This is a genomic window from Mucilaginibacter sp. OK283 (assembly GCF_900110415.1).
Taxonomy (GTDB): domain Bacteria; phylum Bacteroidota; class Bacteroidia; order Sphingobacteriales; family Sphingobacteriaceae; genus Mucilaginibacter.
On sequence record NZ_FODR01000011.1, the window covers coordinates 115,344 to 230,686 of the forward strand.

94 protein-coding genes (2 of these 94 cut by a window edge) are annotated in these 115,343 nt (G+C 43.2%); 27 read left to right on the forward strand and 67 right to left on the reverse strand.

Annotated features, from left to right (window positions below; translation table 11 throughout):
* The 4 genes in view from BMX56_RS22445 to BMX56_RS22460 are tightly spaced (at most 26 nt apart) and all read right to left on the reverse strand, a layout consistent with a single transcriptional unit that may run on beyond the window.
* Positions 1-314 carry the 5' end (the start) of a tagaturonate reductase gene (locus BMX56_RS22445; RefSeq protein ID WP_090651934.1) on the reverse strand. It extends 1,156 nt beyond the left edge of the window, so 314 of the gene's 1,470 nt are visible here — the first part of the coding sequence; the start codon lies at positions 312-314; its stop codon lies beyond the left edge, outside the window.
* A gap of 26 nt (positions 315-340) precedes the next feature.
* Positions 341-2,242 carry a glycoside hydrolase family 88/105 protein gene (locus BMX56_RS22450; protein ID WP_090651935.1) on the reverse strand — a complete coding sequence of 634 codons (1,902 nt, stop codon included), beginning with the start codon at positions 2,240-2,242 and terminating at the stop codon, positions 341-343.
* An 8-nt stretch (positions 2,243-2,250) separates the two neighbouring features.
* Positions 2,251-3,249 carry a pectinesterase family protein gene (locus tag BMX56_RS22455; RefSeq protein WP_090651936.1) on the reverse strand — a complete coding sequence of 333 codons (999 nt, stop codon included), beginning with the start codon at positions 3,247-3,249 and terminating at the stop codon, positions 2,251-2,253.
* A complete protein-coding gene (locus BMX56_RS22460; protein ID WP_090652050.1) occupies positions 3,249-4,904 on the reverse strand; it encodes a glycoside hydrolase family 28 protein in 1,656 nt (551 codons plus the stop codon). Before BMX56_RS22460 ends, BMX56_RS22455 begins: the two co-directional genes overlap by 1 nt.
* Positions 4,905-5,195: 291 nt before the next feature.
* Here BMX56_RS22460 and BMX56_RS22465 point away from each other — a divergent pair, with 291 nt between their 5' ends.
* Positions 5,196-6,227: a LacI family DNA-binding transcriptional regulator gene (locus BMX56_RS22465; RefSeq protein ID WP_090651937.1), complete on the forward strand. Its 1,032-nt coding sequence runs from the start codon at positions 5,196-5,198 to the stop codon at positions 6,225-6,227.
* Between the two features lie 127 nt (positions 6,228-6,354).
* Here the strand turns inward: BMX56_RS22465 and BMX56_RS22470 are convergent, their stop codons facing one another.
* From BMX56_RS22470 to BMX56_RS22515, 10 genes are all read right to left on the reverse strand, one after another.
* The gene (locus BMX56_RS22470; protein ID WP_090652051.1) at positions 6,355-7,695 is read right to left on the reverse strand and encodes an OmpA family protein; all 1,341 of its coding nucleotides are present in this window, start codon (positions 7,693-7,695) and stop codon (positions 6,355-6,357) included.
* A 694-nt stretch (positions 7,696-8,389) separates the two neighbouring features.
* Positions 8,390-8,947, reverse strand: coding sequence for a DUF4199 domain-containing protein (locus tag BMX56_RS22475; protein WP_090651938.1), 558 nt, complete (start codon positions 8,945-8,947; stop codon positions 8,390-8,392).
* A 181-nt stretch (positions 8,948-9,128) separates the two neighbouring features.
* Entirely contained in the window at positions 9,129-9,725 is a 597-nt protein-coding gene (locus BMX56_RS22480; RefSeq protein ID WP_090651939.1) for a DUF4199 domain-containing protein, read from the reverse strand.
* Positions 9,726-9,755: 30 nt separating this feature from the next.
* On the reverse strand, positions 9,756-10,424 hold the full coding sequence (locus tag BMX56_RS22485) for a hypothetical protein (protein WP_090651940.1): 669 nt from the start codon (positions 10,422-10,424) through the stop codon (positions 9,756-9,758).
* A gap of 6 nt (positions 10,425-10,430) precedes the next feature.
* Entirely contained in the window at positions 10,431-11,681 is a 1,251-nt protein-coding gene (locus BMX56_RS22490) for a dihydroorotase (protein ID WP_090651941.1), read from the reverse strand.
* Between the two features lie 28 nt (positions 11,682-11,709).
* On the reverse strand, positions 11,710-13,758 hold the full coding sequence (locus tag BMX56_RS22495; RefSeq protein ID WP_090651942.1) for a BatA domain-containing protein: 2,049 nt from the start codon (positions 13,756-13,758) through the stop codon (positions 11,710-11,712).
* 179 nt (positions 13,759-13,937) lie between these two features.
* A complete protein-coding gene (locus tag BMX56_RS22500) occupies positions 13,938-15,359 on the reverse strand; it encodes an alpha-L-fucosidase (RefSeq protein ID WP_090651943.1) in 1,422 nt (473 codons plus the stop codon).
* Positions 15,360-15,479: 120 nt separating this feature from the next.
* Positions 15,480-16,583 (reverse strand): twin-arginine translocation signal domain-containing protein, encoded by a 1,104-nt coding sequence (locus BMX56_RS22505; protein WP_218152470.1) that lies wholly within the window; start codon positions 16,581-16,583, stop codon positions 15,480-15,482.
* 469 nt (positions 16,584-17,052) lie between these two features.
* Entirely contained in the window at positions 17,053-18,555 is a 1,503-nt protein-coding gene (locus BMX56_RS22510) for a DUF1501 domain-containing protein (protein WP_090651945.1), read from the reverse strand.
* A gap of 7 nt (positions 18,556-18,562) precedes the next feature.
* Positions 18,563-21,796 carry a DUF1553 domain-containing protein gene (locus tag BMX56_RS22515; RefSeq protein ID WP_090651946.1) on the reverse strand — a complete coding sequence of 1,078 codons (3,234 nt, stop codon included), beginning with the start codon at positions 21,794-21,796 and terminating at the stop codon, positions 18,563-18,565.
* Between the two features lie 144 nt (positions 21,797-21,940).
* On the opposite strand from BMX56_RS22515, the gene BMX56_RS22520 reads away from it, so the two are divergent.
* The 4 genes from BMX56_RS22520 to BMX56_RS22535 all read left to right on the forward strand — a co-directional run bounded on the left by BMX56_RS22520 (position 21,941) and on the right by BMX56_RS22535 (position 25,793).
* Positions 21,941-22,816, forward strand: a complete 876-nt coding sequence (locus BMX56_RS22520) for a helix-turn-helix domain-containing protein (protein ID WP_090651947.1) — start codon at positions 21,941-21,943, stop codon at positions 22,814-22,816.
* Positions 22,817-22,921: 105 nt separating this feature from the next.
* The gene (locus BMX56_RS22525; protein WP_090651948.1) at positions 22,922-24,292 is read left to right on the forward strand and encodes a sensor histidine kinase; all 1,371 of its coding nucleotides are present in this window, start codon (positions 22,922-22,924) and stop codon (positions 24,290-24,292) included.
* 80 nt (positions 24,293-24,372) lie between these two features.
* Positions 24,373-24,750 carry a response regulator gene (locus BMX56_RS22530; protein ID WP_090651949.1) on the forward strand — a complete coding sequence of 126 codons (378 nt, stop codon included), beginning with the start codon at positions 24,373-24,375 and terminating at the stop codon, positions 24,748-24,750.
* Positions 24,750-25,793, forward strand: coding sequence for an adenylate/guanylate cyclase domain-containing protein (locus BMX56_RS22535; protein WP_177183885.1), 1,044 nt, complete (start codon positions 24,750-24,752; stop codon positions 25,791-25,793). The genes BMX56_RS22530 and BMX56_RS22535 overlap by 1 nt, the downstream gene beginning before the upstream one ends.
* 86 nt (positions 25,794-25,879) lie before the next feature.
* Here the strand turns inward: BMX56_RS22535 and BMX56_RS22540 are convergent, their stop codons facing one another.
* Complete coding sequence (locus BMX56_RS22540) at positions 25,880-26,758, reverse strand: YitT family protein (RefSeq protein WP_090651951.1); 879 nt, start codon at positions 26,756-26,758, stop codon at positions 25,880-25,882.
* A gap of 10 nt (positions 26,759-26,768) precedes the next feature.
* Positions 26,769-27,347 carry an HD domain-containing protein gene (locus tag BMX56_RS22545; RefSeq protein WP_090651952.1) on the reverse strand — a complete coding sequence of 193 codons (579 nt, stop codon included), beginning with the start codon at positions 27,345-27,347 and terminating at the stop codon, positions 26,769-26,771.
* Positions 27,348-28,026: 679 nt separating this feature from the next.
* On the opposite strand from BMX56_RS22545, the gene BMX56_RS22550 reads away from it, so the two are divergent.
* Both BMX56_RS22550 and BMX56_RS22555 read left to right on the forward strand, forming a co-directional pair.
* Positions 28,027-29,256 carry a dicarboxylate/amino acid:cation symporter gene (locus tag BMX56_RS22550; RefSeq protein WP_090651953.1) on the forward strand — a complete coding sequence of 410 codons (1,230 nt, stop codon included), beginning with the start codon at positions 28,027-28,029 and terminating at the stop codon, positions 29,254-29,256.
* Positions 29,257-29,596: 340 nt separating this feature from the next.
* Positions 29,597-30,211 (forward strand): trimeric intracellular cation channel family protein, encoded by a 615-nt coding sequence (locus tag BMX56_RS22555; RefSeq protein ID WP_090652052.1) that lies wholly within the window; start codon positions 29,597-29,599, stop codon positions 30,209-30,211.
* 493 nt (positions 30,212-30,704) lie between these two features.
* Here the strand turns inward: BMX56_RS22555 and BMX56_RS22560 are convergent, their stop codons facing one another.
* The 9 genes from BMX56_RS22560 to BMX56_RS22600 form a co-directional block, all read right to left on the reverse strand.
* A complete protein-coding gene (locus BMX56_RS22560) occupies positions 30,705-32,993 on the reverse strand; it encodes a GH92 family glycosyl hydrolase (RefSeq protein ID WP_090651954.1) in 2,289 nt (762 codons plus the stop codon).
* A 178-nt stretch (positions 32,994-33,171) separates the two neighbouring features.
* Positions 33,172-34,677, reverse strand: coding sequence for a RagB/SusD family nutrient uptake outer membrane protein (locus BMX56_RS22565; protein ID WP_218152471.1), 1,506 nt, complete (start codon positions 34,675-34,677; stop codon positions 33,172-33,174).
* A gap of 23 nt (positions 34,678-34,700) precedes the next feature.
* Positions 34,701-38,051, reverse strand: a complete 3,351-nt coding sequence (locus BMX56_RS22570) for a SusC/RagA family TonB-linked outer membrane protein (protein WP_177183886.1) — start codon at positions 38,049-38,051, stop codon at positions 34,701-34,703.
* 352 nt (positions 38,052-38,403) lie between these two features.
* Positions 38,404-39,618 (reverse strand): FecR family protein, encoded by a 1,215-nt coding sequence (locus BMX56_RS22575; RefSeq protein WP_090651956.1) that lies wholly within the window; start codon positions 39,616-39,618, stop codon positions 38,404-38,406.
* A gap of 90 nt (positions 39,619-39,708) precedes the next feature.
* A complete protein-coding gene (locus tag BMX56_RS22580; protein ID WP_218152472.1) occupies positions 39,709-40,353 on the reverse strand; it encodes a sigma-70 family RNA polymerase sigma factor in 645 nt (214 codons plus the stop codon).
* Positions 40,354-40,519: 166 nt separating this feature from the next.
* Positions 40,520-41,122: a TMEM175 family protein gene (locus BMX56_RS22585; protein ID WP_090651957.1), complete on the reverse strand. Its 603-nt coding sequence runs from the start codon at positions 41,120-41,122 to the stop codon at positions 40,520-40,522.
* Between the two features lie 26 nt (positions 41,123-41,148).
* Positions 41,149-42,363, reverse strand: coding sequence for a glycoside hydrolase family 88 protein (locus BMX56_RS22590; RefSeq protein ID WP_090651958.1), 1,215 nt, complete (start codon positions 42,361-42,363; stop codon positions 41,149-41,151).
* Positions 42,364-42,550: 187 nt separating this feature from the next.
* Complete coding sequence (locus BMX56_RS22595; RefSeq protein WP_090651959.1) at positions 42,551-43,198, reverse strand: LamG domain-containing protein; 648 nt, start codon at positions 43,196-43,198, stop codon at positions 42,551-42,553.
* Between the two features lie 24 nt (positions 43,199-43,222).
* On the reverse strand, positions 43,223-43,867 hold the full coding sequence (locus BMX56_RS22600) for a hypothetical protein (RefSeq protein WP_143065508.1): 645 nt from the start codon (positions 43,865-43,867) through the stop codon (positions 43,223-43,225).
* A 132-nt stretch (positions 43,868-43,999) separates the two neighbouring features.
* Here BMX56_RS22600 and BMX56_RS22605 point away from each other — a divergent pair, with 132 nt between their 5' ends.
* A complete protein-coding gene (locus tag BMX56_RS22605; RefSeq protein WP_090651961.1) occupies positions 44,000-45,283 on the forward strand; it encodes a hypothetical protein in 1,284 nt (427 codons plus the stop codon).
* A gap of 3 nt (positions 45,284-45,286) precedes the next feature.
* Here BMX56_RS22605 and BMX56_RS22610 read toward each other — a convergent pair whose 3' ends face one another.
* The 6 genes from BMX56_RS22610 to BMX56_RS22635 form a co-directional block, all read right to left on the reverse strand.
* Complete coding sequence (locus BMX56_RS22610; RefSeq protein WP_090651962.1) at positions 45,287-45,535, reverse strand: hypothetical protein; 249 nt, start codon at positions 45,533-45,535, stop codon at positions 45,287-45,289.
* A gap of 199 nt (positions 45,536-45,734) precedes the next feature.
* On the reverse strand, positions 45,735-47,717 hold the full coding sequence (locus BMX56_RS22615) for a M1 family metallopeptidase (RefSeq protein ID WP_143065509.1): 1,983 nt from the start codon (positions 47,715-47,717) through the stop codon (positions 45,735-45,737).
* Positions 47,718-47,802: 85 nt separating this feature from the next.
* Positions 47,803-48,183 carry a DUF5071 domain-containing protein gene (locus BMX56_RS22620; RefSeq protein WP_090651964.1) on the reverse strand — a complete coding sequence of 127 codons (381 nt, stop codon included), beginning with the start codon at positions 48,181-48,183 and terminating at the stop codon, positions 47,803-47,805.
* Positions 48,184-48,200: 17 nt separating this feature from the next.
* Positions 48,201-50,417 carry an outer membrane protein assembly factor BamB family protein gene (locus tag BMX56_RS22625; protein WP_090651965.1) on the reverse strand — a complete coding sequence of 739 codons (2,217 nt, stop codon included), beginning with the start codon at positions 50,415-50,417 and terminating at the stop codon, positions 48,201-48,203.
* 331 nt (positions 50,418-50,748) lie between these two features.
* Positions 50,749-51,678, reverse strand: a complete 930-nt coding sequence (locus tag BMX56_RS22630) for a nucleoside hydrolase (RefSeq protein ID WP_090651966.1) — start codon at positions 51,676-51,678, stop codon at positions 50,749-50,751.
* A 6-nt stretch (positions 51,679-51,684) separates the two neighbouring features.
* A complete protein-coding gene (locus BMX56_RS22635; RefSeq protein WP_090651967.1) occupies positions 51,685-52,995 on the reverse strand; it encodes a hypothetical protein in 1,311 nt (436 codons plus the stop codon).
* A gap of 509 nt (positions 52,996-53,504) precedes the next feature.
* On the opposite strand from BMX56_RS22635, the gene BMX56_RS22645 reads away from it, so the two are divergent.
* The 8 genes from BMX56_RS22645 to BMX56_RS22680 all read left to right on the forward strand — a co-directional run bounded on the left by BMX56_RS22645 (position 53,505) and on the right by BMX56_RS22680 (position 64,191).
* On the forward strand, positions 53,505-54,752 hold the full coding sequence (locus tag BMX56_RS22645; protein WP_090652055.1) for an efflux RND transporter periplasmic adaptor subunit: 1,248 nt from the start codon (positions 53,505-53,507) through the stop codon (positions 54,750-54,752).
* Between the two features lie 128 nt (positions 54,753-54,880).
* Positions 54,881-56,338, forward strand: coding sequence for a TolC family protein (locus BMX56_RS22650; protein WP_090651969.1), 1,458 nt, complete (start codon positions 54,881-54,883; stop codon positions 56,336-56,338).
* 206 nt (positions 56,339-56,544) lie between these two features.
* Positions 56,545-57,210 (forward strand): ABC transporter ATP-binding protein, encoded by a 666-nt coding sequence (locus BMX56_RS22655; RefSeq protein WP_090651970.1) that lies wholly within the window; start codon positions 56,545-56,547, stop codon positions 57,208-57,210.
* 22 nt (positions 57,211-57,232) lie between these two features.
* Positions 57,233-58,465, forward strand: coding sequence for an ABC transporter permease (locus tag BMX56_RS22660; protein ID WP_090651971.1), 1,233 nt, complete (start codon positions 57,233-57,235; stop codon positions 58,463-58,465).
* A gap of 29 nt (positions 58,466-58,494) precedes the next feature.
* Entirely contained in the window at positions 58,495-59,682 is a 1,188-nt protein-coding gene (locus BMX56_RS22665) for an ABC transporter permease (protein WP_090651972.1), read from the forward strand.
* 75 nt (positions 59,683-59,757) lie between these two features.
* The gene (locus tag BMX56_RS22670; protein WP_090651973.1) at positions 59,758-61,131 is read left to right on the forward strand and encodes a sigma-54-dependent transcriptional regulator; all 1,374 of its coding nucleotides are present in this window, start codon (positions 59,758-59,760) and stop codon (positions 61,129-61,131) included.
* Positions 61,115-62,413, forward strand: a complete 1,299-nt coding sequence (locus BMX56_RS22675) for a sensor histidine kinase (protein ID WP_090651974.1) — start codon at positions 61,115-61,117, stop codon at positions 62,411-62,413. Before BMX56_RS22670 ends, BMX56_RS22675 begins: the two co-directional genes overlap by 17 nt.
* A 107-nt stretch (positions 62,414-62,520) precedes the next feature.
* Entirely contained in the window at positions 62,521-64,191 is a 1,671-nt protein-coding gene (locus tag BMX56_RS22680) for an alpha-amylase family protein (protein WP_090651975.1), read from the forward strand.
* A gap of 67 nt (positions 64,192-64,258) precedes the next feature.
* Here the strand turns inward: BMX56_RS22680 and BMX56_RS22685 are convergent, their stop codons facing one another.
* The 19 genes from BMX56_RS22685 to BMX56_RS22775 form a co-directional block, all read right to left on the reverse strand.
* Positions 64,259-64,597, reverse strand: a complete 339-nt coding sequence (locus tag BMX56_RS22685; protein WP_177183887.1) for a response regulator transcription factor — start codon at positions 64,595-64,597, stop codon at positions 64,259-64,261.
* Between the two features lie 263 nt (positions 64,598-64,860).
* Positions 64,861-65,643, reverse strand: coding sequence for an NIPSNAP family protein (locus tag BMX56_RS22690; RefSeq protein WP_090651977.1), 783 nt, complete (start codon positions 65,641-65,643; stop codon positions 64,861-64,863).
* A 182-nt stretch (positions 65,644-65,825) separates the two neighbouring features.
* A complete protein-coding gene (locus BMX56_RS22695) occupies positions 65,826-66,596 on the reverse strand; it encodes a 3-keto-disaccharide hydrolase (protein WP_090651978.1) in 771 nt (256 codons plus the stop codon).
* A gap of 16 nt (positions 66,597-66,612) precedes the next feature.
* Positions 66,613-67,488, reverse strand: a complete 876-nt coding sequence (locus BMX56_RS22700; RefSeq protein WP_090651979.1) for a sugar phosphate isomerase/epimerase family protein — start codon at positions 67,486-67,488, stop codon at positions 66,613-66,615.
* Between the two features lie 50 nt (positions 67,489-67,538).
* On the reverse strand, positions 67,539-68,429 hold the full coding sequence (locus tag BMX56_RS22705; RefSeq protein WP_090651980.1) for a hydroxypyruvate isomerase family protein: 891 nt from the start codon (positions 68,427-68,429) through the stop codon (positions 67,539-67,541).
* Positions 68,430-68,594: 165 nt separating this feature from the next.
* Complete coding sequence (locus BMX56_RS22710) at positions 68,595-69,035, reverse strand: c-type cytochrome (protein WP_090651981.1); 441 nt, start codon at positions 69,033-69,035, stop codon at positions 68,595-68,597.
* Between the two features lie 178 nt (positions 69,036-69,213).
* Entirely contained in the window at positions 69,214-70,521 is a 1,308-nt protein-coding gene (locus BMX56_RS22715) for an MFS transporter (protein ID WP_090651982.1), read from the reverse strand.
* 56 nt (positions 70,522-70,577) lie between these two features.
* A complete protein-coding gene (locus BMX56_RS22720; protein ID WP_090651983.1) occupies positions 70,578-71,630 on the reverse strand; it encodes a sugar phosphate isomerase/epimerase family protein in 1,053 nt (350 codons plus the stop codon).
* A gap of 9 nt (positions 71,631-71,639) precedes the next feature.
* On the reverse strand, positions 71,640-72,791 hold the full coding sequence (locus tag BMX56_RS22725; protein ID WP_255369895.1) for a Gfo/Idh/MocA family protein: 1,152 nt from the start codon (positions 72,789-72,791) through the stop codon (positions 71,640-71,642).
* 393 nt (positions 72,792-73,184) lie between these two features.
* Positions 73,185-73,757 (reverse strand): gluconate 2-dehydrogenase subunit 3 family protein, encoded by a 573-nt coding sequence (locus BMX56_RS22730; protein WP_090651985.1) that lies wholly within the window; start codon positions 73,755-73,757, stop codon positions 73,185-73,187.
* Between the two features lie 176 nt (positions 73,758-73,933).
* Entirely contained in the window at positions 73,934-75,364 is a 1,431-nt protein-coding gene (locus BMX56_RS22735) for a Gfo/Idh/MocA family protein (RefSeq protein WP_090651986.1), read from the reverse strand.
* 24 nt (positions 75,365-75,388) lie between these two features.
* Positions 75,389-77,068 carry a GMC oxidoreductase gene (locus BMX56_RS22740; protein WP_090651987.1) on the reverse strand — a complete coding sequence of 560 codons (1,680 nt, stop codon included), beginning with the start codon at positions 77,066-77,068 and terminating at the stop codon, positions 75,389-75,391.
* Positions 77,069-77,264: 196 nt separating this feature from the next.
* Positions 77,265-78,980, reverse strand: a complete 1,716-nt coding sequence (locus tag BMX56_RS22745; protein WP_090651988.1) for a GMC oxidoreductase — start codon at positions 78,978-78,980, stop codon at positions 77,265-77,267.
* A gap of 3 nt (positions 78,981-78,983) precedes the next feature.
* Positions 78,984-79,538, reverse strand: coding sequence for a gluconate 2-dehydrogenase subunit 3 family protein (locus BMX56_RS22750; protein ID WP_090651989.1), 555 nt, complete (start codon positions 79,536-79,538; stop codon positions 78,984-78,986).
* 171 nt (positions 79,539-79,709) lie between these two features.
* Complete coding sequence (locus BMX56_RS22755; protein ID WP_090651990.1) at positions 79,710-80,618, reverse strand: sugar phosphate isomerase/epimerase family protein; 909 nt, start codon at positions 80,616-80,618, stop codon at positions 79,710-79,712.
* A gap of 148 nt (positions 80,619-80,766) precedes the next feature.
* A complete protein-coding gene (locus tag BMX56_RS22760) occupies positions 80,767-82,296 on the reverse strand; it encodes a TolB family protein (RefSeq protein WP_090651991.1) in 1,530 nt (509 codons plus the stop codon).
* A gap of 235 nt (positions 82,297-82,531) precedes the next feature.
* A complete protein-coding gene (locus BMX56_RS22765) occupies positions 82,532-83,614 on the reverse strand; it encodes a fatty acid desaturase (protein ID WP_090651992.1) in 1,083 nt (360 codons plus the stop codon).
* 245 nt (positions 83,615-83,859) lie between these two features.
* The gene (locus tag BMX56_RS22770; protein WP_090651993.1) at positions 83,860-85,770 is read right to left on the reverse strand and encodes a tetratricopeptide repeat-containing sensor histidine kinase; all 1,911 of its coding nucleotides are present in this window, start codon (positions 85,768-85,770) and stop codon (positions 83,860-83,862) included.
* 99 nt (positions 85,771-85,869) lie between these two features.
* Positions 85,870-86,436: an acyl-CoA thioesterase gene (locus BMX56_RS22775; protein WP_090651994.1), complete on the reverse strand. Its 567-nt coding sequence runs from the start codon at positions 86,434-86,436 to the stop codon at positions 85,870-85,872.
* A 184-nt stretch (positions 86,437-86,620) separates the two neighbouring features.
* Here BMX56_RS22775 and BMX56_RS22780 point away from each other — a divergent pair, with 184 nt between their 5' ends.
* Entirely contained in the window at positions 86,621-87,304 is a 684-nt protein-coding gene (locus BMX56_RS22780; protein WP_090651995.1) for a hypothetical protein, read from the forward strand.
* 46 nt (positions 87,305-87,350) lie between these two features.
* On the opposite strand, the gene BMX56_RS22785 is transcribed toward BMX56_RS22780, so the two are convergent.
* On the reverse strand, positions 87,351-87,716 hold the full coding sequence (locus tag BMX56_RS22785) for a SpoIIAA family protein (RefSeq protein ID WP_090651996.1): 366 nt from the start codon (positions 87,714-87,716) through the stop codon (positions 87,351-87,353).
* A 161-nt stretch (positions 87,717-87,877) separates the two neighbouring features.
* Here BMX56_RS22785 and queG point away from each other — a divergent pair, with 161 nt between their 5' ends.
* A complete protein-coding gene (gene queG, locus BMX56_RS22790; protein ID WP_090651997.1) occupies positions 87,878-88,807 on the forward strand; it encodes a tRNA epoxyqueuosine(34) reductase QueG in 930 nt (309 codons plus the stop codon).
* 237 nt (positions 88,808-89,044) lie between these two features.
* Here the strand turns inward: queG and BMX56_RS22800 are convergent, their stop codons facing one another.
* Entirely contained in the window at positions 89,045-90,082 is a 1,038-nt protein-coding gene (locus tag BMX56_RS22800; RefSeq protein WP_090651999.1) for a 3'-5' exonuclease, read from the reverse strand.
* A 130-nt stretch (positions 90,083-90,212) separates the two neighbouring features.
* On the opposite strand from BMX56_RS22800, the gene BMX56_RS22805 reads away from it, so the two are divergent.
* Together BMX56_RS22805 and BMX56_RS22810 are read left to right on the forward strand one after the other, a co-directional pair.
* Positions 90,213-92,192, forward strand: a complete 1,980-nt coding sequence (locus BMX56_RS22805) for a transglutaminase domain-containing protein (RefSeq protein ID WP_090652000.1) — start codon at positions 90,213-90,215, stop codon at positions 92,190-92,192.
* The gene (locus BMX56_RS22810; RefSeq protein WP_090652001.1) at positions 92,192-94,105 is read left to right on the forward strand and encodes a DUF3857 domain-containing protein; all 1,914 of its coding nucleotides are present in this window, start codon (positions 92,192-92,194) and stop codon (positions 94,103-94,105) included. The genes BMX56_RS22805 and BMX56_RS22810 overlap by 1 nt, the downstream gene beginning before the upstream one ends.
* Here the strand turns inward: BMX56_RS22810 and BMX56_RS30575 are convergent.
* From BMX56_RS30575 to mutS, 3 genes are all read right to left on the reverse strand, one after another.
* Positions 94,092-94,220: a hypothetical protein gene (locus tag BMX56_RS30575; RefSeq protein ID WP_255369896.1), complete on the reverse strand. Its 129-nt coding sequence runs from the start codon at positions 94,218-94,220 to the stop codon at positions 94,092-94,094. The genes BMX56_RS22810 and BMX56_RS30575 overlap by 14 nt on opposite strands.
* Positions 94,221-94,549: 329 nt before the next feature.
* Positions 94,550-95,113, reverse strand: coding sequence for a C40 family peptidase (locus BMX56_RS22815; protein ID WP_090652002.1), 564 nt, complete (start codon positions 95,111-95,113; stop codon positions 94,550-94,552).
* A 161-nt stretch (positions 95,114-95,274) separates the two neighbouring features.
* Positions 95,275-97,884 (reverse strand): DNA mismatch repair protein MutS, encoded by a 2,610-nt coding sequence (mutS, locus tag BMX56_RS22820; protein WP_090652003.1) that lies wholly within the window; start codon positions 97,882-97,884, stop codon positions 95,275-95,277.
* A 587-nt stretch (positions 97,885-98,471) separates the two neighbouring features.
* On the opposite strand from mutS, the gene BMX56_RS22825 reads away from it, so the two are divergent.
* Positions 98,472-99,179 carry a DNA alkylation repair protein gene (locus BMX56_RS22825; protein ID WP_090652004.1) on the forward strand — a complete coding sequence of 236 codons (708 nt, stop codon included), beginning with the start codon at positions 98,472-98,474 and terminating at the stop codon, positions 99,177-99,179.
* 20 nt (positions 99,180-99,199) lie between these two features.
* Here the strand turns inward: BMX56_RS22825 and BMX56_RS22830 are convergent, their stop codons facing one another.
* Together BMX56_RS22830 and BMX56_RS22835 are read right to left on the reverse strand one after the other, a co-directional pair.
* On the reverse strand, positions 99,200-99,433 hold the full coding sequence (locus tag BMX56_RS22830; RefSeq protein ID WP_143065511.1) for a hypothetical protein: 234 nt from the start codon (positions 99,431-99,433) through the stop codon (positions 99,200-99,202).
* A gap of 208 nt (positions 99,434-99,641) precedes the next feature.
* The gene (locus BMX56_RS22835; protein ID WP_090652006.1) at positions 99,642-100,199 is read right to left on the reverse strand and encodes a sugar O-acetyltransferase; all 558 of its coding nucleotides are present in this window, start codon (positions 100,197-100,199) and stop codon (positions 99,642-99,644) included.
* Between the two features lie 452 nt (positions 100,200-100,651).
* On the opposite strand from BMX56_RS22835, the gene BMX56_RS22840 reads away from it, so the two are divergent.
* Positions 100,652-101,410, forward strand: coding sequence for an oxygenase MpaB family protein (locus tag BMX56_RS22840; RefSeq protein ID WP_090652007.1), 759 nt, complete (start codon positions 100,652-100,654; stop codon positions 101,408-101,410).
* Between the two features lie 126 nt (positions 101,411-101,536).
* Here BMX56_RS22840 and BMX56_RS22845 read toward each other — a convergent pair whose 3' ends face one another.
* Together BMX56_RS22845 and BMX56_RS22850 are read right to left on the reverse strand one after the other, a co-directional pair.
* A complete protein-coding gene (locus BMX56_RS22845) occupies positions 101,537-102,037 on the reverse strand; it encodes a hypothetical protein (protein ID WP_090652008.1) in 501 nt (166 codons plus the stop codon).
* A gap of 70 nt (positions 102,038-102,107) precedes the next feature.
* Positions 102,108-103,043 carry a cation diffusion facilitator family transporter gene (locus BMX56_RS22850; RefSeq protein WP_090652009.1) on the reverse strand — a complete coding sequence of 312 codons (936 nt, stop codon included), beginning with the start codon at positions 103,041-103,043 and terminating at the stop codon, positions 102,108-102,110.
* Between the two features lie 197 nt (positions 103,044-103,240).
* Here BMX56_RS22850 and BMX56_RS30245 point away from each other — a divergent pair, with 197 nt between their 5' ends.
* Positions 103,241-103,639: a hypothetical protein gene (locus tag BMX56_RS30245; protein WP_177183888.1), complete on the forward strand. Its 399-nt coding sequence runs from the start codon at positions 103,241-103,243 to the stop codon at positions 103,637-103,639.
* Positions 103,640-103,768: 129 nt separating this feature from the next.
* On the opposite strand, the gene BMX56_RS22860 is transcribed toward BMX56_RS30245, so the two are convergent.
* Positions 103,769-104,341 carry a hypothetical protein gene (locus tag BMX56_RS22860; protein ID WP_090652010.1) on the reverse strand — a complete coding sequence of 191 codons (573 nt, stop codon included), beginning with the start codon at positions 104,339-104,341 and terminating at the stop codon, positions 103,769-103,771.
* Between the two features lie 194 nt (positions 104,342-104,535).
* On the opposite strand from BMX56_RS22860, the gene BMX56_RS22865 reads away from it, so the two are divergent.
* Complete coding sequence (locus BMX56_RS22865; protein WP_090652011.1) at positions 104,536-104,817, forward strand: pyrimidine/purine nucleoside phosphorylase; 282 nt, start codon at positions 104,536-104,538, stop codon at positions 104,815-104,817.
* A gap of 62 nt (positions 104,818-104,879) precedes the next feature.
* Positions 104,880-105,209, forward strand: coding sequence for a YbjQ family protein (locus BMX56_RS22870; protein WP_090652012.1), 330 nt, complete (start codon positions 104,880-104,882; stop codon positions 105,207-105,209).
* 124 nt (positions 105,210-105,333) lie between these two features.
* On the opposite strand, the gene BMX56_RS22875 is transcribed toward BMX56_RS22870, so the two are convergent.
* The 7 genes from BMX56_RS22875 to BMX56_RS22905 all read right to left on the reverse strand — a co-directional run bounded on the left by BMX56_RS22875 (position 105,334) and on the right by BMX56_RS22905 (position 111,317).
* The gene (locus BMX56_RS22875) at positions 105,334-105,531 is read right to left on the reverse strand and encodes a hypothetical protein (RefSeq protein ID WP_090652013.1); all 198 of its coding nucleotides are present in this window, start codon (positions 105,529-105,531) and stop codon (positions 105,334-105,336) included.
* Between the two features lie 35 nt (positions 105,532-105,566).
* Positions 105,567-106,058, reverse strand: a complete 492-nt coding sequence (locus BMX56_RS22880) for a hypothetical protein (protein ID WP_090652014.1) — start codon at positions 106,056-106,058, stop codon at positions 105,567-105,569.
* A 76-nt stretch (positions 106,059-106,134) separates the two neighbouring features.
* A complete protein-coding gene (locus tag BMX56_RS22885) occupies positions 106,135-106,341 on the reverse strand; it encodes a hypothetical protein (protein WP_090652015.1) in 207 nt (68 codons plus the stop codon).
* Positions 106,342-106,461: 120 nt separating this feature from the next.
* Entirely contained in the window at positions 106,462-106,650 is a 189-nt protein-coding gene (locus tag BMX56_RS22890; RefSeq protein ID WP_090652016.1) for a hypothetical protein, read from the reverse strand.
* A gap of 530 nt (positions 106,651-107,180) precedes the next feature.
* Entirely contained in the window at positions 107,181-107,780 is a 600-nt protein-coding gene (locus tag BMX56_RS22895; RefSeq protein WP_090652017.1) for a GIN domain-containing protein, read from the reverse strand.
* A 354-nt stretch (positions 107,781-108,134) separates the two neighbouring features.
* Positions 108,135-110,027 carry a RecQ family ATP-dependent DNA helicase gene (locus tag BMX56_RS22900; RefSeq protein ID WP_090652018.1) on the reverse strand — a complete coding sequence of 631 codons (1,893 nt, stop codon included), beginning with the start codon at positions 110,025-110,027 and terminating at the stop codon, positions 108,135-108,137.
* A 120-nt stretch (positions 110,028-110,147) separates the two neighbouring features.
* Complete coding sequence (locus BMX56_RS22905) at positions 110,148-111,317, reverse strand: alpha/beta hydrolase (RefSeq protein ID WP_218152473.1); 1,170 nt, start codon at positions 111,315-111,317, stop codon at positions 110,148-110,150.
* Between the two features lie 347 nt (positions 111,318-111,664).
* Here BMX56_RS22905 and BMX56_RS22910 point away from each other — a divergent pair, with 347 nt between their 5' ends.
* Positions 111,665-114,610 carry a SusC/RagA family TonB-linked outer membrane protein gene (locus tag BMX56_RS22910; protein WP_090652019.1) on the forward strand — a complete coding sequence of 982 codons (2,946 nt, stop codon included), beginning with the start codon at positions 111,665-111,667 and terminating at the stop codon, positions 114,608-114,610.
* A gap of 20 nt (positions 114,611-114,630) precedes the next feature.
* Positions 114,631-115,343, forward strand: partial view of a RagB/SusD family nutrient uptake outer membrane protein gene (locus BMX56_RS22915; RefSeq protein WP_090652020.1) — the 5' end (the start) only. 883 nt of this gene lie beyond the right edge of the window; the window shows 713 of its 1,596 coding nt (coding positions 1-713); the start codon lies at positions 114,631-114,633; the stop codon falls past the right edge of the window.

Sequence of the window (115,343 nt, forward strand, 5' to 3'; positions counted from 1 at the left end):
CTGCTTATGGCCGACGAAATCAGCTGCTCACTTACCTGCCGGCCGTTTACAATGCCTTTTGAATAAATGGTGTATAAATTATCCTGTTTACCAAAATCATCAACGGTACCGGTATCTGTCGACTTAACCACAATTACCCTTCCGTTAAAAATCCCTGCCTTGTTAGCTTTATCAATATAATAATCGGGCAATCCTCTTAATAATACGCCGGTACCAAACTGCAATACTTTTTCGGGGAGCTCAAACAAATGTTCGGCGGGCACTTCAACTCCTGCAACGTTTATTCTTTTAAGGTTATACTTTGATAAAATCATGTTTTGTTTGATTGGGGTATTTATGATTATTTATGTTTTGATAAAATCTGCCCGGCCACCCAGCGTACCAGGTCGTTAGCGGCATTAATGTTTTCAAATTGCGGTGGAAGCTTACGGCCATCTACATATTCATTGTAAAACCAGGGATCGCCTACGGCAAACACGGTTCCTTTGCCATATTTAGCGGCAGCAACTATTACATCATTTTTATTAATCAGTTGAGCTACAGCCGGGGCGCTTATGTTTAATGTGCTAAGCTCCTTGATGTACACCTTTTTTGCTGTTTTAAATATCTTATTATCGGCCGGTATGTTTATTGCGCCCTGCTCAAACTCACGGCCGGCTACATGGTTAATGCTGTTTTTGTTAAAACTGATACCAAACTGTGCCATCAGCTGGTTAAGATGCGTAAACTCTGCATTACCAGTATCATTATTCAGCACCAATAAAACACCTCCGTTTTTAACCCAATCGCTTATGGCTTTAATGTGAGGTTCGAGTATATATTTGGCCTGTGGGTTTTCTTTCGGAATATCCGGATCAACAATAATGTACACTGCTGCTTTTTTCAGGTTTGCGGCAGTTGGCTCCTCAGTCAAAGTTTCGGTACGGAAGCCATAGTTGTTAAATACCTGCCCAAAAAAAGAGATCCCGTTGTTATCCCACTCTTCCCATTTATAGTGAAATGGCATTGTTTTGCCTGTAATATCCTGGCGGTGTTCGTCATTAAAATAGCTATCCAGCAAGGCTATTTTACCCTTGCCTGCGGTCAGCGTTTTTAACTTTTCTATTTCTACACTGGCCAGCATAAAAGCGCCAACGCCCTTGGTTTCATTGGTGATGGTTTTTACACCGGTATAATACTCATAGCTTCCATCACGGTATGGTTGCCCACCCACGCCAACAGCACCACAGGTTCCTTTTATATTTACCTGCCCGGCCGCATCCGTTTCAATAAACTGTTTTATAATGCCGTCATAGGCTTTTTGTGCAGGTTGCAAGTATTTTGAAGGCAGGTAGCCTTCCCGTACACTTTTGGCCAGGGCATATACAAACATACAGGAGGCGGATGCTTCCAAATAATTACCTTTTTGAGCGCCTTTGTCCAGCACCTGGTACCATAGCCCTGTTTGTTTATCCTGGTAAGTAGTTATAGCCACGGCCAATCGATTTAAAATAGCCAGTAACTGCGCGCGTTTTGGATGATTTAACGGCAACTGGTCGAGCACATCAACCAGGCCCATAATATACCAGCCATCGGCCCTGGCCCATAAACATGCAGATAAACCCGTTTGAGGGTTAGCCCAGCGTTCTTTTTTGCTTTGATCCCAGGCATGGTACAGCAGCCCGGTTTTAGGATCGCGGGCGTTTTTTTCCATCAGGATAAACTGGCTGGTTATATCATCAAAATCATTTTCCTGGTGAAACTCCGTGGCATATTCTGCATAAAAAGGTTCGGCCATATACAGGCCATCCAGCCACATTTGGTTTGGGTACCGTTTTTTATGCCAGAAACCGCCTTCGGGGACACGGGGTTGCTTGTCTATCTGTTTACGTAACAGAATGGCCGCCTTGTAATACTTTGGGTTATTTAAAACCCGGTAAAGCATGATGAGGCTGCGGCCGGCTAAAATATTATCGAGGGTAAAATCATCCGCTTTATACGTGCGGATAGTGCCGTCAGTATTAACATACCTATCGGCGGCACGTTGTATGTAGCTAAAATACTCGCCGTTGGCGCTTTGCTGCCAAACGCTTTGCATTCCCTGCAAAACTATGCCCTGGTCGTACGACAAATTGCCACCGGGCAGCGAATCTTTCCAAATATGCATAACTGTGGCAGCCATGCGTTGAGACCAGGGCTGTTCCTGCGCCCGAAGCAATAATCCTTGCAAGAGAATGGCAAACAACAAAAAGATCTTCTTCATTTTTAAGGTTATTTTATGGATGAAACATCCCAGTTATCGTTGCCGGCCAGGATATTTTTTATAGTATATTTTTCAAAATCAGCAGCACTCAACTGGTGCGACCACAATACACGTCCTTTTACATCTGCCCCGTTACCTTTTGACTGGTATTCGGCAAAAAAAGCGGTTTTCTCGTTTTCGGGGTTACGCCAGTTATCCCAGCCTTCTTTAAGTATATGGCTGCCCATAATTGTATTAATGTAAACTGCCTTACCGTGAGGACGCCATGGCCGTCCGAGGTAAACTTTGTTTACGCTGGTATCTGCAGCTGTAAGTGTACAATCAAAAAACACAAAGCCAAATTGCTGACGCGGGGTTGTTGCAGGAGCTGTAATGAATGAGTTTTTAAGGCTGTTGATAACGCAATGCTGAAATACTGCTGTTGCTTCGCCAAAAATAAAATCGGTTGTACCTTCAATATAGCAATCTTTATAAAACTGGCGGCTGCCTTCCGTAGCGGCATAAAGGGTATCCTGGTTACCCAGCAAACGGCAGTTGGTCACGGCACACCTGTCGCCTTCAATATGTAAAGCTACGGCCTGCCCAACCTGCCCTGCAGCGTTGGCTATGGTAAGGTTTTCGGCGGTAAAATCATTACCCTGCACTAAAACGGCGTATGAGGTATAGGTGGTGAAAGTATCCTTAGCAAAAGCATCCTTACCCTTCGGGTTTAGCTTTCCCGAAAAATCGCTATTGGTGATGATGGTTTGCTCTTTATCCTCGCCAATTAAAGATATCCTGGTTTTCCATGAGGGGATAACCAGTTTTTCGTGATATACCCCTTTTTTTATGAAGATGGAAACCTGCTGCTGCGACAGGTCGCGAACGGCGTTTACGGCCTCTTGTATGGTTTTATAGTTACCGCTGCCATCCTGCGCCACCGTAAAATGGTTGGGATAGGTAACAGCCTGTGCCTGCAGCATGGCAGGCATCATCAGGATCAATATCAGCAGGTATAATTTCCTCATTATTTTGCTGTTATAAGTGAGCTGCTTTCGGCACCGGGGCCAAACTCTGCTTTGTTTTTAGCCTTTGCCGCATCGGTATTTAACAATTGTACCTGCGCCGATTTTCTGCCTGCTATCTTAAGCAGTAATTGCGCCTGGTTATACCTTATGCCGCTAAGCATAATGCTGCTGCCATTTTTAATATTAATAAGCGGGCTGGTGTTTTCACACTCAAGGTGCACATTTTTCAGGCTGATGTTTTGCGCTTCAATAATATCAATACCATCGTTTGTTTTGAATATGCTGTTTTCAATGTGGATGCCTTTAATGCTCATTTCGGGCAGGCCCCGTATCATAATGGCTTTTTCGGCGCCGTTGCAGGCTACATTGTTCACATAAAAATTGCGGAACGCGGGTGTGGCTTCTGTTACCGGGAAATTTGCCTGGTCGTTAACCTCATCTGCTTCTCCGGGCGATTTGCCGCCATAATACATATCAAAAAGTATAGCCTCATGAAGAATCTCTTTCATGCTGATGTTTTTGATAAAAATATTTTCTACTACGCCGCCACGCCCGCGGGTAGTTTTAAACCTGAGGCCAATATCGGTACCAATAAAGGTGCAATCAGTTACGAAAATATTGCGCGCGCCACCCGACATTTCACTGCCAATTACAAAGCCGCCATGCGCGCGGTAAACAACATTGTTTTTTACAATAACATTTTCGGTTGGTTTGCCCCTTTTACGGCCCTCTTCATCGCGACCGGATTTGATACAAATGCCATCGTCGCCGGCATCAAATGTGCTGCCTTCAATCAGCACATTTTTACATGATTCCACGTCAATTCCGTCACCATTCTGTGCATTCCATGCGTTTCTTACGCGCATATTTTGCACAGTAAGGTGTTGGCACAATAAAGTATGGATATCCCATGCCGGTGAATTTTGAAGTGTAACCCCTTGCAGCAAAACATTTTTACAATTGGTAAGCACCAACATATTCGGTCTGAAAAAATCCTTCATAGCTTCATTATCCTTGATGGTTTTCCCTTGCCCAAGCACACCGGCACCCGGTGTTTTAACACCTTTCATAAAGCCTTCTGATGGATACCATGATTTGCCGTTTTCGCTTACAACACCGCCGCTTGCCACCAGCTTTTTCCATTCGTTTTCGGTAAGCCTGTCTTTCCCAATGGCACGCCAAACCTCGCCATGCCCATCAATGATTCCATCGCCGGTAATAGCAATATTCTGTAGATTGGTACCAGATATAGGCGACTCATTACGCACGGCGGCATGCCCTTCATAATTGCCTTCAATTAATTTATACTGGGTTTTATCATCGGTAAACTGGAGCAACGCCGCCCTGCTTACATGCAGGTTTACATTGCTTTGCAATACCAACGGCCCCGTTAACCATAAACCCTGCGGAATAAGCACTACCCCACCGCCTTTTTTGCTGCAGGCAGCAATTGCTTTATTAATATTAACTGTATTTAATGTAATGCCATCGGGCTTTGCGCCGTAACTTAAAATATTAACGGTATCTTTTTTAAATACAGGCATATCTACATGGGGCAAATGCTGCCAAGAATACGGCGGGCCCTGTGCAAATGCAGTTAGTAAACCGGTCGCAAATAATACTGCGACACTAAATGATACTTTTATTAACGACATGCTTTTATAGGTGATTTTTTTACGCCTTAATTGGTAGCGAATTAAAATAAACAACGCTGCTGACGGCGCTATGTACAATTCTTAAACAAGATTAACGGCTCTTAACTATAAAAAAAAGGAATTGACCAACTAAAACCACGCAATCGTTCCCAGTAACGTTTGCGTGATTTTGAGAGTTATGGGTAAACACGACAAAATCCCGGTTTTTACGATAACTTAGTCGTAAAATAATTTCTTAATATTTGAAAACGTCTGATCTTGCCGTAATTTGCACGATCAGAGAACCAAATTATGTTTGAATCCTATACCATTAAAGACATTGCAAAGGCTTTGGGTGTATCCACCTCCACCGTATCGAGGGCATTAAAGGGCAGCTATGAAATTGGCGCCGAAACTAAAAAACTCGTTCAGGAATATGCCGAGAAGGTGAATTACCGCCCCAATCCTATTGCCTTAAGTCTTAAAGATCAAAAAAGCCATTCAATTGGTGTTGTGGTATGCGAAGTGGCGAACGACTATTTCTCGCAAGCCATCAACGGTATCGAATCTATTGCATACAACCTTGGTTACCACGTTATTATTACGCAAACCCACGAATCGTTTGACAGGGAAACAGTTAACGTACAACATTTGCTTTCAAGGCATGTTGATGGGTTGCTGGTTTCTTTATCTGCCCAAACCACAGATACATCGCAGTATAAATATCTTCATGAAAAAGGGTTCCCTATTGTATTTTTTGACAGAATTGCCGCAGATATTGACACACACAGGGTTGTTGCTGATAATTTTAAAGGGGCATTTGATGCTACGGAGCTTTTAATAAAATCCGGATTTAAAAAGATAGCGCACCTAACCAATTCAAATAACCTGTCGATAACAGTTGAAAGGCTCAACGGGTTTAAAGCCGCGCTGGATAAGCACGGCATCGAATTTAAACCTGGTTATTTAAAAAACTGCGAGCATGGCGGGATGATCTACGACGAAATTGAATTTGCGGTAAAAGCATTGTTAGCTATGGAAAACCGACCCGAAGCCATTTTTATCGGCAGCGACAGGTTGACCATTAATTGCATGTCGATATTAAAAAAAATGGGCGTAAAAGTACCCGACAATTTGGCGCTGGCTGGTTTTACCAATTCGGATGTTGTTGATTTATTTGATCCGCCACTTACCGTAGTCCGCCAGCCTGCATTCCAGATAGGCCAAAAAGCAACTGAACTACTTATTAAGACCATCGAAAGCAAATGGCCCGTTGAAGAATTTACGACCGAGCGGGTGGATACACAGTTAATTGAAAGATTATCGTCGCAAAAATTAAAATAACAATCGCTTTCTTATAAAATAAAACAAGTGGGGGCTCCGTTGGCTTCAAACCGACTTGCTTTTTGTATAAATGCAAAAAGCCCCGGGTTATCCGGGGCTTTAGCAAATAATATTTAATTAAAGACTATTACTTTTTGAACTGAACGCGACGGTTTAATACACGTCCTTCTTCAGTTGAATTATCAGCAATTGGCATGGTTTCGCCATAACCCTTAATTTTTACTTTCTTGGCATCAACACCAGAGTTAACCAGGTAAGTTTTTACCGAGTTAGCACGATCTTTTGATAAAGAAAGATTGTGGGCCGCTGTACCTTCAGATGAAGCGAAGCCATCAACCTCAACTTTAGCACCAGATGCACGCAAATCTGCAGATGTAGCATCTAATACAGGGTAAGATGAAGTGCGTAATACCGAGCTGTCAAATTCAAACTGGATGTTTGAGTAAGCGGTACCAACCACTTTACCACCAGCTAACGTTGAATCTGGTTTAGGGAACACGATAACGCAACCAGAACCATCTACTACACTGCCTGCGGCAGTACCTGGGCATTTGTCAAACTGATCGGCAACACCGTCACCATCCGAATCTTTTTTCAGGTCGCTAACCGCAGTTTCAACATTGGTAACGCGGCCTTTTAAAGCTTCAACTTCCTGGCGTAAAGCTGCATCGTATAATTCGTCATACATTTGAGCAACCGGGTTAACCCATGTTAGGTTCTGTTTGGTTTTCGGGCCAAAAGTATACTCTAAACCACCATAGGTATAAGAGTAGTGGCTAAACTGCGGATAGGTATGAATAGCGCCAAAGTTATAGCCCTGTACAAAGCTAATAGTGTAACCTAAATTTAAGGCTAACGCGTCAGACAGTCTGAACTTTACGCCTGCACCAACCGGAGCAAATAATTCTTTAATGGTTTTGTCGCCCCATGGATTAGTTACAGGGCTACCGCCAACCTTAGTGTTTTCTTTAACTTTATACAAGTCTAAACCTAAACCGGCAGAACCATAAAAGTTAACACTGTTTTTGCGATGCAGGAAACTAACGCTTGCAATGTTAAAAACACCACTAAGTGCGGCTGAATTAAACGAAGTTTTGTATTCGGTGTAGCCAAATTTTTGAGTACCGTCCTTGTCAATGCCATGCACTTTGCCACCTAAATAATCTAACTGTAAGCTAAAAGTGTGCGATAATTGTTGCCTTAAATACACGCCATAGCCCAAATCAGCTTTAAATTTGTTAGTAGTGTTAATGGTAAACGGAACAAGCCCATCAGTAATACCGGCACTTACGCCAATGCTGAATGTGTTGTACTGACCAATGCCACCAAATACCTTGGCGGTAGAAGTCTCAGAAGACATTGTTGTAGTTGTTGTTTTGGTGGAATCGGTTTGGGCATTAGCCATACCTACAACCATCAAAGACGCAAACGATAATGCGACTGTTTTCTTTAATGTAGAGTAATTCATAGTTGTTTGTTGTTGTTTTTTTAAGCCTTCCAAAAGGCTTTATAATCACCTATAACTTTTTAAGAAGCAAATTGTTTCGAAAAAGGAAAATTGATTTATAGTTATGAAATTAAAAACACCTTTGGTTGAATTTTCATTTAAATAACTGGTCAACTAACCTTGACATTTTCTCGACCTATTTACCCCTTTTGTTATTTTGCTGTTTTGCAAAAAGAACGCCAAAAACAAAAAGTTGCACTTTTAAATTCAAAAAAATAACATATCAACAAGGGTCATGCGGCTTACGTGCATAATTTTAGTTAAAAAAATAGGCTGATTGCAAAAAAATAATAAGCCCCCGATTTATTATTTTTATTTTAAGTACATAAACTGTCTATATTAGGATACATTATTTTCGTCATTCTGCAATCAGGTCCTTAATAAACTGCATTCCTGTCCTGAAGATAGTGCGGTAAGCGATAAATTTTCACAAGTCGGAGCAATATCAGGGTATAAAAAACGCCGGTATAATAACCCGCGGTTCTTATTGCAGGTGGCAAAACTTTTACCTTCTGCCTTTTCTATATTGATATCCCCGGCATTTTTTTGAAGGCCTCGTTAGTAAGTATATGTCCCACTATAATCTGGAAAGCAAAACAGGCCTTTCTTATTCAGAAAAGGCCTGTTGAATTGTTATAAGATCAGTTGCATCATTTTACACAGTTGAGTCAGGCTGCGAATCGTCATATGCGGCAGTCTGAAATGGGGGGCGTTCTTTTTTGAAGATGGCTGCAGTAATAAGCGCAATGATAACGCCCATTATTATAGTGCCTATCAAGCCAAAGACAGCCATGATTCCAGGTTTCATAAATTTACGAGACATGGACATGGCTGTATCAATTTGATCCTGAGGCATATTTTTTGCCTGCAATTGTGCCTCTGACGATGCGAGTATTTTTTCAATCATTTCAGGGCTCAATATAGCGAAGTATAGATAGGTGAATACTGCAGCAAGTATCCCCATAAAAACAGAGTATAAAAGCCCGGTCTGAAAACCTTCACCATACGTTAAATATCCGCCAAGCTGATCGCGATACTCTTTTTGTGTAAGGCATAAAAACGCGATAAATGGAATATAGCTTATCCATCTTATTTTTGAGTTAGGATCGATATTCGATAAATCGAAAGTGTAAGTAAGTATTATTGATGTTACCACGCCAATCAATGCCCATTTTATTGCAGGGGCGGATGGGCTCGCTTTTTTTACTTCCATGAGATTTTAGGTTTATTTTTTGTTTCCCTAAATTAACTATTATTTTATAAATCAGCGAGGTGCGGCCAAATTTATTTAATGTACTTGTTTGTAAATCTTACACAAGTGGTGGTTATAGTATAAAACCCAAAAAGGCCTTTCCGGGTGAGGAAAGGCCTGTAAAATCATATATATTTATTACTTATACCGAGGCGCCACCAGTTCCCGAACTATATACCTGCTGTTCATTTTTAAAAAACGCAGCGAAAATTAATGCTAAAACAAACAGGAATATAATGCTGATTCCTAATGATTGAATTTGCTGCCCTACCGTGATGTTTTTTTCTCCCTCTAATGCTTTTTTCATGTCGCTTATTTTAGCGTCCACATCCTTAGCATTTGCAGGATTTTCGGCTTTCAGTTTATTTAACGCGGTAATCATTGCTGTCTCAGTTTTTTGCAGCATATCAGGCTCAATAACTTTGGCAAAAACATTGTCTTTAATTATAAACACCAATAAGTACGAAGCAAAAAACATGATAAAAATACCGGTTGTTGCCTGCCGGACATTCCAGTACCCTCCTATCTTTTTTCTGAGACTCATGCAAAACAAAATAGCTATCCCTATTGGCAACACATACGAAAACAGCACCGAGCCAACGGTCACTGTAACAGCTGTTTTTGCCACCAGTATCATAAAATAAAAATAAATGATACTTACAACAGACAACACACCCCCCAAAATCAACCCGTTGATTAATCCTTGTACTTTTATTCTTCTGTTTATGTCTTCGCTCATGCTTGCGTGTAATTAAGGCAACCTAATTGCCTATTGAAAATTGATCAGGATCTCTAAAACAGCCATATCGAAATCAGCTTCCAATGCGTTTTCAGCTATAATAGCTTTTGCCTCCGGCGATGGATCGATATTCTGGAAAAAACACATTACCGGGTAAAACAGTTCGGCCAGCTCAGAATCTTCGGGCAGGCTGCTGGCTACATTGGCAATTTCTTCAACAGGGCTTTCCATCAATATCTGGTTAGCTATTATAGGCTCATAAATGCGGTACTCATCCTGAAACTCGTCTTCATCAACCAACAAAAATTCTTTTAAATAGTCTTCCAGTTCGGGCTCAATATCTTCATCTTCGCACTCATTCAGGTACAGGAGCATATTTAGCAGTTCGGTACCACGGTCAAGAGTTTGTTCCTCAATATCTTCCCACTCCGGGGTATCCAGGTAATCTTCTTCCAGCTTTTTAACATCAGCGCTAAAAAAGTTGATCATCAACAAATCAAAAAACACCTCGCGCAAGGCTTCCACCTGTGGATTATTGTCAAATACCTCGTCCAAAGCGTCAACTTTGGTCAGGAAATCTTCATCGGATATAAAAACATCCCCAAAATCGCCGGTTAGTACTGTTGCATCAAAGCTGTTATATTTAGAAAATGCCTCTAAGGCCGCCTGGAAGGCAGTTTCTATTTTTGGATCTATCATGTTTTTCTATTTAGATATTTGTTTGTTGTTATATGTTAACAGCACTTTTCCTTTTAAAGTATCGCCAATAAAGGGCGAGTTTATTGATTTTGACATGTTGCTCTTACTATTATACTCCCACTCCGCATCAATATCAAAAAGCACCAGGTTGGCTTTTTCACCTTCGGCAATTACAGGTACAGCTACCCCAAGTATTTCACGTGGATTGATAGCCAGTTTTTCTACCAGCAATTCAACGGGCAAGCCGGCCTTAAGCGCAAGCGGTAATACAGTTTGAAAACCTACCATACCATAAGCTGCCACTTCAAATTCCACATCTTTAAATTCGATTTCGTGCGGTGTATGCTGCGATACAATAGCATCAATTGTGCCGTCTTTTAAGCCTTTTATCAGCGCTTTTACGTCATCCCTGGTACGTAAGGGTGGTTTTACCTTGTATTGGCTATCAAAGCCCAATAATGCTTCATCAGTAAGTATCAAATGGTGTGCGGCAACATCACAGGTTACCTCCAGCCCCTTTCGTTTGGCTTCCCTGATAAGCTCTACAGAACGGGCAGTTGATATGGTGCTGAAATGTATTTTGGATACGGTATACTCGGCCAGGTAAAGGTCGCGGGCTATCATCAGTTCTTCGGCCAATGAGGGGATTCCCTTCATGCCCAAGAGGGTACTGATTTCGCCTTCATTCACCTTGGCCTTGCCTGCAATAGCGGTATCTTCGGGGTACGAGAATACCATCGCATCAAAACCTTGCGCATACAGTAAAGCACGTTCCATCAAACCGGCATCCTGCACGGGGCGGTTACCATCAGTAAAAGCTTTGGCACCGCTCAGGAACATATCATACATCTCGGCAAGGTCTTTCCCCTCCCGCTTGTGCGATATGGTACCTAAAGGGTAAACATCTACCAAATTACCTTTTGAACGGTTAATGAGGTATTCAACCTCGGCTTTGGAGTGCACCGGGTTTGCGGTATTAGGCATCATAGCCACGCCGGTAAAACCTCCGGCGGCGGCGGCTTGCGTACCCGATGTGATATCTTCCTTTGTTTCTAACCCCAATTCGCCTATGTTGCAGTTTAAATCGAAAAAGCCAGGCGAAACGTATTTGCCTTCTGCTTCAATTAACTTAGCATCAGCTTCAATATCATCAGCAATACGGGTGATAACTCCGTTTTCAATTAAAATATCGGCAATTTGTTGATGAAAGGGCGATCCGGGATCAAGGATAGTGGCAGATTTGATAAGCAAATTCATTAGCACCGCTTTAAGGATTTTTTGTTGATTAAATCGGTCGCTTTACTACCGCGACACCCGGTTTAAAATACCTGATGAGCACAATTTCGGCAGCCAGAAAAATCAATGCCAAAATTATACAAAGTTTCCATAATTGTGTACCTAAATTTGTTTCGGCAACAATACCTTTTAATGAGGCGTTACCTCCTGTAATTAAGGCGCTTGACTTTGGCATAATTTCTTTTAAAGCCGCGGCGTCGAGGTAACTCATATCCGATTCGCTCCTGTTATCGTTAAAAGCCAGCGCCGCCAGGGTGCTGTCTTGTTTTTTTAAAGTATAAATGCCGGGTTCATGTAATTGATCGGATACATACAACAACGTGCTACCCTCCTGCTGCCTTACATCTGGTATAATACTTTGTTCCCCCTTGCTCAATTTAAGCAATTGTTTTTCGGCGATTTGCACCGGCGGAATCTCTAAAGCCTCATCCTGCCCTAAAGTGTAAAAAAGCGGCAGGTCATGACCGCTTAATAAAGCTATCCTGAACAATACCGGCACAAATAATGCATGCCGTGGCAAATTGCTAAATTCTTCATCTAAGGGAACAGCAGCTACATAAACTTTGCCTTTGCCGCTGTTATAGCCGGCCCAAAAAGTTTGGCCGCCGGTAAGCGTCATCAGGTTATCGGCAACGCCATGGGCAGCACTTAACTGATAATATTTTTTTACCACCGGCAAATCGGGGTTTTGAGGAAAACTTTCAAATACATTTTTGAATACCGGGCTTTGGCGGTTAAGGCCGGATACCTTGTTTGCTTCGGTTATTAACTTTTCGGGGTAAGCGGCGTTCATCCCTTGCAGGAACAGCCGGTAATTGGCCAGGTCGGCATTGGCAGAGGGAAAAACCGCCAGGGTGCCACCTTTGGAAACATAAGTTTTCAGTTGCTGCGCCAATCCGGTAGATATCGCTTTAATATCGCTTAGCACAATTAAAGGATAAGTACTTAAAGCCCCATAATCAACATTACCCTCAGGCACGTTCCTGGTTTTAAAAAAAGCATCGGCTGCAAAAACGGCTTTCAGATATGGGTTGGCTATGCCTGCATCAATCAGCAAAACAGGCATCTGTTGTGCCACGTTAAAGCTGAAATAGAATTTATTATCAAAGGTAATGGGGTTATCCTGTAATTGCACTTCGCCCTGCTGCCAGCCTGCCTGCAGGCCCATAAACGACAAGGTATCGTTTTGTACAGCGCGTGCAGCAACGGTATAGCTGCCCAGTGCCTTTTGCTCGCCATTAATTAATACTTTTAAAGGGATCTTCTCTGCCTTTTCTCCGGCGTAATTGTGCAGGCACACCACCAGCTTCTCACTTTCGCCGGGCCGATGGATGGCGCTGAGCAGCCAAACAGAATCAACAGTTACGTTTGACAGGTTACCGGCTTTAAGCTGGATGAGACTGTAAGCGATACTGCTATCGGCTTTCAGCGGCTTATCAGCCATATTTTTCTGCAGATCGGATATAATATAGGCAGCTTTTGTAGTGCCGGGCCGGGCTAACAGTAAACTTTGCTGCCTGCCGATAATTTCCTGCAATTTTCGGCTTTGTGGGCTAATCTTTACCTGGTCTACCGCGTCATTAAACTCATCGCGGCTGAGCAGGCGCTGATGCTTGCCCTCAAAATCCTGCGTAAGCAATTGAAAACGATCATTTATATTGTATGCCGACGCTATCTCTTTGGCTTTTTGCCTGGCATCGTCCAATAATGAACCCTCGCGGTTAAGGGTTTGCATGGAGTATGAATTATCAACAAAAACACTCACTACATTTTGCCTGCCCGCACCTGCAGAATTTTGACCCGGGATAAAAGGCCTTGCAAAAGCCAGCACCAAAAAAAACAAAGCCAATAACCGTGAAGCCAAAATCAAACGCTCCCTCAAATTATGGCGGGACGACTGTTGCTCCTGTATCTCTTTTAAAAACTGAACATTGCTAAAATTAACCTTCTGAAACTTCCGAAAGTTGAAGAGGTGGATAATAACCGGGATAGCTAACGTAAGTAATGCAAATAAAAAAGCCGGATAGATGAAGTGCATTTACAAATGAAGTGAAAAATGTGCAGATTTCAGATTACAGATGTGCAGATGTTCAAAAAGCAAAAATTGCCTCATGTATTTGGTATGAGGCAATCGTTTTATAATCATCTGTAAATCTGAAATTTGCAAACTAATCCTTCAAACATCATCTGCACATCTGTAATCTGAAATCTGCACATCTACAATTTCGGTTCATTATAAACCTGGAATTCCGCTATACTTGGCGCATTATCGTAGGTTTCGATAGACATCCGCACTTTGTCGCCTTTTACCTGGGCAAAGCGGTTTACTTTAACGCGGCTTAGGTTCTCGCCTTCAAATAATGTTTTCCAGGTGGCACCATCAAGGTATTCCAGCTTGTATTTTTTAATGTTGGGTTTGCGTTCAAATATCACAACCGTGTTAAAAGGCTGACCTGGTTTTAAAGTAACCTCGTACCATGGATTTTTTACCCTTGGGTTCGACTGCCACACGGTGCTAAAATCATCATCGTTGGCAAAATCCATAATCTCGGAGTCATCGCTCCAGCTTGAGTTGGCCGGCGCGTGTTTAGCCAGGTTGTGCGATACTATCGGCGGGCCTGTTTCGCCCAATTTGCCTACCGGGCCTTCGTTTTTCCATAGCTGCCCTATTTGTTTTAAACCGGCAAGCGCGTTATCGTCCATTAAACCGTCGGTGTTTGGCGCAACGTTCAGGATAAAATTACAGCTGGCGTTATTAAGCGGGACCAGGGTTTCATTAACAAATTTATTTACATCGCGGATTGGTGTTGTTGGGAAGTCTGTTTTCCAAAACCAGTTAGCCTGTATTGGCAGGCAAGCCAAGGCCGGCATTTTATTGGTTTCTTTTGACAAACGCTGACCGGCGCCCATTTCATAAGTTTTAATGTCGGTATAATATAAACCATCTCCCGGGTATTTGGCGCCGTTCAAATCCATCATCAGGCAGTTTGGTTGTAATGATTTTACCAGCTGATAGATATCCTGGAAAGGGACATCGTCATAAGATATCCTTGACCATGGTGCATCCCAGCCGTCAATGATCAAAGCTTCTATCGGGCCGTAGTTGGTAAGCAACTCGGTTATCTGCTTTTTGATCATCTCGATATGCCTTGGCTGGATCATATTAGGGCGCAGTTTGTGATGTGTATCTAAAATAGAGTAGTACAGCATCACCTTTAAGCCTTCATCCCGAAAAGCTTTAACATACTCTTTAACTACATCGCGTTTCAAAGGGCTGTTCATCACATTGTAATCGGTACTTTTGGTATCCCAGATGCAAAAACCACTATGGTGTTTGGTGGTTAAACAACCATAGCTCATATTGGCCGATTTTGCTGCCTTTGCCCATTGCACACAATCCAGTTTTTTAGGGTTAAACTCCGATGCGGGTGTTTCAGGATCAGGCCAGTCGGCGTTCTCGTATGTAGGGATATTAAAGTGAATGAACATCCCGAAACGCAGGTCGACAAATTTTTGCTGTAATTCTGAAAGCGGCAACTGTTTTTTTGAAACGCTTTGAGCGTTTACATTGGTTACGCTTAAAATGAGCGCGGTTATTAAAAACGGAATTAATTTTGTTTTGGTAATACTGTTAATCATAGTTAGCTAAATTAATTTAGTAAGGTGTTTGAAGGTAGCTAAGATTGTTAAAAACAGGTAATTAAAATTGAATTCATATTGGCATATTATTCAACGATATTGACTATATACCTGTTTAACTTACACCCTTGTTAATTTCACCGGAGCCGTATGATAAGCATTCCATTGGCATACATAAACATTTTTATCTTCATCAACACAAACGTCATGACCGTGCTGAAAAATGCGGTTTGATGCTTGTAAAGTAGGCTGTAAAACACCGTTCTTATACACAGGCGCGGCACCGCCCGGGTTTGATATCACTTTATTGTCTTTATCCAGGATGGTTACAAAACCCGAATAATCAAACCGGTTGCCACTGGCATCCTTGCTCCAGCAAACACCGGCGTAAATATTCTGATCGTCAATTACCGCCCGACAAACATACATGCCCGGCATATCGATACGCTTAATGAATTTACCATCCATGGTAAATACTTTAAAGCAGTTTTCTTCGCGCGAGGTACAAATGAGCGTAGGATTATTTTTGTCGCGCGTATCTACCGTGATGCCATGCGCGTTCACCAGGTTATGATCCTTATTGGCATTATTATGCCCGCCGAAATGACGAATATACTGCCCCTTGCTATCGTAATGAATAATATAATCCGATCCGTAACCATCGGCCACATAAATATCGCCGTTGGGGGCAACCGCCGTCTCAGTTGGTTTAAAGGGTTCATTATCTTTATAAACACCAATGGTACGTGGGTGGCCAATGGCAAATATCAGCTTACCATCAACAGTGGTTTTAAGCACCTGCCCCGATTGGCCGTATGAGTTGCCTGTTTTATCAACTGCCCAGCCGCAGTCAGTCAACAGTAAAAAATCCTCGCCCCCTTCTTTGCTGATGGTTAGCCCATGGCCGCCCGGTAATGCGGTGCCCCAATAATCAAGCAGTTTGCCCGATTTGTCAAAAATGAGGATATTGTTTTGGGTATGGTCGCCCAGCATAATCAAACGACCCTTACTGTCCTGCACCATTTCGTGGCAATTGGCCAGCGGATGGCTGTTTACACTGATTTTTGCCCAGCCTTTGTCGGCTTTGTAGGTGTATCCACCCTGCCCTATGGTCTGGTCATCTGGCTTTAAGTCCTTGTGCAAAATAGCAAAACTATTTACCGGTGCAGCAGCCACCAGTGCCGACGCGATGGCCGAGTTTTTTATAAAATTCCTTCTTTCCATAATGTAATAGTATCAAGTAGTAAGTATCAAGTATCAAGACAGCTGCGGAACGCGGCCGGCTTTTCAATTGGTGTTTAATTGGTTAATAAAATAGTATCAAGTAGTTAGTAGCAAAACAGCTTCTTAATGTGGCTGACTTTTACATCACTATTCGATTGGTTAAAACAAGTTCTAATATCTGATTTCTTATTTGTATGTACAAATAAAATATACCTGCCAATTACCAGCTCCTGTGGGCTATATAGTTTCAACTTTCAGATGAATTTAGGACGCAAGCTTCTATCGCTTTATTGCTAATCTCGATATGCTGATCTTGTAGCTGATAGAAAAACAATCAACCAAATGCAGCTGAAAGCTGCAAACATGATTAACCACGAGCTGGAAGCTCGCGGCAGCGGCTTCACCCTTCTAAAATCTTACTACTTGATACTTACTACTTACTACTTACTACTTACTACTAAAAATGATACTAAGATAATATATCCCTCACCACCTTCCCCTCCACATCGGTAAGCCTGAAACGGCGCCCCTGGAACTGGTAGGTAAGCAATTCGTGGTTGATGCCCATCAGGTGCAGCAGCGTTGCCTGGAAATCGTGTACGTGCACCGGATCTTTTACAATATTGTAGCTAAAATCATCCGTTTCGCCATAGCTGATGCCGTGTTTTACACCTGCACCGGCCATCCACATGGTAAAGCAGCGCGGGTGATGATCACGGCCATAATTGTCGGCAGTTAGCTTTCCCTGCGAGTATGCTGTTCGGCCAAATTCGCCGCCCCATATCACCAGGGTATCGTCCAGCATGCCGCGTTGTTTCAGGTCTTTGATTAATGCAGCGGTAGCCTGGTCGGTAGCCTTACATTGGCCGGCTATACCCGATGGCAGGTTACTATGCTGATCCCAGCCCTGGTGGTATAGCTGCACAAACTTCACATCTTTTTCCAACAGTTTTCGCGCAAGCAGGCAATTGGCGGCATAGGTACCGGGGTCTTTACTATCGGGGCCGTACATGTCAAAAATTTCTTTGGGTTCGTTGGCGGTGCTCATCACCTCGGGCACCGATGTTTGCATGCGTGCAGCCATTTCATACTGGGCTATGCGGGCATCAACTTCCGGATCAGCATACGCGGCGTTTTGCAGGTTGTTCAGTTTTGACAGGTATTCCAGCATTTCCTTTCTATCTGCCCCGTCATAGCCTTCGGGGTTATTCAGGAACAAAACAGGGTCTTTACCCGAACCAAACTGCACCCCCTGGAACTTGGATGGCAGGAAACCGTTACCCCATAGCCGGGCGTACAAAGGCTGGTCTTTAGGTGCGTTTTTTGAAACCAGTACAATAAAAGTAGGCAGGTTTTGATTATCCGATCCCAAACCATAGCTAATCCAGGAGCCTATCGATGGCCTGCCCGGTAGCTGGTTACCCGTTTGCAGGAAAGTTATAGCCGGATCATGGTTTATGGCTTCAGAATACAGCGATTTTACAATACACAGCTCATCTACCACCTGCGCGGTATATGGCATCAATTCGCTCATCCAGGTTTGGCTTTGGCCGTGCCGGTTAAATTTACAAAATGATGGTGCCAGCGGCAGCACACTCTGGTTGGCGCTCATGCCGGTAAGCCTTTGCCCCTGCCTCACCGAATCGGGCAGGTTTTGGCCAAGCATGGCAGCCAGTTTAGGCTTATAATCAAAAGTTTCAAATTGTGATGGCCCGCCCGCCTGGAACAGGTATACTACCCTTTTGGCCTTCGGTGCAATTTGCGGCAGGGCACTCAAAATATCATCCTCCAGGCTGCCCGGGCGTTTTAGCGCGCTGCCAAAAACACTATTGCCAAACAACGATCCAACAGCCAACGCGCCCAAACCCAGCGAAGTTTTGGTTAAAAAATTACGCCTGTCCATCTTCCGGTGAAGCTCATTAAATTCCGGCGTATGCAGCCTGAATTCCTCATCATGGTGAAAATCTGACATGGATGTTTTATCTTTTGGTTAATGATGCATCTGAATTTAAAATGGCGCTGGCCACTACGGTATTGGCGGCTATTAAAGCGCCATCCAGCTTTTTATCTACCCGATACTGGCCGGCGGTAAGCCAGCCCTTTTGTTTTTCGGGGTGTGTTTTAAACTTCTTGAGTTCTACCTGTTGTAGGGCCATCAACAGGCTTACTTCATCTGGCGTCGGGCTTCGGCTGGTTAGTTTGCGGTAGGCAGTAGTTATAGCTTGCTTACCATCAGCGTTTCGGCTCATTTGCTCGCCCAAAACTTTGGCGGCCTCCACAAACGTAGGGTCGTTCAGGGTTACCAAAGCCTGCAACGGTGTATTGGTTTTTTGCCTGCGGATAATACAATAGCTGCGCGATGGCGCGTCAAAAGTAGCAAGTGTTGGGTTGGGGACAGCTCGTTTTACAATCACATACAAACTACGCCGATACACCGCCTGGCCTGTATCCGGGGTGTAGGTGGTATTGTTTATTTCCCATAAACCGGCAGGCTGGTATGGTTTTATACTTTTGCCGCCTATTTGGGTATTTAACAACCCGCTGGCAAATAAGGCATTGTCGCGGATCATCTCGGCAGGCATCCGGTACGCCGGGCCGTGCGACAGGTAACGATTTTCGGGATCTTTCTCGGCAGCCTCTTTAGCCGGCCAGGAATCCTGGCGGTACGTAGCCGACATCACGATCAGTTTGTTCAAAGCTTTCATATCCCAGCCCTGCTCAACAAAGGTTGTAGCCAGCCAGTCCAGCAGTTCGGGGTGGCTGGGCATTTCGCCCTGGTTGCCAAAATCTTCGCTGGTTTTCACCAGCCCGGTTCCAAAAAAGTTTTGCCACAAACGGTTTACCGCTACCCTTGCTACCAGCGGATTATCGGTATTTGTAGCCCATTGTGCCAGGCCATACCTGTTTTTAGGCAAATCGGCAGCAAATGGCAGTATAGCTTCGGGCGTGTTGGGAAAAACCTGTTCGCCGGGCATATCGTAATTGCCGCGGTTAAGCAGGTATGAGTTTTTAGGCTTAGCCATTTCCTGCATTACCATCAACTCGGCCACATTTTCGGTCGAATCTGATAAAGTGGTGCGCAAAGCGGTTAACTTTTTTGTTTCGGCCAGCATCAGCGGGTCAACGACGGTAAGATAGTAGGCTTTTAGCTTACCAATATCATCGGCACCCAGGGCATCCTTGCTTTTTGCAGCCACCTGCTGCCAGCTATCCTTTTGGGCCAGTATTTTCACCTCGAAAGCGGTAAGGATCCGGTTGTATACTACAACATCGTCTACCTTTCCATCTTTAAAACCACGCCCTCGTTCCCAGGCGCCAACCTGTAACCCGGGCTGGCTATCGCCCATAAATAAAATATCCTTGGTAAGCTGATCCATGGTGGCTTCCATTTTCATTTCGCTGCCATCCAGGTACAGTTTAAAACCATCCGCCTTTGCCGATCCATCATAGGTTGCCGTAAGCTGCATCCACCTGTCGCGGGGCACGTCATCAACCGTAACCAGGGTTATTGCATTTGAAGGCCCGGTGTGGGCCATGTTGAGTTCCAGCTTATTATTTTTGAGGTATAAATGATATCCCCTAAAATTGTACAGCCGTTCGGAATTGCCTTTATGAAAAATAACACCTTCGCTTAACTGTTTAGGAATGTTAACCCAAATACCGATGCTAAAGGGCTGCGATTTGCGGAAGACGCCAATCTTATTCAAATCAAGCCAGGTATCGCCATTTAAAGCCAATGCCTTGCCATCGCCCTTAGCCTCAAATAAAGGCGCATCGCCGGCCTGGCCGCCTTCGCGTTTCATGGAGCCAATATCCTTAGGGTTTACGCTACTTGCCAGGTCGCCTTTATTAAAATTGAAACTCGCCTGCAAGCCATTAGCCGGAATTTTTTCAGTGGCCAGTTTTTTATACTCGCCATTGGCAAGCCATTTATCAAAATCAGTAATAGCCTTACTTTCTGTTTGGGCAATGGTGTTTTTTTGCTGCGCGATGTTGTCATTAATAAACTGTAATATTTTTTCCTTTTGTGCCGTTGGCAGCATTAATGTCGGTGTTGGCAAGGCATCATCCCATGATATTTGCCCCGCCTCTTTTACGTTGTTAAAAAAGCTGAACAACTGGTAGTAATTCTTTTGCGATATCGGGTCAAACTTATGGTCATGGCATTTGGCGCAGCCTACGGTCATGCCTAATACCGCGCTGCCAAAGGTATTGGTACGGTCAATCACATATTCGGTTTGGTATTCCTCCTCAACAACGCCTCCTTCCATATTTTGCTGGTGATTGCGGTTAAAGGCGGTAGCAATGATCATATCTTTTGTTGGGTGCGGCATCAAATCGCCTGCCAATTGCCACTGGATGAATTTATCGTAGCTAAAGTTGCTGTTAAAAGCCTTGATCACCCAATCGCGATAGGGCGACATATCCCTTATCCTATCTACCGTGTACCCATGCGAATCTGCAAAACGGGCGGCATCCAGCCAGTCCACCGCCATTTTTTCGCCATAGTGGGGCGATGCCAACAGGCGGTCTACCTGTTTTTCATAGGCATTAGGCGATGCATCTTTTAAAAAATCATCAATCTCTTTCAGCGTTGGCGGCAGGCCGGTAAGGTCGAGCGAAAGCCTGCGTAACAATAATTCTTTATTGGCTTCTTTAGATGGCAGCAGGTTTTGCCGTTTAAGCCTGGCCAGTACAAAGTTATCTATAGGGTTATTCACAACGCCGTCAACCACGGGCACGGCTGCCTTTACAGGTTTTACAAAGGCCCAATGGGGTTTATATACAGCCCCGTTTTTTATCCATTTTATAATGACAGCCTTTTCATAAGCCGACAAGGTATGGTGCGATTCGGGCGCGGGCATCAGGTAGGTTGAATCGGTTGATAAAATGCGTTTTACCACCTCGCTATGCTGCAGGTCGCCGGGTTTAATGGCAACCACGCCTATATCGTCGGGTAATTCGGCGTAGGCATTTGCAGCTATGTCCAGCCGTAAACCGGCCTTTTGCTTGTTTTTATCGGGTCCATGGCAGGCAAAGCACTTATTGGATAGTATCGGCTTTACATCAATGTTATAATCCACCGTTGGCGGCAAGGCATCGTATGCTTTTTGTACATCGGCGGGCAAGTCGACAGCCGATGAATAAAAAAACAACCCGCTGCCTGTTACCATTACGGCACTCAACGTTACTAAAAAAGACCTCAGCATCATACAATTTATCAGGTTTGATAATCTGGATAAATCTACGAGGAGCCAGGGATTAAAAATTTCACAAAGGCCACATCAATTTGCACAAATCCGACTTTTACGGGTTAATCTGACGATTAATTTATTAAATTGCATTCCCTTATAGGTATGAACAAAAGCATTTTAAGATCAACATTCAATTTACTGAATATTGACCATGTAGAACTAAACAAAAACTGGAACTACAAAAATGTTACCAGTACATTTTACCGGCTGTATTATATCGACGGCGGAGAAGGCGTGCTATATAATGCCGATAGCAGCATTAAACTGGAGCCAGACTATATATACCTGGTGCCGAGTTTTACCACCTGCAATTATTGTTGCGACAACTATTTAAGCCAGTATTATATCTGCTTTGCCGAGGAATCTGTTGACGGCGCCTCGCTGTTTTCATCAAACCGTAAAATATTTAAGTTAAAAGCCGCCGATAATGCGCTGGCATGTTTTAAACGCATACTGCAATTAAACCCTAACCGGAGTTTGTATATATCCTACAATCCGAAAGTTTACGAGAAGCGGCCGGTGCAAAAAAACTTCGAGGAGTTGAACCAGTTGACGCATGCCTCGGCTTATATGGAAACTTACGGCTTACTTTTGCAATTGGTATCGATGTTTTTAAAACCGGATGTTTTCTTGATGGAAGATAAAAGCATCATCCACTCCAAAATATCTGATGCTATCAATTATATACAAACCAACCTGCGCCAAAACATTACGGTTACCCAGCTGGCCAAACGCGCCAACCATAATGCCGATTATTTTTCGCGCCTGTTTTTTGAGAATACCGGCGAGCGGCCCTTAACCTACATCCAATCAAAGCGTATTGAGCGTGCGCAACTGTTGCTTACCACAACCAAAATGCCTTTTTATGAAATAGCCGCCGAAACAGGTTTTGAGAGCCTTGCCTATTTTTCACGCGTATTCAGGAATATTACCGGACAAACACCCGGATCATATAAAAAAAACAGCCTGGTAATGTAGCTATACGGCTGAATTCGCTATTAAATGCTGATTAATGCAAATAAAATATTAGTTTTAAAACTGTTTGCCTAAACATCCGGCGCAAATTGAAAATTTGATTCTTTTATGATAGGAATAGAACCTGCTGTAACCATATTTCTTACAACCCAGCTGCGCAAAAGTTTAAAAGACCGGGGCATCGTCAGCGAATGGGATAAATATCTTTTGTATGTATTATACGGCGCTGTGGCCGTAATGATGGGGAGCATTTTTCTTGAAAAAGAAGGGCTGATCAGGTGGTTTGGGCATCTTCTTTTAGCATGGCTTATATCGTTACCCTTTACAAAAGAAGAGTTTAAGGCAAATCGATCAATTATCAATTGGGTGCTGCCATTTGCGGTGGCCGTAATTTTTAGCGACCTGGTACGCCTTGTTGCGTCTGGCTTTTACGATGATCATAACGACCTTTTTGAAAACTCGGTAGGCTTTACCGTGCTCTGGCTTTTTGCCATGTGGTGGATAAACCGGAAGCAAGCTAAAGCGCTTGAAACAGAACGAATAAAACGCCGTAACGAAGAGGAACAGAACCGCATGATGGCTGCGATGAAAGTTAACCTGGAAAGCGAAGTAAAGCAACGTACCGCCGAATTAACCAGCCAGAAGGAAGAACTTCAACTCGCCCTATCCGAACTGAGAAGCACCCAGGCACAATTGGTGCAACAGGAAAAAATGGCATCGCTGGGTGAACTTACCGCAGGGATAGCCCATGAAATTCAAAATCCGCTTAATTTTGTAAACAACTTCAGTGAGGTGAGCATCGAATTGCTGGACGAACTTAAAGATGAGGTATTAAGCAAGCTGCCCGACGATATTAAACAGGAAGCGGATGATATTATAAACGATATTACCCAAAACCTAACCAAAATAAACCAGCATGGTAAACGCGCTGATGCCATAGTAAAGGGAATGCTACAGCACTCGCGTACCACTACAGGTAAAAAAGAGCCAACCGATATTAATGCGCTTGCCGATGAATACCTGCGCTTAAGCTACCATGGTTTACGGGCCAAAGACAAAATGTTTAACGCGGGCATGAAAACCAGTTTCGATGAAAATATTGGTAAAATTGAAGCTATTCCGCAGGATTTAGGGCGGGTATTACTAAACCTGTTTAACAACTCCTTTTACTCGGTTGCCGAAAAGAAAAAGCAAAATATTGCCGGCTACGAGCCAACTGTAACGGTGGTTACCCGGAAATTACCAAACGCTGTTGAAATTACCGTAAGCGATAACGGAACAGGCATCCCTCAAAAGGTATTGGACAAAATATATCAGCCATTTTTTACCACAAAACCAACGGGGCAGGGTACCGGCCTTGGCCTATCCATGAGTTATGATATCATTACAAAAGGGCACGGCGGCGATTTGAAGGTAGAAACAGCCGAGGGTGAGTTTGCCCGGTTTATTATCACTATTCCGGATGTGAAAGCCAATTAATGGCAAAAAAGCCGCAATAATGGCGTTTTAGCTGCCTGTAAAATCAATACAAAACCTAAATTTGAAACGAGAATAAAACTATGAAAATACTTGTTGTTGACGACGAGGCCGATGTACAACCGTTGTTTCTGCAACGCTTTCGCAAAGAGATAAAAAATGGAGAAATCGAGTTCAACTTCGCGCAATCGGGCGAGGAAGCCATGTCGTTTTTGGCGGTTAACCACTCTGAAGTGATCCTGATATTATCCGACATCAATATGCCCGGCATGACGGGCCTGGAATTGCTCGACAAAATAAGGCATACCTACGAAAAACCACCACCGGTGGTCATGATGATAACCGCCTATGGCGATGATGAAAACTACCAAAAATCAATGGAGTTGGGGGCGAATGACTTTTTAACCAAGCCCCTTGACTTTAATAATTTAAAAGAAAAACTAAAACACATAGAACAATAATGGCCAAAATACTGGTGGTTGATGATGAATTGGACCTGGAATTGTTGATAAAACAAAAATTCAGGAAAAAGATCCGTGAAAAAGTATATGATTTTGTATTCGCCCACAACGGTTTTGAAGCACTAACCAAACTTGCCGAAGACCCGGAGATTGATATGATTTTGAGTGATATCAATATGCCCGAAATGGACGGTCTCACGCTGCTTACCAAACTGCCCGAAGCCAACCCTATTATAAAAGCTGTAATGGTATCGGCTTACAGCGATATGGACAATATTCGTACCGCCATGAACCGTGGTGCTTTTGACTTTGTTGTTAAGCCGGTAAATTTCGACGACCTGGATATTACCATCGAAAAGACATTAATGCACGTGCTGGAGTTGAAAAAAACCATGCAAGCCATTAAGGAGAATAACATTCTTAAAATGTATGTTGATGAAAATGTGCTTAACTTTATGACCCACAAGGAGTTTGAAACAAGCCTACTGAGCAACGAAACTGTTGATGCCACTGTTTTATTTATCGACATATGCGGCTTTACGGCCATATCCGAACACGTACCCGCCAATGCTGTGGTAAGTTTAATAAACAAGCTTTTTGATATGATGGTGCAGGAAATTATTGCCCAAACCGGTCATATAGATAAGTTTATGGGCGATGCTGTGATGGCGGTTTTCCGCGGAGAGTACCACCTTGACCGTGCCATTGATGCAGCCCTTGCCGTGCGCGAAAAAATGCACAGCACAGAAACTATAGTTTACGGCGATAAAACGTTTAAACCCGACGTATCCATCGGCATAAACTCTGGCGAAATGATATCAGGCAACATTGGTTCTGCCTCCCTGAAACGCCTGGATTATACCGTAATTGGCGATGCCGTAAACCTGGCCCAGCGCCTGCAGGGGGTGGCAAAAGCCAACCAGATTGTGGTTACCGAAGAGGTTTACCAAAAAGCCAGAGAATCTTTCGAGCTCAAAAAAATTGGCGAAGTGACGTTGAAGAACAAAGCGAAGCCGGTGGAGATTTATGAAGTAGTTTCTTGAGTAGTAAGTATCAAGTAGTAAGTATCAAGACAGCTGCAAAAAACCGGGTCAAAAAATCTTACTACTTACTACTTGATACTAAAATCTTAGTGCTCTCGTACCCTTTTCTTCAATACACCACCTGCCGCTTCTTTGATGCTGTTGGTGAATACGAATGCTTTGGGATCAATGCTGTGCACCAGGTTTTTGAGGCGGCGTACCTCGAAGCGAGTTATTACGGTGAAAATGATATCGACAGGCTGGTGAACATCAAAGCTTTCTTTTAGAAAGCCGCGCTCGCCTTTGTAAATGGTAATACCCCGGCCCAGTTCCATAACCAGTTTTTCCTTGATGATCTCGCTTTGGCCGGATATGATGTTTACCGCCGTGTATTCTTCCAGCCCGTCAATTACAAAGCTAATGGTGCGGGATGCGGTGTAGTAGGTTAAAATGGAGTATAATGCGGTTGGCAGGCCAAGTTCAAACGCAGCTATTAAAAATATAATAATGTTGATGCCTAAAATAATCTCGCTGATAGTAAAACTACTGCGCTTTAAGGTGTAAAGCGCCAATATCTCAATCCCATCTAACGCACAGCCGCCACGAATGGAAAGGCCAACACCCAGGCCCATAAACACACCGCCGAATATGGATACCAATAGTTTATCGGATGTAATAACCGGATAAGGCACATACAACAAGCAAACCCCAAGCCCTATTACGCAGGCAAAAGTTTTGAGCGCAAAAGACCTGTTCACCTGGAACATTCCCATAATGATGAACGGAATATTGGCAGCAATGATCACAAATGCGATATTGATGTGATAAAGTTCATGAATCAGCAGGGATATACCCGTTACTCCTCCATCAAAAAATTGGTTAGGTACCAAAAAACCTTTCAGGGCAAATCCGCAAAATAAAATCCCGATAATCACGGTTACTACATCCTTAATTATTTCAGATAAACTATGTTCCGGTTTAGTCATGTATAGTACTTTATATTAATCTTTCAGTTATTATATGCAGGTGCTTTTCTTTTTCAGCTTCTCTTAAACCGATAGCTGTTTTGGTAAAATAGCGGTGGCTTTTCAGAAAGCTTACCTGCTGCTTATCCCACTCCTGTTCTGTTTTCAGTTTATGGGTTATTTCAAGTTCCGAAAATAACCTTTTACTAAGGATAAAAAAATCATTCCGGCCTAAATAATCCAAATCGGCATCACAAATAATTTCGCCAAGCTTGTTATGCGGTTTCTGGGGTATTTTGGTAGCCATAATGATATCACAAACAACGGCTATATGGGCATCCGTATAATTAAAGGCCGGCAGATGCTCGCGGGCTATTTTACAGGAGTTGCTTTCATGATCATCCAACCCGCACAAAAAACCCGAATCATGAAACAGGGCGGCTGTAAGCAGTAAAGTAGTTTCTGCCAAATCGATACCTTCACCTAAAGCTAAACGTTTAGCAGCATTGTGTACATCCTGTGCATGGGTTGCATTGTGGTAGTAAAAATGTACCGGGAGTTCGCTTTTTATTTTATCCAGGATAAATTCCCCGGCCTTATCAATCTGCATTGGTTATAAATTGGCTGCTAATATAATAAAATGTGTTATCGTACATGAATGTGATGCGCCACCACAAAATAAGTTACGCGGGTGCCGGGGGAATCGCCTTTAAAAGTTTGTCTATCGGATGATGGGTAGCCTCTACGAGGCAAAATATTTTTTTGTTTTGGTTGCTACAAACGGGTAGCCTCTACGAGGCACACTTCCACCGGTAAATACAGGCAGGGTTATTAAAACTGTAAACTTTCTTTAAAAGCTGTATAAAAACGAGATTTGTTTATTGCCGTTGACTTTAGTCAACGGTAACAGAAGGTACCGTTGCTGGCTTTAGCCAAAATATTCAGTGGAATTTGGCTAAAGCCATTCGCCTTTTAGTCATTATTCCGTTGACTAAAGTCAACGGCAATGATTTTTACATGATACATAAGTAATCTAAATCAAATTTAGACAGGTTCTTAGGACGATAACGTTTCCTTTTATGTAAACTCATTTCAGTACAAGACCCATTTTAGCGAGCAAGCTTTGCCTCGTAGGGGCTACCTGTTTGTAGCAATATTTACAAATCTTTTTTTGCCTCGTAGAGGCTACCTTTTTGCATAGCGCTTACGTTTTAAAAGTTCCAACGCGATTAACCTGACGCAGGTACGCCACATGCCAATTTATACGTGTAAAAAACTATATTAGCTACATGAATGATTGGTTCAAAAACTACAAGGGCATTATATTGCTGATGGCGGGTATTATAGTTGGCAGTATTGCCGGCATTTTTTTAGGCGATAAGGTAAGTATTATTAAACCCATAGGCGATATTTTCCTGAACCTGTTATTCACCGCCGTGGTACCACTGGTTTTCTTTGCCATTGCATCGGCCATTGCCGGGTTGGATGCCACAAACAAGCTTGGTAAACTGTTGGGTATAACCTCGCTGGTATTTGTTGGTACGGTGCTGGTAGCTGCCATGGTGACCATTATAGCCATCTGGATCTTCCCTATCCATCAGCATTTAGTGGCCAATCCTATTACTGAAGCGATTGACAAAAAACCGTTAGGCGATCAGCTCACCAATCTTTTTACCACCAGCGAGTTTTACCAGCTGCTATCGCGCAAAAGCATGATGGCCATGATCATATTTTCGGTACTGATAGGCTTTGCCACACTTAATGCCGGCGAAAAAGGCGCTGCTTTTACCCGCTTTTTGCATAGCGGTAATGAGGTGTTTAAAAATATTTTTATCCTGATTATGAAACTGGGGCCTATTGGGTTAGGGGCTTATTTTGCTTACCAGGTGGGCGTATTCGGCCCGCAGCTATTTGGGGGTTACGCCCGTTCGATGGCTTTGTATTATGGCGTGGGCGCGTTTTATTTTGTGGTGATATTTAGCTTATATGCTTTCATAGCAGGCGGCGTAGGTGCGGTAAAAAGGTACTGGAAAAATAACATCATCCCATCGGCAACGGCAGTAGGCACCTGTAGCAGCATTGCAACTATTCCGGCTAACCTTGATGCCGCAAAAAAAATGGGCATCCGGGATGTTATCGCCAATGTAACTATCCCACTGGGCGGCACCCTGCACAAGGATGGCTCGAGCATATCCTCAATTGTGAAAATGGCGGTGGTGTTTGCACTCTTCGGCAATAGCTTTAATAACGTACAAACCGTTGTAGTAGCGCTGGCTTTAACCGTACTGGTAAGCCTGGTTGAAGGCGGCATACCCAATGGCGGTTATATAGGCGAATTGTTGTTTATATCGGCCTACGGCTTTCCGCCAGAGGCTTTACCTCCGGCTATGATCATAGGTACACTGGTCGACCCCATGGCTACCCTGCTAAATGCGACCGGCGATACCGTGGCCGCGATGATGATTTCCCGCTTCGTAGATGGAAAAAACTGGATGGGCCCTGAACCTCTGAAGGGGTAGGAAGACTGGGCAAACGCATCTGATTGGGTTAACATAACTTAACACATTTTAGATAAAATAATTATAAATATTTAATAATCAATATTTTATATTTTTTCATGGTTAACACGAAACTGAGCGCAATTTAGGCGCATTCTGATACTTTTGCCTGTTGCTGGCCAATACAAGTCCCTTCGGTAGCCGGATCATTTAACCACGTTCCGCCAATAAAAACACGGTGTGGTTTGATGCTTATATCGCTCATTCCATTAGCTATTTGGATGCGTTTGCCCTGGAGAGAAAGAATCTTGGCTTTTTGATAGAAAACAAATTAGCTATATTTGTTAAACACCTGCCTGCCATGCTACACATACTATACATCATAGCCATTATTGCCGAAGCCATGACCGCTGCCCTATCGGTAGGGCGCAGGGATATGGATTGGATTGGCGTTTGCATCATCGCCTGGGTAACCGCCTTAGGCGGCGGCACCGTACGCAATATCCTGTTTAACCACTATCCCATGAGCTGGGTTGAGCATCCCGAATACCTGGTGATAACCGCCGGCGCAGCGATACTGGCAGCCGTTATAGCCCGCCTAATGACCAAAATGAAAACGCTATTCCTATACCTTGATGCGCTGGGTTTGGTAGTATTTACCATTATAGGCTGCCAGATAGCGCAGCAAATAAACCTGCCGGCTACTATTGTATTATTAAGCGGAATGATAACGGGCTGCGCCGGCGGCGTACTGCGCGATGTGCTTTGTAACGAGGTCCCTTTACTATTCCGCAAGGAGATTTATGCAAGCGCATCGATAGTTACCGGGGCTGTTTACTTAGGGATTGAATATTTGGGCGCCAGCGATGCGGTTGCCATTGTAATTGCTTGTATCATTGGCCTCGCGTTGCGCCTGCTATCTATCAAATACAACTGGCAAATGCCCAAATTTGTTTATAGGGAAGAATGGCATTGAGCTTACTCCGTCATTGCGAGGCACGAAGCAATCCCCGACATGCTAAGTCCCACATAGTTTGGGATTGCTTCGTGCCTCGCAATGACGGTAGTTTTGGACTTTGGTTTAACTATATTTCGTTGCACGTCATCCCCATTTTTTTCAGGATCATCCTGATGGATACTTATAATGACATGATTATAATATGCTGATTATCAAGCGTATTTTTTATTCCCCTCTCGAGAGGGGGCGCGGTAGGAGGTGCGTTGGCAGGGGTGTGTTTTTCCGCGTTTCATTGCGCGTGCATAACACACCCCTCCGCCCCTCTCAAGAGGGGAATCGCACTTTTCCACCGCTTTTTAAAAGGAAGCGCAAATCTGATGGTACCCAGAATAACCCCATTTGCAACCATGTCATTACTGTTTTTTCCAGCCGAAGCGGATGGATACTCGCAATGACATAATGAGAAAAGACTTAAGCCCGCCATCGTTCCCCCTTCAGGGGGTTAGGGGGCTTAGGGGGCTTCGTTTGATAAGGAGTAAGGTACATCGCTATCCTTCACCCCTCTTGTTTTATTAAGCGTTGGGGCCATATTAAAGTTGATGGTTGCGCCTTTTAGCAATTCCTTGTGGCTTAACCAGTTTAAATCATAAGGCTTGCCGTTTACGCTCATGGTATTGATGTACCGGTTGGCGTAATTATTATTGGCGGCATTGATGGTTACCGTTTTGCCGTTCTCGAGCTTTAAAGTGATCTTTTTAAACAATGGCGCACCCAGCACATATTGGTCGCTGGCCGGCGTCACCGGGTAGAAGCCCATTGCCGAGAATACGTACCAGGCCGAAGTTTGCCCGTTATCCTCATCGCCGCAATAACCATCGGGGGTAGCTTTGTACAGCTTGTTCATCACATCGCGTACATGTAGCTGGGTTTTCCAAGGTTCGCCGGCGTAGTTGTACAGGTAAATCATGTGCTGTATAGGCTGGTTGCCATGAGCATACTGCCCCATATTCACAATCTGCATTTCGCGGATTTCGTGGATAGTTTCGCCGTAGTAACTGTCATCAAATACCGGCGGCAAGGTAAATACCGAATCGAGCTTGTTAACAAATTGCTTTTTGCCACCCATCAGGTTTATCAGCCCCTGGATATCATGGAACACACTCCAGCTGTAATGCCAGCTGTTGCCCTCGGTAAAGGCATCGCCCCATTTAAACGGACTAAAAGGCGTTTCAAATGAACCATCCTTATTTTTACCACGCATTAACCCGATTGACGGATCGAACAGGTTTTTGTAGTTCATGCTCCGTTTTTTGTAAACATCAGTTTCGGAAGCAGGTTTGCCCAAGGCCTTACCTAACTTATAAATGGTAAAATCATCGTAAGCATACTCCAGGGTACGGGCTGCATTTTCGTTGATCTTAACATCGTAAGGAACATAGCCTAATGTGTTGTAGTACTCCACCCCTTCGCGGCCGGTTGCCGCAGGGCCTTTGTTATTGGCACCGTGTACCAGGGCCTCGTACAGTTTTTCGATATCATAACCTTTACCACCTTTTAAGTACGCTTCGGATACTACAGATGCAGAGTTGTTGCCTATCATCACCGCAGAATACCCAGGGCTCGACCATTCGGGCAGCCAGCCGCCTTCTTTATAATCATTAATAAGGCCGTCCTGCATCTCTTTATTAATCGAAGGATAAACCAGGTTCAGGAACGGGTACAGCGCCCTGAAGGTATCCCAAAAGCCTGTACCGGCAAACTTATAACCGGGGAATACTTTACCTGTAGATGCGCTGTAGTGTACGATATTTCCTTTCTCGTCTATCTCATACAATTTATTCGGGAAGAAAACCATACGGTACATACAGGAGTAAAAAGTACGCGTCTGATCGATAGTGCCGCCCTCAACAGTTAAGCGGCTAAGGGTTTTATTCCAAACGTCTTTAGCTTTTTGTTTGGTTACGTCAAAGCTGTCGTTGCCTACTTCCCTTTTCAGGTTCAGTTCGGCCTGCTCAATGCTGATGAATGACGAAGCTACCCGCAGATGTACTTTCTCGCCATGGGTAGTGGCAAAACCTATTAAAGCGCTTGCATGCTCGGCTTTCAGTTCCAGGCCATTGCTCAGAGTAGTATCGCTGTAGGTTTGCGCAATGGTGATGGGCTTATCTACATAAATAACAAAGTAGTTTTTAAAGTTTTTTAAGGGGCCGCGGGCGTACTTGGTAGAGTAACCTACTATCTTTTTCTCGCCGGGAATAATCTTTACATACGACCCTTTGTTCAGTGCGTCTATCACAATAAAAGAGCTGTCTGTTTTGGGATAAGTAAACCTGAACTGGGCCGCCCTTTCGGTCGGTGTAATCTCGGTAGTTACATCATGATCGGCCAGGTAAACGCTGTAGTAATATGGTTTGGCAATCTCGGCCTTGTGCGAAAACCAGCTTGCCCGGCCGTTTTGCGATACTTTTAAATGTTTGGTTACCGGCATTATAGCAAACTGCCCATAATCATTCATCCATGGCGATGGCTGGTGGGTTTGCTTAAAGCCACGTATTTTATGGGCATCATAAGTGTAAGCCCATCCATCGCCCATTACACCGGTTTGGGGTGTCCAGAAGTTCATGCCCCAGGGCAGGGCAATTGCCGGGTAAGTGTTACCGTTGGATAGGTCGTAATGCGAGTCGGTACCCATCAGCGGGTTAATGTATTCAACAGGGTCGGTTACTTTATTTACCTGCTGCGCCATGGCACATGTGGCAGCCATTAATAATGAACCAATGAGTACAATGTTTTTCTTCATTCGGAGAGACATTTAATGTTTTTCAATTTACCTGTAAATATAAAAGACCAGCTGCATTGGCCGGTCTTTTATATTTAAATATTTAGCCTCACCCTGCCCTCTCCAAAGGAGAGGGTTCTTGATTTGAATGTTTTTTTAAATCCTCTCCTTTGGAGAGGATTTAGGTGAGGCTAATTTTTTACCAACCCGGGTTTTGGGTTAGTTTAGCATTAGTGCTAATCTCGCGCTGCGGAATAGGCCACAGGTAATACTGAGCTTTCATGGTTACATTTTGCTCGTTTTTGGTTGATGTAGCATCGCCAAAAGTATTGTTGATAACATCATAAACCTGGTGGGTACGCTGTATGTCAAAATAAGCTTTGTTTTCATATGCCAGTTCATGATAACGCTCTTTCCAAACCTCTTTACGGAAAGCGTCCTGGCTTAATGCCCCTATCGGCGCCAGTTGAGCGCGTGCCCGTATTTTGTTAAGCTGGGCAATTGCTGTTGCATTAGGGGCTCCTTCCGCTTCGTTGCTTGCTTCTGCATAAATCAGCATAGCTTCAGGCAAGCGCAAAAAGGTCCAGTTTTCATCGCTCTGGCCATTACCGGTCGCACTCTCTACGTGGAAATATTTGTAAAGCGCATGCTCGCCAAAGTTGATAATCGTACCATCTTTAGATGATGGGTAGCTTGAAAAATAAAACTGCCTTTCTTTTGCACGTAAGTCGCCCGCTTCATAACTGTTAAAGAAGGCATTGGTAGGTATCATCGCGCCAAGGTGATCGCCATATACACCAACCAATAAGTTAAATGGAACAGTTAACTGGGGGATGGCATTTGTAGCCACGCCAACCAGGTAGTTGGATTGAAATATCAATTCGCCCTGGTTTTTGTGGGCATTGTCATGCAGGTAATCATACTTATCAAACAAAGTGTATGCGGTACCATTTATAACCGGTAATATTTCGGCAGCGGCCAAAGCGTAATTCGCAGTCTTTTTAAGCGGAAAACCAGCAGTAGTTAAATAAACACTGGCTAACAAAGTACGCACTGCACCTAACGATACCTTACCTGTTTTATCAGATTCAGGCAGGCCCGATGCTTCCGCGGCTTTGAGGTCGCTGATGATTTGATCATACACAGCAGCGGCAGCTGTACGTGCAGGATAAAGATTGGGGCTTGTAATAGTAACCGGTTCGGTAATTAATGGTACATCGCCGTATAACCTAACCAGGTGATAATAAAAGAACGCCCTTAAGAAATAGGCTTCGCCTAACAAAGCTTTTTTATCCGCGTCGGCAAAAGGAGTTATCGGCGGAATATTTGCTATGGCCACATTGGCATTTGCTATAGCGCCATAGCTATTTTGCCATACATCTTCAAAACCCGGGTTAACAGCGTCGGTACGGTTGTTTATAACGTTGTTATTATTAACACTTTGCCCTAATGAGGTAGTATGACCTGCAAAAAGCTCGATGGTAATAAACGGGCTTTCACCGTAGGCATCCCCATTTTGAAACAGGTAAAGCTTTTGGTAAATACCATTAACAAATATACGCGCCTGGTTTGCACTGGTAAAATAATTACTTTTTACAAAACCGCCTTTATTTTTTTCGACAAGCTCGTTTTTGCAACTACCAAGCATTATAGTGAGAATCAGTAATGAATAACCAATCCGGTATTTTTTTAAATTAAACTTCATAATAGTATGTTTTAACGTTTAAATTAGAAACTAACATTTAAGCCAAGCAGGAAGGTTCTTGGTTTTGGATAATCGTAAAACTGGATGCTTTGATTAAAGTTGCTGTTATTGTTAGGATTCTTAGGATCGTAACCATAGGTAGAAACTTCCGGATCATAGCCGGTGTACTTGGTTATCACAAACAAGTTTTGAGCCTGCGCATACACCCTTAACCTGCTCAATTTAATTTTAGCTATTGAAGCAGTTGGGAAAGTGTAACCAAGTGTTACCGATCTGCCGCGGATAAAATTGCCGCTTTCAACTTTGGTTGAATAGATTTCTGTTTGGTAATACACATAGGCTGGTCTGTCTTCGGCTATGCTTGTATTTTGATTGGTTGGTGTCCATGCATTTAAAACAGTGGCATAGCTGTTAGCCTGGCCTGTACGATCCTGGCCCGAGTGACGGGTTAGGTTCATGATTTGGTTACCATAGTTAAATTGCAGGTCGATACCTAAATCGATGTTTTTATAACGGAAAGTGTTACTTAATGTTCCGTATCCATCTGGTATCGATTTACCAAGGATCACTTTATCATCGGCTGTAATTTTGCCATCGCCATTAGTATCCTGTATTTTCAGGTCGCCTGGCAGTTTGTTAAATATTGCAGCTTGCGATGCTTCGGCAGTACCCCATGTGCCCAACACTTTGTAACCATAAAAGCTACCTGCAGGTAAGCCAACACGCATCAGGTTAAATTGTGAAAGGAACGTTGGCGACAAAAATATATCATCGTTTGACGCGCCCAAAGCCAATATTTTGTTCTTTAAGAACGAGATATTAAATGAAGTATTCCAGGAGAAGTCCTCGGTTTTGATATTTTGGGTATTGATAGTTAACTCCAAACCTTTGTTTTGCAGCCTGCCAATGTTTTTGTAAACACTGTTAAAGCCGCTGGTTTCTGGCAATGGCGCGTTAAGCAGCAAGGCTTTGGTTTTCTTTAAATAAGCATCTGCTTCAATATTAACACGGTTGTTGAATAAGCCTACAGAGAAACCAAGATCAAACTCGGCGGTTTTTTCCCATGAAAGATCTTCGTTACCGATGGTAGTTTGCTGCGTACCTATAGCCTGCGCACCGTTAAACACGTAGTTAACCGTTCCAATTTGCGCTTGTGAGCGGTACTCACCAATTTCGGAGTTACCTGTTAAACCATAACTCAACCTGAATTTAAGATCAGAAATAGTTTTGTTGTCCTTCAGAAAATCCTCCTGCGAAGCCCTCCATGCGAAAGCTGCCGATGGGAAAAACCCGGTTTTTACATTTGTACCAAAACGGGAAGAGCCATCCTGGCGACCGGTTACTGTTAACAGGTATTTATCTTTGTAGTTATAATTTAAACGTCCAAAATAGGAGCGCATTTGCCATGCGTCATAATTTGAAGAAGGGATACCAGGGATAGAACCTGCGCCTAAATTATAATACTGATAATAATTATCAGACAGGTTACTGGTAGAAGCACCTAACCCGGTTTGTTGAAAATTTTGCTGCTCGGTACCTGCAACAATGTTAATAGTATGCACCTTGTTAAAGGTTTTATTATAGGTAAAGTGATTTTCCCACTGCCAAAAAGTATTGTTCTGCTCATCAATTGATGCAGAGCTTTTTGTTTGGCTTGCTACAGAACCACCAACTAAGCCACTTTGAAAGTGAGGATTATAATTGGCAGACGTTGTAACGCCCAGGGTGCTGCGAAACTCAAGACCTGGAATTATGTTTATATTAAGGTAACTGTTACCGCTAAAAATGCGTTTACGGTAAAGTGCTTCAATCTCGTTGGCCTGGGCTACCGGGTTATCGCCGCCTTCTAAGTTTGGATAATCTGTACGTTTACCATAAGTTCCGTCGGGATATTTAATTGGGATAAACGGAACCATCTCAATTAACATACGCGGAATGTTGTTACCTCCGGTACCATCATCAGCAGTACGCTGATCCTGGGCATTGTAATTTAAAGTAGCCCCAACTTTTAACCATGATTTAATTTGATTGTCGATGGTTAACCGGGCATTGTAGCGTTTTAAATAACTATTTAAAATTATACCCTGATCATTGGCGTAGTTTAAAAATAAACCGTAGGTTAATTTGTCTGATCCACCTGTAAAAGTCAGGTTATGATTTTGACTTACTGCATTACGTGTGGTAGCTTTTTGCCAATCCACATCATATAACGGTTTAAGATTTGAATCAAATAATTTACCAATTAAGGCGGTGCGCAATTTAACCGGATCCTGATCAGCATATTTACCAGACGCCCAGCCGGTAGGGTCGTATTTTTTAATGTTGGCGTATGACAGGTCTTCAACAGCCATAAATTGGGCTGAATTTAACACAGGCAACTCTTTTGCCATGTGTCCTACGCTTACGTAGCTATCATAGCTTACAGTGCCTTCTCCTTTTTTACCACGTTTGGTAGTAACCAAAATAACACCGTTTGCACCGCGTGTACCGTAAATAGCAGTTGATGATGCATCTTTTAACACATCAACCGACTCGATATCATTAGGGCTTATAGCGTTACCGCCCTCTGTCCAAATCACCCCGTCAACTACGTACAAAGGATCTGTGCGGGTGTTGATGGAACTGTAACCACGAATCCTGATTTTAGTATTACCACCTGGGGCGCCGGAGTTTGTTGAAACGTTTACACCGGCAATTTTACCTGATAATTCCTGTTCCAGGTTGGTTTGGGGCCTTTCCTGCAAACCTTTGGCGCTTACGCTACCAACAGATCCTGTTAAATCAACACGTTTTTGGGTACCATAACCTACAACAACCACTTCGCTTAATGCCTTTGGCGATTCTGCCAGCACCACGTTTAAAGTAGTTTTGCCACCAACAGCAACTTCTTGTGTAGTATAGCCTACAAAGCTAAAAACAAGTGTTCCGTTTTCGGGTGCGTTCAATGTGAATTTACCATTTACATCGGTTTGGGTGCCCTGGTCAGACCCCTTGATCCTGATGCTTACACCTGGAAGCGGACCTTTTGAATCAGACACCGTGCCTGAAACTTTGATGTCTGCGACTGGCGTACTAACTTCATCTTTCTTTTTAACCACAATGGTTTCCTGGAAAATTTTGTAGGTTAAAGGCTGATCTTTAAAAGCAAGGTCGAGCGCCTGCTCCAATGAAACACCGGCAACTTCGATGTTAATTGCGCTTGCTTTAGCTACATCCTGTTTCTCATACATAAAATGATAGCCTGTTTGTTTTTCAATAGAGCGAAGAACTTTTTCGACAGAGGCATTTTTTTGGTGCAGGGTAACAACCTGGCTGTAGGTTTTGGCACTTACGTTGGTAAGTACCACCACCATAATAATAACTGTTAGCTTCATAGCTAAAATTATTTTGGATAATTGGGGCCATACCAAAGGCGTGGCCTTAGAATTAAAATTCATAAGTTTGTAGAGTTTGGGTTAAACATTAACTTTCAATTCGTCGATTGCATTTTTTTGGGGCCCAGATGCTTAGCCGGGAAAGTACTGCGAATACTTCCCGGTTTTTTATTGGTTATATTTTGGCATAGGCACGTTTATTTTTTACATGAGCAGTAAGCCATTTTCACCATGCGGGTCCCTCCCGGGCTAACTTATTTTTGGTATTTCTTCCATCATAGCTTTTTTAAAAAGTGAGTAATTGGTTGTTGATTAGTTGTATATAAATTGGTTATTAATTGGGGCTGGTTATTTATGGCAGCACTGTTATATGTTTGTCTTCAATTTTAAAATTAACACCCATATATTTTAGCATCCCCATCAGTTCAGAAGCCTTTACATTGCGCGAAATGCGACCGGTAAATTCTTTTACCGGTACTTTGCCGGTATAGCTCACCTGTACATCGTACCAGCGCGCTGCCTGCCTCATGATGGCCTCGATACCTGCGTCTCTGAACTGGAAGATGCCCTCCTTCCAGGCGATGGCATCGTCGGCATCTGCCTCATCCGTTATTTTTATAGGTCCGTTTTGTTTAAGTAACGCCTGCTGCCCGGGTTTTAAAAGGCCGCTAAATTGTTTGTTGCTGATTTTTACCGATCCTTCTAACAAGGTTGTTTTTATAGCATCTTCATCATTATAAGCCATAATGTTAAAATGGGTACCCAGCACTTCAACAACGGTATTATTTACCTTTACTTTAAATGGCATCTTCGCATTTTTGGCCACCTCAAAATAAGCCTCGCCAGTAATTTCAACCTCCCTGGTAGCGCCTTTAAATGTCGCGGGGAAACTTAACGATGATGCCGAGTTTAACCAAACCTTGCTTCCATCATCCAATACCAGCTGATACTGTCCTCCGCGCGGGGTAGATACAGTATTGATAGCAGCGGGCGCATCAGATCCTTCGTTTTTACTCCCTTCGTAAACTAACTGGCCATCATGTGTTTTTTTGATATGAGCATTGCCTTCATTAGCCAGCAAACCATTTTTTGCGCTATCCAGCGTTATCGTTTTACCATTGGCCAGGGTAAGTACAGCCTTATTGCCACCGGGCAAAACATCATGCGCCGGCACAGGCTTTAGCCTGGCCTGGGTCCGCTTATTTGCAGCAGTTTTGTGTTGGTTAATTAATACATAAGCACCAAAACCAACAAACACCATCATGGCGGCTGCAACACCAACTTTTAACCACAACTGGTTTTTATTTGGCGGCCTTATGGGGTGTATATTATCCGGATTTGATTTATTTTGAAGAATATTGTTGAGCATATCCATGCTTTTTGCGGCATCAAAAAGCGGCTCATCTGCCTGCAGCGTGTTCCAGGCTTCATGAATAAGTGCAGTAAGCTCCGCATCGTTGGCAGATGAATTGATGATTTCAAACAATTCATCCCGCTCCTGCTGCGTAGCGGTTTGGTGGTAATAACTATTAAACAGGTAGTTAAGCCTTGCATTAAATGCACTCATACAGGTAGATGTTAATTCATATTATAAATTGGTAAATGCCGAGCTTGGGGTTAACTCACATACAAGACAATAAATGCGATAAAAAAGGGGCTATCGCTTTTGAAAAAAAATAAAAAAAGTTTTTATTGCCAGTAAAGCAACCGAATATACATCCAAATGGCTGCGTACATAATCGGTTATAGAGGTGGTGGCTATTTGCAGGTACTTTTTTACTGTTTCGCGGGAGAGTTTAAGCTGATCGGCAATTTCGTTATACTTAAGCCGGTTGTGCCTGCTTAGCAAATACACTTTTTGCTGTTGCGATGGCAGGTGGTCTATTGCTTCATCCAATAAGTTGTAGTACAGGTTATCCTGCTGATCGTCCATGATCAAACCAAGACTGCTCTCTTCCAGTTTTTTTGCCTGTACCTTTTCTTTTGCCAGCTTTTTGAGGCAATTAAGGGCATGGTTTTTTGATATAACAAACAGGTAAGCCTTAAAATCCTCTACTTGCGCAAGGGTTTCGCGCGCCATCCATATTTTCAAAAAAACATCCTGAACCACTTCTTCGGCCAGTTCTATTGAGTTGGTAATACGATGAATATGAACACCTAATTGCTGATGGTGCATAATAAACAAACAGCGAAAAGCATGTTCATCCCCTTCCGCTACTTTTAATAGCAAATCCTTGTCATGATGTTGTGGCGCTGCCCTGATAAGCAGTTCCGGCTCATGGTTATAAGCAATATCCAACATAGGTAAACGTATAGTAGTGGCAAATATTGGTTAATTAAAATGCAATAAAAATCACTTAGGTTAAAACACTACTACAACTACGAAATTGCGAAATAGTTTATACTTTTCCATCAACTAAATGCATTTAGTTGACATTATTTAGCAACAGGCAACCAGGTATTTCTATTTATAGCTGGTTGTCAGCTTCATGATGAGTTAGTTTATTTTCAATTCTTTTATCCGGAATAAACCAGATGCCGGCAACTAAAACATACAACCCGAGTGCCCCAACAGCGCTAAACCAGGATAAGCAAATGGCTACGGCATATAAAATAACAGATATTTTACCCTTCCAGTCTTCACCAAAGGCCTGTGCCAATAAGGAGTGCTCGCCATGATGGCGAACAAGATTTTTCACCAGGATTGTGTACGCTATGCCATTCATTAGCAGTACAAAACCGTAACACATTACAGGCCATTTGGCAAAGTGATTTTCGCCCATCCATCCGGTTACAAATGGTATCAACGATAGCCAAAACAGCAAATGCAGGTTGGCCCACAGCGTTTTGCCATTTATTGATTTTACCGCCTGCAAGGTATGGTGATGGTTGTTCCAATAAATGCCTACATAAATAAAACTCAATACATAAGTCATAAAGACTGGAATAAACGGCTTTAACACCTCAATACTATCGCCGTGGGGCACCTTCATCTCCAATACCATAATCGTGATAATGATGGCGATAACGCCATCGCTGAAAGCCTCTAACCTACCTTTACCTAATGCCATTTTATTTTTTTACAGCTAAAAGTAAGTTATTTTTTTGTGCCGAATGCCAGGTAACGCTGCATAGCCTCAATAAAATAGTAATCGGCGTAAGTTAAAGGGACATCAATTTCTGTCCCGGCGGGGAAATGGCCAACGCTGTGCTGCAAAATAAAACCGCCGTTGGTACCCGCAGCAGCCATATAAGGAGGTGCCGATAGTGTTTTTAATATGGTTTGTGCAACATCAAAATACTGCCGCCCCTTTTTGGCATCGCTATACCTGCATAATTCAAGCAGGGCTGATGCCATAACCGACGCAGCCGATGCATCTTTTAATGCGTTGGGAATGTTGCTGGCATTGTAATCCCAATATGGAATTTTATCTGCCGGCAAATTCGGGTTAGTCAATATAAAATGAGCTATGTTTTGTGCCTGGTCAAGATATTTTTTATCATGCGTTTCGCGGTACATAACGGTATAGCCATACAGGCCCCACGACTGGCCCCTTGCCCATGCCGATTCATTAGCAAAGCCCTGGGCAGTTTTCTTTTCTTTCACCGCCCCTGTTTGGGCATCATAATTTATAACGTGGTACGAGCTAAAATCGGGCCTGAAATGGTTTTTCATGGTTGTGTTGGCGTGGGTAACCGCTATTTTATAATAACTGGAATCGCCGGTTTCCCGCGTTGCCCAAAAAAGCAGTTCAAGGTTCATCATGTTGTCAATAATCACCAGGTAATCGCCGGGTTTTGAATCCCATGATTTAATACAGCCCACCGCCGGGTTAAACCTGGTTGATAACGATTTAGCGCTGTTAATTAATATCTGCTTATACTCCGGCTTAGGCTCAATTTTGTTGGCATTGCCAAAGCTGCAATACATCATAAAGCCCAAATCATGGGTATGGGTATTAAACTGCTCTTTAGCCAATACCCCCATAATGCGGTTGGCCTCGGTAAGCAGCTGTTTATCTTTTGTTTCCTGGTATAAAAACAACAGGCTGCCAGGATAAAAGCCACTGCACCACCAGCCCGAGTTGCTATTTTCCGGTTTATCCTTATCGGGATGATAAGTTTTCGGGAACTCCTCCGGTCCTATCTTTGTTGCTAATAATCTATATTGGGCATCCGCAGCAATAAAGCTTTTTTTGATGGTAGCTGAAAGCGCTCTTTCCGGTTTTAAAGCCGGTTGGGCATTACTAAAAAAAGCAATCGCTATTAAGCAAACAGTACAGATGAGGGCGGGCAATATTTTGAATTTCATAGATATAATTTGGCTGGCAATAAAGTTGCATATTTTGATTGGAATTTTAAGAACCAAATTTATCTCGTAGCCCTTCCAGCATCAAAACAATTTTGCCCGCTGCATAATATAAATACTGCTCCTGTGCTTGCCATGCATTTTTAGTATCAAATATCGCCCGCATGCTGAATTATTGTTCCGTTCATAGCTATTCAAGTGTTTTTATTGTTAAATTCCGGTAAGCGCCTAAGGACGAATTACCATGCCAGTAACCAACAGACCCACTTTTCAAGGCAGGATCAAGCGAGGTGTAAACCATGGCAGGTTTAGCAGCATTGTTCACATATACTTCCATTTTGCGCCCTGTAACTATCACTTTAACATGAAACCAGCCGTTAGCAGGCAGTATCGCGTTGGCCTGGTATTTATCGGCTTCGTAATCCCACCAGTTAAATTCTGCTTTTTTTTCGGGCATATATTGAATGGCGTTGATGGTACCCGATGACAATGGCCTGAAATATACAGTTTCATAATGATGAGCATCTTTAATCCTGAAGGCAAGGCCGATATAACCATTTCCCTTGCCCGCAAATGCCAAATCAAACTCGATAATACCATCCTTAAAAATTAAACTCTTAGGATAGGCCAGGCTCGCCGATTTGTAATTATCTATCTTCCGTTTTATCAGCAACGCTTTTTTACCCTGGTAGCTGCCAAATTCATAATCAAGGGTGTCATTTTGGGGAATATTCCATTCTTTCGGGTTAATGGCCGGCAGGTTCTGCACCTTATACTTTGGCTGGGCATTTACCCTAATAGCTGCAAAAAGAACAAATAATAACAATAGCTTTTTCATAACGAATTTTTATAGGTTGGTGTTTTATTGTTTGATAACGAGGTTGGCAAAATCGCCGGGCAAACTATCATTCCACAATCCGATGAGGCCGTGTTGCCGGTTATTCAGTTTTTTAACGCTGAGTGATGGTTTAGCTGAATGGTTTACATATACCACAATTTCATCAACATTTACAACAATATGCGCGTGGAACCAGGCGGTAGCCGGCGGGAATGGGTTAACAGCATTTTCGTACACAAGCGGATGATCTGCCCGCAGTTTATCCCACGAAAAATCTGGCTGGCTGATGTACTGCACTGCATGCCTGCGCCTAAGCGTATCTGTTGATTGAAAATTAAAAGGCCGAAAATAAATGGCATCATAGGTAACCGTATCGACGCCATGAAAAGCAATGCCCAAAAAACTTTGCTGAAAAACGTCTTTGCCCCGAAGATCGACGTCAATTGTCCCGGTGGCAAAGTCTATATCTTTGAGCCAAACAATACCGGTAAGTGAAATTCCCTTCCTGGTGCCATCAGTAATTTTGCTTATTTTTTTTGCGGACGATGTTATCGGCGTCTCCTGTTTTAACAGGCTACTCAAATCATAGGCGCCCTTTTGCTGCGCACAGGCAGCGCCGCAAAAAAACGTAGTTATTAAAAAGAGGCTAAATAAAATATTGTTCTTCATGGTTTTAGATTTTAACTTTAGCAAAACTTGCAAATAGCGTACAGAATTAAGCATAACAGGCGTTTCAATCCTGTTCAAGTTTGTTCAAGCCGTTTTTGCGGGTTTAAATACCGCGTCATTGCCTAAAAATTGATGGAAAAAGAAAAACAACTGCTTTTATTATGCTGCCAGCTTATTGAACGCTCGTTAAACTGGGGCGATAACAGCATTTGGAGTAATGACGATTTTGATCAATTGAGCAAACTGATCTTCGAAAAAACAAAAGTAAGGCTCAGTATTTCTACCCTAAAACGCATTTGGGGCAAAGTGCGTTATGATAGCTACCCAACAGCCGCAACACTTAATGCCCTGGCCCGTTTCCTTGATTATGAAAGCTGGCGCGATTTCAGGCAGCACCACCAGGTTAATGGCGTAATTGAACAAAGCGAGCTACCCAGTACAATTGAGCAAATTCCGGCGGTCAAGGCTTCCTCCAAAAACAGGTACAAATATTTGTGGCTCATGGCTATCCCCTTGCTATTGGTTGCCGCCTTTTATTTTGCCGGTATTAACAGAAAAAACACGCCGGATTTATCAACCGTAAAATTCAGCAGTAAAAAGACATCTGATGACCTGCCCAATTCTGTGGTTTTTAGTTATGACGCATCTGCCTTTCATTCAGATAGTGTTTACATCCAGCAATCATGGGACCCACGCCGACGCGAGCTTGTGCCCGGCGATGGTAAACAGCATACGTCAATCTACTACACCCCCGGCCATTTTATAGCAAAACTGGTGGTAAACAACCGGATAGTTAAGCAGTCTGTTGTTTTTATCAAAACCAAAGGATGGGTTGGCATTGTAGATCATCAGCCTGTACCGGTGTACCTATCAACGGCCGAAATAAAGGGTGATGGCTATATGGGTATTACAGATAGCCTGATGCAGCAAAAACTGGGCACACCGGTGTTTAATGATACCTGGTTAAAATTTTGCAACGTACGCGAATTTCCGGGCATCCGGGCCGATAATTTCACGATGGAATGCACACTGCGCAATACAGCAACGCCGGGGCAATCTGTTTGCCGCAAAGCCGATTTAACCATTTTGGGCGATGGGATGGCCATTGTAATACCCATTGTAAACAAAGGATGTATTGCCAATATGGGCGTTTTAACCGGCCAATATTGGATTGGCGGCAATGACCATGACCTGAGCGCGTTCGGCTGCGATTTCAGGCAATATCAAACCTTAAAATGCAGTGTTAACAACCATCGCCTAAAAATTTATCTCAATAACAAACAAATCATGGATGTTGAACAAAAGCGCAACATTGGCCGTATTGTAGGCCTGCGGTTTGAGTTTGAAGGCCCCGGCCAGGTAAAACATTACAAGCTCGAAACGCCCGGTTCAAAGGTATATGAGGAGAGTTTTTAAAACTCACGACGTCAATTCTACCTTTTGGTTAAAATCCTCGTAGCTTAGTTTCCCTTTACGCAGCTGGCTGATGTATTTAAAAACGCTTAGTTTATCCAGCTCCTGCTTGTAGCGTTCGCGGTCATGATCTGTAACCAGGTTGCCCTGTAGTTTTAAGCGGATAGATGTGCGGGAGATGTCCTCCTCCAGTTTATCTATCGGGCAATTACGAAGATCATCAAAGTTACTGCGGGGAAAAAGGATACGGTCCATTGGGTTTTTGCTTCCTTAAATTTAAAGGCCGGGCATCAACATCAATTTAACTGTATGTTATTTTATTGTTATTGATAAAGGGTAGAGCGACAAAAAAACCTTTAAAAAACATTATCCTCCCACATACCTTTCATGCACCTTTCCCGCACCGTTGGCGCACCTTTCATACACCCTTCAATCACCTTCCGTGCCGTGTTGTCTAATTAACAATTTTATAAACATTATTGGCCCTGTTTACATCGGGATAGAGGCTATCCGGATCGATGGTTACTTTGGTTACCGCCGCTTTTTTGTTGCCTGTAAAAGTGTAGCTGCCGGTATACTCCCATACCTCTACCGGGAACTCCCTGTGCTCTGTCGAGCCATCGGCGTAAGTCAGTTCAACCACCAGCGGCATAGCGGCTTTTTCCAGGTTTTCGATAGTGATCTGCGCCCTGCCATTTGCCAGGTTTTCTACTTTAGCTACTCCCTGGTCAAGGCGGTAATTGTCTAAAAACATCGATTTCCAAAACCAGCTAAGGTCCTCGCCTACCGAGCTATCCATACTCCTGAAAAAATCCCAGGGTGTAGGGTGCTTATAGGCCCAATCGGCAATATACTTGCGAAAAGCTTTATCAAACCTTTCGGGGCCAACTACCTGGTTACGCAGTAAGGTTAGCACATAGGCAACCTTTTGGTACTGAACCGGGAAAACCATATCGCCGGGTATGGCATCGGGCCGGGTAATGATGGGGACAACCCGCTCTGAAAAAAGCGTATCAAGCGGGCTGTATATCTCGGCATAGCCCCTGAACTCGCCTTTGTTAAAATCTTTTACAGCCAGGTTATCAATAAAGGTATTAAAACCTTCATCCATCCAGGCGTATTTACGCTCGTTGCCGCCTACTACCATCGGGAACCAGGTGTGGCCCAATTCGTGGTTTACCACCATAAAATATGCGTTACCGGTATCCCTGGCCGAACAAAATACCATCCCCGGGTACTCCATACCATCCAGGTTGGATGCTACATTTACCGCCTTATTATAAGGGTAAGTAAACCACTTTTCCGAAAAATGCTGCAAAGTGAATTTGATATATTCCGATGACCGTTTCCAGCTATCTTTTTTGTCGGATTCAACCGGGTACAGCGAACTTCCCAACACTTTTTTGCCCCCGGCCACCGGGAAGCTGAAGGCTTCCCAAATAAAGGACTTCGAGGCCGTCCAGGCAAAATCGCGGGTATTATCCATCCTGTATTTCCAGGTACAGGTAGGTTTCACAGGCCGCGACGAAGCTTCTGTAACTTCTTTGGCCGAACGGATAAATACCGGAGCCTCGCTTTGTTTAGCCGCCAGCCAGCGCTTAAGCTGTACAGGGGTTAATACCTCCTCTGGATTCAGCAGATCGCCCGAGCCCTCTACAATATAACCCGCGGGCACTGTAATATTCACGTTAAAATTGCCGTATTCCAGGTAAAATTCGCCATTACCCAGGTAAGTCAAGGTATTCCAGCCTTCCACATCATCTAATACGCACATCCTCGGGTACCATTGGGCAACCGCGTAAATGTTGCCGTTTTTGGTTGGCAGGATATCGGTACGGTTAACCAGGAAATCGGCATTTTTATAGTTTTGAGGGAAATTGTAACGGTACTGAACGCTAAAGGTTACCTTTTGCCCGCTTTTTAAGGGCTGTGGCAAGGTCAATTCCATCCGGGTATCGTAAATGTTATATTTAATGTCGCCTGTAATTGCGCCATCCTTAAGCTTTACGGCCTGTATATCGTATCCCCCATCGGCGGTTTCTTCTTCCGGGTTTTTATAAAGGAATAATTTTGATTTTATGCCCCTTGAATCTTTTTTAAAAACATTTTGCTCCAGCTGCAGCCATAATGACGATAGCGATTTGGGGCTGTTGTTGGTATAGGCTATGGTGGCGGTTCCGCTAACCACGTTCTTCTGATCATCCAGGGCTACATCTATCACATAATCGGCCTGGTTTTGCCAATATGCAGGTCCGGGTTCGCCGGTTGCGGTGCGGTATTCATTGCCGGGAGGCAACAACGGTAAGGCTGGGAATAGATCGGTGGGACGGTACCGCGACTGCCCGAAGGATTGGCAAACCGCTAAAACGATTAACGTAAAGGGGATGAAGAACCTAACTAAATGTTTATTTTGAGAAACGGGCTTACTATTTTGCATATGCCGCAATATAATAATTAAAGGAATTTCAGGACAGAAAGTTGCTTTGATTTTTGTTGCCAATTTACCGATGTTCCTTAAAGGCTCATTTATATTCCCCGTTTAAAATAGCAATCGCTTCCAAATTCACCTCATCTTCAATTTCATCTCTTGATGGAAATTTCGCGATCCGTTCAATTTCATTCAACAAAAGGGGATCTGTTGTGCTTCTTGCAAGGCTCATCAATATACGCCGTTTCCACTCGCCATCGTTTGTTTTTAAGATCTTAATTATTTCAGGAACTATCCTATCGGCAAAGGGTTTAAGAATATCGGCAACAGGCCTGGCAATTGGCCAATTCGCATCTTGAAGCCATACTAACAACTCAGGAATAATAGGCTCTAACTGTTCAAACGAAAGCTTTTTAAGGCCTGCAATTACTTCTTGATCGTCTTTATGTTTTGGAATAAGTTTTTTAATATCCATAACTTTTATCAATAATTTTAATCCCCCAACCCAAAACAAACATACTCATCGCCCGATTTACTGTCAATTTTACCACCGCCGCAAGCTATAACCACATACTGTTTTCCATCAATTGCATAGGTGGCAGGGGTAGCATACCCGGCGGCGGGCAGTTGGGCCTCCCAAACCATTTTACCTGTTTTTTTATCAAAAGCATGAATTTTTTCGTCCTTAGTGGCTGCCACAAATACAAGCCCGCCTTTGGTTACCAACGGGCCACCATATAGTTCGGTACCGGTAATGGGGATGCCTTTTTTCTTCAGTTCCGGATATTCGCCCAGCGGTACTTTCCAAAGCAGTTTGCCGGTTGTAAGGTCAACCGCGTTAAGGGTACCCCAGGGTGGTTTAATGCCGGGATAACCATCCTTATCTAAAAAACGGTTGTAACCTGTCATGGTGTACGGTATTTCGTCAACCATCTTCTTCTCAGTTTTGGTTGCTGCGGTGCGGTCGCCGGTTGGTTCTTTGGCCAATGTTTTATTTGCCCTGGCATCGGGTAGTTTAAGCAGGAACGCCAGCAATGCCTTTTTATCTTCGGGTGTAATCTGTTTAAAAGATGGCATCATATTGCGGCCGCTGGCTATGATTTGGCTCAACTGATCTTCCTTATATTTTTCCCCGATGTTGACCAACGACGGATATGACGATCCGTTGCCCTTCAGTTGGGGGCCATGACAGCCGATACAATTTTTATTGTAAACCACTTGCCCGTTGCCGGCCAGCGAGCCATTGCTTGTCGTTTTAGGCACATCAATCATCACCTGCGCCCAGGGCATCTCAGAACAGCTGATGTACATGATATTGGTTTGTATATCAACCGCGGCGCCTCCCCACTCGCCTCCGCCATCAAAACCGGGAAATATCCAGCCGCCTTGTTTACTGGGTGGCGTAAACATAATGCGGTTTTTAACCTGGTTATATTTATCAAGCATTTCTTTGTGCGCCTCAGGTGTGCGGTCAGTAACATCTTCGGGGTTAAACATTTGCCGGGCAAAGGGCTGTGGCAAAGTCGGGATAGGCTGTGTTGGCCATGGCGCTTCGCCGGGCAAGCCTTTGGTTGGTACAGGAGTTTCCACTATCGGAAAAATGGGTTTACCGTTTGTCCTGTCGAACATAAAAATATAACCATGTTTGGTGATCTGGGCCACCGCGTCAATCTTTTTACCATTGTGCATAATAGTCACCAAATTAGGGTTGGCGGGCAAATCCCTGTCCCACAGGTCGTGATGTACCACCTGGAAATGCCATTTAAGCTTGCCGGTGGCAGCATCTAAAGCCAATAGCGAGTTGGCAAACAGGTTTTGCCCCTTACGAAAACCGCCATAAAAATCGCCGCCGACGGAACCGGTGGGGATATAAACCAACCCGCGCTTTTCATCCAGCGCCATACCGGCCCAGCTATTAGCGCCACCAAACTTTTTATAAGCGGCTGTATCCATCCACGTTTCGTAACCGGCCTCACCCGGATGTGGTATAGTATGAAAAATCCATTTCAGTTTCCCCGTCCGCACATCGTAAGCCCTAACGTGCCCCGGCGCGGCATCTGCCGATTCGGATACACGCGTGCCAACTATCAGCAAATCTTTATAAATTACCCCCGGCGTTGTACCGGCCACAAATGATTTGGTATCCCTGTCCAGATTCTTCGCCAGGTCCAGGTAACCGTTTTTTCCAAAGGTCATGATGGGGTTGCCCGTTTCGGCGTCGATGGCAAAAGTTTTGGCACCAACGCTGTAAAACAAACGTTTTTCGCCGCCACTTTTGTTTTGCCAGTAAATAACTCCCCTGCTCACTTTGTAGTAAGCCATCGGGTCGCCGCTGTTGGTGGTATCGGCCTTGGCCGGGTCAAAAAGCCATTTTTGTTCGCCGGTTGCTGCATCCAATGCAAACAGCTTCAGTTTGGGGCTGGCGCCATATAAAATACCATCAACCATAATGGGGTTACATTGGTTTTGGCTGCGGTTGGCCGTGTCTTTATCGTTAGTGCTGTATCTCCAAACCTCCTTCAGCTTGCTAACGTTACTTAAATTAATTTCCTCATTTGATGAATACCTGTTACCTTCTTTTGATCCCGCGTAGGCCTCCCAGCCACTGTTTGGCGGCCCTGATTTTAAGTTATGGCTGGGCTTTGGATTTTTACATGACACATAAATACCGGTTGCAATTAAAAAGGCTATGATAAATCGGGACTTCATTGTTATATTGAGTTAATGATATTATTATAATGGGTATGCTGAGCAGTAAAACTTTGCTAATTTCTGGGGGGAATGACATTCAAAAATAAAAGACTGTCATCCTGAGGAGAACGAAGGATCTATTCGCGAACTTTTCTTCCGGCCATGCACAGCTGACATATCTTTCGTTACTCAGGATGACAGGAAATTTAATATGTCATGGTTAGAAAATCCCAGACTTACGAAGTTTTAAAAACTTCGTAAGTCTCTCGCCGATGTGTCACTTCTCCTTCAGGATTTCACAAATTTTACTACTCGGAATCCCTTCCTTTTTTCAAACAAAATCTTCAATTTACTTCCCTTCCATCCTATTCCAAAAATCGGCCTGCATTTTAGTCGCATCAATGGTTTTGTAAACCGATATCTCGCGCGCGTCATTCTCTGGCGGCACAAGTGCGCTTATCTTTTCGGCTTTGGCGGGATCAAGATAGGCCATTACCAGGGCAAGGTCCCACATAATCCAGGTCTGGCCGGCTTCTACAAAATCCCAGCGGTTATACAACAACTGGCCCAATTTGCCCTTATCTTTTAAATTATCCCGGCAAACCGCGCGGTCGAATTTTAAGGCAATGGCGGTATTAATGGGCATAATTGTCAAATCCAAACCTTTGCAGTTCAGCAACAGGTCGAAGGCGTTCAGGTCGTTACGTACATTAAATTCGCTTTTATCCCAAACCTTGCGGTCGCTAAAATATCGGGCAGCCAGCAGGTAAACTCTTATATGCGGAATAATGGAGGTATCGGCCTGTATAGCCGATGCCAGGTTTGATGCCGCGCCTATGCACAAAACATCCAGCTTTTCGCCAGCTTTAAGCTGGTGTACGGTAGCTATGATACCCTTTTCGGCTGCCGAAAGCACCGGTTCTTTACCGCCCCAGGCGTGGCCTATGGTTCCGCGGCCACCCAGCGGGTGTGGTATATCGGTGCGGCCCATAAGTTTCAGCATCTCCTCGTTTAAATCCTGGCTTAGCTGTACCGTATTGATGTTTTTGGTAGGGTAATAATGCCATTTTTCGCCAACAAGCATATCGGCATTGTTAAAATGGGCCGAGCTTAGGCCAACTACATTTACACCTGCATCTTTAAGCAGGTAAGTAATGGCGTACAAATCGTCCATCTCATTGGCCGTATCAGAATCAAGCCAAACTATTCGTTTTTGCGCATAGCAGCAGCCGGCTAATAATATAGCCGCAAGACAAACAGGGACAACTTTTTTAAACATAGTGGTTTACTTTTGGAGCAACTGGTCGGGGCCGACCTCATTGCTCAGCAATTTACCAAAAAGTTCCCATTGCTTCGCAGGATTTTTAGCAGTGCCGCCATTTCTTTCAATATAGTCCTTTACCAAATCCTGCCCGTAATTATAGTTAATTACATAACTGCGATTCTTTTTGATAAAGCTGATTGATTTTGCCGCCGTTTCATCGTTCATCAAACAATATTTGGTAAGGTAATTGGTCGCTTTATCTTTAGACATGGTGTTGTTTACCAGCCCCCTTGCAGCTTCGTTGCGGGCATAATTCAACTGGCCCCGGATAGCCAGCGCTTTAAAATACAGGTCGATACCGGCTGTATCCAGGCCGGCCAGCGGCAGCAATACATTTTTGGCAAACTTCGCTTTATCCTCGCCCGGGAAAGCCACCTCGATGCCATAATTGGCACTGCCCTCGGCAATTAAACTTTGCGGACTAAACAACGGGTAAAGCGAAATCTCCACCCAGCCCTTATCGCGATACAAGTGTTTCTCCAGCAGCATATTGTATACATGATGGCCGGGATAACTTTCGTGGCTGCCCACATCAATGGCGCGGTCAATAAAAATCTTCAGGTCGGTGTTAATTTGTACGGTGCTTTTATAATTGCCCTTATACCAGTTATAGCCACTCCAGGGTTTATCGGTCACATACTCCAGGGTAAAGGCCTCGCCGGCGGGCAGGCTGTAATGTGCCATGGTACGTTTACGGGCCTCGGCAATGGCCGCTTTTATAACCGCGTCAAGTTTATCCTTAGGGATAATGAATTTATTGGCCAGCTTTTGAAAACGCTCGCTTACGCGGCCCTTGCCCGGCAAAATACTATCCAGCAAAGCTATCTGCGCTTTAAAATGATCCTCGTCATAAACGGGCGCCGATACGCCAAAAAGCTCTTTCGATTCCTCGTCAAAAGGCCTCTCCTCGCCCGAGTAAATCCTGATGCGCCGGCCAAATGCCACCAGTTGATTAATCATCCAATCTGCCCGCATTTTATTACTGTCAACTTGCGCATTGGTCGAAATTATTTTCAACTCATTCATCAAAATATTGGTATTGGCCAGCAAACTATCCTTCGGAAACTCTTTTGCAGGCGGCAATTTTGGCTTTAACGAGTCGGGCCCGTAGTAGGCATCCACAAAGTCAGTATCGTACTGGCCAATGTTAAGGCCCAGCCTAACATACTCCGTAGCAAGGGTATTAAGTTTCTTATTCTCGTCCAGCTGTGCCGGTCCATGTCCGCATGATAACATAAAAAACAGGGGTAAATAGAGCAGTATTTTCTTCATAGCCAAGTATCCGGTTCGATGTAAATGTGGAACAAGATAATAATTACATTGTTTACAGAAGGAATGTTTGTCTGAATCAGAATTTACAGGATTTTTGAATTAGCAGAATGAAGATGGACACAGGACACTCAACTGTTGACAATTTCCAAATCCGCCATACATGGCTTTTGACTTTTGAATTTTACCTTTTGACTTAATTTTAGCGTTGCCTGCGGCCCGGGCCAACCGCTTATACTGCACAGGCCTTATCCGCGAGGCCGGTATCCGCTTTTGTCCCTAACGCAATTTTCTGAACCTGAATTAAACGAATTAAAGAATTAACAGAATTTAAAGCAAATTCGAGAAATTCTAAAAATTCGTTTAATTCGAGTTCAGACACCCCCCGTCCAAAATCAAAACATTTGTCCGATATCGAACACTTTTTCAAAATAAAAACCACATAAAACACTAATAATAAACACTTTAACATTGGTATGCCTATTGCAAAACCTTATGCAAATTATATCACAATGGATAAGGAAATTACGCTCGAGGTAACATCGCAAAAAAGAAAAAAAGGCGCGGTGATAGCGGTGATCAGTATAGCGGTATTAGTACTGCTGGTTGTTGCTCTTCGGGGATTCATCAAATCATCGGTAAAAAAAGCAGAGATCACTACCGCCACCGTAGAAGTTGGCAATATAGAAAATACTCTTAATGCTACCGGCGAAGTTTTGCCCGAGTTTGAGGAGATCATCACCAGCCCGATCAATGCATCTATCAAAAGTGCGTTGATGGACGCGGGTAATAAAATTACTCCGGGCCAGTCTATATTAACCTTAGATAAATCGGCCACCCAAACAGAATTTGATAAGCTAAACTTTACCCTCGAATCAAAACGGAACGAGATTGCTAAACTAAAACTCGACCTTGCTAAAAGCTTTTACGATATCCAATCAAACAACGACATCAAGCAACTGCGCATCAGCAGCCTGGCCGATGCCGTTGAAAATGCCAAGCGCCTGTTTAAAGCCGGCGGCGGTACCCGTGAAGGCATTGAACAGGCCGAACTTAATCTTAAAGTTGCCCAGCTGGAAAAAAAGCAGCTGGAAAACGAGATTAAAAACAAGCAGCAAACCATGCAGATAGAGATTAAGGAAGCCCAGATTGCTGCCGCCATACAGGAAAACGACTTGAAGGCACTACAACGGAAGCTTGCGCTGGCTAATGTGGTGGCTACCCGCACAGGCGTTATCACCTACGTAAACAAAAACATAGGCGCCAACGTGCACGAGGGCGAAACCCTTGCCCGTATTGCCAACCTGGGCAGTTTTAAGGTATCGGGCAGCATATCAGATAATTCGATGGACCAGCTGCACAGCGGGATTCCGGTAATTATCCGCATTAACGATACGCAATTGCGCGGGCATGTTACCAATGTGTCGCCATCGGTACAAAACAGCATCATATCTTTCGATATCCAGCTGGACGACCGTGCCAACAAACAACTTCGCCCTAATATGAAAGTGGATGTGTTTTTGGTAACGGCAACCCATAGCAAAATTATGCGGGTGGCCAACGGCCCGGCATTTAAAGGCCCTACCGTACAGGACATTTTTGTAATTAACAACGGCAAAGCCGAACGGCGCACGGTACACATTGGCCTTACCAATTTTGACTATGTAGAGATTGAGGATGGGGTTAAACCCGGGGATGTTGTGATTACATCGGATATGACGGAGTTTAAGAACTCGAAGGAAGTAACGATAACGAATTAAGTTTACCATAACCGTCATTGCGAGGAACGAAGCAATCTCTTTGGGACAGGTGATTAACCTGCAAAGCTGATTTGCATATCGGGGATTGCTTCGTTCCTCGCAATGACGGCTGAAATAGTACAAGACAAATGAAATTTTTATACACCATATTATTACTAACCATTTGTTCAGGGGTATTTGCTGCCGGCAGCAGCGATACGCTCCGGCTTACCCTACAGCAGGTGGTCGAGATGGCCAAGGCCAACTCTATAGCCGCCAAGCAGGCTGCTACGGTGCGCGAAACCAAATACTGGGAGTATCGTACTTACAAATCAAATTACCAGCCGCAGCTATCACTCAGCGGCATTTTACCGGGATATACCAAAACGTTTACCCAGGTACAGCAACCCGATGGCACCATACAGTTTCAGCCGATACACAATGATAACTCGTCGCTGGCGCTTAATTTTAGCCAGAGCATTACCGCCACCGGCGGCACAATTTACGGAACAACGCAATTGCAGCGTTTTGATGATTTCGACAGGCATAATGTGCTTTACAATGGCATCCCATATGGCATCGGGTATACGCAGCCCCTATTTCAGTTTAACAGTTTAAAGTGGGATAAACGCATTGAACCTTTAAAATATAACGAGAGTAAACAGGCCTACATTGAAGCACAGGAAAAAATAGCCATAGATGTAGAAGGTTTCTTTTTCGATTTGTTGCTGGCCCAGGTTAACCTTAAAATTGCCGAAACCAATTACGCTAATACCCAAAAAATCATGAGCATTGCCAATACCAAATTTGAATTGGGCAAGGTTTCAAAAAACGAGATACTGCAATTGCAACTGGAACAAATAAACGCCAAAAAAGCTGTAGGCACCGCTAAACGCGATATGGAAATTGCCACCCTTAACCTGCGCAGCTATACCGGGCAGGAAGGCGAAGAAAAAATTGTACTGGTAGTACCCGAACAAATTAGCCAGATGCAGGTATCGGCAGATAAAGTTTTGGCCGAGGCATTTTCCAACCGCTCGGATGCCATTGCATTTTTGCGTCGCGTGGCCGAGGCTAAGCGGGATGTGGCAAAAGCAAAAGGCCAAAATGGTTTAACCGCTACATTGAATGCCAATTTGGGTTACTCAAATACATCAACCAGTATACCGGGTGTTTACAAAAATCCGCAAAACCAGCAGGTGTTACAGGTGCAGTTAGCCGTGCCCATACTGGATTGGGGTCGCTCTAAATCGCGCACCAAAACCGCCCTGGCCAACCAGCAGTTTACCGAGTACGCCGTTGAACAAGACAAGCAAACTTTTAAACAGCAAATTATAACCCAGGTATCCCTTTTTAATGTAATGAAAGAGCAACTGGTATACACCGCCGAGGCCGACAGTATAGCATCAGAAAAGTACCAGATAGCCCGCGAACGCTACGTTTTAGGCGACCTGAGCATCACCGACCTTGGCATAGCCTTCCGCGAAAACGACCAGGCCAAACGCGACTATGTAGCTTCCCTCCGCGATTTCTGGGGAGCCTACTACCAGTTACGCTACCTATCGTTATACGATTTCGAGGCCAACAGGAAAATTAATTACCAGTAGGGAAAGTCAAAATTCAAAAGTAAAAATTCAAAAAGCCCATCGCTTCAATAATTAAAAAAGACAAATTCAATAATTAATCAGCCAAATCACTAATTCACTAACTCAGTAATTCAACAATTAAAAAATTCAATAACTCAATAATTCAGTCATTCAATAATTCAATAATTAACAAACCACTCACTATTCACCATTCACAACTCACCAATATGATCCGTTTACAAAACATCGAAAAAGTGTACCGTACCGACACTATAGAAACCCTGGCACTAAACAGCATAAGCCTTGACGTGGCCAAGGGCGAATTTTTATCTATCATGGGGCCATCGGGCTGCGGCAAAAGTACGCTGCTTAATATTATAGGGCTGCTGGATGCGCCATCAAAAGGAAACATCAAAATTGCCGATAAATCAACTGAAAAGCTGAGCGATAAGCAACTGGCACAGTTCCGCAATAAAACGCTGGGCTTTATTTTTCAAAGCTATCACCTGATTAACGACCTACAGGTTTTGGATAATGTAGAGCTGCCCCTGCTGTACCGCGATACCACAGCAAAAGAACGCAAAATGCTGGCCACCGAGGCATTGGAAAAGGTAGGCTTAGCCAACCGCATTAAACACTTCCCAACCCAGCTATCGGGCGGGCAACGTCAGCGTGTAGCCATAGCCAGGGCCATTGTGGGCAGGCCGGATATTATTTTGGCCGATGAACCAACCGGCAACCTGGATAGCGCCATGGGTAACGAGATTATGGACATCCTCATCAACCTTAACCGTAACGAGGGTACTACCATTGTAATGGTTACACATGATGAAAACATGGCCCACAAAACGCACCGTTTGGTACGCCTGTTTGATGGTTCGCAAGTTCAATAATTAACCGCTTAAACAATCAGTCATGCTTAAAAATTATTTAAAAATAGCCATAGCGGTGTTAAGGCGAAGAAAGTTTTTCACCTTTATCAGCCTGTTTGGTATCAGCTTTACCCTTACCATACTGCTGGTACTTACCGCCTTTATAGATAAAATTGCCGGCGACAGCTATCCCGACAGGAAACGCGATCGATCGTTGTATATTTCAAGAATGCAGGAGATAAACAAAACCGGCGGGCAAAGCTCGGGGCCTTTATCTTACTATTTTTTAAGCCACTATGCAGGTAGTTTAAAAACGCCTGTTAAGGTGGGCATTTCCTCTATATTCAGCGGCACAAATACTTATGTTAACAATAAAAAGATTGCTGTAAACTATAAATACACCAATGATGCCTATTGGGATATTATGGAATACGATTTTATTGAAGGCAAAGCTTTTAATAAACAACAGGTTGATAATGCCGATAAAGTAGTGATCATATCAGAGGATATGAAACAGCAATACTTCGGCGATGTACCCTCGGTTGTAGGCAAGTACTTCGAGGCCGATAACGTGAAATACAGGGTAACCGGCGTGGTAAAAAATGTACCTATAACCAGTTATATGACCTATGGCGACATCTACCTGCCCTATACTGTATCAAAAACTGATTACCGTAAAGATAAAGGGTACAGGGGAGGTTTTTTTGGCGTGTTGCTTGCAAATTCAAAAGCAGATTTACCGCGTATGCATGATGAATATCAAAGTATGGTTGCCCGGTTGCCAATGGAAAGCAAGGAGTTTGATAAAATATTCAGCCATGCCGATCCTTATATTGTAAGCTATGTAGATACCGGCAACGAAAAATCATCGGGCGTTATGATCGTGTTGACAACCATTGGCATATTTGCCCTACTGGTAATGATGCTGCCAACGCTTAACCTGGTCAATATCAACATCACCCGTATTATGGAACGCTCGTCAGAAATTGGCGTACGCAAGGCCTTCGGTGCATCATCCGGTACCTTGGTTTACCAGTTTATTGTCGAAAATATCATACTTACGCTGTTGGGCGGCTTTATCGGGGTTATATTATCCTTCGTAGCTATCCAGGTACTAAATGGCATGAACCTCATCCCCAACCTGGTACTATCCATCAATTTTACTGTTTTGGCAATTGGCCTGCTCATTTGTTTTCTGTTTGGTTTAATCTCAGGCGTTTACCCGGCCTGGCGCATGTCAAAACTAAATGTAGTAACGGCTCTGAAAGCTTCATAACAATTATTCATCCTTCAAATTAAGATATTATGTTTAAGCATTTATTTAAACTCATCTGGAATAAAAAGAAACAAAACTTTTTATTGATGTCCGAGATGCTATTCTCGTTCCTGGTGCTATTCGCGGTATTTAGCCTTTTGGTTTACTACTATAACAATTATAAAAAGCCAATTGGGATTAGCTACCAAAACGTATGGGTTGTTAGTTATAATAACGCCCTGCAAACAAAAAATACCGATTCGCTGAATACTTATTACGAAACATTGCGTAATAATATTAAGGCCATGCCCGAGGTAAAGGAAATCAGCTTTTGCAGCGACAACGTCCCCTTTTCGGCAAATACGTGGACAGGACTGGCTGGTTACAATAACCACAATTACAGCAACGTGAATATGTATAATGCAGAGGATAGCTATTTGAAAACTTTAAACGGACAGCTGCTGGAAGGCCGCTGGTTTAATAAAAGCGATGTGGCTACCAAAATACCATCGGTAGTTATCAATAACGAATTGCGCGAGAAGCTGTTTGGTAAAGGCGAAGCGATAGGAAAAATCATTGATGAGAGCGACGACGGCAAAAACAAGAAAAGAGTAGTAGGCGTAATACAGGCCATCAAAGCCAAAGGCGATTATGCTGCTGCCGGCGATGCGGTATACCACAGGACCGACACCGGTTCTTTCAGGTCGCTTGGTAAAATCATGGTACAGGTTGTACCAGGTGCCAATGCTGCCTTCGAAGCCCGCCTGTACAAAACTTTAGCCAACTATATGAAAGATTCGAATGTGGAGATTGAGCACCTTGTAAACAAACGTAAGGATATTAATTATTTTACTTTAGTGCCCATGATAGTACTAAGTATTGTAGGCTGTTTTTTAGTTATTAACGTCGCGCTCGGCCTGTTTGGAGTGCTTTGGTATAACATTAACAAACGCCGGGGCGAAATTGGCTTACGCCGGGCTGTTGGCGCCACCGGTAGCTCGGTATCTAACCAGCTCATTATGGAATCAATGATACTGGCTACCTTTTCGCTCATCATCGGGTCATTTTTTGCCGTGCAGTTCCCATTGCTAAACGTGTTTGATCTTTCGGCAGGGATTTACCTGGTAGCCATCCTGTTCTCAATCATATTTATTTACCTGCTGGTATTTTTATGTTCATTATATCCGGGCAGGCAGGCTGCTGCCATTTATCCCGCCGTTGCTTTACACGAAGAATAGCATATGGGCATCATAAAAATAACTCAAAACTCACCACTCAATACTTTTAACTAATTACGATATTGACCTGCAATTATGATACTGGTTATTGATGATGATATTGCCGTACGCACCTCGCTTTTGCTGTTACTCAAAAGCGAGGGCTATGATGCTGTGAGCGCCGAAGAGCCCGCCGGGGCCATAAAGATCATAAAGAAAAAAAGTCCTGAACTGATTATTCTCGACCTTAATTTTTCGATTGATACATCGGGCCGTGAAGGGATGAACCTCCTTGAAAACATAAAGCAGCTTAACAGCGCTATCCCGGTAATATTAATTACAGGATGGGGCAGCATCCAGCTTGCCGTACAAGGTATGAAGCTGGGTGCCAACGACTTTATAAACAAACCCTGGAATAACGAACACCTTATACAAACAGTTAAAACACTGTTAGATTTAAGGGATAAAAAAACAGAACACCATACCCGTAAGCAATTAGATAAAAGCTACAATTTTCAAAGCATTATTGGCCAGGACCCTCAAATGCTGGATATCCTGGAAACCATAGGCCGTGTGGCAACCACGGACGCATCGATACTGATTATGGGCGAAAGCGGTACCGGCAAAGAGCTGATAGCGGAGGCCATCCACCAAAACAGCCTGCGCCGCAATAAACCATTTATCAAAGTTAATTTGGGCGGTATCTCTACTTCGCTTTTTGAAAGTGAAATGTTTGGCCATATCCGCGGGGCTTTTACCGATGCCCGTTTTGATCGGATTGGCCGTTTTGAAATGGCACACAAGGGTACCATATTTTTAGATGAAATTGGCGACCTTGATGCCAGCAGCCAGGTGAAGCTGTTAAGGGTATTACAGGACCGTACTTACGAAATGCTGGGCAGCAGCCGTACCAAAACATTAGATACCCGGGTGGTTTGTGCCACCAATAAAAACCTTAACGAAATGGTATCACGCGGTACTTTTCGTGAGGATTTGTTATACCGCATTAACCTGATCACCGTTTACCTGCCCGCCCTGCGCGAACGGCCCAAGGATATACCTTTACTGGTCGATTTTTTTATCAATAACCTAAAGGATATCTACAACCGGCCCCAATTATCGGTATCTGCCGCCGCCATGAAGTGGCTGCAGCAATTGCCGTTGCCCGGCAATATCAGGCAGCTTAAAAACCTGGTAGAGCGATCAATACTGGTAAGCCGGAAAGACGAGTTAGGTATTGATGACTTCCGGTCGCAGTTAGAATTATCGCCAGTAAAAAAAGGAAACATGCAATTACCCGGAGTAGGTAGCCTAACTTTGGAAGAGGTAGAGGTCGAGATGATAAAACGCGCTATGGACCACCACAAAAACAAAATAAGCCGGGCAGCGGCGGCACTTGGGCTCACGCGGAGTGCGCTTTACCGCAGGCTTGACAAATACCAGATACCATACGATGAAGCTGAGGACTAAATATGTTTTATTTGTTGTAACACTGCACCTGGTAACGCTGGTGCTCACTTATTTTATTTTCCAGCAAAACAAGGTTTTCTTTATTGCATCTGAGGTATTTGTACTTATTTCTGTAGTAGTATCGGTACAGCTTTACCGGCAACTTATAAATCCTTTAAAATTATTAATGCAGGGGCTGGATGCTATAAAAGACAAGGATTTTAACGTAAAATTTTTATCAACCGGCAGGCACGAGGTTGACACATTAATTGATGTATATAATCATATGATGGACGAGTTAAGAACAGAACGTACAAGGCAGGAACAGCAACATTTCTTTTTGGAAAAACTGATCTATACCTCACCTACCGGCATCGTTATTTTAGATTTTGACGACCGCATACAGCAAATAAATCCAAAAGCCCTGCAATTATTGGCTATCCCGGATGATAAGTTACAAGGCAATTCCATTTATGAGCTGGATCATCCCCTGTTTGCGCAGATGAGATTGCTTAAATCAGGCGAAACTGCAGTGGTAAAGCCGGACGGTATAAATTCGTTCAAGCTCCAGAAATCACATTTTGTTGACCGGGGCTTTTCGCGTCATTTTATTATGATAGAGGATTTAACTGCCGAGATTCTGGCCGCCGAGAAAAAGGTTTACGGCAAGGTTATCCGTATGATGGCACATGAAGTGAACAATACCATCGGGCCGGTAAATTCCATTATGCAATCGGCCATGAAAACCGACCAGCTATGGGCCGGGCACGAGTTTGACAGCCTTAAGGATGCCTTACAGATAGCCATGGACCGCAACCAAAACCTAAACCTGTTTATGCGCAACTTTGCCGACCTGGTGAAACTCCCGCCTGCCAATAAACAACCTGTTTTACTTCAAAAGCTTGTTCGGGCGGTAGCCACCCTTATGCAGGCAAAAGCCAATGGAAAAGGCGTTGAATTTGAATTTAACCTGCCTGATGAAGCCTTAAGCATCATGGCCGATGAGCAACAATTAGAGCAGGCGCTTATAAATATTGTTAAAAATGCCATTGAAGCCATTGAAGATAAAGGGCTGGTAAAATTCGCACTCTTCTCCAAAGAACGAAAACTCATCGTTACCGATACGGGCAAAGGCATCACTGCCGAACAAAACAGCAACCTGTTTTCGCCCTTCTTCAGCACCAAAAAAGATGGACAAGGTATAGGGCTTACCTTAACACGCGAGATACTCCTGAACCATAGTTTTGAATTTAGTTTAAAAACTGTGGCCGCCGGGCAAACGGAGTTTGCCATTTGGTTTTAGAACACGCAAAATAGCTTTAGTCGTTTTAGCACCAACAATTTGCAACATTTAATTTTAAATCACTAAATGCTTTTAGTAATGTTGTATATCCAATTCAGAACATCACTATGCAAAGACGACATTTCCTGAAACTGACGGCAACAACCGGTGCCGCCGTACTGTTTAGCCGCCTAACTTATGCTACATCAGCCCAAACAACAACTATGAATGCACCCGACGAGGTTTGGGCGCAATCCGGTGAAGAATGGGTTAAGCTAAAAGGCACCAACGGCACCAAATTCAACTACAAGGATATCGAGGTTGATTTTAAAACCAACGGCAACGCTAAAGCCATCTACCTACAGTCGCCAACACAACCATTGAGCGCCGTTAGGTTGCGCTGGAAACACAACACGCCTCCTTCGGCAAAACACCTTGGCGATCATTGGGAACGCTCCTATGGCGATTTAAAATGGAAATCGGGCTTTGACGGGAGTCAAAGCCCATGGTATATATTAATAAATGATGGGAAACAAACTGCCTGCTTTGGTGTAAAAACAGGTGCGGGCAGCATTTGCTGGTGGGGATTGGATCAAAACCACCTTGACCTTAACCTGGATACCCATTCAGGCGGCAATGGCGTATTGTTGGGTAACCGCACCCTGCATGCAGCAGATATTGTAACCACGCACAGCAAGCCGGGCGAAAACGCTTTTTATACCGACCATCGCTTTTGTAGTATCATGTGCGAAAAACCGCGATTACCCAAACAACCTATTTATGGCATAAACGATTGGTATTTTGCCTATGGCAACAACAATTTCGACCTGATAAAACAAACCACCGCCATGATGAGCGAACTGGTTACCGATACCAATAACAAACCATTTTCGGTAATTGACGCGGGCTGGGCAACCTATTCGCCACTATTGCCAGGGGATGGCGGCTGGAACGATGATTTTAGCAAGCCGAACGATAAGTTTAAGGATATGCACCTGTTGGGCGACGAGATTAAGAAACTGGGCATGCGCCCGGGCTTATGGATGCGCCCGTTGTGCGCCCGTCATGATGAAAAGACGAGCTTGCTTGCACCAAAAATTCCGGGCCGCGATGATCCTAAAAATCCAACGCTCGACCCTACCATCCCCGAAAACCGGGAGCGTATTAAGCGTAATTTCAGCTTTTACAAGCAATGGGGGTACGAAATGGTTAAACACGACTTTACCACTTACGATATCGCCGGCCGCTGGGGGTTTGACATGAAGGACAGCATTACAGCACCCAACTGGAATTATAACGACCGGAGTAAAACCACAGCCGAAATCATTCTTGATTTGTACCGCGATATCCGTGAAGCAGCAGGCGATGGGATATATGTAATAGGCTGTAATACCATGAGCCATTTAAGCGCAGGCATTTTTGAGATGTGCCGAATAGGTGATGACACCAGCGGAAACGAATGGGAACGCACACGCAAAATGGGTGTAAACACGCTGGCTTTCCGCCTGCCGCAGCACAATAAATTTTATGCTGTAGATGGTGATTGTGTAGGTATCACTACTAAAATAGCATGGGGCCGTAACAAGCAGTGGCTTGAATTATTGGCAAAAAGCGGCGCCCCCCTATTTGTATCCGGGCAGCCCGAAGCTATGGGTGCCGAACAAAAGACTGCCGTTAAAAAAGCCTTTGCCAGTGCAGCTAAAGTATTGCCGTTAGGCGAACCTTTAGATTGGATGGAGACAATGCTGCCGCAAAAATGGAAACTCGACGGAACAGTAGTTGACTTTGATTGGGCCTGAAAGCGTCTTAGTCCTCTCTTAATGGTGCGGTATATTTATACCACAGCAATTAAGGGAGGATTTTTATCTACAACAATCGTTTTATTTTTCCTAAAAGATCGTCAATTTCAAAAGGCTTGGCCAGAAAGTCATCGGCACCAGCTTCGTAAGCGGAGCGTTCGATATCGCGGCTGGCTGATATCATGATAATGGGAATTGCCCTGGTATCTGACCGGTGTTTAAGTTCGCGGCAAATATCGCGGCCATCAGAGCCAGACATCCAGATATCAAGTAACAGCAAGTCGGGAAATTCTGTTTTCATATCCAAAACCGTGGCACCGTTAACGGTCGACGAAACCTCGTATCCTTCAAAATCTAATATGATCTCTACCGCATCCACAATCCCCGGATCATCGTCCGCTATCATGATTTTTTTTAAATTTCCCACCTATGCACCTTTCTTAACAAAAATCAAGCCTTTATTGGCAATTTCAGGAATATTCTGGCTTAATGCTCAATTTAATATTAATCGCAGGGTATCTGCTAAAAAAAACAGGATATCAGATGCGACTTAAACAGGTGATCGGTACAAACCTGCAATAGTTACTTAATAAGCAATGCTTTTTTGTAACAATAGAGCGCAAAAACATACAACTGTTGCTTTTTAACAACTACAACTAAATGGATTGCCTAATAATCAGAATAATCCGTTGGGAAAAGAAAAAAGATATCAGCTTTCGACACATTGTGCTGATACTCGGCTTTTGCCGAGAGGGTTTTCCAATAGGTATCGTTACTAAACGCTGCCCAGTGCTTTTCTCTTTCTTCTTTACTGTTAAAAGTAGTCATGTACATAAGGTTGGGCATGTGCGAGCCTGAAACAACCTCCGAGTAAAAAACCGCGTTAAAACCAAGGCGTTTAAACAGGCCTATCTCGTCGCCGTCATTAAACATGCGCACTTTATTGTAGTTATATTTTTCTGTGGGGCTTTCATAGCTTCTGAGTTCGTAAACCCTATCTGCTTTATTACCGGTAAGCTGTGGAACCGAGGGCGCCGGCATGCCCGGAAAAGCGTGCAATATCATAATTTCAATGCGCGTATACGGGGCATCTTTATAATCGGCGTTCATATACTCCTCCCCATCGGTAAAATATTGGGTATCACCTTGTAATTTTTTATCAATGCCGGTAAGCTTATCTAAGCTGGTAAAAGGTGTGTAAACATAAATACGCATGTCGGCTGTATCCTGCTTTATCGGTTTAAACACACCAACATTGGGTATGCCTGCCCTGTGTAGCGCGGGCAAATAGGCATCTTTTAAATAATGCTCAATCTTAGCTTCCTGATCCAATGTTTTATAATGATAAACTTTAAGCTCGTAATAATACCTTTTGGGCGAGGCGGATAAGCTGAAAGCAAAAAGCAAAAAGCTAAAAGCCAAGGTTAAAATACGGGTAAGTTGTGTTTTCATGGATGCTTAAAATTTCGTAAATATAATTTCAAATTCTAATTTTCGGGCATTTTATTAATTTATTTGCGCCATTTTCTCAACAAGACAAAGTTTTTTGGGTAGAGAAATTTTGCGCCATTATAAACTTAAAAAGCCCGTTCCATAAATCAGGAACAGGCTTCTCAAACATTTTTAATAATTACTTACAATTCCCTTACCCAGATATTGCGGAAGCTAAGCGGTTCGCTTTTATCGCCATGCGCTTGCAGTTTTATTGGCGATGCGCCATGGGCTTTACCTTCATAAGATGGTTTACCAATGTATTGGGTTGGGCCAAGCAGTTCAAAGTTGTTTTCAACCAATACGCCGTTAAAGAAAACGGTTGCCCTTGCGGCAGATTTCAGTGTACCGTCCTGGTTAAACACAGGGGCTGTCCATACCACATCATAGACATTCCACTCGCCTGGTTTGCGGCCTGGGTTTGCCAACGGGATAACCTGTTTGTACAAACTGCCTGCCATGCCGTTTACGTAAGTTTTGTTGTTGTACGAATCTAAAACCTGTAGCTCATAACCGGCATCACCTTTACCTATTGATGCTAAAAACACGCCGCTATTGCCACGGGCCTGGCCGCTGCCTGTAATGCTCGCAGGCACACGCCACTCAATGTGTAATTGATAATTAGTAAATTTTTTCTTTGTTTCTATATTTCCGGTAGCTTTATTTACTGTAAGCACATCGCCCTTTACCGTCCATTTAGCCGGTGTTTGGGTTTCTACGTCAACCCACTCATCAAGGCCTTTACCATCAAACAAAATAATAGCGTCAGAAGGGGCATCGCCCAAAACCTTACCCGGCACTACTGCTTTAGGAATTGGCTCCCAAATTTCGGTATCCTCTGGTTTAGCATTTTGCGCATTAGCCATTAAAAAACTCCCGGCTAAAATGGTTGCTAATATTATTGAATATTTCATGTTGTTATTTGGTTTATTATATGTGAAGCGTACTTTTTAAGTAGGCAGCGCTTTTGGCTATGCTTACATATGGATCAATATTGGTAAAATTCTCTTGCTCAACAATAAAGTGTTTTATACCCGCCTGTTGTGCTTTGCCCAATATCTTCACAAAATCAATATCGCCTGTACCAATCTCGGTATTCAGGTTTGGATTGGTTTTATCCCTGTCTTTAATATGCACAAAAGTAAAACGTCCGGGGTGCTTTTCAAAAATAGCCAAAGGATCCTGGCCGGCACGTACCACCCAGTATAAATCCATCTCCATATTAACCAGTTTAGGGTCGGTATTGTTTAATACTACATCGTAAAACGTGGTATCGCCAACCGGCGCCCATTCAAAGTTATGGTTGTGGTAACCTAATTTTAAACCCGAAGCTTTGCATATCTCGGCGGCTTTATTCATTTTTTCGGCAACGCCTTTGCAGTCGTCAACCGTTTTTATGAAATTATGGTTTAATGAAGGTACTATGATATAAGTTTGACCAATAGTGTTGGCAACCTCCATATACATATTTAAATCATCGGTTTTTCCTTCGCCAAAGTACGAGTCTAAACCATAGTGACCGCTTGGGCTGCTGAGTCCGTTATCCTTTAACAACGTTCCAAAATCTTTGCTGGGCAGTCCCCAGTAGCCTTTTTCTTTGTTATAGCCAAAGGTTTCCACTTCTTTGTAACCAGCTTTAGCCACTTTACCTATTACACCTTTTACATCGGCAGGTAACTCGTTACGCAAGCTATATAACTGCAGGCCCGCACCTTTCTTTTCTTTTGCCGATAATAAAGACGGCGCTAACATTGCACCTGCCGAAAGTATACCGGCCTGCGCTAAAAATGTTCTTCTGGATGTCATGTATTTCTGTTTGGTTAATATAGCATTGGAGTGTATTTAAACCATAAGGTTTAAACGTCGCAAATATGTACCGCTTTACGCAGCGATGCCACCTTGTCTTTTTGCTTCGGAATAAATTCCTGCGCAACAAAACCTTTATGACCGGTTTCTACAATAGCTTTCATTATTGCCGGGTAATAAAGCTCCTGTGTTTCGTCAATCTCGTTACGGCCGGGTACGCCGCCTGTATGGTAGTGGTTAATATATGGGTGATATTGACGTATATTACGGATCACATCACCTTCATCAATCTGCATGTGATAAATATCAAACAGCAATTTAAAATGTTCCGATCCTATCCTTTTGGCCAGTTCGGCACCCCACTCTACCCTGTCGCATTGGTAATCTTTGTGGTCAATTTTGCTGTTTAGCAGTTCCATTACCAGCACAATGTTGTGTTTTTCGGCCAGTTCAACCATTGGTTTCAAACCCTCCACACAATTATTCCAACCGGTTTCATTGTCTTTTCCGCGACGGCTGCCGCTAAAACAGATCAGGTTTTTATAACCGGCTGCAGCAACCTTGGGAATCATTTCGCTGTAGTTTTTATGTAACTGGGCATGAAACTGCGTATCGCCAAAACCATCGGTCAGGTTAATTTCGGCACCGTTACACATAGATGAGTACAGGCCATACTTTTTAAGTGTGGGCCAGTCTGCCGGGCCAACCAGGTCGATGCCTTTTATGCCAATATCTTTAGCGGCTGCGCAAAGCTGTTCAACTGTCATATCGCCATAGCACCAGCGGCATACGGCATGGTTAATATTACCTTTTAGCGCAGTATCAACTACCATTTCTTTTTCCCCGGGTTTAAATGACGATAACATGCCGGCCGCGGTAATGGCTGCTGTACCGGTAACTATATTTTTTATAGCCGACCGCCTGTTTTGATTTGATTCCATGGTTAATTATCGGTTTATTCCGGGGAGTGTTACTCTCCGGATTATAATTGGTTAAGCACCTTTAATAATTTTATAAAACAGGACAAAAAGCACCGGCTATACTTGCCGGACTATTAAATGATCAGCCTGATTATCTAAAACTTATTGCCCTTATAAATTATCGGGTTATTTTTTTTGTGCAAGAATATATTGTACTATTTCTTTCGCATCGCTTTCGGCAAGTGCAGGGTGCGGGGTCATTGCCATTGTACCCCAGTTACCGCTACCTCCGGCAATTACTTTTTTGGCCAACATCTCAATATTGGCTTCAGAAGCGTCATATTTCTTAGCGATATCCTGGAAGGATGGGCCAATAACTTTTGTGTCAACTTTATGACAAGTTCCACAATCATTGGCCGCCAATAATTTTTCGCCGGCACTTGAGCCCGCCGAGCCACCTGCCGCTTCGGTACCGGTTTTAGTAGCATTGGTATCAGCATCAGAATTAGTTGCCTTGGCAGTTTGATTTGCCGCCGTGGTACTATCGCTACCACCTTTACTTGCCGAATTGCCACCACAGGCAGAAACTACCGCACAGATACCAAGAATAAAAAAAGCCTTTTTCATTGAGTTAATTTGTTTTTAGGGTAACAGGGCTTTACCCCCATTGATTTTGTTTTTTAATTAAATATAAAGCATCAACTTGGTTAAGTTTTACCTATAATTTTGATGCTTTATACTGTTTTTAATTTCATTTATTAATTGTGCCGAAAAATACAATTTTTATCCTAAAAAATATGATTTGTTAAACAGTTACCTGGCTTAACGGCGCTGTTTTTTTCTTTGCACGCATGTAAAACACCAATCCGGTAAAAGCTACAATTAAGGCAATAGGTATAACAAGAGTTGTATTTAATACTTCGGGGCCTGCCGCAGATCTGGCAGCATCAAAGGCCTTAGCCATGTCTGTACCAGCAGCAGCAGAACGATAAGCATCTATATTTGCGCCCGATGGAAGTTTCTGAACCATTATGCCATCGTAATATCCGCCCATAAATATCATATAAATCGACACCCCAAACATCCCGGCTCCACCCATAAGGTTTAGGCCTACTGCCCCGGTACGTGGTAAATTTTCGGCTACAAAGCCAATCATACAAGGCCAGAAAAAAGCAACACCTAATCCAAATACAACTGCAGCGAAATAAATCGCATCGCCATGTAAATGAATCATGAGATAAATTCCAAGCGCGGACAAAATAGCCGAAATGAGCAGAACCCCTTGAGGTGCGAGCTTATGAACAATAGGGCTGGCGAAAGCTCGGCCTAACACCTGCACAGATGCCACAAAAGTTAAAATAAGGATTGCATTGTTAGTAACAGTCTTAAACAGAACATCAGTCCATTGATTAGTAAACAACTCGGTAATAGCTGTACCAAACATGCAGATGATCATAAAAAGAAATAATGGGTTGATAAGGGCTTTGTACATCTCACTCGTACTGACACCTGACGAAACACGTTCGGTAACCGGAAAATCCAACTTGGAGAACAGATAACCATAAATCAAAGTTGGAATAAGCATAATTGCTATCTCAACTTTTGAAATCCAATAGGGTTTTTCTAATGCTCCATGCGCAAGAGTATTATCCAACGCAAATACAATTAGTGTGCCTATAACAATACCAGCAGGAAACCACAAGTGAAAATGGTTTAGCTTAGTAGTTTTATTATCAGTATAAAGGGAGGCAACTAAAGGGTTACACGATGCCTCAACAGTACCATTAGCAATTCCGATCATTAGCGTCGACAGGAATAAAGTCCAATATCCATCAGCAAAAATCGTAAGAAGTATACCTATTAAATGAAAAATAAATGCTGAGACCAACAGTTTTTTCATACCAATGATATCGACTATAAAGCCGCCTACAATGATGGCAAGGGGAAAGCCCCAGAACGCTGTAGCTGCAATTGTGCCCAATTCGGAGGCGTTAAGATGAAATCTAACTCCCTGGTCATTCAATATACCGGCACGGATACCGAATGATAATGATGTTACCAACAGGGATAAACAACTGGCCCTGAATAGTTGTGTGCGGTTAATGGTTTGCATTTAAATATATTAAGTTTAATTAATTGGTTAATTGGCTATTCCAAATGTACTGATTTTTATATTCCCAGTGTCTTTCTGTTAAGCACATCGTCGGCGCCTGATGCGGCGAAATCATCAAAAGCGCGTTCGGTTACACGGATGATGTGATTTTTGATAAACTCCGCACCTTCACGGGCACCGTCTTCGGGATGTTTAAGCGCGCATTCCCATTCCAGCACGGCCCATCCGGGGAAATCATATTGCGTCAGCTTGCTAAATATCGCCTTAAAATCAACCTGTCCATCACCTAATGAGCGGAAACGGCCTGCACGATCAACCCAGTTTTGGTAACCGCCGTACACACCCTGTCTACCTGTCGGGTTAAACTCGGCATCCTTAACGTGAAACATTTTGATGCGTTCGTGATACAAGTCGATATATTCTAAATAATCCAGGCATTGTAAAACAAAATGCGATGGATCATACAATAAATTGGCCCGTTTGTGTCCCTTCACCTTATCCAAAAACATTTCGAAGGTAATACCATCATGCAGATCTTCGCCCGGGTGTACTTCGTAGCATAAATCGATACCATTATCCTCGTAAATATCAAGAATAGGTGTCCAGCGTTTAGCTAATTCTTCAAAAGCGGTTTCTACAATACCGGCAGGGCGTTGCGGCCATGGGTATACCATAGGCCAAAGCAGTGCGCCGCTAAAAGTAACAGATGCCTGCAGGCCTAAATTTTTTGAAGCCTGCGCAGCGTATTTAAGTTGCTGTACAGCCCATTTTTGCCTTTCCACAGGATTTTTACGGTATTGCTCGGGAGCAAACCCATCAAATAGTTCGTCGTAAACTGGGTTTACGGCTACCAGCTGCCCTTGCAGGTGGGTTGATAATTCGGTAATCTCCAATCCGTGGCTGTTTACTACACCTTTTACTTCTTCAGCATAAGTTTTGCTTTCGGCAGCTTTTTGCAGATCAATAAAACGGGCATCCAGCGTTGGCAGTTGTACGCCTTTGTAGCCAAGCCCGGCTGCCCATTGGCAAATAGAATCCAGGCTGTTAAAAGGGGCATTGTCGCCTATAAATTGAGCTATAAATATTGCAGGTCCTTTAATGGTTTTCATAGTTTTTGGTTAGATAGTAAACTCAGTCCACTTTTTATCTGATTTGCCCGAAGCGATCACATTTTCGATGAACGCCATACCGCGTACACCTTCTTCGATGCCGGGATAATCCAGTTCTTCGGGTGTAGCTTCCCTACCCTCCAAACCTGCCTTTACCGTTAAGGCGAAATTGCGGTACAAGTTGGCAAAAGCTTCCAGGTAACCTTCCGGGTGGCCGGCCGGTGTGCGGGTGTTATGCTGCGCAAATGAGCTGGTGTACCCACCTCCTGTGCGCCATACTTCCATCGGCTTATCGGTATACATCAGGGTTAATGAATTAGCATCACTTTGATGCCATTCAAGGCCGCCTTTTTCGCCGTAAACCCTAATCTTTACGTTATTTTCTTCGCCTGCAGCAATCTGGGTAGCCGTAAGCACACCGCTTGCGCCGTTATCAAATTTTAGTAATGCTGCCCCGTCATCGTCAAGCTTACGGCCCGGCACAACTACGTTAATATCGGCACATATTTTTGTTACCTGCAGCCCGGTTACATATTCGGCAAGGTTAAAAGCATGGGTACCAATATCACCCATGGCGCCGGCTATCCCACTTTTACCTGGGTCGGTACGCCACGAGGCTTGTTTGTTATCATCCCCTTCTAAAAAGCTGCTTAACCATCCTTGCGGATACTCTACATAAACTTTTCGGATTGTGCCCAGTTTACCGGCTTTTATCAGTTGCTTAGCTTCCTTTACCATAGGATAGCCGGTGTAGGTATGTGTTAAGCAAAATAATTTACCGCTTGATTTCACTACTTTTTCCAGTTCTTTAGCCTCGGCCAATGAAAATGTCATTGGTTTATCTAAAACAACATGAAAGCCATTTTCCAATGCAGCTTTTGACGGATCAAAGTGCACATGGTTTGGTGTAACTATGCTAATTACCTGAACACGCTGGTCTTCAGGTAGCTGTTTTTCTTTTTCAATAAGTTCGGTATATGAACTGTAAACGCGATTTTCGGGCAAGCCCAGCAAAACGCCGCTTGCTTTCGATTTTTCGGCGTTACTGCTAAAAGCCCCGCAAACCAATTCATATTCGCCATCAATGCGGGCGGCAATCCTGTGCACGGCGCCAATAAACGCACCTTGCCCGCCGCCAATCATTCCTAATCTTAGTTTCATTGTTTATGTTTTGTTGAATTGAGTTGATCAAGTTAGATTGAGTTGATTAATTAAATCAGAATACAATCGATTGAATGGGGTAAATTTGGCTATTTGAGTTGATTTTTCAAAACATTGCTGTTCATATATTTTCCAACTTTGCAAACCATTTATTTAACTCAGGCAACCCATGCCAATTCAATCAACTTAATCAACCACAAACCAATTATCATTAAGTGAGTGGTTTACTGGGTTGATTAGGTTGGATTGTGTTGACTGAGTTAGATTATGTTAATTAAGTTGATAGGATTAAAACCCCATTAACTCAATCAACCATTCTCTTTTTCAACTCAATCAACCACTCTCTTATTCAACCGCTCACCTAATCAACTCAATCCACCACAAACCAACCCATTAGGTCGCCCAGGCCTTATCTCCTTTTTTGTATGGGAAATTACCATCGTATTTGCCGGGTACAGGCAGGTAACGCAAAGCCTGGGTTGCACCGGGTTTTGAAGTGAAGAAACCCAACAGGGTCAACTCCTTCATCATCCTGAAATAATGGTTAGTATCTTCTGGCTTTTTAGTTTTAGTATAAGCTTTTTGCTCGGCATCAAGTTGGGTAAGCAACTCTGTGCGTTGTTTGGCATCCGCTTCCATGAATTTTTTGCCGAATTTTTTATTGCAGGCTTCGTCAATATTAGAAATACCTTTTAAAAATATTTCCTGATCGGCAGGCTTATAACAATCGGTTACCATTACGCCCATAAACTTGCCTATTTCGGCCGCTTTGGCACCCGGCGAACTTGTAGCCGGTAAAATGGTTTCGCCAACCTCATCAAGGAAGGCAATAATTTCTGGTTTAGACAGGTCGGCCACACCCGAAGCGGATGTTGACGATTTACAGCCCGAAATGAAAAACTCGGCTCCTATTACCGCGCCTCCAAGTAACAAGCCCACCCTGCTAATTGCGTCTCTTCTATTCATTGTTTTATAATTTTTTATTAATTAGTGAATGATTTTGTAATTAGTGAATGACTGATTTAGTGAATTAGTGATTTTTTTTGATCTGTAAATTATTGAATTTGTTCATTAGCTACCTTATTTTCAAAATCACTAACTCACTAATTCTCTAATTCACTAACTATCTCCCACTAATTAACTTAAGCTTTCAGCTCAAAACCTTCGCGGTAATTGCGCTTAATATATTGGTTAACCGGGTCAAAGTTAGTTACTTTCATAGCCTCGTTATCCCAAACCAGCTTTACACGGCCACCTTGTAATTCGTGACCACGTACTGCAAGATTTGCCATTAACAAAGCCTCGGTAAGCGGCCCGGCCTTATCAAAAGATGAGCTTAACTCTGTTTTACCATAGCCGGCCAAACATCCCTCTACCCATTGTGCGTAGTGACCATTTGCCCCACCCTGTACGCGTGCCCATTTCTGAGGTGCTTTCGCATCCTTAGTGAGCGCTGTTGGCAACAATGTTGGCGCATCTGAATAGGTACTTGCGTACATTTTTCCTTTTGTACCAATAAATAATGTTCCGTTGCCCTCTTCGCCGCCAAATTTTTCGCTTGGCAATAACTCTTCTGGTCTTTCGGGTTGTATACCACCATCCATCCAGTGTAGTTTAACGTCGCCTTTAGTTTTATCGGTTTTAGGGAATGTTAACGTGATGTGGCTTGACGGAGGGCAGCTTTCAGGGAAATGGCCTTCTTTAAACTCATCTACATATACGCTGCCAACGCTGGCCTGTACATCCTTTGCATACTGGATACCCAACACCCTGAATGGAGCTTCAACAAGGTGACAGCCCATATCGCCCAGGGCACCTGTTCCGTAATCCCACCATCCGCGCCAGTTAAACGGCACTAATTTATCAACGTAGTCTTTTTTAGGTGCGGTACCCAACCACAGGTCCCAATCTAATTCCTTAGGGATATTAGGGTTGGCTGCCGGCCATTGAATTCCCTGCGGCCATACCGGGCGGTTTGTCCAGCAGTAAACAGTATGTACATCGCCAATCAAATCGGCATCATACCATTCAGATAATAAACGGGTGCCATCATTTGATGATCCCTGGTTACCCATCTGGGTTACTACTTTATATTTTTTTGCAGCTTCGGTTAATAAGCGGGCTTCCCAAATATCATGCGTCATTGGCTTTTGCACGTAAACGTGTTTGCCCATTTGCATAGCCTTATAAGTTATAATGGCATGGTTATGATCAGGGGTCGAGATTGATACGGCATCAAAGTGTTTATGCTCTTTATCGTACATCTCGCGCCAGTCTTTATAATATTTAGCTTTAGGGAAGTCGGCACGTGATTTTGCTGCACGCCTGTCGTCTACGTCGCACAGGAAAGCAATTTCGGCTTTGCCGCTTTTATAAAAATTGGCAATATCGCTCTGGCCTTTACCGCCAGCGCCAACGCCGGCAATCAAAAGCTTGTCGCTTGGCGCTATATAGCCTTTGCCGCCCAATACAAAGCGCGGAACGATCATGAAGCTTGCTGCAGCTACCGTAGTGGTTTTAATAAAATCCCGCCTCGATGGATTGGGAGTAACGTTATCTTTTTCTTCAGACATAGGTATGGTATTATGATGTTTTTGTTAGATCTCGTTTTTCTTTAATGCTTCAACTGCATAGTTAGCTGCACGGGCTGTTAGCGCCATGTAAGTAAGTGATGGGTTTTGGCATGCGGCCGATGTCATGCAAGAACCATCGGTAACAAACACGTTTTTGGCATCCCAAACCTGGTTCCACTGGTTTAGCACCGATGTTTTAGGATCGCGGCCCATACGTGCCGTGCCCATTTCATGAATACCACGACCAAGGAACGGATTGCTGCTGTGAGTTTGTACATCTTTAACGCCGGCGGCTTCTAACATTGCCTTACCTTCTGCTTCCATGGCAATGCGCATCTTTTTCTCGTTATCCTTCAATTCGGCGTCGATAGCAACAACGTTGAGTCCCCATTTGTCTTTTTTGGTTTTATCAAGCGTTACTTTATTTTCATGATAAGGCAGCGTTTCGCCAAAGCCTCCCATACCAACCGACCATGTGCCTGGTTCGGTAAGTGCATCTTTATAGGCCGCGCCGATATTTAATTCGGCAATATCCCTGCTCCAGCCTTCGCGGCTTGCACCGCCCTGGTAACCAAACCCACGTATAAAATCGCGTTTATCGCCGCCAAGGTTAGCAAAGCGAGGGATGTAAAATCCGTTTGCACGGCGGCCAAAGTAATATTTATCTTCAAAACCTTCGTACCGGCCAGATGCGCCAACACCCAGGTGATGATCCATCAGGTTGTGACCAAGTTCGCCGCTGCTGCTGCCCAAACCGCCATCCCAAACGTCAGTTGCCGAATTCATCAAAATCCAGGCTGAGTTAATTGTTGATGCATTCACAAAAACAATTTTTGCAAAATACTCATAGGTTTGGTTGGTTTCGGCATCCAGTACTTCAACGCCTTTGGCTTTTTTGGTATCCTTATCGTACAAAATTTTTGTAACGATAGACCATGGCCTTACTGTTAAATTGCCGGTAGCCATAGCAGCCGGCAATGTAGCTGATTGTGTGCTAAAGTAAGCACCAAACGGACAACCCAACCAGCATTTATTGCGATACTGGCAGTTAGTGCGGTCGTTATGCGGTATGGTGATATTGGCTGTACGGCCAATAATCATGTCGCGTGCTTCTTTATAATGATCTTTTAATCTTTTGGCAACATCCTTTTCAACCACATTCATTTCCATCGGCGGCATAAAATCACCATCAGGAAGAATGGCCAGGCCATCTCTGTTACCCGATATGCCTGCAAATTTCTCGGCATAGCTGTACCACGGCGCTATATCCTTATAACGGATAGGCCAGTCGACAGCAATGCCATCTTTCAAATTGGCTTCAAAATCAACATCGGCCCAGCGGTATGATTGCCTGCCCCACATTAATGAACGGCCGCCTACGTGGTAACCACGAAACCAATCGAACCTTTTTGTTTCTGTGTAAGGGCTGTCTTTATCGCTTGCCCAATAATCAAGATTGACCTCATTAAGCGGATAATCGCGTTTTAAAACAGGATAATCGTCAATCATTTTTTGCGTGCGCCCGCCCCTGTGGGTAAAATCCCAGGGATCTTTAGTAGCGTTCACGTAATCTTTTATATGTTTGATATCGCGCCCGCGTTCAAGCATAATGGTTTTTAAACCCTTTTGTGTCAGTTCTTTGGCGGCCCACCCACCAGATATCCCCGAGCCGATGACAATAGCGTCATAAGTATTTGCAGACATACAATTATATTAGGTTGTTAAATTTTGTTTATTACTTGGTTGTTCGGTTAAATGTATGAATAAAAATTATTTTACAAATATAGCTTTGTGTTTTTTTTACACAATGTGTTGGTGAGCGTGAGTAGTGAGCGGTGAATGGGTGACTGTCTATAATTAAACTACTCTCCATTTACTACTCACCATTCACTACTCACTACTATATGTTCCCCTTTTTCATCTCGCTCACAGCGTAATCGGCTGCCCGCGCGGTAAAGGCCATGTAGGTAAGCGATGGGTTTTGGCATGAGGTTGAGGTCATGCAGGCGCCGTCGGTTACAAATACGTTTTTTACCGCATGCATCTGGTTCCATTTATTTAATACCGATGTTTTAGGGTCATTACCCATCCGGGCGCCACCCATTTCATGGATATCAAGCCCTGGCGCGCGGTTATCGGTGCTGGCTTTTATATTGGTGAAACCAGCGCTGGTAAACATCTCAGTCAACTGCTCCACATAATCCTTCTTCATCTTCTCGTCGTTATCATCATATGCCACCGATATTTTTAGTTGCGGTATACCCCACTGATCTTTCAATGCTTTATCAAGGGCTACATAGTTACTCTCTTTCGGGATAGTTTCGCCCATCATGTGCGATCCTACTTTCCAGCCACTCAGGTTATCTTTAACCAGGTTATCCTTTAAGCTGGCCCCAACACCATCCCATGGGCGTTGCTGGTAGCGGTACGCGCTAAAGCCGGAAGCATAGCCCCGTAAAAAGTCTGTCTCCTGTTTATAAACGTTACGGAAACGGGGAATATATCCACCACCGGCAGGGTTACGGCCATCAGTTGTCCACTCCTTATCGCCGTCGTACTCGGCCCCTATATGGGCCGAATAATTATGAAAGGCTACATATTTACCCAACACACCACTATCATTACCAAGGCCGTTAGGGAAACGATGCGAAGTTGAATTTAATAACACCAGGTTGGTATTTAAAGCAGCTGCATTTACAAAAATGATATCGGCATAATATTCAATCGCTTCTTTTGTATTAGTATCGATAACGCGAACGCCACTTGCCTTACCTTTTTTCTCGTCGTAAATAATCTCCTGCACAACAGAAAAGGGACGTAAGGTGGCGTGGCCTGATTTTAATGCCCAGGGAATAGTAGATGCATTTGCGCTAAAGTAACCGCCAAACGGGCAGCCGCGCTGGCACAAAATGCGTTCCTGGCATTGCACCCGTCCCTGATCTAAATGAATTTGGTTTGGTTTAGATAAATGGGCGCAACGAGCACTAATTACATGCCGGTTGCTGTATTTACTTTTTACGTGGTTACTAAAATAGGTTTCGACGGTATTTAATGGGAAAGCTGGCAAAAATTCGCCATCCGGCAACTCCGGAATGCCATCCCTGTTACCCGAAATGCCGGCAAATTTCTCCACATAGCTGTACCATGGGGCAATATCTTTATACCGGATGGGCCAATCAACAGCAAAACCATCGCGCGCAGGGCCCTCAAAATCAAATTCGCTCCAACGCTGTGTCTGGCGGGCCCAAAGCAGCGATTTACCGCCTACCTGGTAACCACGAATCCAATCAAACGGTTTTTCCTGTACATAAGGATGATCATTATCTTTTACAAAAAAGTGAGCGGCATCCTCGCCAAAAGCATAACAGCGGTTTACTATGGGGTTGGCCTCTTTTATTGCCACCGGCAGTTCGCCACGGTGCTCAAACTCCCAGGGGTACATATTGGTAGTGGGATAATCTTTAATGTGTTTTACATCGCGGCCACGTTCCAATATCAGCGTTTTAAGGCCCTTGTCTGTAAGTTCTTTTGCAGCCCAGCCACCACTCATCCCCGAGCCAATCACTATCGCATCAAATGTTCTGTCTTTAACGCTATCTATATTTAAATTAGCCATTATTTATGCTGATTGCTTTTGCTTGTATGGAAAACGGGCGTTATACCTACCCGGTACAAGTTCATACACTACTTGTTTTGTCATAAAATATTTAGATTTTACATAACCATTTACGGTTTGATTTTTTATTATCCCATAAAAAGATTTGAGTTCCTTCGGATTTGCAGTACTTTTCTCGTCCTTATCATTTTCGATGCTCAATAACACGTCTTCGCGCTGTTTCTGGCTTAAATCCGAAAAGGGTTTATCATATTTATTTTTGACAGCATCAGTAAACTGCCCCATACCTGTCATGAATGCCTGCTGATCTTCTTTTTTGTAGCAATCATCCAGCATTTTGAATACGAATAAATGCAGATTCAGGTCCCTTGCACCAGGTGTTGTTGTTTTTGGAATAATAGTCTCAGCAATGTCGCTCACCAACTTTTCCTGATCGGCGCTGATATCAACATTTTTAAGTGTTACAGACGCCTTACCTTCTATTCGATGGCATGCCGGAAGTATTGCCGCCCCGCCTATTATCAAAGCCAAATTCTTTATTACAGTACGCCTGTGCATATTAAGTAAATTGTTTTAGCAGGAATTGGTTTATTTACCCGCGGCAAGGCAGGCAATTAAACTAATCTGTGTTTACCGTTTATAACGGAATTCAAACTTAGTAATTTTAGGCTTTTAAGCTAACCGCCTCAAAAATTAAATCCGTTGATGGTGTAAGTTACCCTTATACTATTAATAACCCCATTTTTTCATGATTTGTAAATCAATTTTTACACTCTCCACCGGATCTTTGCCCTGATAGGCCTCCTGCTCTATAATAAAAAGCGAGGTGCCGCCTTTTTTACTGCCCGCCTTTACAATATCTTTCACTGGCATAATACCCTGGCCCAAAATGCAGCTTTCGGTGTCATCGCCATCATGTGGGGCAACCTTTATTTCGTCTTTAACGTGCATCGACTCAAACCTGCCGGGATATTTGTTAATAAATTCAAGCGCATGCCCGCCGGTAGTTAACATATTACCAATATCTATTTGCTGTGCTACCAATGAGGCATCGGTGTTTTGAATAATATAGTCATACAAGGTGATATCGCCTATTTTGGTGCTGATTTCGAAATGATGGTTATGATAACCAAATTTCATTGCCGATTTTTGGCACAACTCGCCGCATTTGTTAAACTGCTCCATGGCGCGTTTCAGGGCATCCATATCCGTGCGTACTTTTTCATCAAGCCATGGGCTTATTACAAATTTTTGCCCCATGGTGGCTGCGTCTTCAACCGTATATTTCCAGGCATCGGTAAAATCTTTTTTTGATTCGTCCCAGTGTTGCGCTGTCATTACGGTATGGCCACTTGGCATTTTAAGTGCCAGATCATTGAGGATAACCTTGAATTCTTTTGCGGTAAAGCCATAAAATTTCCGGTCGACATAATTGGCATGTTCTACATGATGATAACCGGCGTCGGCAATTTTTTTCAGCGTTCCTTTAGGGTCAAGTTTCATGGCATCGCGTACACTGTAAAGCTGAACCCCCACCCTTTCGAGTTTTTTGGGCGCGGCAAATAAGCTATCGGGCAAAAGGGAGGCGCCGGCAACGGCCAGGGCGCCTGTTTTTAAAAATGATCTGCGTGTAGTCATAATTTTAGAATCAAGAGTTAAGAATCAAGAGTCAAGACAAGAATTATAATCAGCAGTCAAGATATAAGTAATTCCAACCAAAACGAAAATTTGTTTTCCGTAAATCATCGTCGGTTTTGTCTTAATTCTTGACTCTTGATTCTTGTCTCTATTTTTCTTTCGGGAATACCGGGAACAATAAATCTGAATTACTTACAAAAGCAAGGTGTTTACTATCAGGCGCCCATGACGGGGTATTGATAGTGCCCTGTCCTCCGTATAAGTAGGCAATTACTTTTGACGGGCCGCCTCCTATTGGCATCAGCCTTAAAAATACGTGCTTGTAAAAAGGGTGATCATCCGGGGCTACTTCGTTTTTAAAGAAGGTGATATATACAATCCATTTGCCATCGGGCGATATGTGCGGGAACCAGTTGTTATAATCATCGTTAGTTATCTGCGTTTGCTCGGTGCCATCGGCTTTCATACGCCAAATCTGCATCAACCCGCTGCGTACAGAGTTAAAGTAGATATATTTTCCGTCGGGCGTATATTCTGGCCCATCATCCAAACCAGGCGTATTGGTCAGCTTTTCTTCGGCTCCTCCTCCCGATGGGATGCGGTATACATCAAACTCCTTGTTTCTTTGACCACAAAACACGAGGTATTTACCATCCGGCGACCAGCCGTGCATATAGCTTGCGCCAACGCCCGGTGCCGTAATCCTTTTTGCCTGGCCACCTGTAACCGGTACAGTGTATCCTATAGAAGGGCCGCCATCGCCACTGCTAATAACCAGCATTTTACTATCAAAAGAAAGTACATGATCGTTATTATTGTTTTTTGCCGGCGCTGTATTGAGTTGTACCGGTGTGTTGGTTTTAAGATCAAACTTAAACAACGACCCGTCGCTATTGTAAATCAATGCCTTCCCATCCTTCATCCAGTTTGGCGCCTGCAATGATCGTGGCGATTGGTAAACGATGGTGCTGTTTTGAGTCTCCAGATCAAGTAATTCGATGCTGCTGCCCAGGTATTGTTTATAAGGTACCAATGTAGCAGGCGCCGGAACTATAATACGTACGTTGCTGAAGGTTGCCTTTTCGGTTACATCAGCATTGTGCGAGCAAATAAAAATTCCAACATAAACTTCGTCGCCCAGGTCAAGGTCGCTCACTTCTTCGGTAACAAACAGATCGCCTTTACGGGCTACCGACATGGTGTAGGTATTGCCCTTACGCTCTAACTGGATAACATCTGCCGCGGTGATACTTGCTTTTTTTTCTTCGGTAATTCCGCTAACGGTTTTGCGGTACTGCAGCGAGGTAAGGCCGTCGCCATGAACAACGGCATTTATATGTTTTGAATTGCTATCTAAAGTGCTGCGTACCATCAGGCCAACCTTACGGTGCAGCTCGACACCTTTGCCAATAAAAGCGGCGTTGGTGCGTAATATAAAATCGCCTTTCATGCGTTTCCACACAAAATGAAAATCATCATGCGTTGCCCAAATGTTTTGCCCCGCCCCGCTAAGCTCATATTGCTGCGTTTTGGCATCATATTGCCCGCCGCCGGGAAGTTTATTGATACCTACATCTGTTTGATTATCAAATATTCCCAGGCCCTGTGCCTGCACCCTTTTGTTAACAAAAACAAGGCACGACAAGCAGGCTGCAAAACAGAAAAGCTTATTTAACATTGATTATGGCGTTTAAGTTGTATAATTAGTTGGCTCGCTAATATATCAATTACAATCGTAAATAAGATGTAACTATTTTAACATAATACTGCTACCCCGGCGTACAGCAAAAAAAAGAGATAAACGCAAAACGCCATCGCTAAAACAGCAATGGCGTTTAAAAAAAGATGACAATATAAACGGATAGTCCTTTGAATGTGAAAAACGCTCCTTCTTTAAGGAACATTAAGGCCTTTTACTTTGCCCGCACAAGCACTGGCTTAACTTCCATCTGTTTTATAGCCAGCGCCGTAACCGGCACCTGTACTTTATTGCAATAAGTAAGTAAAAATTCTTTTTTAGAATCGCGGTATGAACTAACGGCGCCTATCATGCTCATGAATTTGATATAGCACCAGGCCAGGTCGAATTGATGCGGCTTAAAACCGGAGCGGGCACTTTTAGGATAAAGATGATGGTTATTGTGCCACTCGCCGGCAACATAGCCCGGCCATAATTGGTTTATTGACATATCCTCGCGATTATAATCGGTGCCATCGCGGCGTTTGTCCTGGCCCTTGCCGTGGCCTTCGTAATTAAAGGTACGCACACCTACAGCCCAAAATCCGGCGGAGCCGAAGATAGCGCAGGCTAAGGGCAAGCCGCCCATCAGGTAAAATGCGGTGAACCAGAAGCCCCAGTTAAGGACGATGCCAATAACGGTGCGGTACGGGTTGGCTATAGTACCCCATTTTTGATATTGTTTATAGGTGTTGGGAGTTACGCCAACGTGTTTCATTAGGTTAACACATTTTTTATAACAGGCTTCGGTCATGTTCCTGGCTACAGGCTGATGGTTTACATCAGCCAAAAAGCAGTACATAAAACCACCCTGGGCATTGTAAGGGTCGCCGGGCTGATCTGACAACGCGTGATGAACATGGTGCGATACTGCGTAAATCTCTTCGGGAATAATTTTAAGCGTAAGGTTTTGTGTAAAAAAGCGCCAGAATTTATTGGTGAAAGTGTATGCGTTATGCGTACAGTACCTATGATGCCATATAGTACCATGGGTACCCATAATAATCATGCTGTAAACAAAAGCCACTATTAAGCCTACGATACTGAAATATTTGAATACAAACAAAAACAGGAAAGGTGTTAACGCAAGCACTAAAAACCAGCTTAAAAATGAAAGCCAATTTTTCTTATCCCGGAAAACATTCAGTCTCGAAAAGAATTCTTTTAAAATTGTTGCATTGGTGGGTTTTGCAAGGTTACCATCCTCATCCGTCCATCCGTACGAGGGTGGTTCGAGTACTGTGTTTAAAAAAGCCATTAAATTAGCAGGAATAAAAAAATGTTAGGAGTAATAAATATTGTCACAATATAGTAAAAAACTCACCATATTGTTATTTTAGAAAATATAATTGATTTCACTAAATCAACATATATAGTTAAAACGTTTTCTAAATAATTAAATTACTTATTCCGTAATATATTTATCAGAATTCTTTTTGACTACTATCCTTTTTCTACGTAAAAGCTTTATGATTTGTTAACACAAAAAGGAATAATTTTTGCTTAATCGGCCAAAGGTAAGCTAAAACTGAAAGTACTCCCCTTGCCTACTTCTGATTTAACCCATAGCCGGCCACCATTAAACTCCACCAGTTCTTTACACAAAAACAGGCCAATGCCTGTACCAACCTCGCCCATTGTGCCATTTTGAGTATAGTGCGAATGAAGATCAAATAGCTTAACTAATTTGTCCTGCGGAATACCTTTACCCGTATCGTTAACATTAACCACAAGCTCTTTACCGGCAACATGGCTGCTCAGGGTCACAACGCCATTATCATCGGTAAATTTTATAGCATTGCTAATAAGGTTCCCTATAACTACCTTAATATGTTTTTCATCGGCTTTTACCATATGGCCGGTGATAGCTATATTTTGAAACCTGATGTTTTTTTGCTGCAACTGGTAGCTATAAATTTGAGCCATCTCTTCGCCCACCAGGTTTATATCAATAACCGATGGTGTTAAATTTATCCCCCTGATCTGGCTGCCCGCCCATTCCAGCAGGTTGGATAGCGTAAGCTCGGCGCCTTTTACTACCGGTTCCATTTTTTTCATCAGGCCATGCATGTCTTCAAGGTTTAAGTTATCCTCTCCAAACAGGCTCATGATGTTACGCAGGTTTGCAAAAGGGGTACGCAAATCGTGCCCTATTACAGCCAATAGCTTATCCTTAAGCTTATTTACAGCGGCAAGGTTAGCCGATTGTTCTTCAATCAGGCCTTTTTGCACCAGTAAGGCCTCATGCTGCCTGCTTAGCTTATTACTAAGTAATTTTTTTTGTTTTAAATTATAATAGGTAATATACAAAGCCGTTAGTACAGCCAGCAACGATATGATCAGCGTAATAATGATGGCATTTTGAAAATGAATCTTATCCTTATCTTCTTTTGCCCGTTGTTCAATTACAGCAATCTCTTTGAGCCTGTCGTTTAAAGCAAAATAATTCTGGATAAGTTCGGTATTACGCCTTCTGTCAGATTCATTCAGCGAATCAAGCGCTGCGTTATATTTTTTTTGGAACAGCAGCGCGTTGGCCAGGTCTTTCTTTTGTTCAAAGCTAAACATGATTGTCCTGTATGCATCCGAAATTCCGTTCATCAAACCAATGCTATCAGCAAGTGCGGCACCCCTTGTGGCATAACCAATCGCTTTATCATATTGCTTTAGCCCATTATAGTTATCGGCATATTCAATAAGGGTTTTAGCACGCAATCGCCGATTGTTGGTTTTAAAACTCATATAATATGCCGTATCGTCATAAGCTATCGATTTTTGAAATTGTTTTTGAAGGCGCTGTATCGAACTTAACCGCGTATAGATAATATTGGTGTTATTATCATCCCCGCTGGCCCTGCAAAGTTTTAAGGCCTGCAAACTTGCTGCCATACCCAGCGTGTAATCGCGCATCCGGATATATACCAGCGACTTCTCGGTGTAAAACTCCCCCAACATTTTGGCATCGTTCCCGGCATATTTTGCCGATTGGTTTAAACTATTGATTGCCTGCTGATAGTTTTTAAGTTCAAGGTAAGTGCGGCCTATTGCACTGTGACACTCGGCCAGCAAAGTGGCATTATTTTTAGGTAAATACGGTAATGCCGAATTAAGATAAAATAAACTGATAGGATAATAGGATTGTGACCAGTACACATGGCCCAGGTTGATATAGGCTAAACCTATTCCTGCATTGTATTTAATTTTTTCGGAAAGCAACAGCGCCTTGCCGGCCATTTCGCGCGCTTTATCGGGGGACCCCATGTACATCTCGCCGGCAGCTTTATTGAGGCTGTCAACCATATCTTTAACAGATACCGTATTGGCTACAAATGTAACCGGCACATCTTTTTGAGCATAGCAAACCCCATGAATTAGCAATAATAATAATAGTACCTGGCCAATAGCTCGCCTCATTTATCAATAGGGAATTGAAATCTTATCTGCAATATTATGCCCAAACATTTTGGCAATTAATATTCTAATTTTACCTGTTTATTTTGGATTTGGCGCTGTTTAACCTGCAACCAGGCATCTTTCGCCTTTCAAAAGCTCGATGCAGTGCTCGTAGTTATCAGGCATCTTTATCTGCTCAACTTCTTTCATATAGCCCTGCTTAATTTCTTTACGCCGCCGGGCTTCAATAAACCGCCTTACATGTTCACGGTGTTCCAATATCAAGCCTGGAACTTTAGCAGGCTTGTTATGCTCATCCTTTGATACCATGGTAAAATAACTGGTATTGGTGTGCTTTACCGAGTTGTTTTTTATATTTTCAGAAACTACCCTAATGCCAACCACCAGCGATGTATTGCCCACATAGTTAACCGATGCCATTAATGATACCAGTTCGCCCACCTCAACAGGCTGTAAAAAATCAACAGTATCAATAGAAGCGGTAACACAATAATTACCGGCATGTTTAGCGGCGCAAACATAGGCCACCTTATCCATCAGCGATAACAAAATGCCTCCATGAATCTTTCCGCCAAAATTTGAATAAGAAGGGATCATCAACTCGGTTATCGTGGTCTCAGAAAAACGTACCGTTTTGTAATCGGATTGATCAGTTAGCGCCGTCATGAAATATGATTTATGGCTACAAGTTTAAGCATCCCGTACTATTAATGCAACAAAACTATTACAATAGCCATAATGTGTTACATCGCATTTTGCAAAATGGTCAAAAAACAAAGCCGATATATTAAACCAGCTATTTGATATTGGTGCATCCGCGTTATATATTTACCCCAAATATATAACACCATTGAAAGCCATAACCTTGCTGATAGTTACCCTGTTTTTTATAAATGCGGCCCTTGCCCAGGAAACTGTTGAGCGCGGTCATAAAATAAACGCGCACATTACCGAAAAACTTACTGTTTTAAAAAGCGACAAAAGTACCAGGCAAGGCCTGTACCAAATGATTTATGATAAAACCTATGCCCTGGCCAATGGCCGTTTTGAAAACGACAAAAAAGTGGGCATCTGGCGTTTTTATGCTCCCGACGGCCATTTGCTGCAAAATTACGACTATACAAAAAAGGAATTTCTTTACGAGGCCCCCGAAGACACTACATCAAACTTAAGGTATTTTGTTGATAAGCAATTGACCGATAGTGACCGCACTACCAAACCTTTAAAAATAGGCGGAAGGTATTTTGGCTACCTGCCTTATTTAAAACTCTTCAGGCTGCCGGCAAACCTCATGGATATAAGCAGGGAAGCATCCATCGCGGTTGTTGAATTACTGGTGAGCCCCGGCGGCAGGCTGGCCTATTTTAAAGTGACTATTTATAGCGGCAATTTTTCAAAAACATTTAACATGAATGTTAACGTTTTGCCCGAAGAAGACAAAGTATTTGTTCCCGCTACAGTAAATGGCGAGCCGATAGGCTGTAGGATAGTGAGCAGGTGTTTTATTGACGACGACGGCACACTAATTTTTTAGCAAGTACATTTATTAGCAACCGCCAAATCGCGACCTGCACGGCAGGCTATTTCTCTGCTATCCATTTTACGGCTTCGTTCAGTTCGTTAAGGGGATAGCCCTTGTATTTGCCCGGCAGTATATATTTAAAAAGATGGCTAAATTCTCTTACACCTTCTTTATCAGTAACTATGGCAAGTTTGTTCCACTTAGTAAAGTATTTTAGGCCAATGCCTATATTTCCGCACCAGGCACCGGCATCAAAATCCTTAATATCGGTTTCCAATACCAGTATAAAATTAATTTTTCCGTGTTGTTTTATATGTTCGTCGAGCAACGGCTCCAACGCTTTCTCATAGTCGGCATTTGTAATTTCACCCGTGGCATGTAGCCCTAAAACGTGTTGCGGCAGGTAGCTTAAGTGAGTTAGCATTTGTAGATTATATATTTACCAATAGTTACAAAAACCACACCATTGATTAAATAATTTGGATTTTTTCTGTAGAAATACTATTACAATATCTAACTGTTTCATATTCACTACCAAACACTGTATATTTTACGAATTTTAATTTGTAGTATCTTTGTAGCGATATGCAAAACAGGACGGTATATAGCCAGTTAATAAAAAGCGAAGCTCAAAAGCTCGGTTTTTTGTTTTGCGGTATATCAAAAGCTGAATTTTTAGAAGAGGAAGCACCCAGGTTGGAGGGGTGGCTAAAAAAAAACATGCATGGCGAAATGCAATACATGGAAAATCACTTTGATAAACGCCTTGACCCGCGCCTGCTTGTTGATGGCGCCAAATCGGTGATTTCATTAGGGATTAACTATTATACCGATAACCAGCAAACAGACCCGACAGCGCCCAAAATATCAAAATATGCTTACGGCATGGATTATCATACCGTTATTAAAGATAAACTGAGGATTCTGTTACAAATCATAAACGAAAAAATTGGTGAAGTTGGCGGCCGGGTATTTGTTGATTCGGCCCCGGTGCTGGATAAGGCCTGGGCCAAAAAATCGGGCATGGGCTGGATAGGCAAAAACACCAACCTGCTCAACAAAAAAGCGGGCTCGTTTTTTTTCCTGGCCGAACTGATCATTGATCTGGAATTGGAATATGATATAGCCCCCACTGCCGATCATTGTGGTACCTGTACCAATTGTATTGATGCCTGCCCTACTGATGCTATTGTTAGCCCTTATATTGTTGATGGCAGCCGCTGCATATCATACCTCACCATCGAACTAAAAAACGAAATTCCTGTAGAGTTTAAAGGAAAAATGGACAACTGGATGTTTGGTTGTGATGTTTGCCAGGATGTATGCCCATGGAACCGTTTTTCGGTACTGAACACCGAACCTGCTTTTACACCACATCCGGATTTACTTCACCTGAAATCTGCCGACTGGCAGGATATCACCCAGGATGTTTTTCAGAAAGTATTTAAAAACTCAGCTGTAAAACGCACCAAATTTAGTGGACTGAAGCGTAATATTGATTTTTTGAAGGAGTGAGTGGTGAGTGGTGAGTGGTGAGTGGTGAGTGGTGAGTTGTGAGTTGTGAGTGGTGAGTGGTGAGTGGTGAGTGGTGAGTTGTGAGTTGTGAGTTGTGAGTTGTGAGTTGTGAGTTGTGAGTTGTGAGTTGTGAGTTGTGAGTTGTGAGTTGTGAGTTGTGACAAAAGCCCCTGACGGGGCTTTTTGTTTGATGAAACTATTCAAAAAATTCACTACTCACTACTCACTACTCACTACTCACCCCTTCTTAAACTTCAATGCCAACTGTGCCAGCATATCGTCATTAACGGGTTGAGCTGGCTCATCCTTCTTTTTAAAAGGCTTGGGCGGATATTGGGTTTTGGTATGTTCTGGTTTGTGAAATTCTTTTTTAGTGTAATCAGCTTTTGGCGCCTCGGGGCGTGGTGTATGGGCCTGGTCGGCTGGTTTTGGCTGTTGCGCAGCGTTTTTGGCCTGGCGCTCCGCATTCTTTTTAGCATTCCAGCGGGTGTATATTTCTTCCAGTTTACGTTTGGTGTACAGCGGAAAATCGCCCTGCATCATCCATGAATAGTAACTTGGTTCGGCATTTAACACATCCTCAACCCTTTTGCCTTTATGTTTGCCAAAGTTAATGGTTTCTTCGCCCTGCTCATTGTAAACCATGCGGCCGGCAAAATCAACCGGCTTGCTTAAGTTGGTAAACTTATGCAGCGCTTCTACGTCGCCAACAACCGGCACGGTAATATTCCCTTTTTTATCCTCCCACTCCATGTTTTCATAGCGCTCAATCTGCGCCAGCAAAACTTCCATGGTTGCGCGGGTATCAGCCTCGGCCGAGTGGGCGTTTTCAATCTTTTTATCGCAGTAAAACTGGTAGGCAGCTTTAAGCGTACGCTGTTCCATCTGGTGAAATATGTTTTGTACATCCACAAAATGGCGGTCGTCTAATGTAAACGATACACCTGCGCGCAAAAACTCTTCCATCAGCATCGGGATGTCAAACTTGTTGGAGTTATAGCCGGCAAGGTCGCTATCGCCAATAAACTCGGCAATGGCCTGGCCCAAAGCTTTAAACTCCGGTTCGTCCTTTATATGCTCGTCATAAATACCATGTACCAGCGATGACTCCAGCGGTATAGGCATCCCCGGATGTATACGCCAGGTTTTAACATCTTCGCTGCCATCAGGATGCAGTTTAATAACCGATATTTCAACTATCCTGTCAACCCCGATATTAGTACCCGTAGTTTCCAGATCAAAAAAGGCAAGCGGGCGTTTTAGTTTTAATTTCATTGTAATGATTCAGTATTACTGTAAACGTCGCAAATGTCCTAAAAAGAATCAGCACAATAAATTTTTTAATTTATTTAATATCTAAGTTTTATTTTTAAATTAATACCATCCTAATTATCGCGATTATTGTATGAAAAAAGTACTACTCATTATTATTTTACTTACTGCTGCTCAACACGTTATAAAGGCCCAGGATTTTGAGCAGAGTGTAACTACCGAAGACCTTGACTTAAAAAAATACGCAAAAGATACCGCCGCCCATGCGCTTTTTCTGAATGAATTTGGTAAAAGCAGGATAGATATGGTAAGCGACGACCACCTACGCCTGATATTTGATTACCACGCCCGCATAAAAATATTTGATACAAAGGGCATTGAACAGGGTACCATCGAAATTCCTATTCACCACAGTGCCAACGGCGAAACAACCGAAGAAGTTAGCGACATAACCGGCACTACCTATTACCGCGATGACGATGGACTAATGCGCAGCGCCCCGCTCGATTTAAAAAAGGTGTATACCGTAAAAGATTATAAATACCGCAGCACCGTAAAATTTGCCTTGCCTGGCTTAAAGCCCGGTTGTGTTATTGATTTTAAGTATAAGTTGGTCTCGCCTTATATTGATGAGTTCAGGAATTGGGATTTTCAGGATGAGATTCCCAAAGTCCGGTCCACATATGATGTCCATATCCCGGGGTACTGGTATTTTAACGTTACATTGCGTGGTATTCAAAAATTATCAAAGTCGACATCCGAATTGGAACGGGAATGTTTTCAGTCGCATGGCGCCAAAGCAGATTGCTCTCACATGACTTATGAAATGACAGATATTCCGGCGTTTGTATCTGAAGATTATATGACCTCGCCAAAAAACTTTTTATCGGCCATATATTTTGACGAGGTGGAATGGACCAACCCATACACCGGAGCTAAAACCGTAGTATCTAAAACCTGGAAAGATATTGAGCACCAGCTAAAAACCGACGAACTTTTTGGATCGCAGTTTAAGCGTAAGGAATTGATGAAAGACAGGATTGCATCCGTAATAGCCGGTAAAACAGACGAGTTGGAAAAGGCAAAGGCCATTTATGCGTACCTGCAAAAATGGTTTAAGTGGAATGACATTACATCAATATATAGCCCGGATGGTATAAAAAAAGCGTATGAAGCACACACGGGCACTATTGGTGATATTAACCTTGCCCTTGGAGCGGCCTTAAGGGCCGCCGACCTTAATACCGAGCTTGTAGTACTATCAACCCGTAACAACGGCAACATTAATATGCTTTACCCGGTAATTAACGATTTTAATTACGTGATTGCCAAAGTGAATATTGGCGATAAAAGCTACCTGCTTGATGCAACAGACCCATTATTATCATTTGGCCTGCTACCATTAAAATGCCTTAATGACAAAGGGCGGGTGATAAACCTTGATAAACCATCGTACTGGATGGAGTTAAGCGGCCTGCAAAAGGAATCAACAACCAGAGCGCTTGATTTAACTTTGCTTGATAATGGCAAATTAAAAGGAACAATTACCAACTACTACCGTGGATATAACGCCTATGAAAAACGAAAAGCCATCAAAAAGTTCAACTCGGTTGATGAGTATATTGAAAACCAGGACGAAAAGCTCCCCAAGTTAAAAATACTGAAATCGAATATAGTAAACCTGGATAGCCTTGAAATGCCGCTTGGCGAAACTTTTGAAGTTGAGATTGATGCTTATGACAATACTAACCATAACCGTTTGGTGTTTAACCCTTTTTTGTGGGAAAAAATAACCAAAAACCCATTTAAGCTGGCCGAAAGGGATTACCCGGTAGATTGGGGAATGGCATCAGACGACCGTTTAATATTAACTATGCGGCTACCGCAGGGTTATACCGTTGAAACGCCACCACAAACAGTAGCCTTTAAAATGCCCGGTGATGGCGGTATGTATGCAACCACTTTTGAAAATTCAGATAACACTTTCACCTTCTCGAACATTACAAAATTTACTAAACCTATTTACACATCCGAGGAATACCCTTACCTTAAAGAATTGTACAACAAAATAATACTTACCGAAAAGGCGGATATGGTTTTCAAGAAAAAATAATGAAAGTACTTACGTGGCTCATTTTATTATCTGCGTTGGCATTAAGCGCAAATGCGCAGGAAAACTACGATGCATCGCTTATACCTAAAGAATTGCTACCCTACGCCAGCGCCGTTATCCGCAGCAATGATATGAGCATTGAGGTAAAAGACCTGGATAATACCTATTACCGTATTAAAACCGCGGTAACCATATTAAATAAAAATGGCGACGACGAAGCCGAAATTGTAATATTTCACGACAAGGCGAACGTGATTAAAAACATAAAAGGACTGGTTTACAACCAGTTTGGTAAACCTATTGGCAAGTTTTCTGAAAGTGATTTCCAGGACGACGCCGCAGTAAGTCGCTCAGCTTTATTTGAAGATACTAAGGTAAAACATTTTCAGCCTGCTGTAACTGATTATCCTTACACGGTTGTTTATGAATACGAATATAAATCAAAGCAATCGTTGAGTTTCCAAGACTGGGAGCCTAAACCATCAGTTGATGTAGCTGTTGAAAAAAGTTCCTATACATTTAGCTGCAAACCTGATTTTAAGATCAGGTATAAAGAAATTAACATGCCCTCGCATTTGGTTGAAGGTACAAATAAGCAGGGCGAAAACACTTATAGCTGGCAGGTAAGTAACCTTAACGCATCAAAAGTTGAGCCTTATAGCCCTATTTATGAAAAGATGAGCAGCAGGGTGAAGATTTCGCCTGCGTCGCAATTTAATTACCTTGGAGTAACAGGTTCTTTTAATGACTGGAACGGTATGGGTAAATGGATCTACGATAAATTGCTATCGTCGCGCAGGGCATTACCCCAAAGCACTGTTTACAGGATGCAGGAAATAACCAAAGACATTACCGATCCTAAAGCCAAAGCCAAAAAGGTATATGAATATATGCAGGGCAAAACACATTACATTAGCGTGCAGGTTGGTATAGGCGGCTATCAGCCGTTTTTAGCGAGCGATGTTGATGCGCAAAATTATGGCGATTGTAAAGCCCTGGTAAACTATACGCAATCACTTTTTAAGGCTGTTGATATCGATTCTTATTACTGTATTGTAAAGTCGGGAACCTTAAAACGCAGCCCGCTCACTGATTTTGCAAGCATGAACCAGTTTGACCATGTGATCCTGTGTTTGCCATTTAAAAACGATACCACTTTTTTAGAATGTACCAGCCAGCAAATTCCTTTTGGCTTTTTGAGTGATTTTACCGACGACCGCGACGTATTAGCCTGCACACCCGAAGGCGGCAAATTGATGCATACCCCAAAATATCCGGCCAAAACCAATACACAGCAGTGCACAGCCAATTTTACCCTTGCTGCCGACGGAACATTATCGGGCAGTATGCTTACCAATTTTAAAGGCTTGCAATATGATAACCGCACCTATCTGCTTACCGAGCCACCTAAAGAACAAGTGAAAATACTCCAGAAAATTTACGCCATTAATAACCTGGATATCGAAAAATTTGATTTTAAAGAGGATAAAAACATCCACCCGAGCCTCACAGAAACAATCAAGCTAACTGCCCCCGATTATGGGTCGGCCGTTAATGGAAAAATAGACTTTTTGGCCAATGCTACTAACAGAAAAGATAATACCCCACGCGAGGTACGCAACAGACACTATGATTTATACATTAACACCGGTTACACCGATGAAGACGAAATTACCTATACCCTGCCCAAAGGCTATCATGTAGATATGCGCCCGGCCAGCATTTCGCTCGAAAAGCCATTCGGCAATTTTTCGGTATCCGCCACCGTTGTTGGCAACCAGTTAATTTACAAACGAAAACTGCAGATAATTGATGGTACCTACAGTAAAGATTTGTACCAGGCCTTTGTAGATTTTTACCAATCGGTAAGCGAAACCGACAACAGTAATGTAACGCTGATTAAAGATAACTAAATATCACGATGCCCAGGATGATGCCAATAATCATGACCAGGTAAAGCGTAATCTCGTTACCGGCAAACTTTTTATATTTAGTCCAAAATGAGTATTCTTCTTTTTGCTTTGACATAAGGTTGCAAAGTTAGTACTTTTTAGTGAGTGGTTGATTGGGTTGATTAAGTGAGTGGTTTAGAAGCCGCCGCCCGATTCAATATAATACAGTGGACCAACGGGAATAAGCAGGAATGTAAGGAAGATGTAAGCATTAAACCACACCTGATGTTTGTTGCCTGTTGTTGGCCAAAACAGGCACAAACATTTGGATACACTTAAATTGTTCAAAACATCAGTTTGATGTTAACCATGCAAAATATAAAATATTGATTATCAAATATTTATAAAATATATTTCTAAAATATGTTAAGTTATGTTAACCCAATTTACGTTTATCCTGATGAACTAATTAACCTGCACCGTTCCTTCGTCCACAGAACCTGCTCTTGAAAAGTATTTGTAAAGCGATGGATCGCGAAGTTTTACGATAACTACGCCGCGCCTTGAACTGGCGTGAACTACGTAGCCGTTTTGCAGGTAAACACCCACATGGCTAAATTGCTTGCCGTCAAAATCGAAGAAAACCAGGTCGCCTTCTTTCAGTTCGTCTTCATACTTGCGCTTAATAACGGTTATTTGCTTACTGGTCATGCGGGGAATGGTGATGCCATATACCTGCTGCTCCAGCAAAAAGGCCAATCCTGAACAATCCACACCATCTTTATCAAGGCCGCCAAATTTGTAGGGGGTGCCCATCCATTGCTCGATAAAAGCATACAGGCGGCCATTTTCGATATCGCTTTTACTTACGCCCATAATTTCTGAGTATTTAGAGGCAATATCCCCATCCGGCTTTACCACTTCGCCCGGCAGGCCACGCATAGCTGCCTTGCGGGTGTGGCAGGAGGTTAATACTATCGGCACAAAAAACAAAACGAAGCAATAGAAAAATAGGCGATGTTTGGTCATGCGGTAAAGGTAGAATTTAGTGAGATGTAGTGAGAACTGATGTTTTTAACAAATTAACATTTCAGATGTGCAAATTTCAGATTCCAGATGTGCAGATGTTTTATAAAATATAAAACGGCCTACCTTTCCATCTGCACATCTAAAATCTGCACATCTGAAATCTAAGACTTTATCACCCTTTGTATTTCATCCAGCTTCATCAGCGCTTCAACGGGTGTTAACGTATTTACATCGAGGTTGTTCAGCGTATCGCGGATTTTTACCAGTACCGGGTCGTCTATCGAGAACATTTGCATCTGCACGGCCTGCTTTTGCACCTTGCGGATGCTTTCTTTGATATGCTCCCCCCCTGTTCGCTCGTTTTCCAGTTTCTTCAAAATTTCGTTGGCACGGGTCAGCACTTTTTGGGGCATCCCGGCAAGCTTGGCTACGTGGATCCCGAAGCTATGCTCGCTGCCGCCGGGTACCAGCTTACGCAGGAAAATGATTTGCTGACCAACTTCCTTTACCGATACGTTGAAGTTTTTGATGCGGTTAAACGTGTTGCTCAACTCGTTCAGTTCGTGATAGTGAGTGGCAAACAGCGTTTTGGCTTTTGCCGTTGGGTGGTTATGCAGGTATTCGGCAATAGACCAGGCAATGGAAATACCATCATAGGTTGAGGTACCACGGCCGATCTCGTCAAGCAGGATCAAACTCCTGTCGGATAAGTTATTCAGGATACTTGCCGTCTCGTTCATCTCCACCATAAAGGTTGATTCGCCCGATGACAGGTTATCCGATGCCCCTACCCTGGTAAATATCTTGTCGACCAACCCAATCGAAGCCGATTTGGCCGGTACAAAGCAGCCCATCTGCGCCATCAGCACAATTAAACCGGTTTGTCTGAGCAAGGCCGACTTACCCGCCATGTTGGGCCCGGTAATGATGATGATTTGCTGCGTTTCCGAATCCAGGTATACATCGTTTGTGATATAGCTTTCGCCCAGCGGCAGGTTCTTTTCAATCACGGGGTGGCGGCCACCTTTAATGTCGAGCACTTTACTCTCGTTCATCTGGGGTTTGGCATAATAGTTTTTGATGGATATATGCGCAAAATTAAGCAGCACATCCAAACGGGCTATCAGCTGCGCATTCAGCTGAATAGGCTTTATATATTCGGCCAGCGAATACAACAAATCATTATAAAGGCGGGTTTCAATCACCAGGATCTTTTCCTCGGCGCCTAAAATCTGCTCTTCGTATTCTTTTAGCTCGGGGGTAATATAGCGCTCGGCATTAACCAAAGTTTGCTTGCGGATCCACTCCGAAGGCACCTTATCGCGGTGGCTATGCGTCACCTCAAGGTAATATCCAAAAACGTTATTAAACGATACTTTAAGCGAAGGGATGCCCGTAGCTTCAGCCTCGCGTTTTTGTATCTCCAGCAGGTATCCTTTGCCGCCAAACGCTATTTTACGTAGCCTGTCCAGTTCCTCGTTAATCCCCTCGTTCATCACCGATCCTTTTACGATCATTACCGGCGGCTCGGGGTTTAACTCGCGTTCTATTTTCTCGCAGATAGTTACGCAGGGATTTAACTGCTCGCCAATAGCACGTAATGGCAGGCTCTCAGATGCTTCAGCAGTTTTTTTGATGGAGCCGATAGCCATCAGTGCTTTTTTAAGCTGGCAAACCTCGCGCGGGTTGGCTTTTTGTAAACCTATCTTGCTGATTAACCGCTCCAGGTCGCCTATCTGGCGGATGCAGTTTTGCAGGTTTTCGCGCAGCTCTTCGTGCTCAATCATGTACTCTACAACGCCCAGGCGGTCGTTTATAGGCTTAATCTCCTTAAGGGGCATCACAATCCACCGGCGCAGCAAACGGGCGCCCATGGGCGAGCAGGTATGGTCAAGCACATCAACCAGGGTAAGGGCATTATCATTGGTCGATCCTACCAGTTCCAGGTTGCGTACGCTAAACCTGTCGAGCCATAAATACCGGTCTTCCTCAATCCGGCCAATAGCACTAATGTGCTGCAGGTTGCGGTGCTCGGTCTCATTCAAATAATGGATGGCTACACCTGCGGCTATAATGCCCAGGTTAAGCTTATCTATCCCGAAGCCTTTTAATGATTTTACACCGAAGTGCTTCAATAGCGTTTCGGTGGCGTAATCGCCGCTGTAGGGCCATTCATCAAGGGCGTAGGTATAAAAGCGGTCGCCGTAGTTATCCTTAAAATCGCGGGTGCGGCTTTTGGGGTATATCACTTCGCTGGGCGAAAAACTTTGCAGCAGCTTATCAATATAATCGCTGTTGCCCTGGGCGGTCCAAAACTCGCCTGTCGAAATATCGATGAGGGCAATGCCTATACTGTTTTTTTCAAAGTGCAGCGATGCCAGGTAGTTGTTGCTTTTTTGGTTAAGGATATTATCATTAGTGGCAACCCCGGGCGTAACCAGTTCGGTAACTCCGCGTTTAACAATAGTTTTGGTGGTTTTAGGATCTTCCAGCTGATCGCAGATGGCCACCCGCTGCCCGGCGCGTACCAGTTTGGGCAAATAGGTATCCAGCGAGTGGTGCGGGAAACCAGCCAGTTCGATATGGGTAGCAGCACCATTTGCACGGCGGGTAAGCACAATGCCCAATATGCCCGCGGCTTTAACGGCGTCTTCGCCAAAAGTTTCGTAAAAATCGCCCACGCGGAACAGCAGCAGAGCACCTGGATACTTCACCTTGATGGCGTTGTATTGCTGCATTAATGGGGTTTCTTTGGTAGTGTCTTTAGCCAAGCGGTTTACTCCTTTTGTTAATCGGGTAAAGTTAATGCATTGCCCGTGCTTTTAGGGCATTGTGGAAAAGTTGGATGGATGTGGATATCGGGGTGCTGGCTTCGGGTTGCGGGGGTCGAGTTGTGTGGTTCGGGTGCCGGGGGCCGGATATGGGATACTGTTACCAAGATTGTGTGTAGGTTTTAAAGAGCCGGGCTTTACATTAATCCGTTTTTCTTAAAAACGCGTGGGAGCGTTAAAGAATAATAGGCGTTTACTACATAGCAATCGTCTTTAAAAGTTTGCTTATCGGACGATGGGTAGCCTCTACGAGGCAAAATATTTTTTTACTTCTTGCTACAAACGGGTGGCCTCTACGAGGCAAGCGTATTTATTATTAGGGTGTCATTTTGCCTCGTAGAGGCTACCTGTTTGTAGCATTTTTTTTCTGAAATCTCTTTTTTGCCTCGTAGAGGCTACCTATCTCTGCATTAAAAAAATGCTATTACATCGAGTAAAAAGTTCAAACACAATTTCTCCGTATTGTATGAAGATTCTACTTAGAAAAACCAGGAAATAGTATAATTTTATACATAAATATTGATAAAATGAACGTAGCCGAAATCATGACCTACCTGCAGGCTAATGGCAACCAGGGCATCAAAAATATCCTGTTAAAACATGGGGTTAAAGAGCCGTTTTTTGGGGTGAAGGTTGAGTATTTAAAAACCATCCAAAAAAAGGTTAAAAAAGATTACCAGTTGGCTAAAAATTTGTATGCCACCGGTAACGCCGATGCCATGTACCTTGCCGGCCTGATTGCCGACGATGCTAAAATGACCAGGGTCGACCTGCAAACCTGGGTTAATGAGGCCATATCCAACAACATTAGCGAATATACGGTACCCTGGGTAGCTACAGAAGGCCAATATGGATTTGAACTGGCCCAGGAATGGATAAACGACAGCAGGGAGCACGTTGCCGCCGCGGGCTGGTCTACCTTAAGCAATATTGTTTCATTTAAACCGGATAGCGAACTGGATTTGGGTGTATTGAGGGAGTTGCTAAATCGTGTTGAGCAAACTATCCATTCATCGCCAAACCGGGTACGATCGACCATGAACGGGTTTATCATCAGCCTGGGAACTTATGTAGACGCATTAATGAATGAGGCTATCGCAACGGGCAATAAAATAGGAACTGTATTCGTGGATCAAAACGGAACCGCATGTAAGGTACCGGTTGCAGTGGATTATATTCAAAAGTCGCGCGCAAGGCGCAAACCGGGGACGAAGAAGAAGACGGTTAAGTGTTAATTGTTAAACCGAACAAGTGACTAATAACTTACCTCAGTCAAAACTTTTGCCAGTGGCCCGTCCATCTTCACCAGGGTTGAATATCCGGGCATATCGCCGGGCTTGAGTCTGCCTGTTAACACCTTTTTTATTATTATATCCACTTTCAGCAATTCCTTACCATTGGAATCCATCGTCCATTGGCACAATAGTTCCCGCCGGTTTACAATAGGGGCTATATTTATACCTGCCTTCAAAAAATAATTTGGATTCAAAAAAGGTAAATCTTGTTGTTCCCAATTGATATTTTCAGGGGCTATTGCATTATTATAAAGCCACAAATCCCCTATAATTCGATCATAAAACATCAAATAAGCGTATGCTACTTTCCCGTCATCTTCTATAACAACAGAATAAGCTTTATTTTGATCGCAGAATTTTGATCGCAGAAAAATTGTGTAAAAAAATCAGACATACACTTCGCTATAAATCCCTTATCACCTTGCACGGATTCCCAACCGCCACTACGTTAGCCGGAATATCTTTGATTACCACGCTGCCGGCACCAATGGTGGTATTATCGCCTATGGTAACACCGGGGCAAACAATTACACCGCCGCCAAGCCATACGTTATTGCCTATGGTTATAGGCGCAGTGTACTCGGGGCCTTTTATCCGTTCGGAAGCGATAACCGGATGATAAGCGGTATACAACTGTACATTGGGCGCCATAAAAACGTTATCACCTAAAGTTACTCGCGCACAATCCAGTATAATGCAGTTAAAATTCAGGAATAGGTTATCGCCGGCAAAAATATTAAAGCCATAATCGCAGTAAAAAGGCGATTGGATATCAATGGCATTGGTAAACCCACCCAGCAACTCTTTTAAAATGGCACGCTTGCCCTGTTTATCGTCATAATCAAGCGCATTGTAACGAGTAAACAGCTGGCGTGCTTTTGAGCGGCCGGCAATCAGTTCGACATCGCTGGCATCGTACAGGTCGCCATCCAGCATTTTTTGAAGTTCGGATTTTTGCATGGTTAAATATACCAATTGCAATGTGTGATTTTCAACGCGCAGAGAACAATGGCGCAAAGTTTTTTGAATTCATAAAATATCCGTTAATCTTTTTTTGCAACATATCTGTAACGTTTTTTTCTGAACTGTAAAATTCGGCGAGACTCGGAAGGAGAACGACGTATATCGCATGTCGGCGAGTCGACTCACCCCGACATCGCTACGCTCGTCACCCCTCACTCCGCTTCGCGCATAGAGGGGCAAATCAAAATAAAAAAAGGGGTTTACCCTCTTTGCGGCGCAGCCGGAGAGACGGTGGTCGGGCATAGCCTCGACAGGGTGAGTCTTAGCCGACGTTCAACCGAATGCTTATGTAAAACCTCAGCGTGTCATGGATAGTGTAAAACCATCAGTTGCAAATTCAAATAATATTTATTACTTTGCAACACAAAGTACTTTACAAGATTTAAAGAATGGAATATTTTGTAAGCGAGGAATCAATAGTTAGGAAAATTTGGGGTAAGGCCGATACCATCCTGTTTATTTTCGCGGGAGCGGCAGCCGAATTTGCCTTAAACAAAGCTGTTGACTGGCTGTACTTTACCGGCCGCCTGCCTGCCGACCCGCTTGGACGGTTATTTTCGACCGTTGAATATTCAAGGCAGATCATTTTTTCGGGCCAGGAATCGGCTTTAAAAGCTATTGACAGGATAACGGCCATTCACAAAGGTGTAGAAAACAGCCGCGGCGCACAAATCCCGGATTGGGCGTATCGCGATGTGTTGTTCTTGTTAATTGATCTGTCTATCCGTTCATATGAACTATTGGAGCGCAAACTAACCCAGGCCGAAAAGGGCCAAACGTTTATGGTTTTTAACCGGGTAGGCCAGCGCATGGGGCTTACCGGCCTACCAAAAAACTACTTTGAATACCTGGATATGCGCGAGGAACACTTACAACATAACCTGGTTTGTGGCGAATTGACTTTGGATTTATACCGTCAATATAAAAAACACCTCGGCGCTTCCCGTTACACGGTGTTAAAACAGGCGCAACTGCTGGTGGTACCACCATTGGTAGGCATGCATCTTCCCTTAGGAAAACTGCCCTGGCTTTTACCGGTGATATGGGCGTATAAGTTTTTAAGAATGCTTAAAGTGGAAACCTTTTTACGCAATGCCCTCCTTCCGGTAGCTTATAAAGCCCAGATCATTAGTATGGATAATGCTTAGTCTGAAGTCGGGAAGTCCGGAAGTCGGAAAGATGAGAAGGCAAACTGGAGTTGAAAGCCTTAGGTCAAAGTCAGAAGTGATCCGTCGGAAGCCTTAACTTCCGGACTTTCCGACTTTGAACAAACATCAGCGTAATTGCTGCGTTTCATCGTAGCTTAATTGAAGGTAAGCTTCGGTGGCATTAACCGATGGCCTTAAACTGATCATGGTAATTATTAAACATGCCGAGATGAGTAAATAAAACAGGTTACCTGTTATTAAAAAACAAACTATACCGAACAACGAGGGGCCTTCCAGCAGCGCGTATCTTATAATTAAGGCCGATTGATATGCTTTTAGTTTTTCTGATAGCGTTTTACTGGTACCGGCGGCCTGCTGATGGAATTTACCCAATTGCTGGTTAAACAAAAAACCGCCAATCACCGTACATACAATAGCCATTAAGGGCACAATGTAAAAAAACACGTCGTCCCTGCTGTCTTTATAATCAAAGTATTTGATGTTTTTATTGGTTATATAAGCCACTATCATAAACAATACCTGCCCCGTTATTAAGGCCAGGTGTATAATTGATGTTGTTTTTAAAGCGTTTTTAGGGGTAGCTGTTGCGGGCTGGTTATAATTCATGATAATAAGTTTAGCACTGCATATTAGCTATTTTTTCAGATATGGAGGATGTTTATTTTACAATTACCAATTAAACGTACAACTGCATATTGGGGCTTACTTTTTCCATAAAGGTATCTGGTTGGATAATAACAAAGTGAATGAGGCTATACTCATCTTTTACCCGGTTGCGGATGCGAATAATAGCATTATTAATGCCCGCGGTATCCAGGTTACTTTTAAACGAAATGATTAGCATGAGCAAAACCTCGGTAGGCGATTGATAGGTTGACATGAGGTGCATGAGCTTTAAAACGTCCTGATCCTGCTCTACAATTTCGATGATGTGTTTTTTAGTGCTTGCGCCTATCCCCTCGCCCATGAGCAAACTGCGGCTTTCGCGCGCCAGTATGATAGAAACAAATATGAGCACCAATCCAACCAGCAATGAGGCCAGGCCATCAAGATAATTAATGTGATAAGTATGACCGATAAACATACAAACAGCTACGATAACCAGGCCTATAACGGCCGCGCTATCTTCAAACAGCACCAAAAAAGTTGATGGATCTTTACTCTTGACAATAGCCTGCCACCACGAAAGCTCGCCACGCAGTTTGTTAAACTCTTTGGCCGCTATTAACAACGATGAACCCTCGAATATTACCGACATGCCCAATACCGCGTAATTCCAGGTTGGGTTACCCGGAACTTCGGGCGTGATGATATGGGCAATACCCTGGTATATGGAAACGCCCCCGCCCAGCCCAAATATGAGTATCGACACGATGAACGAATAAAAATACAACTCCTTACCATAGCCAAAAGGATGCTTTGCATCGGGCTTTTTGCGGCTTTGGTGCAAACCAAACAACAATAATACCTGGTTGGCGGTGTCAACCACAGAGTGTACCCCCTCGGCTACCATAGCGGCACTGTTACTAAAAAAGCCTGCCATAAATTTGGTTAAAGCGATAAGCAAATTTGCCGCCAGCGCAGCATAAATAGACTTGTTTGAAGATGCCATACAAAACCATAAAGCGTTAACGCAATATATTGTTTTAGCAAAACGCTAATGTTGAGCGGCACACTTTCGCAGTCGCTGATGACTAAAAATGCTGGTAGTTTTCTTGTTCAAAAAAAGAGTTATCGCAATTAATGAAAACTAAAACTTATTGGCACTGTTATCATTTAAGTTAATTTATTAATTTAAAATAAATTATTATGAAAAATTTAAAGTTAACAGCAGCAGCTGTAGCATTATCATTTGCATGTTCGGTAGTTTTTGCCGCCAATCATACGGCCATTAATGGTACCGGCGACAACGGAATCATCGCAAAAAAAGGTATGGTAACCGATACTATACCAGGTAAAAAGAAAAAGACGCCAAAAACACCTGCTCCGGCGCCAACCCCTGCACCTGTACCGTCGCCAACACCAACACCAACACCAACACCTACTGACCCGGCACCTGTTCCATCGCCAACACCTGCACCTGTGCCAAATCCGAGCCCTACACCCACTCCGAGCCCAACCCCGACTCCAAACCCCGCACCTACGCCAAACCCAAGTCCTACGCCCACACCTATGCCTACAACTCCCTCGCCTACAAAACCAGCTTAACACCTGGTAGTTTAGTTGTAGCCCGGAAAGGGCGGTTTTGACTTTAGCTAAAAAATGGATATAAAAACAAAGCCCTCTGTTTTTCAACAGAGGGCTTTAATATTTTGCAAAATACCTGGCTATGCCCGGCTATAAATTGCCATCTCCTAATTGATATGGTAATTTATCGAAGGTGCCTAAAAGTATCTGCGATATTTCTATGGATTGATAGCTTCCATCAGGATTAAGATTAACCTTTTTTGAGGTAAACGAATACGTTCCGGTAATTACTTTGGCAACCGTATCAATTGCAGTTATGGTAGCCAATCCGGAGCCCGGTTCAACAGTGCCGGTTTGTACAAATACATATTCGCCAGCATCGTTTCTTTGTTGGGTGTAATAAGTCATGTTTAATTTTCCCGTGCCGTCTACTTTGTAAGTTGCTAAAGGAAAACTATTGGTATTTGTGCTGTTGGGCACATTTATATTAAAGATAACCCGCTTTGAATCGGCAGTACCAATTACCGAAAAGGTTTTAACTTTTGTAGTACTGTTAAAAGTAATCCGTGCGTTAACCGTATCCGGGTACCATTCAACACCATTAATATTTGCAGCAAGTATTTTATCAGATGTGGTAGAAGCAGAAGTAACAACGTCTTTTTTACAGCCTTGGAAGTAGATAGCCGATATAAGTAACAGAACAATAAGTTGAATTTTCCTCATATATAAATTTTGTGCAAACTATGCGCCTTGCAGATTTTATGCAAATAACGCTCTTTGCAGATTAATAATTACAACCAAAGTTAATTTTTTCACATATTTTAACATTCGGCAGTTTTACCCTGAATTATTTAAGGCCGGCATTTATTAAAACAAATGATTTTATTTAGGCATATTAGGCGCTTAATTTAAAAAATATGATTCACGTAAACGAATATTTTGAGGGCACGGTAAAATCACTGGGCTATACCAGCGCAGAAGGCAAAAGCACTATCGGCGTAATGGAAAAAGGCGAGTATGAATTTGGCACATCGAGCCACGAAACCATGACCGTTATTGAAGGCGGGCTGGATGTACTGTTACCTGGCGAAGATGAATGGCAAACTTACATACCGGGTCAATCATTTGAAGTTGAGGCCAATATAAAATTCAAGGTAAAAACGCACGTTCAATGTTCGTACTTGTGTAAATACCGGTAAGCAGCCATTGTTGTAACATTTGGCCTTGCCTGCGCTCTAATCAACATAAACTAAATAAAACAATGGATACTTCGCTTATTACAACCAGTACCGGATTAGATGGTTACCGGATAGTTAAACATTTAGGTGTTGTACGTGGTATTACCGTACGCAGCCGCAGCGCGCTGGGCAATATTGCCGGTGGTTTTCAGTCGCTTTTTGGCGGCCGGCTTTCAATTTATGTCGAGCTTTGCGAAAACGCCCGTGAAGAAGCCTACCAGCTTTTGATACAGCATGCCCAAGCCATTGGCGCAAATGCCATTATCAACATGCGTTACGACGCAAACGAAGTAATGCAGGGCATTACCGAAGTATTGGCATACGGCACAGCAGTTGTTGTTGAAAAGGTTTGATAAACCAGCGTTGCGTGGTAACAACCGGGCCGGGCGTTCCTATGCCACCTGATAGCTAATTTAAAACAAAAAATGTCCGGCTGTTAACCGGGCATAAATAGTAAAAAATATTTCGACAGCTATACTAATTAAAATACGATAGCGGAATTGTACGCCAAAGCCCGTGGGCAAGGTGGCCAATCAGCAATTCGTAAACCAGGTAAACCGGCCAGATAAGGTAATGGATAAGCAACAAAATCAGCGAATGGTTATAATACCAACTGATCATGAGGGTATATAATCCCAATACAAGATAAAGTATGCTGGTGTCCCTGGTTTTCATTTTTTAATGGTGATAATTTTATCTAAATTAAATAATTACTTGCAATTTTTCATATTGTAAATTACGGTATAGGCAGCCGCGTTATTGGTTTGCTGCCTGCCGGTTTTGGCATCGTATTGATAAGGCTTTTGCGCCAGCGCGTTCCCGCGTAGTTGAAATTCAACGGCCATTGTGTCGGTACTTCCCTCCTGGGTATAATTCCATACGGCCTTAATAGCGTTACCCGCAAGCGTACCCGTTAAAGTTCCCTTCCGGGCATCTTTCTGCTTTGGTATCCAATACATATCGCCGGTAACTTTATTGCCGTTTATGAATATACTTACCTCGGTTGTATCCTGGGCCCGGGCACCATCAGTATAAAAAAAACAATATCGCATGTTTACAGCCGGGGCATTTGGCGCACTGCCCAATTGCGTATCGGCCGGCGAAAGTATTGAAATTGTTGTATCGTTATCGGCTGTGTTATTGCTACCAGAACAGGATGCCAGCAAAGCAATAGAAACCAGTAAGTAAAAGTTTATTTTCATGGCAGTTTAATCGTCGGTATTTTTTAGGTACGACAATTGAAAACTAAAAAGGTTCAATTTAAAAAATGCAGATTTTTCAGTGCTTTGAAACATTTTTGCGGGCAGACCGCCTTATTCGCCACAGATTTAAAAAACCAACCGTCAATATAGCAGGGCTGCAGCTACTGATCACAAAAGCCAATTGAGGATGCAGTAACGGAAAGTACCTGCGCATTATAATACCCGTAGCAAATAAAACCAGCCCAACGCCCATAATCACTTTTAGCTGGCTTTTGTTGATCATAGCGTAAAGCTACCAATTACAAGGGGTAAATTGAGGCTTTCTATAGCTAAAACATTACAATTTTTTATGTAGTGTAAACATTCATTGTGTTACACTACATAATATTGTAAAGCGGATGGGTTATCCTTTTTTTTCGGGGGGAGTAGATACAATTTCGCCAAACTCGTTAACGTAGGCCATCATACTGTCCAGGTCGCTGCCGCCGCCGTTTTGCTGGCGCTCCAGTTTACGTTGTTCTTTATCTTCTTTTTTCTTCTGACGATTTTTTTCGAGTTGTTTTTTCATGAATGTTGCCTGCGATTTAGCCATGTTTATTAAAATTTAGTTAAACAATGTGCATTTCCCGGTTTACAACTGTATCAATCTGATCAACGGAACAAAAGTTCGGTATCGGCACAAAATGAAGAGGATCTCATTAATTAAATTCCGGGCAGCAACGGTATCAGCGGGGATAAAAATGAACCCTGATCAATAAAAATTGACAGTGGCGGCTATCGGGAAATAGCTATAATTTTCCGTTATTACGCAAATATACGATTTTTTAGCACATTTCATTGGTTCATGGTTCATGGTTCATGGTTCATGGTTCATGGTTCATGGTTCATGGTTCATGGTTCATGGTTCATGGTTCATGGTTCATGGTTCATGGAACGCGGGCATAGCGGGCAAAAAGCTTTCGGGCGGGGGAGCATAATACGACGACAGGCAGACAAACGTCTAATACCTACAAAAACAGCCACCCTTGCGAGGTGGCTGGCTAAGTCTTTATGCAACAGGCAGGCAAGACCAATGAACTAATGAACCAGTGAACTAATGAACCAAAGTGAACCAGTGAACGATTATATACCTGCATATTCGGCGGCTTTGGCTGGTGCACCGGTTAATTTATCGGTTGCATTTTCAGTCACCAGGTAAGTGCGGTTAACACTTGATGCTATGTTACGTACCTGGCTATATTCGGTTACATTGCCGCTTAAATTTGCTTTTGCATGATCATTCATGGTAACACTGGCGCTGAAGGCATCTAATTTTAAATCGGCAGACGCATTGTTGTACAATTTAACATCAAGCTCGATAGATGATAAGTTTCCAAATGATTTTATTTCGGCATTATCATAAGCGGTTATTGAGGAAAGCTCTTTTGCAGTAACCCAAACCACCAGTTTTTCGGTTTTGTATGATGAAATCCTCAATACACCTTTTTGTGATTGTACCAAAGCGCTTTCGGCATAATATTGGTTGTAAACCTTTACCTGGTCGGCTGTCCCGGTAGTAACGTATACCTGTACGTTACCGTAAACTTCTATTTTATTGATGCTGCTGATATCGGTTAAAACTACGCCTTTATTGTTATTATTATCTACAGATGCGTAAGTTGAATTTGTGATGCCCAATACGGTAACTATTACTGTAAAAATGGCTATTAAGTTAGTTTTCATGGTATTAATATTTTGATTGTCAAGTAATTATTTTTGTTGTTTTTTAAATACACCTATATGACGATCTCCAATAAAAATCGTTACAGCTGTTTCCGGTGTATTAGTTGTATGCAGGTTTTTTGTCGGTGAAGCGTATAATTTATACGGTGAATTTGGAGGATCTGAGGACTGGAATCTGTGGTCGGAGGACTGGGATCGGGTTACAATGTTCGGGAACGAAGCTCGGGATACCTGAGATGGAGTATATAGACCATAAGTATCGATTTCGCTCCGTTACCTCGCAACGAAACCACACTCGTCCATCGGGGCTGAGGCTTCAGACCTCAGAATCCCGGCCTCAGACCTCCGAACCAATTAAAGATAATACTTCTCGCCGTCGGTTTTTATTTTGCCGGCATCAAGCAGCAGGCGGATGGTTTCCATTTTATCTTTTTCGGTACCTATGTTGATGGTGGTTATCAATGTACCGATATCGGGGGTTGAGATGCTGAGCAGTTGTACAACCTCGTTGGTAATGTTATCAAAAAGTTCATCTTCGTTTTTGTGGCGCTTTTCGTCGAGGCAAACATCGCAGATGCCGCATTTGCGGGCGTTGGGCTCATCAAAATAAGCCAGTAACATTTGGCTGCGGCACTGTTTATGAACAGCATACGCAAAAACTGCCTCCATTTTTTGGCGGTAGGTTTCCTTACGCTCCTGGATGTAGTTTTTGTTGATAAACAACCTGTTTGATTGCTGCCGCGCTTTTAAATAAGTAACCTGTGGTTTATCTGTTTGCTGAAGATAGCTAATTAAGCCAAACTGCTGTAGCTGCAACAACCCTTCAACAACCTGCTGAACGCTTAATGTAGTACGCCTTGACAGGTCATACTCTTTGATTTTAACATAGTTTTCAAACGCCCCCCCATATGACCGCAACAACGTTTTAATAAACGGGTCCCAGCCGGCATTCTGGATCTGGAAGTTGTAAAGCACCTCGTTAACTACCTCGAACCTGAACCGGGATGGCAGGAAAACGCTCTCGTTGAACGACAGGTATTCGTCTTTTTCCAAAAACTTAAGGGCGTTTAGTGTTTTGATGGCATCCAACTTAAAACGGCTGCAAAATTCGCCCAGGTCAAGGTCAAAGCTAAGCCCCTCGCCTGCTTCATAAGCAAGTTGGTAATAGTTGGCAAGGCAGTGGTAAACATGTTTTATTTCATCAACCGTAGGAAAGTTAAGCTCAAACAACTTCTCCTGCCGCAGCCTGTCGGCATGGGTGTATAGCAACACGCCATAAGCCTTTTGCCCGTCACGGCCTCCCCTGCCGGCTTCCTGGTAATAAGCTTCCAGGCTTTCGGGCATATCTTTATGAATAACAAACCGAACGTCGGGTTTGTCAATACCCATCCCAAATGCATTGGTGGCTACAATTACCCGCGTGCGGTTATTTTTCCAGCTTTCCTGGCGTTCGGCACGCTCGTCCATAGGTAGGCCGGCGTGGTAAAAATCGGCTTTGATACCGTTTTCATTATAATATTTGGCAATTTCTGCAGCATCTTTACGGCTGCGCACATATACGATGCCGCTGCCTTTAACCCCTTTGGCAATATCCAGCATCCGCCTGAATTTATTTTCGGCATCCTGAACAACGTAGCTGATGTTACTACGCTCAAAACTTTGCTGATAAATAACCGGATTTTTAAATTGCAGTTTATCCTGGATGTCATTTTTAACATCAGCCGTGGCTGTTGCGGTAAGGGCAAGCACAGGCACATTGGGATGTAATTGGCGCAAATCGGCTATGTGCAGGTATGGGGGGCGAAAATCATAGCCCCATTGCGAGATACAGTGCGCTTCGTCAACCGCTATCAGGTTCACCTTCATGTATTTTATCCGCTCCTGTACCAGTTCTGACAGTAAACGCTCGGGCGAGAGGTATAAAAATTTAACCGTGCCATAAATGCAGTTATCCAACGCCAGGTCAATCTCGCGCCGGCCCATTCCAGACACGATGGCTACGGCATTAATTCCCTTATCTTTTAAGTTTTCAACCTGGTCTTTCATCAGGGCAATCAGCGGTGATATGACGATGCATACCCCCTCTTTAGCCAACCCAGGCACCTGGAAACAAACAGATTTACCCCCACCTGTAGACAGCAAAGCCAGCGTATCATGACCCAATAAAACAGACTTGATGATCTCGGCCTGCATCGGCCTGAAATGATCATGGTTCCAGTACTGTTTTAATATTTCTTCGATAGTCATTTGTTAATCGGAAAGTCCGTAAGTCGGTAAAGTCCGAAAGATAATAAATGTCGGGCAGGTACAATGTCGCGGTTTTAAAAAAACAAAAATTGCCTGATATCCCTAAGCTCAGATCTGAGGCTACTTTCGGACTTTCCAGACTTCCAAACTTTCCGACTGCATTAGCCAATTATAAAATCCTGGCCAATCTCCGTTCCATTGCTTTTCATTATGGCTGGCTCCTTTGATGATGGTTACCGGGGCGTTTTCGGGCTTAGCCCCATTATTCTTTATGATCGAGGCCATTTTTTGCATATCGGCAACCATGTCTTCACTTTCGGCATCGCCGCAAACAAAATAAAAACGGGTTTTATGGCTGATGGTTTTTTGTTTGGCCAGATCGTAAATTTGGGGGGCTATCCAAAAAGCGGGCGAAAATATGCCGGCATTGCCAAATACACGCGGATATTTTAATGCGGCATACATTGATATCAGCCCACCCATCGAACTACCGGCTATTGTGGTATTTTTTGCATCAGCCATGGTTTTATAATGTGTATCAATGTAGGGTTTCAACGTTTTTGCCAGGAACTCTACATAATCGTCACCCCGCCCTTTGCCATACTTTGAATCATGAGGATCATACTCGGTGATCCTGGAATCGCCGCCATGATCAATTCCTACTATAATACACTGCTTTTGTGGCGATACTTTATCCATCAATTCGTCAATACCCCACTCTCCGTAACCACTGGTGTAATCATCAAAAAGGTTTTGCCCGTCGTGCATATAAATAACCGGGTACCTTTTTTTTGATGAAGTATAATTTTCGGGCAGGTAAATCCAAATGCGGCGCTGCCTGTTCAGTTGAGGTATCTCAAATTTATCGCTAATGATATGCACCCGGGCGGTGGTCGTATGTTTCTTTTCAGCCGGGGCAAAATTATCCTGCCAGGCGGCAACATCTAAAACTACAATGGTATCGCCGGTAACTATAAGGCTGCGGTTATCAGCAGGCTTGCCGGTTGCAGTGCATTCCACTTTATCCCAGCTCCCCCGTGTTATTTTGTAGTTATAAATCCCCTTAGGCATTGCTTTTAAAAGCCGGTAGCCACCAATGCCATCGGGGAGCAATTTCCAGGCACTGTCGGCCGGGTTCCAGCCGTTAAAATTACCTGCCAAAAACAGGCTTTCAGACTGGTTTTTCAGGGGTGGTATTTTACCCGTTTTGAAGGTTGTTTTTACCTGCCCGAAAAGCAAAAAAGTTTGGGCAAAAACCCAAAACGCGCAGAAAAATATTTTTTTTATCATTATTAACTGTTTATTTGACAATTATTTTCCGGGAACGTTCCCGGAAAATCGTTACATATTAGTAAAATTGCCTATTGTGTAATTTTGACACTTAGTTTTGTATAAATGTTAGCCAGTTTGCAAATTTCCCACAAAAAAAGGCAAAAAGTATCAAAAATACTGCCCTTTTTTGTATTTCATTAAAGTTAATTAAAACTTAATTAATTGGGTCAAAATTATCTTTTATATAAAATTTGCTTTTATTATTTCTAAATGTAAATTAGTCGCGTGCTGTTTCAGCAAAATTATCAGACCAATTTAACACCGGCTAATTAAGCCTTTTTAATTCACAAAAACCCAAAAAGTAAATGAGAAAAAATTACTCAAAAAAGTACGTTCTTCTTTGTGCCTTTCTAATGATGTCAGTAATGGCGTTTGCCCAAACAGGAAGCATTAAAGGGAAAGTATTAGACGAAACCAACGCACCCCTGCCCGGTGCTGCCGTTACTATTGACGGTACAACCATAGGTGCAACTACCGATGGCAATGGTAACTACACCATTACCGGTGTTAAGACCGGGAACGTTACCGTAACCGCTAAGTTTTTAGGTTATGTGGCTTTAAAGAAAGCTGTAACGGTAGGTAATACTGCTGTTGAGGTTAACTTTTCATTAAAACCCGACAATCAAAATCTTAACGAAGTGGTTGTGGTAGGGTACGGTACCCAAAAGAAGAAAGATCTTACCGGCTCGGTAACTTCAATCTCGGCCAAGGATTTTAACCAGGGACCAGTAACTACACCTGAGCAATTAATTACTGGCAAAGTTTCCGGTGTGCAAATTACATCAAACAGTGGTGCGCCAGGTTCTGGTAGTACAATCCGCATCCGTGGTGGCGCTTCTTTAACAGGCAGCAATGATCCACTTATTGTAGTTGACGGAATACCACTAAGTAATAATGGTATCAGTGGGGTATCTAATCCTTTAAGCTTAATCAATCCCGACGACATCGAGTCTTACAATATCCTCAAGGATGCATCAGCCACAGCAATTTTCGGTTCGCGTGCCTCCAACGGCGTAATTATCATTACTACTAAAAAAGGGAAAGATGGTAAGTTGCATATTGATTTCGATTCAAAATCATCTTTATCAAAAGTAACCAAAGAAGTAAGCGTTTTGAGCGCCGACCAATTTCGCACCGCTGTAAAAGCGCAAAGCCCCGGTCAGGCCAGCTTGTTGGGTACCGCAAATACCGATTGGCAAAGTTTAATTTACCGCCCGGCTTACACTTACGATAATAACTTGAGTATCACTGGCGGCATAAAGGGGTTACCTTACAGACTATCAGTTGGCTATCTGGATCAGGATGGGATAGTTAAAACCGATAATTTAAAAAGGACTACCGTTGCTTTTAACATAAGTCACGATTTTTTACACAACAGCTTAAAAGTAGACCTAAACTTGAAAGGTTCACATACCTTAAGCCATTTTGCTGCCGGCGCTATTGGCAATGCCATTGCATTTGATCCAACTCAACCAGTGTACTCAAATGATAAAAGCAAATATGGTGGTTATTTTGAGTGGCTCGATGGTAGTGGCAATCCAAATACCCTTGCCCCACGTAACCCCGTTGGCTTATTAAACCAACAAGATGCCCAAGGCAGGGCAACCAGGGGAATAGGTACCTTAAATGTTAATTATACTTTCCCGTTTTTGAAAGAACTGCAATTTAACGCTACTGTTGGCGGCGATTTAAGTGATGGTAAAGGATATACTTTTATACCTGCATCTGCAGCCTCTAATTTTGCTCAAGGAGGTTCATATTCGCATTATTTTAGCGAATTGTATACTTACAATACCGACTATTATTTAAAATACACCAAAGATTTTAAAGAAATTAAGAGCCATTTAGATTTGCAGGCAGGCTATTCTTACCAATATTTCAATAGCTATTATCGCACATTTCAGGGGTATAAAGCCGATAAAACCACTCCTGTGGGCAGCGCAGCCTCACCGTCATATGGCCAATATTATATTGAGTCGCCGTTTGCACGTTTAAATTACGCTTTCAACGAAAAATATTTGCTTACTGCAACTATAAGAGACGATAGGTCATCACGTTTCTCTGAATTACATAGAAACGGATATTTCCCATCTGTTGCATTTGCGTGGAGAGCAAAAGAAGAGTCGTTTTTAAAAGGAGTTGATTTCTTATCAGACTTAAAACTGAAAGCAGGATACGGCATCACCGGTCAGCAGGATGGTGGTGACTATTTCCCATACCTGGCCGTTTATGAGCCAAGTAATACTGCTGCGCAGTACCAATTTGGGAGTACCTTTGTAAATACCTTACGCTCGGACAGGTATAATGCAAATTTAAAATGGGAATCAACTGCTACTACCAATCTGGCCCTTGATTATGGGCTGTTTAACGGGAGAGTGAACGGTACTATTGAGTTTTATAACAAAAAAACCAAAGACCTTTTAATTTATACCCCAATACCCGCAGGTACTAACCTTAGTAACTATATACTTGCAAATATTGGTAACCTTACCACTAAAGGTGTAGATTTCAATATCAATGTTATCGCCGTTGCAACAAAAGATATTAACTGGAAACTTGGTTACAATTTGTCTCTAAATAAACGAAAGATCACCAATATATCCTTAACAAGCGACCCTAATCAAACCATTGCTGTAACTGGCATTCCTGGCGGTGTTGGAAACACCATTGGTTTATACAAAGCGGGTCAAAGTCCGAGCGCATTTTATGTATATCAACAGGTTTATGACCAAAATGGCCTTCCACTTGAAGGAGTGTATGTTGACAGAAACAAAAACGGAAGCTCATCTGACGACAAATATTTATACAAACAATCTGAACCAAAGGCATTTATGGGATTCAATTCAGATTTCTCCTATAAACAATGGAATTTAGGATTCAGTGCAAGGGCCAACCTCGGTAACTATCTGTACAATGCACAGTCGGCGGCTAACGGCGCTTATGCCGGATTAAAATTCTCGGGCTATCTGGGCAACCTTCCTTCAAGCGTTTTACAAACACAGTTCCAGCAATACCAATTGTACTCTGACTACTACGTAGAAAACGCGTCATTTGTACGTATGGACTATGCTACCTTAGGTTATACCTTTCACATTAAAGGAACGCACAATTTAAGGGCGTCATTTAATGTGAATAACGTATTTGTGATCACTAAATACAAAGGCCTTGATCCTGAAGTAAATGGCGGTGTGGACAACAACTTCTATCCGCGCCCAAGAGTATACACCCTTGGTTTAAACCTGAGCTTATAATTTCATAAACAGATATAGATATGAAAAGAAGAAATTTAATTAAACTGTTAGCTATCGCAACGATAGGTTTATCGGTTAATTTAACATCATGTAAAAAAGATCTGACGCCGAAAAATGCGGTGACCACAGATAAGGTATATAAAGATTTTAGCAATTATAAATCTATACTGGCAAAACTATATACATCATTTGCGTTAAGCGGACAACAAGGCCCTGCAGGCAATGCCGATATCGCGGGTATTGATGAAGGCTTTAGCAATTACCTGCGCGAATATTACAACATGCAGGAATTAACCACAGACGAAGCCGCTATTGTATGGAATGATGGCACCATTCATAACTTGCACAACATGACCTGGAATTCGCAAAACGAATTTATAACAGCCATGTATAACAGGATATTTTACACCATTTCAATATCAAATGAATTTATCCGTCAAACAACCGACGATAAATTATCAGGCAATGGTATTACCGGGGATAACCTCACATTAGCAAAACAATACCGTGCGGAAGCCCGCTTCATAAGAGCGTTAGCTTATTGGCATGGCATTGACCTTTTCGGCTCCATACCATTTGTAACCGAAAATGACGTTGTGGGTGTATTTTTTCCAAAGCAAAAGTCACGTGCCGAAATCTTCGCATACATTGAAAGTGAGTTAAAAACTTGCGAAGCAGACATGGGGGCACCTCGTTTTGAGTATGGCCGCGCCGATAAGGCAGCTAGCTGGAT

Coding starts and splice junctions, on each gene's coding strand:
- BMX56_RS22880 (WP_090652014.1), bottom strand. CDS start 106,058: ATGAAAATAAACTTTTACTTACTGGTTTCTATTGCTTTGCTGGCATCC.
- queG (WP_090651997.1), top strand. CDS start 87,878: ATGCAAAACAGGACGGTATATAGCCAGTTAATAAAAAGCGAAGCTCAA.
- BMX56_RS22685 (WP_177183887.1), bottom strand. CDS start 64,597: ATGATAGCGGACGATGATCCGGGGATTGTGGATGCGGTAGAGATCATA.
- BMX56_RS22495 (WP_090651942.1), bottom strand. CDS start 13,758: ATGCACTTCATCTATCCGGCTTTTTTATTTGCATTACTTACGTTAGCT.
- BMX56_RS22515 (WP_090651946.1), bottom strand. CDS start 21,796: ATGATGCTGAGGTCTTTTTTAGTAACGTTGAGTGCCGTAATGGTAACA.
- BMX56_RS22740 (WP_090651987.1), bottom strand. CDS start 77,068: ATGTCTGCAAATACTTATGACGCTATTGTCATCGGCTCGGGGATATCT.
- BMX56_RS22630 (WP_090651966.1), bottom strand. CDS start 51,678: ATGTTTAAAAAAGTTGTCCCTGTTTGTCTTGCGGCTATATTATTAGCC.
- BMX56_RS22455 (WP_090651936.1), bottom strand. CDS start 3,249: ATGAGGAAATTATACCTGCTGATATTGATCCTGATGATGCCTGCCATG.
- BMX56_RS22600 (WP_143065508.1), bottom strand. CDS start 43,867: ATGAAGAACAATATTTTATTTAGCCTCTTTTTAATAACTACGTTTTTT.
- BMX56_RS22755 (WP_090651990.1), bottom strand. CDS start 80,618: ATGACTACACGCAGATCATTTTTAAAAACAGGCGCCCTGGCCGTTGCC.
- BMX56_RS22490 (WP_090651941.1), bottom strand. CDS start 11,681: ATGAATTTGCTTATCAAATCTGCCACTATCCTTGATCCCGGATCGCCC.
- BMX56_RS30575 (WP_255369896.1), bottom strand. CDS start 94,220: ATGTCAAAGCAAAAAGAAGAATACTCATTTTGGACTAAATATAAAAAG.
- BMX56_RS22605 (WP_090651961.1), top strand. CDS start 44,000: ATGGAAAAAGAAAAACAACTGCTTTTATTATGCTGCCAGCTTATTGAA.
- BMX56_RS22875 (WP_090652013.1), bottom strand. CDS start 105,531: ATGAAAACCAGGGACACCAGCATACTTTATCTTGTATTGGGATTATAT.
- BMX56_RS22510 (WP_090651945.1), bottom strand. CDS start 18,555: ATGTCAGATTTTCACCATGATGAGGAATTCAGGCTGCATACGCCGGAA.
- BMX56_RS22525 (WP_090651948.1), top strand. CDS start 22,922: ATGATAGGAATAGAACCTGCTGTAACCATATTTCTTACAACCCAGCTG.
- BMX56_RS22580 (WP_218152472.1), bottom strand. CDS start 40,353: ATGTTGGATATTGCTTATAACCATGAGCCGGAACTGCTTATCAGGGCA.
- BMX56_RS22635 (WP_090651967.1), bottom strand. CDS start 52,995: ATGAAGAAAATACTGCTCTATTTACCCCTGTTTTTTATGTTATCATGC.
- BMX56_RS22645 (WP_090652055.1), top strand. CDS start 53,505: ATGGATAAGGAAATTACGCTCGAGGTAACATCGCAAAAAAGAAAAAAA.
- BMX56_RS22450 (WP_090651935.1), bottom strand. CDS start 2,242: ATGAAGAAGATCTTTTTGTTGTTTGCCATTCTCTTGCAAGGATTATTG.
- BMX56_RS22550 (WP_090651953.1), top strand. CDS start 28,027: ATGAATGATTGGTTCAAAAACTACAAGGGCATTATATTGCTGATGGCG.
- BMX56_RS22890 (WP_090652016.1), bottom strand. CDS start 106,650: ATGGCTAAATCGCAGGCAACATTCATGAAAAAACAACTCGAAAAAAAT.
- BMX56_RS22590 (WP_090651958.1), bottom strand. CDS start 42,363: ATGAAATTCAAAATATTGCCCGCCCTCATCTGTACTGTTTGCTTAATA.
- BMX56_RS22720 (WP_090651983.1), bottom strand. CDS start 71,630: ATGAAAACCATTAAAGGACCTGCAATATTTATAGCTCAATTTATAGGC.
- BMX56_RS22805 (WP_090652000.1), top strand. CDS start 90,213: ATGAAAAAAGTACTACTCATTATTATTTTACTTACTGCTGCTCAACAC.
- BMX56_RS22865 (WP_090652011.1), top strand. CDS start 104,536: ATGATTCACGTAAACGAATATTTTGAGGGCACGGTAAAATCACTGGGC.
- BMX56_RS22810 (WP_090652001.1), top strand. CDS start 92,192: ATGAAAGTACTTACGTGGCTCATTTTATTATCTGCGTTGGCATTAAGC.
- BMX56_RS22800 (WP_090651999.1), bottom strand. CDS start 90,082: ATGAAATTAAAACTAAAACGCCCGCTTGCCTTTTTTGATCTGGAAACT.
- BMX56_RS22870 (WP_090652012.1), top strand. CDS start 104,880: ATGGATACTTCGCTTATTACAACCAGTACCGGATTAGATGGTTACCGG.
- BMX56_RS22615 (WP_143065509.1), bottom strand. CDS start 47,717: ATGCAAAATAGTAAGCCCGTTTCTCAAAATAAACATTTAGTTAGGTTC.
- BMX56_RS22815 (WP_090652002.1), bottom strand. CDS start 95,113: ATGACCAAACATCGCCTATTTTTCTATTGCTTCGTTTTGTTTTTTGTG.
- BMX56_RS22595 (WP_090651959.1), bottom strand. CDS start 43,198: ATGAAAAAGCTATTGTTATTATTTGTTCTTTTTGCAGCTATTAGGGTA.
- BMX56_RS22680 (WP_090651975.1), top strand. CDS start 62,521: ATGCAAAGACGACATTTCCTGAAACTGACGGCAACAACCGGTGCCGCC.
- BMX56_RS22775 (WP_090651994.1), bottom strand. CDS start 86,436: ATGACGGCGCTAACTGATCAATCCGATTACAAAACGGTACGTTTTTCT.
- BMX56_RS22765 (WP_090651992.1), bottom strand. CDS start 83,614: ATGGCTTTTTTAAACACAGTACTCGAACCACCCTCGTACGGATGGACG.
- BMX56_RS22500 (WP_090651943.1), bottom strand. CDS start 15,359: ATGATTAACAGTATTACCAAAACAAAATTAATTCCGTTTTTAATAACC.
- BMX56_RS22620 (WP_090651964.1), bottom strand. CDS start 48,183: ATGGATATTAAAAAACTTATTCCAAAACATAAAGACGATCAAGAAGTA.
- BMX56_RS22910 (WP_090652019.1), top strand. CDS start 111,665: ATGAGAAAAAATTACTCAAAAAAGTACGTTCTTCTTTGTGCCTTTCTA.
- BMX56_RS22520 (WP_090651947.1), top strand. CDS start 21,941: ATGAACAAAAGCATTTTAAGATCAACATTCAATTTACTGAATATTGAC.
- BMX56_RS22475 (WP_090651938.1), bottom strand. CDS start 8,947: ATGGAAGTAAAAAAAGCGAGCCCATCCGCCCCTGCAATAAAATGGGCA.
- BMX56_RS22725 (WP_255369895.1), bottom strand. CDS start 72,791: ATGAAACTAAGATTAGGAATGATTGGCGGCGGGCAAGGTGCGTTTATT.
- BMX56_RS22785 (WP_090651996.1), bottom strand. CDS start 87,716: ATGCTAACTCACTTAAGCTACCTGCCGCAACACGTTTTAGGGCTACAT.
- BMX56_RS22760 (WP_090651991.1), bottom strand. CDS start 82,296: ATGTTAAATAAGCTTTTCTGTTTTGCAGCCTGCTTGTCGTGCCTTGTT.
- BMX56_RS22730 (WP_090651985.1), bottom strand. CDS start 73,757: ATGAATAGAAGAGACGCAATTAGCAGGGTGGGCTTGTTACTTGGAGGC.
- BMX56_RS22845 (WP_090652008.1), bottom strand. CDS start 102,037: ATGAATTATAACCAGCCCGCAACAGCTACCCCTAAAAACGCTTTAAAA.
- BMX56_RS22705 (WP_090651980.1), bottom strand. CDS start 68,429: ATGGAATCAAATCAAAACAGGCGGTCGGCTATAAAAAATATAGTTACC.
- BMX56_RS30245 (WP_177183888.1), top strand. CDS start 103,241: ATGAAAAATTTAAAGTTAACAGCAGCAGCTGTAGCATTATCATTTGCA.
- BMX56_RS22610 (WP_090651962.1), bottom strand. CDS start 45,535: ATGGACCGTATCCTTTTTCCCCGCAGTAACTTTGATGATCTTCGTAAT.
- BMX56_RS22460 (WP_090652050.1), bottom strand. CDS start 4,904: ATGTCGTTAATAAAAGTATCATTTAGTGTCGCAGTATTATTTGCGACC.
- BMX56_RS22665 (WP_090651972.1), top strand. CDS start 58,495: ATGTTTAAGCATTTATTTAAACTCATCTGGAATAAAAAGAAACAAAAC.
- BMX56_RS22770 (WP_090651993.1), bottom strand. CDS start 85,770: ATGAGGCGAGCTATTGGCCAGGTACTATTATTATTATTGCTAATTCAT.
- BMX56_RS22570 (WP_177183886.1), bottom strand. CDS start 38,051: ATGAAGCTAACAGTTATTATTATGGTGGTGGTACTTACCAACGTAAGT.
- BMX56_RS22575 (WP_090651956.1), bottom strand. CDS start 39,618: ATGAGTGCATTTAATGCAAGGCTTAACTACCTGTTTAATAGTTATTAC.
- BMX56_RS22555 (WP_090652052.1), top strand. CDS start 29,597: ATGCTACACATACTATACATCATAGCCATTATTGCCGAAGCCATGACC.
- BMX56_RS22655 (WP_090651970.1), top strand. CDS start 56,545: ATGATCCGTTTACAAAACATCGAAAAAGTGTACCGTACCGACACTATA.
- BMX56_RS22560 (WP_090651954.1), bottom strand. CDS start 32,993: ATGAAGAAAAACATTGTACTCATTGGTTCATTATTAATGGCTGCCACA.
- BMX56_RS22585 (WP_090651957.1), bottom strand. CDS start 41,122: ATGGCATTAGGTAAAGGTAGGTTAGAGGCTTTCAGCGATGGCGTTATC.
- BMX56_RS22660 (WP_090651971.1), top strand. CDS start 57,233: ATGCTTAAAAATTATTTAAAAATAGCCATAGCGGTGTTAAGGCGAAGA.
- BMX56_RS22505 (WP_218152470.1), bottom strand. CDS start 16,583: ATGGAAAGAAGGAATTTTATAAAAAACTCGGCCATCGCGTCGGCACTG.
- BMX56_RS22860 (WP_090652010.1), bottom strand. CDS start 104,341: ATGAGGAAAATTCAACTTATTGTTCTGTTACTTATATCGGCTATCTAC.
- BMX56_RS22900 (WP_090652018.1), bottom strand. CDS start 110,027: ATGACTATCGAAGAAATATTAAAACAGTACTGGAACCATGATCATTTC.
- BMX56_RS22840 (WP_090652007.1), top strand. CDS start 100,652: ATGGAATATTTTGTAAGCGAGGAATCAATAGTTAGGAAAATTTGGGGT.
- BMX56_RS22700 (WP_090651979.1), bottom strand. CDS start 67,488: ATGACATCCAGAAGAACATTTTTAGCGCAGGCCGGTATACTTTCGGCA.
- BMX56_RS22695 (WP_090651978.1), bottom strand. CDS start 66,596: ATGAAATATTCAATAATATTAGCAACCATTTTAGCCGGGAGTTTTTTA.
- BMX56_RS22850 (WP_090652009.1), bottom strand. CDS start 103,043: ATGGCATCTTCAAACAAGTCTATTTATGCTGCGCTGGCGGCAAATTTG.
- BMX56_RS22710 (WP_090651981.1), bottom strand. CDS start 69,035: ATGAAAAAGGCTTTTTTTATTCTTGGTATCTGTGCGGTAGTTTCTGCC.
- BMX56_RS22735 (WP_090651986.1), bottom strand. CDS start 75,364: ATGTCTGAAGAAAAAGATAACGTTACTCCCAATCCATCGAGGCGGGAT.
- BMX56_RS22670 (WP_090651973.1), top strand. CDS start 59,758: ATGATACTGGTTATTGATGATGATATTGCCGTACGCACCTCGCTTTTG.
- BMX56_RS22465 (WP_090651937.1), top strand. CDS start 5,196: ATGTTTGAATCCTATACCATTAAAGACATTGCAAAGGCTTTGGGTGTA.
- BMX56_RS22485 (WP_090651940.1), bottom strand. CDS start 10,424: ATGATAGATCCAAAAATAGAAACTGCCTTCCAGGCGGCCTTAGAGGCA.
- BMX56_RS22675 (WP_090651974.1), top strand. CDS start 61,115: ATGAAGCTGAGGACTAAATATGTTTTATTTGTTGTAACACTGCACCTG.
- BMX56_RS22885 (WP_090652015.1), bottom strand. CDS start 106,341: ATGATCAACAAAAGCCAGCTAAAAGTGATTATGGGCGTTGGGCTGGTT.
- BMX56_RS22895 (WP_090652017.1), bottom strand. CDS start 107,780: ATGAAAACTAACTTAATAGCCATTTTTACAGTAATAGTTACCGTATTG.
- BMX56_RS22625 (WP_090651965.1), bottom strand. CDS start 50,417: ATGAAGTCCCGATTTATCATAGCCTTTTTAATTGCAACCGGTATTTAT.
- BMX56_RS22650 (WP_090651969.1), top strand. CDS start 54,881: ATGAAATTTTTATACACCATATTATTACTAACCATTTGTTCAGGGGTA.
- BMX56_RS22540 (WP_090651951.1), bottom strand. CDS start 26,758: ATGACTAAACCGGAACATAGTTTATCTGAAATAATTAAGGATGTAGTA.
- BMX56_RS22480 (WP_090651939.1), bottom strand. CDS start 9,725: ATGAGCGAAGACATAAACAGAAGAATAAAAGTACAAGGATTAATCAAC.
- BMX56_RS22690 (WP_090651977.1), bottom strand. CDS start 65,643: ATGAAAACACAACTTACCCGTATTTTAACCTTGGCTTTTAGCTTTTTG.
- BMX56_RS22750 (WP_090651989.1), bottom strand. CDS start 79,538: ATGCACAGGCGTACTGTAATAAAGAATTTGGCTTTGATAATAGGCGGG.
- BMX56_RS22825 (WP_090652004.1), top strand. CDS start 98,472: ATGAACGTAGCCGAAATCATGACCTACCTGCAGGCTAATGGCAACCAG.
- BMX56_RS22715 (WP_090651982.1), bottom strand. CDS start 70,521: ATGCAAACCATTAACCGCACACAACTATTCAGGGCCAGTTGTTTATCC.
- BMX56_RS22545 (WP_090651952.1), bottom strand. CDS start 27,347: ATGCAGATTGATAAGGCCGGGGAATTTATCCTGGATAAAATAAAAAGC.
- BMX56_RS22835 (WP_090652006.1), bottom strand. CDS start 100,199: ATGCAAAAATCCGAACTTCAAAAAATGCTGGATGGCGACCTGTACGAT.
- BMX56_RS22535 (WP_177183885.1), top strand. CDS start 24,750: ATGGCCAAAATACTGGTGGTTGATGATGAATTGGACCTGGAATTGTTG.
- BMX56_RS22530 (WP_090651949.1), top strand. CDS start 24,373: ATGAAAATACTTGTTGTTGACGACGAGGCCGATGTACAACCGTTGTTT.
- BMX56_RS22905 (WP_218152473.1), bottom strand. CDS start 111,317: ATGATAAAAAAAATATTTTTCTGCGCGTTTTGGGTTTTTGCCCAAACT.
- BMX56_RS22565 (WP_218152471.1), bottom strand. CDS start 34,677: ATGAAGTTTAATTTAAAAAAATACCGGATTGGTTATTCATTACTGATT.
- BMX56_RS22745 (WP_090651988.1), bottom strand. CDS start 78,980: ATGGCTAATTTAAATATAGATAGCGTTAAAGACAGAACATTTGATGCG.
- BMX56_RS22470 (WP_090652051.1), bottom strand. CDS start 7,695: ATGAATTACTCTACATTAAAGAAAACAGTCGCATTATCGTTTGCGTCT.